The 80742-nt window shown below is 68.2% G+C and carries 70 protein-coding genes and 14 pseudogenes; 40 read left to right on the top strand and 44 right to left on the bottom strand.

All coding sequences use genetic code 11. The annotated features are described in order from the left end of the window. Positions 1 to 187 precede the first annotated feature (187 nt). The 4 genes from ABZS61_RS31615 to ABZS61_RS31600 all read right to left on the bottom strand — a co-directional run bounded on the left by ABZS61_RS31615 (position 188) and on the right by ABZS61_RS31600 (position 5614). Positions 188 to 1912, bottom strand: a complete 1725-nt coding sequence (locus tag ABZS61_RS31615) for an acyl-CoA dehydrogenase (protein WP_356428875.1) — start codon at positions 1910 to 1912, stop codon at positions 188 to 190. A 35-nt stretch (positions 1913 to 1947) separates the two neighbouring features. Beyond that, positions 1948 to 2499, bottom strand: coding sequence for a PadR family transcriptional regulator (locus ABZS61_RS31610; RefSeq protein WP_356428872.1), 552 nt, complete (start codon positions 2497 to 2499; stop codon positions 1948 to 1950). A 445-nt stretch (positions 2500 to 2944) separates the two neighbouring features. Further along, positions 2945 to 4225 (bottom strand): hypothetical protein, encoded by a 1281-nt coding sequence (locus ABZS61_RS31605; protein WP_356428869.1) that lies wholly within the window; start codon positions 4223 to 4225, stop codon positions 2945 to 2947. A 36-nt stretch (positions 4226 to 4261) separates the two neighbouring features. Continuing rightward, on the bottom strand, positions 4262 to 5614 hold the full coding sequence (locus tag ABZS61_RS31600) for a hypothetical protein (RefSeq protein WP_356428866.1): 1353 nt from the start codon (positions 5612 to 5614) through the stop codon (positions 4262 to 4264). Between the two features lie 227 nt (positions 5615 to 5841). On the opposite strand from ABZS61_RS31600, the gene ABZS61_RS31595 reads away from it, so the two are divergent. The 5 genes and pseudogenes from ABZS61_RS31595 to ABZS61_RS31575 all read left to right on the top strand — a co-directional run bounded on the left by ABZS61_RS31595 (position 5842) and on the right by ABZS61_RS31575 (position 9152). Next, positions 5842 to 6642: a M23 family metallopeptidase gene (locus ABZS61_RS31595; RefSeq protein WP_356428863.1), complete on the top strand. Its 801-nt coding sequence runs from the start codon at positions 5842 to 5844 to the stop codon at positions 6640 to 6642. Positions 6643 to 6830: 188 nt separating this feature from the next. Then, positions 6831 to 7880: a winged helix-turn-helix domain-containing protein gene (locus ABZS61_RS31590; protein ID WP_356428860.1), complete on the top strand. Its 1050-nt coding sequence runs from the start codon at positions 6831 to 6833 to the stop codon at positions 7878 to 7880. A 203-nt stretch (positions 7881 to 8083) separates the two neighbouring features. Beyond that, on the top strand, positions 8084 to 8350 hold the full coding sequence (locus ABZS61_RS31585) for a hypothetical protein (protein WP_356428857.1): 267 nt from the start codon (positions 8084 to 8086) through the stop codon (positions 8348 to 8350). A 244-nt stretch (positions 8351 to 8594) separates the two neighbouring features. Further along, positions 8595 to 8754, top strand: a pseudogene (locus ABZS61_RS31580) (DUF2267 domain-containing protein); the annotation flags it as partial. Between the two features lie 27 nt (positions 8755 to 8781). Next, a pseudogene (locus ABZS61_RS31575) lies at positions 8782 to 9152 on the top strand (DUF2267 domain-containing protein). Positions 9153 to 9226: 74 nt separating this feature from the next. On the opposite strand, the gene ABZS61_RS31570 reads toward ABZS61_RS31575, so the two are convergent. Next, positions 9227 to 9400 carry a CsbD family protein gene (locus tag ABZS61_RS31570; protein WP_356428854.1) on the bottom strand — a complete coding sequence of 58 codons (174 nt, stop codon included), beginning with the start codon at positions 9398 to 9400 and terminating at the stop codon, positions 9227 to 9229. A gap of 193 nt (positions 9401 to 9593) precedes the next feature. On the opposite strand from ABZS61_RS31570, the gene ABZS61_RS31565 reads away from it, so the two are divergent. After that, positions 9594 to 9767: a hypothetical protein gene (locus ABZS61_RS31565; RefSeq protein ID WP_356428851.1), complete on the top strand. Its 174-nt coding sequence runs from the start codon at positions 9594 to 9596 to the stop codon at positions 9765 to 9767. Positions 9768 to 9895: 128 nt separating this feature from the next. Here the strand turns inward: ABZS61_RS31565 and ABZS61_RS31560 are convergent, their stop codons facing one another. Beyond that, a complete protein-coding gene (locus ABZS61_RS31560) occupies positions 9896 to 11014 on the bottom strand; it encodes an acyl-CoA desaturase (protein WP_356428848.1) in 1119 nt (372 codons plus the stop codon). A gap of 7 nt (positions 11015 to 11021) precedes the next feature. Then, positions 11022 to 12077, bottom strand: a complete 1056-nt coding sequence (locus ABZS61_RS31555; RefSeq protein WP_356428845.1) for a ferredoxin reductase — start codon at positions 12075 to 12077, stop codon at positions 11022 to 11024. Between the two features lie 86 nt (positions 12078 to 12163). Here ABZS61_RS31555 and ABZS61_RS31550 point away from each other — a divergent pair, with 86 nt between their 5' ends. Continuing rightward, positions 12164 to 13303 carry a helix-turn-helix domain-containing protein gene (locus ABZS61_RS31550; RefSeq protein ID WP_356428842.1) on the top strand — a complete coding sequence of 380 codons (1140 nt, stop codon included), beginning with the start codon at positions 12164 to 12166 and terminating at the stop codon, positions 13301 to 13303. A 376-nt stretch (positions 13304 to 13679) separates the two neighbouring features. Continuing rightward, the gene (locus ABZS61_RS31545) at positions 13680 to 14018 is read left to right on the top strand and encodes a thioredoxin domain-containing protein (RefSeq protein WP_356428839.1); all 339 of its coding nucleotides are present in this window, start codon (positions 13680 to 13682) and stop codon (positions 14016 to 14018) included. A gap of 408 nt (positions 14019 to 14426) precedes the next feature. On the opposite strand, the gene ABZS61_RS31540 is transcribed toward ABZS61_RS31545, so the two are convergent. The 5 genes and pseudogenes from ABZS61_RS31540 to ABZS61_RS31520 form a co-directional block, all read right to left on the bottom strand. After that, positions 14427 to 14834 (bottom strand): hypothetical protein, encoded by a 408-nt coding sequence (locus ABZS61_RS31540; protein WP_356428836.1) that lies wholly within the window; start codon positions 14832 to 14834, stop codon positions 14427 to 14429. 276 nt (positions 14835 to 15110) lie between these two features. Beyond that, entirely contained in the window at positions 15111 to 15815 is a 705-nt protein-coding gene (locus tag ABZS61_RS31535; RefSeq protein WP_356428833.1) for a GPR1/FUN34/YaaH family transporter, read from the bottom strand. A gap of 344 nt (positions 15816 to 16159) precedes the next feature. Then, positions 16160 to 16368, bottom strand: a pseudogene (locus ABZS61_RS31530) (transposase); the annotation flags it as partial. Between the two features lie 93 nt (positions 16369 to 16461). Beyond that, entirely contained in the window at positions 16462 to 17757 is a 1296-nt protein-coding gene (locus ABZS61_RS31525) for an MFS transporter (protein ID WP_356428830.1), read from the bottom strand. A 432-nt stretch (positions 17758 to 18189) separates the two neighbouring features. Then, positions 18190 to 18450: a hypothetical protein gene (locus ABZS61_RS31520; protein ID WP_356428827.1), complete on the bottom strand. Its 261-nt coding sequence runs from the start codon at positions 18448 to 18450 to the stop codon at positions 18190 to 18192. A gap of 386 nt (positions 18451 to 18836) precedes the next feature. Between ABZS61_RS31520 and ABZS61_RS31515 the strand changes: the two genes are divergently transcribed. Continuing rightward, entirely contained in the window at positions 18837 to 19037 is a 201-nt protein-coding gene (locus ABZS61_RS31515; protein WP_356428824.1) for a hypothetical protein, read from the top strand. Positions 19038 to 19465: 428 nt separating this feature from the next. After that, the gene (locus tag ABZS61_RS31510) at positions 19466 to 19867 is read left to right on the top strand and encodes a hypothetical protein (protein WP_356428821.1); all 402 of its coding nucleotides are present in this window, start codon (positions 19466 to 19468) and stop codon (positions 19865 to 19867) included. Positions 19868 to 19872: 5 nt separating this feature from the next. Here ABZS61_RS31510 and ABZS61_RS31505 read toward each other — a convergent pair. Next, a pseudogene (locus tag ABZS61_RS31505) lies at positions 19873 to 19968 on the bottom strand (IS5/IS1182 family transposase); the annotation flags it as partial. Between the two features lie 42 nt (positions 19969 to 20010). Between ABZS61_RS31505 and ABZS61_RS31500 the strand changes: the two are divergent. Together ABZS61_RS31500 and ABZS61_RS31495 are read left to right on the top strand one after the other, a co-directional pair. Then, on the top strand, positions 20011 to 20655 hold the full coding sequence (locus tag ABZS61_RS31500) for a hypothetical protein (RefSeq protein WP_356428818.1): 645 nt from the start codon (positions 20011 to 20013) through the stop codon (positions 20653 to 20655). A gap of 11 nt (positions 20656 to 20666) precedes the next feature. After that, entirely contained in the window at positions 20667 to 20870 is a 204-nt protein-coding gene (locus tag ABZS61_RS31495; protein WP_356428815.1) for a hypothetical protein, read from the top strand. A 323-nt stretch (positions 20871 to 21193) separates the two neighbouring features. Here ABZS61_RS31495 and ABZS61_RS31490 read toward each other — a convergent pair whose 3' ends face one another. The 3 genes from ABZS61_RS31490 to ABZS61_RS31480 form a co-directional block, all read right to left on the bottom strand. Next, positions 21194 to 21412 (bottom strand): DUF6207 family protein, encoded by a 219-nt coding sequence (locus ABZS61_RS31490; RefSeq protein ID WP_356428878.1) that lies wholly within the window; start codon positions 21410 to 21412, stop codon positions 21194 to 21196. A gap of 181 nt (positions 21413 to 21593) precedes the next feature. Continuing rightward, positions 21594 to 22262 (bottom strand): hypothetical protein, encoded by a 669-nt coding sequence (locus ABZS61_RS31485; protein ID WP_356428813.1) that lies wholly within the window; start codon positions 22260 to 22262, stop codon positions 21594 to 21596. 134 nt (positions 22263 to 22396) lie between these two features. Next, positions 22397 to 22714, bottom strand: coding sequence for a hypothetical protein (locus tag ABZS61_RS31480; RefSeq protein ID WP_356428810.1), 318 nt, complete (start codon positions 22712 to 22714; stop codon positions 22397 to 22399). Between the two features lie 1856 nt (positions 22715 to 24570). Here ABZS61_RS31480 and ABZS61_RS31475 point away from each other — a divergent pair. The 4 genes from ABZS61_RS31475 (at position 24571) to ABZS61_RS31460 (ending at position 31044) form a co-directional block, all read left to right on the top strand. Then, entirely contained in the window at positions 24571 to 26106 is a 1536-nt protein-coding gene (locus ABZS61_RS31475; RefSeq protein ID WP_356428807.1) for an endo-1,4-beta-xylanase, read from the top strand. A gap of 279 nt (positions 26107 to 26385) precedes the next feature. Continuing rightward, positions 26386 to 28497, top strand: a complete 2112-nt coding sequence (locus ABZS61_RS31470) for a glycoside hydrolase family 6 protein (RefSeq protein ID WP_356428804.1) — start codon at positions 26386 to 26388, stop codon at positions 28495 to 28497. A 650-nt stretch (positions 28498 to 29147) separates the two neighbouring features. Next, positions 29148 to 29678 (top strand): hypothetical protein, encoded by a 531-nt coding sequence (locus tag ABZS61_RS31465; RefSeq protein ID WP_356428801.1) that lies wholly within the window; start codon positions 29148 to 29150, stop codon positions 29676 to 29678. Between the two features lie 526 nt (positions 29679 to 30204). Next, positions 30205 to 31044: an IS5 family transposase gene (locus ABZS61_RS31460; RefSeq protein ID WP_356428798.1), complete on the top strand. Its 840-nt coding sequence runs from the start codon at positions 30205 to 30207 to the stop codon at positions 31042 to 31044. Between the two features lie 196 nt (positions 31045 to 31240). Here the strand turns inward: ABZS61_RS31460 and ABZS61_RS31455 are convergent, their stop codons facing one another. The 4 genes and pseudogenes from ABZS61_RS31455 to ABZS61_RS31440 form a co-directional block, all read right to left on the bottom strand. After that, on the bottom strand, positions 31241 to 32029 hold the full coding sequence (locus ABZS61_RS31455; protein ID WP_356428795.1) for a hypothetical protein: 789 nt from the start codon (positions 32027 to 32029) through the stop codon (positions 31241 to 31243). Between the two features lie 351 nt (positions 32030 to 32380). Next, positions 32381 to 32494 (bottom strand): annotated as a pseudogene (locus ABZS61_RS31450) (transposase family protein); the annotation flags it as partial. Positions 32495 to 33339: 845 nt separating this feature from the next. After that, positions 33340 to 34092, bottom strand: coding sequence for an SDR family oxidoreductase (locus ABZS61_RS31445; protein WP_356428792.1), 753 nt, complete (start codon positions 34090 to 34092; stop codon positions 33340 to 33342). Between the two features lie 749 nt (positions 34093 to 34841). Next, positions 34842 to 35287: pseudogene (locus tag ABZS61_RS31440) on the bottom strand (Lrp/AsnC family transcriptional regulator). A 92-nt stretch (positions 35288 to 35379) separates the two neighbouring features. On the opposite strand from ABZS61_RS31440, the pseudogene ABZS61_RS31435 reads away from it, so the two are divergent. From ABZS61_RS31435 to ABZS61_RS31420, 4 genes and pseudogenes are all read left to right on the top strand, one after another. Continuing rightward, positions 35380 to 36196 (top strand): annotated as a pseudogene (locus ABZS61_RS31435) (LLM class flavin-dependent oxidoreductase). Beyond that, on the top strand, positions 36193 to 36627 hold the full coding sequence (locus ABZS61_RS31430) for a nucleoside deaminase (protein ID WP_356428789.1): 435 nt from the start codon (positions 36193 to 36195) through the stop codon (positions 36625 to 36627). The pseudogene ABZS61_RS31435 and the gene ABZS61_RS31430 overlap by 4 nt, the downstream one beginning before the upstream one ends. An 81-nt stretch (positions 36628 to 36708) precedes the next feature. Then, positions 36709 to 36831: a hypothetical protein gene (locus tag ABZS61_RS31425; protein ID WP_356428786.1), complete on the top strand. Its 123-nt coding sequence runs from the start codon at positions 36709 to 36711 to the stop codon at positions 36829 to 36831. Between the two features lie 136 nt (positions 36832 to 36967). Beyond that, positions 36968 to 37147, top strand: a pseudogene (locus ABZS61_RS31420) (transposase family protein); the annotation flags it as partial. Positions 37148 to 37237: 90 nt separating this feature from the next. On the opposite strand, the gene ABZS61_RS31415 reads toward ABZS61_RS31420, so the two are convergent. Further along, the gene (locus ABZS61_RS31415) at positions 37238 to 37429 is read right to left on the bottom strand and encodes a hypothetical protein (RefSeq protein ID WP_356428881.1); all 192 of its coding nucleotides are present in this window, start codon (positions 37427 to 37429) and stop codon (positions 37238 to 37240) included. A gap of 710 nt (positions 37430 to 38139) precedes the next feature. Then, positions 38140 to 38529, bottom strand: a complete 390-nt coding sequence (locus tag ABZS61_RS31410; protein WP_356428783.1) for a hypothetical protein — start codon at positions 38527 to 38529, stop codon at positions 38140 to 38142. A gap of 307 nt (positions 38530 to 38836) precedes the next feature. Here ABZS61_RS31410 and ABZS61_RS31405 point away from each other — a divergent pair, with 307 nt between their 5' ends. Together ABZS61_RS31405 and ABZS61_RS31400 are read left to right on the top strand one after the other, a co-directional pair. Then, positions 38837 to 39685 (top strand): IS5 family transposase, encoded by an 849-nt coding sequence (locus tag ABZS61_RS31405; RefSeq protein ID WP_356428781.1) that lies wholly within the window; start codon positions 38837 to 38839, stop codon positions 39683 to 39685. After that, positions 39682 to 40158 (top strand): hypothetical protein, encoded by a 477-nt coding sequence (locus tag ABZS61_RS31400; protein ID WP_356428778.1) that lies wholly within the window; start codon positions 39682 to 39684, stop codon positions 40156 to 40158. The genes ABZS61_RS31405 and ABZS61_RS31400 overlap by 4 nt, the downstream gene beginning before the upstream one ends. On the opposite strand, the gene ABZS61_RS31395 is transcribed toward ABZS61_RS31400, so the two are convergent. After that, entirely contained in the window at positions 40145 to 40375 is a 231-nt protein-coding gene (locus tag ABZS61_RS31395; RefSeq protein ID WP_356428775.1) for a hypothetical protein, read from the bottom strand. The genes ABZS61_RS31400 and ABZS61_RS31395 overlap by 14 nt on opposite strands. Positions 40376 to 40576: 201 nt before the next feature. Between ABZS61_RS31395 and ABZS61_RS31390 the strand changes: the two genes are divergently transcribed. Continuing rightward, positions 40577 to 41008 carry a DUF4240 domain-containing protein gene (locus ABZS61_RS31390; protein ID WP_356428772.1) on the top strand — a complete coding sequence of 144 codons (432 nt, stop codon included), beginning with the start codon at positions 40577 to 40579 and terminating at the stop codon, positions 41006 to 41008. 390 nt (positions 41009 to 41398) lie between these two features. On the opposite strand, the gene ABZS61_RS31385 is transcribed toward ABZS61_RS31390, so the two are convergent. Next, a complete protein-coding gene (locus ABZS61_RS31385; RefSeq protein ID WP_356428769.1) occupies positions 41399 to 43672 on the bottom strand; it encodes an FhaA domain-containing protein in 2274 nt (757 codons plus the stop codon). 769 nt (positions 43673 to 44441) lie between these two features. On the opposite strand from ABZS61_RS31385, the gene ABZS61_RS31380 reads away from it, so the two are divergent. Then, positions 44442 to 45581: an FUSC family protein gene (locus ABZS61_RS31380; RefSeq protein ID WP_356428766.1), complete on the top strand. Its 1140-nt coding sequence runs from the start codon at positions 44442 to 44444 to the stop codon at positions 45579 to 45581. 62 nt (positions 45582 to 45643) lie between these two features. Here ABZS61_RS31380 and ABZS61_RS31375 read toward each other — a convergent pair whose 3' ends face one another. Next, positions 45644 to 46819, bottom strand: coding sequence for a spore photoproduct lyase family protein (locus ABZS61_RS31375; RefSeq protein ID WP_356428763.1), 1176 nt, complete (start codon positions 46817 to 46819; stop codon positions 45644 to 45646). Positions 46820 to 46886: 67 nt separating this feature from the next. After that, positions 46887 to 48398: a cryptochrome/photolyase family protein gene (locus ABZS61_RS31370; protein ID WP_356428760.1), complete on the bottom strand. Its 1512-nt coding sequence runs from the start codon at positions 48396 to 48398 to the stop codon at positions 46887 to 46889. Between the two features lie 562 nt (positions 48399 to 48960). Between ABZS61_RS31370 and ABZS61_RS31365 the strand changes: the two are divergent. The 3 genes and pseudogenes from ABZS61_RS31365 to ABZS61_RS31355 all read left to right on the top strand — a co-directional run. After that, a pseudogene (locus ABZS61_RS31365) lies at positions 48961 to 49188 on the top strand (nitrate reductase); the annotation flags it as partial. A gap of 51 nt (positions 49189 to 49239) precedes the next feature. After that, positions 49240 to 50511, top strand: a complete 1272-nt coding sequence (locus ABZS61_RS31360; RefSeq protein ID WP_356428757.1) for a PP2C family protein-serine/threonine phosphatase — start codon at positions 49240 to 49242, stop codon at positions 50509 to 50511. Positions 50512 to 50727: 216 nt separating this feature from the next. Continuing rightward, positions 50728 to 52260, top strand: a complete 1533-nt coding sequence (locus tag ABZS61_RS31355; RefSeq protein ID WP_356428754.1) for an FAD-dependent oxidoreductase — start codon at positions 50728 to 50730, stop codon at positions 52258 to 52260. A 275-nt stretch (positions 52261 to 52535) separates the two neighbouring features. Here ABZS61_RS31355 and ABZS61_RS31350 read toward each other — a convergent pair whose 3' ends face one another. After that, positions 52536 to 52877, bottom strand: coding sequence for a DUF3140 domain-containing protein (locus tag ABZS61_RS31350; RefSeq protein ID WP_356428751.1), 342 nt, complete (start codon positions 52875 to 52877; stop codon positions 52536 to 52538). Beyond that, positions 52874 to 53101, bottom strand: coding sequence for a DUF2945 domain-containing protein (locus ABZS61_RS31345; RefSeq protein WP_356428748.1), 228 nt, complete (start codon positions 53099 to 53101; stop codon positions 52874 to 52876). The genes ABZS61_RS31350 and ABZS61_RS31345 overlap by 4 nt, the downstream gene beginning before the upstream one ends. Before the next feature lie 435 nt (positions 53102 to 53536). Between ABZS61_RS31345 and ABZS61_RS31340 the strand changes: the two genes are divergently transcribed. Then, the gene (locus tag ABZS61_RS31340; protein WP_356428745.1) at positions 53537 to 54010 is read left to right on the top strand and encodes a hemerythrin domain-containing protein; all 474 of its coding nucleotides are present in this window, start codon (positions 53537 to 53539) and stop codon (positions 54008 to 54010) included. 157 nt (positions 54011 to 54167) lie between these two features. On the opposite strand, the gene ABZS61_RS31335 is transcribed toward ABZS61_RS31340, so the two are convergent. From ABZS61_RS31335 to ABZS61_RS31325, 3 genes are all read right to left on the bottom strand, one after another. Beyond that, positions 54168 to 55088 carry an anti-sigma factor RsbA family regulatory protein gene (locus ABZS61_RS31335; protein ID WP_356428743.1) on the bottom strand — a complete coding sequence of 307 codons (921 nt, stop codon included), beginning with the start codon at positions 55086 to 55088 and terminating at the stop codon, positions 54168 to 54170. Then, on the bottom strand, positions 55088 to 55384 hold the full coding sequence (locus tag ABZS61_RS31330; RefSeq protein WP_356428740.1) for an STAS domain-containing protein: 297 nt from the start codon (positions 55382 to 55384) through the stop codon (positions 55088 to 55090). The genes ABZS61_RS31335 and ABZS61_RS31330 overlap by 1 nt, the downstream gene beginning before the upstream one ends. A gap of 542 nt (positions 55385 to 55926) precedes the next feature. Further along, the gene (locus ABZS61_RS31325; RefSeq protein WP_356428737.1) at positions 55927 to 56760 is read right to left on the bottom strand and encodes a PIG-L family deacetylase; all 834 of its coding nucleotides are present in this window, start codon (positions 56758 to 56760) and stop codon (positions 55927 to 55929) included. Positions 56761 to 57217: 457 nt separating this feature from the next. On the opposite strand from ABZS61_RS31325, the gene ABZS61_RS31320 reads away from it, so the two are divergent. Continuing rightward, a complete protein-coding gene (locus ABZS61_RS31320) occupies positions 57218 to 57487 on the top strand; it encodes a GlsB/YeaQ/YmgE family stress response membrane protein (RefSeq protein WP_356428734.1) in 270 nt (89 codons plus the stop codon). A 475-nt stretch (positions 57488 to 57962) separates the two neighbouring features. On the opposite strand, the gene ABZS61_RS31315 is transcribed toward ABZS61_RS31320, so the two are convergent. Beyond that, entirely contained in the window at positions 57963 to 59516 is a 1554-nt protein-coding gene (locus ABZS61_RS31315) for an alpha/beta hydrolase (protein ID WP_356428731.1), read from the bottom strand. A 267-nt stretch (positions 59517 to 59783) separates the two neighbouring features. On the opposite strand from ABZS61_RS31315, the gene ABZS61_RS31310 reads away from it, so the two are divergent. The 7 genes from ABZS61_RS31310 (at position 59784) to ABZS61_RS31280 (ending at position 67584) form a co-directional block, all read left to right on the top strand. Continuing rightward, positions 59784 to 60701: a peptidoglycan DD-metalloendopeptidase family protein gene (locus tag ABZS61_RS31310; RefSeq protein ID WP_356428728.1), complete on the top strand. Its 918-nt coding sequence runs from the start codon at positions 59784 to 59786 to the stop codon at positions 60699 to 60701. Positions 60702 to 60829: 128 nt separating this feature from the next. Continuing rightward, entirely contained in the window at positions 60830 to 61603 is a 774-nt protein-coding gene (locus ABZS61_RS31305; RefSeq protein WP_356428725.1) for an FHA domain-containing protein, read from the top strand. Further along, a complete protein-coding gene (locus ABZS61_RS31300) occupies positions 61600 to 63009 on the top strand; it encodes a serine/threonine-protein kinase (protein WP_356428722.1) in 1410 nt (469 codons plus the stop codon). The genes ABZS61_RS31305 and ABZS61_RS31300 overlap by 4 nt, the downstream gene beginning before the upstream one ends. An 86-nt stretch (positions 63010 to 63095) precedes the next feature. Next, positions 63096 to 64031: a hypothetical protein gene (locus ABZS61_RS31295; RefSeq protein ID WP_356428719.1), complete on the top strand. Its 936-nt coding sequence runs from the start codon at positions 63096 to 63098 to the stop codon at positions 64029 to 64031. Positions 64032 to 64112: 81 nt separating this feature from the next. Beyond that, positions 64113 to 64574 (top strand): hypothetical protein, encoded by a 462-nt coding sequence (locus ABZS61_RS31290; RefSeq protein ID WP_356428716.1) that lies wholly within the window; start codon positions 64113 to 64115, stop codon positions 64572 to 64574. A gap of 344 nt (positions 64575 to 64918) precedes the next feature. Further along, entirely contained in the window at positions 64919 to 65986 is a 1068-nt protein-coding gene (locus ABZS61_RS31285; protein WP_356428713.1) for a hypothetical protein, read from the top strand. Between the two features lie 227 nt (positions 65987 to 66213). Continuing rightward, positions 66214 to 67584: a DEAD/DEAH box helicase gene (locus ABZS61_RS31280; RefSeq protein WP_356428710.1), complete on the top strand. Its 1371-nt coding sequence runs from the start codon at positions 66214 to 66216 to the stop codon at positions 67582 to 67584. A 77-nt stretch (positions 67585 to 67661) separates the two neighbouring features. Here the strand turns inward: ABZS61_RS31280 and ABZS61_RS31275 are convergent. From ABZS61_RS31275 to ABZS61_RS31240, 8 genes and pseudogenes are all read right to left on the bottom strand, one after another. Then, positions 67662 to 67886 (bottom strand): annotated as a pseudogene (locus tag ABZS61_RS31275) (transposase); the annotation flags it as partial. A gap of 215 nt (positions 67887 to 68101) precedes the next feature. Then, positions 68102 to 68923 (bottom strand): annotated as a pseudogene (locus ABZS61_RS31270) (diaminopimelate decarboxylase); the annotation flags it as partial. 26 nt (positions 68924 to 68949) lie between these two features. Beyond that, positions 68950 to 69087 (bottom strand): hypothetical protein, encoded by a 138-nt coding sequence (locus ABZS61_RS31265; RefSeq protein WP_356428707.1) that lies wholly within the window; start codon positions 69085 to 69087, stop codon positions 68950 to 68952. A 34-nt stretch (positions 69088 to 69121) separates the two neighbouring features. Further along, a complete protein-coding gene (locus tag ABZS61_RS31260) occupies positions 69122 to 70063 on the bottom strand; it encodes an SDR family oxidoreductase (RefSeq protein ID WP_356428704.1) in 942 nt (313 codons plus the stop codon). A gap of 52 nt (positions 70064 to 70115) precedes the next feature. Continuing rightward, positions 70116 to 70741, bottom strand: a pseudogene (locus tag ABZS61_RS31255) (NAD(P)-binding domain-containing protein). Between the two features lie 91 nt (positions 70742 to 70832). After that, positions 70833 to 71735 (bottom strand): TIGR03619 family F420-dependent LLM class oxidoreductase, encoded by a 903-nt coding sequence (locus tag ABZS61_RS31250; protein WP_356428701.1) that lies wholly within the window; start codon positions 71733 to 71735, stop codon positions 70833 to 70835. Between the two features lie 128 nt (positions 71736 to 71863). Then, positions 71864 to 72487, bottom strand: a complete 624-nt coding sequence (locus ABZS61_RS31245; protein WP_356428698.1) for an NAD(P)-binding domain-containing protein — start codon at positions 72485 to 72487, stop codon at positions 71864 to 71866. A 92-nt stretch (positions 72488 to 72579) separates the two neighbouring features. Beyond that, positions 72580 to 73314 (bottom strand): SDR family oxidoreductase, encoded by a 735-nt coding sequence (locus tag ABZS61_RS31240; RefSeq protein WP_356428695.1) that lies wholly within the window; start codon positions 73312 to 73314, stop codon positions 72580 to 72582. 159 nt (positions 73315 to 73473) lie between these two features. On the opposite strand from ABZS61_RS31240, the gene ABZS61_RS31235 reads away from it, so the two are divergent. From ABZS61_RS31235 to ABZS61_RS31225, 3 genes are all read left to right on the top strand, one after another. Continuing rightward, positions 73474 to 74385, top strand: a complete 912-nt coding sequence (locus ABZS61_RS31235; protein WP_356428692.1) for a LysR substrate-binding domain-containing protein — start codon at positions 73474 to 73476, stop codon at positions 74383 to 74385. A gap of 434 nt (positions 74386 to 74819) precedes the next feature. Further along, positions 74820 to 75116, top strand: coding sequence for a hypothetical protein (locus ABZS61_RS31230; RefSeq protein ID WP_356428689.1), 297 nt, complete (start codon positions 74820 to 74822; stop codon positions 75114 to 75116). Between the two features lie 45 nt (positions 75117 to 75161). Then, a complete protein-coding gene (locus tag ABZS61_RS31225; protein WP_356428685.1) occupies positions 75162 to 75401 on the top strand; it encodes a hypothetical protein in 240 nt (79 codons plus the stop codon). Here ABZS61_RS31225 and ABZS61_RS31220 read toward each other — a convergent pair. Continuing rightward, a pseudogene (locus tag ABZS61_RS31220) lies at positions 75402 to 76316 on the bottom strand (IS630 family transposase); the annotation flags it as partial. A 169-nt stretch (positions 76317 to 76485) separates the two neighbouring features. On the opposite strand from ABZS61_RS31220, the pseudogene ABZS61_RS31215 reads away from it, so the two are divergent. After that, positions 76486 to 76629, top strand: a pseudogene (locus ABZS61_RS31215) (transposase); the annotation flags it as partial. A 56-nt stretch (positions 76630 to 76685) separates the two neighbouring features. Here ABZS61_RS31215 and ABZS61_RS31210 read toward each other — a convergent pair. The 3 genes from ABZS61_RS31210 to ABZS61_RS31200 all read right to left on the bottom strand — a co-directional run bounded on the left by ABZS61_RS31210 (position 76686) and on the right by ABZS61_RS31200 (position 78915). Next, the gene (locus tag ABZS61_RS31210) at positions 76686 to 77696 is read right to left on the bottom strand and encodes a YihY/virulence factor BrkB family protein (protein ID WP_356428682.1); all 1011 of its coding nucleotides are present in this window, start codon (positions 77694 to 77696) and stop codon (positions 76686 to 76688) included. Between the two features lie 98 nt (positions 77697 to 77794). Further along, positions 77795 to 78487 carry a DUF3618 domain-containing protein gene (locus ABZS61_RS31205; RefSeq protein ID WP_356428679.1) on the bottom strand — a complete coding sequence of 231 codons (693 nt, stop codon included), beginning with the start codon at positions 78485 to 78487 and terminating at the stop codon, positions 77795 to 77797. Further along, a complete protein-coding gene (locus ABZS61_RS31200; RefSeq protein WP_356428676.1) occupies positions 78463 to 78915 on the bottom strand; it encodes a phage holin family protein in 453 nt (150 codons plus the stop codon). Before ABZS61_RS31200 ends, ABZS61_RS31205 begins: the two co-directional genes overlap by 25 nt. Between the last annotated feature and the right edge of the window lie 1827 nt (positions 78916 to 80742).

The raw sequence follows: 80742 nt of genomic DNA, 5'->3' as shown, positions 1-80742 counted from the left end.
GTCGACTACGGCGTCGTCGGCGACCTCTTCGCCGTCGTCCCCCAGCTCACCGACGAGGTCAAGTCCCGCAAGGGCTGACCCGCGAGAAGCAGTACATGCGAGGGCCCGTGGTGATCGTCACCACGGGCCCTCGCCGTGCACGTAAAGAAGCCCGAGGGGCGCTGGCGCGCGGCCCAGGTCCTCGGCGTCAGGAGGACTGCATCTCGTAGCCCCCGGACAGCGCCTCGACCTGGGACCAGACGCGGGCGCCGCGCTCGGGGTCGGCGACGGGACGGCGTATGGCGGCCAGGGCCCAGGTGGCCTGCGCGTCGGTGGTGGCGGCCTTGCCGTACAGCTCGGTGGCGTAGGCGGAGAAGTCGCGGATCAGCACGTCGAAGATCTCCTCCAGCACGTCGGCGTCCAGCCCGGTCAGCTCGGCCTGCTCCAGCACCAGCTGGCCGTAGACCACCAGGGCGAAGAGGTGACCGATGACGAGCGAGAAATCGAGGTCCTGCTGCTGGGCCCGGTCGGGAGCGTGCTGGGACAGCAGCTCGCACAGAGCGTCTGCCTGCTCCCGGAAGCGGGCCACGTTCGGCCGGTCGGCGTGCGCGTCATAGGCGGTGCGCCAGTCGTGGAAGCGGATGGCGCCCAGACCGCGCGCCGGGCCCTGCTGGAACAGGAAGGTGTCGTCCGCCGCGTCGAGACGGGTGGGCACGGGCGCGTACTCGGCGGGATCGAACAGGTAGTTGGGCATGAACTTCTGGATCAGGGCGAGGTTGACGTGGACCGTGCCCTCCAGCTTGGGCAGGCCACGGATGTCCCGGGCCGCCTTGTCGAAGTAGGTGTCCTTCTCGAACCCCTTGGCGGCGATGACGTCCCACATCAGGTCGATGACCTTCTCGCCCTCGGTGGTGACCTTCATCTTGGTCATCGGGTTGAAGAGGAGGTAGCGGCGGTCGTCGGGGCCGGCGGAGCGGAAGTAGTCGACGGCTCGGCCGCTGAAGAGCTTCATGGCGACCAGCCGGATGTACGCGTCCGTGAATTCCCGGCGCACGTGGGGGAAGGCCGTGACCGGCTTGCCGTACAGGATGCGGTTGTGGGCGTGGGTGACGGCCTCGTACATGGCGTGTTCGCAGATGCCGATGGACGCGGCGCACAGGTTGAACTTGCCGATGTTGATGGTGTTCAGGGCGGCGTCGAAGGCGGCCTTCCCTGTGTGCATCACGTCCTCGGCGCCCACCGGGTAGTCCTCGAGGCGGAACTCGCTGACGAACATCTGCGAGTTCACCACGTTCTTCACCAGGTGGTAGTCGGGGTGGCGACTGTCCGCGGCAAAGAATACGTAGCCGTCGGGGCCCTCGATGTCGGAGCGGCGGCCGAAGACGGAGACGAGACCGGCGACGTTGCCGTTGCCGATGTAGTACTTGGAGCCGTTGGCGAGGAAGCCGCCCTTGCCGTCCGGGGTGAGGACCAGGTCCGTCTGGTAGATGTCGGCGCCGTGGCTCTTCTCGGACAGACCGAAGGCCATGACATGCCCTTCGGAGAGCAGCTGAGCCGCGCGGGCGTGCGCCTGGGGGTTCTCGCTCTGCCACACCGGGCCGAGGCCGAGGATGGTGACCTGCCAGGTGTACCAGTAGTTCAGGCCGTAGAAGCCGAGAATCTCGTTGAGGGCGGCGTTTCGGGCGGTGTCCCAGCGCTTGTTCCCGTCGTCGGCCGCGTCGGCGGACGGGGTGAGGAATGCGGCGAAGAGGCCCTCCTTGGCGGCGAACTCCAGGAAGTCCGCGTACCAGGTGCGGTCGACGTAGTCGCTGAGGAGCGCCTTCTTGCCACGCGTCTCGAACCAGTCGATCGTGGCCCTCAACAGGCGGCGGGTCTCCGGGTCGAAATGCGCGGGATCGTACGTGCGCGGGTTGAAGAGCAGTTCGCTGGGCATGGAAGGGTCCCTTCTGGGGCCTACGGGTTGCAAGGTCAGCCGATGATCCGGCGAAGGGTCGCGAGGACGTCGTCGAGCCAGGCGAGGTACATGCGCTCGTACTCGATACCGCCGCGCAGCACGACGTGCTGCAGCGACTGGCCCGCGTCCTGCGTCTCGGGGTCGGGGAAGTCACGGCGCTCCCCCGCCAGGTAGCGCTCCAGCATGGCGGTGTGGATCTCCCGGTGCCGCTCCACCTCGGCGAGCAGTCCGGCCCGGCCCTGGGGATCGTCGAAGGCGGCACCCCGAATTTTCACGGCCAGCTCCTGCCGAACCGACTCGGACTCGACAGGCGTCCTCAGCCAGGCGGTGAGCACGGCCCGTCCGGGGTCGGCCACCGAGTACACCTTCTTGTCCGGTCGGCCGTGCTGAGCCACCTCCTCGACGGCGACCCAGCCGTCGGACTCCATGCGCTTGAGCACCCGGTAGATCTGCTGGTGGCTGGCGCTCCAGAATCGACCGATGGTTCGGTCGAAGCGGTTCGCCAGCTCGTAGCCGGAACCGGGCAGCTCCAGCAGGGACACCAGGATCGCGTGCTCAAGGGCCATACGGTGAGTCTGCTGCGCAACTAGTTGCATAGCAACAGACCGCGGCCACGTGCGACACACCTCACTTCGCGGCGACGGCGGCCCGCCCCTGACCGGCCCGCCCTGACCGGTCGCCCCGCCCCGGCGGCTGCCCGTTCGCACGCACTGCTGGGCGGCGCGGCCCTACCGCACGATCTCGGTGCCGACGACGCAGCAACTCCGCGAGGCCACCGGGTGGTGTGCCACCCACTACGCCCGGCGGACGGCGTCGGTTGCGTCGGACCGACCGCCGCCCTGTGCTGGCCGCCACCTCACCGGGCAGCGGCGCGCGGCCGCATGCCCGCCCGTGGACCGCCGGACGCGACAGGGCCGGCCGCCGGTGTCACCGGCGGCCGGCCCGAGGAGTGCTGCCCCACAAAAGGGCGCGGCGATCTGCCTCTCGAACGGGAGAGACGGACTTGGTGGATCAGCAGTTCGGAACGCCGGGAAGCCAGCTGTCGGCCACGTCGATGAAGATGTTGGACACGTAACCGCCGTAGTCCGGCAGGTAGGACCAGGCGTCATTGCTGTGGCCGTCGACCTGGACGAGCTGGCCATGTACCTGGCACTGCACACGCACCGTCGTGGGACCGGGGAGTTGCGCGACCCGGGTGGATGCGCTGGTGGGCTGCTGACGAATGTTGACGTCGGTACCCCAGGTCGGGAAGGACGTGGTCGGAGCGCCGCTGCCGGTCCACAGGTAGGTGACGGTGACCCAGCCGTTGTTGTTCAGACCGACGTTGTAGAACGTGCCGTCGGCAAGATCTATGCCTGCCGGGTTGAGCACTCGGCGACCGGACCCGTCCAGCCCGCCGTTGTAGCCCTCCTGGTAGGCAGCCTGGGCCTCGGGCTTGCCCTGCGGCAGGTTCTTGAAGGACTCGCGGACGGAGGACGGGTTCCAGTAGTCGTCGCGAGTGTTCCACGGGCCGACGTCCCAGACCGGGGCGGTCTCGCAGCGCGCGGGACCGCAGACGCGGACCGAGTATTGACCGCTGCCCTTCGGTGAGAGGCCCCGCCGGGAGGGGAGCGCTACGAAGTGATCGTTGGGAACGATCACGTGCCCGTTCGCGGTGGTGCCGCCGACCAGCCCCTCACGGGTTGCGTAGACGCTGGCCGTTACGGCTTCCGCGGCGGCCGCTTCGTTCAGCGTGCTGCCGAGTTCTGCGCTGAGCGCCAGGGCGTGGACCGTCGGCGCGGTGCCGTCCGGCGCGGAGAGCAGGGTGATGCGGGTCTGCACGCGGGTGACGGCCCGGGGCAGCCGCGCGGCGGAGTCGTCCCGCGCTTCGCGCCACTCGGTCCACCGGCCCAGCCCGTCCTGCCCGCGTACGTCGACGGCGACCTCGGAGCCGGTGGGAACGGTGGCGTCGAGGTCCGGGGTGATCAGGTCCACCGCGCGGTCGAGTATGCGCGCGGGCAGCAGGACCGTGCCCTGTCCGCGGGCTATACGGGTGGAAGCCGGCCGCGGGCCGGGATCGCGGAGACGCAGACTGCCGTCCACACGGCGGACGTTGGTCTCTTCACCGGTGGGTGCGGACAGGTCCGTCCGCCAGCTGACGCCCCCGAGCGGGGCGTCGGCGGGCGCGGAGACGCGCGCGGCGGCAGGGCCGGCGGCGAGCGTGAGAGCCACCACGGCCAGCAGGGAGACGGCGAGGGCCGGCCCTCGTCCCGCGGGTAGGGGGCGGGCGTTCGGTCTCTGGTTGCGGCGCACTGTGCGCCTCCTTCTCGGTGGGGGCGGGGAAGGCCTTTACGGGCAGTTGGGTACGCCAGGGAGTGTGTTGCCGGGGGTACTGATGTAGATGTTGGTGATCCAGCCGCCGTACTGGGGCAGATACGCCCACCAGTCGTTGAGGTAGGGCGGAACAGATACCTGTCCGCCCTGCTTCTGGCAGCCGACGAGGACGTCCACTCCGGCGGGCAGAGTGGTGAGGGCGGCGGAGGAAGTGGTGGCGGCCGCGCGGACACGGACGCCGCTGCCCCAAGTGGTGAACCGGGTGCCGGAGGGGCGGACGGCTCCGGGCACGTTCAGGGAGCCGGTGAGTGCGGTGACCTTGCTGTACGCGGTTCCGTACGGGGTGCCATCGGGATGCAGGGTGAGGACGGCGACCACCGTACGGTCGTCGGGGCCCACGGTGCCGGTGGTGTGCAGTGCCTCGGACGTCAGATCCAGCGCGGGTGCCGCGGCATCGCCGGAAGGCGGCGCGAAGGGGGCCGCCGCGTCGGAGGCCGTCCTTCGGGAACCGGGCCTCGCGATGTCGTTCCCGGGCATGGTCGCGCTGGGAGTCCTGCCTGAGGCGATGCCGGCCGGGCCCTCAGGAGCGACACATCCCCCGGAGGTGAAGCCCGACCAGCCCTGCTTGACCGCCCCTGGCGCCTCGAACGCGGAAGGCAGCCCGAAGCCTTGGTCGAAGCCGTCGGCGGCACAGCGTGTGGACCGGTGCAACGCCCCCAGGACGAGGTCCCGCACGGGTGCCGGCGCCTGGTCGAGGAGATAGCGGTAGACGCGGACGGTGTCCGCGGCAGTGGTCGCCGTGTAACCCCAGTAGCCGGGATAGCCGGCCGGCGGCGGTGCTGTACCGGTGAGCCCCAGGCGGGGCACCATGCGCGAGATCACGGCACTGCCGCCACCGGTGGACCAGTAGTGACTCGCGGCGGCGTCGTTGCTGCTGCTGAGCATCGCCCCGAGCCGGTCCCGGTCCTCCTGCGGCAGATCGTAGGCCGGTCCCCGATTCCACATGTGGTCCAGTGCGAGCAGCAACTTGACCACCGATGCGGAGCGGAATGCGCGGTCCGGCTGGTGCGATTCGGTGAAGCGGCCGGTGAGGCGGTCGAACACCGCGACACCCGCTGTGACGTCGGCGGGGATGTCCACGGCGGTTCGGGTCTCCGCTTCAACTGCCGCAGCCGGCACGGCTCTCGTGGCAGCGGGCCCGGTGGACGGGAGGTGCGCGGAGCCGGCGGACTGCGGACTACGAGCGGCGGCGGAGGGAGTCAGGAGAGGCGCGGCCGCCGCGGAGCAGGCGTACGCGGCGATCAGCGCGGCAGACGTGAGGGCGGTGCCGAGCAGCGACATACGGCGGACGGGACGGAGCGGAAACATGAATGGGGGCTCCTTCGGGGCACGGACGCACCGAGCCGGCGGCCTGGTGACGCTGTGGCACGTGAGCAAACGGTGGTGGGGGGCGGCCGCGAGACGCAAGCAATTCGTTCCTGGTCGAAGGAGGCCGCCGCACGCTTGTCACCGGCACGGGTCGCCGCTACGTTCCCGACGTCCTACCGCGCCTCCGCCCGGTTCCGTCCGGGCCCCTCCCCCACCTAGGAGCATTCGTGAGGTTTCTCAGACGTCTTCCGGCTCTGTTCGTCGCGGCACTCATGGCCCTGGCCGGACTGTCGGTCGCCCCGGCGCAGGCCGGGGAGGCCGGTGCGACGGCCGCGCCCGTCTTCAAGGCGCCCTACCCCTGCGGCCAGCGATGGACGTACAGCCACCACTCGGCCGAGGTGCGCCGAGCGCTGGACTTCGTGCGCTCGGACGGTGGTTCGACGGCCGGCACCCCGGTGCTCGCCTCGGCCGCCGGCACTGCCACCCGCTACTCACAGCCGAGCGGTGCCGGCAACTACATAGCCATCAACCACGGCGGCGGCTGGACGACGTACTACTTCCACCTGTCCGCGTACTCAGTGCCGAGCGGTGCGTCTGTCGCCCAAGGACAGCAGATCGGCGTCACCGGCAGCACGGGCAACTCCTCCGGGGCGCACATTCACTACGAGCAACTGCTCAACGGAGTGGGCCAGAACATCGTGATCAACGGCGTCGGCCTCTCCTACCCCGGCAGCTACAACCAGGCGTACCTGACCAGTGACAACGGCTGCGGTGGCAGCGGCTCCCCCTTCAACACCTGGGGTAGCGGGGTGAACGTTCGCGCCGACGCGCGCGTCAATGCCGCCGTCGTCACCACCCTCGCGGGTCCGACGGCCGTGCGGGTTCTGTGCCAGAAGCAGGGTGACACCGTCAACGCCGAGGGGTACAGCAACAACTGGTGGAGCAAACTGCGCGACCAGAACGGCTTCATCAGCAACATCTACATCGACCATCCGGACGCGAAGCTGCCCGGAGTACCTCTCTGCTGAACCATGACAGTGAATCGTGGGGCCCGGCCGGGGCGAATTCCGGTCGGGCCTGCACGAGTTCCGGCCGGTCCCTCGTTCGATCGCCCCAGGTTACTGACATGCATGCGTCACATCTGTGATGCGCGTAGAATTCCGCAGGGCGGGCGCCGTCAAGCGCCTGCGACCACCGGGGGTGCGCTGTGCTACGGGTGGAATTCACGAGCCAGGAGCTGGCCCGCTTACGCGTCGCGCCCGGCGTGGACCCGCTCTGGGAAACCGCATTGAGTCTGCACCTCCTGCAGAACCGCCAAGCACCTCTCGCGTTCGGCGCCTGGCGCCGCGAGGTGGGGACAGCTCTGCGGCAATCCGGCCTGGTCTCCGTGACACGCGCCCTGACGCGACTCTGCCCGGACGGCTCCTACTTCCCCGATTTCCTGACGCCCGGCCGCGGTGACGCCGATCTCGAATCCGGGCTCGACCGGCTGCTGTCCACCCCCCGGCACCGATTGCGGGCCGAACTCACCCGTCTGCACGCCCACACCGGACACCCCGCACCGGCGGGTCTGCGCCCACTCGCCGACGGCTGTCCGAAGGCGCTGCATCGCCTCGGTGCCGCTCTGCGCGCCTATCACCAGGTGGCCGTCGATCCCTACCTCGCCTCGATGCGCGCTCAGGCGGCGGCCGACCGGACCATACGCGTCCAAGCCGTCCTCACCCATGGCGCGGAGGGCCTGCTCACCGGCTACGACCAACTGCCCGGGTGGCGCTACCAGGACCGGAATCTCCACGCCCCCTACCCGATCGAACGTGAACTCACCCTGCACGGAAGGGCATTGACACTCATCCCGGCCTTCTTCTGCGTTCGCGCCCCGCTCGCCCTCGTCGACGAGGAACTGCCCCCGGTGCTCGTCCACCCCCTCTCACCCGCGCCCGGCTGGCTCGAACGCCGCCACCGCGGCAGGGACGCCCCTGTGGCCCAGCTCATCGGCGCCTCGCGTGCCGAACTCCTCAGGGTGTTGGACCGTCCGATGACCACCATGGACATTGCCGCGGCGTTGCGACTCGCACCGTCGACGGCCAGCCGGCACGCCACCGTTCTCCGAGAGGCGGGGCTGCTCCTTTCCCAGCGCCAAGGTGTACGCGTCCTCCACCACCGGACCGGGCTCGGCCGGGCGGTGCTGGACGGGGCGCCGACACCTCAGGGTGGGTCAGCCGAGCCAGTGGCGTCGGCAGGCTCGGCGGAGCCCCCCACACCCTGACGTGAACATGGCACCCGTTGAACACGGCACCCATTCGGTCGCGGAGCGGGCATCCTCCGACCGTGCCCAATGCAAGGCCCGGTCACGTCTTCCGGCCTTCGCTTCCACGTCGTGGTGTTTCCGCGGAGCTTGTGGGCACCCGCTGGGTTGGGCCGGTCCATTCCGGGATCAGGTCTCAGTGTGATCACCCGAGGGAGTGGCAGATGACAACGCCTTACGGTAACCAACCGACCGGACAGCAGCCCCACGGTGCACCGCAGCGCGAATCGACCGGCAACGTGCTGAGCATCATCGCGATGGTGCTGGGCGTGATCTCGCTGATCTTCCTGCCGATCGTCTTCGGCGTCATCGGCCTGGTGCTGGCCATCATCGCCAAGACCGTCCGGCACGAGCGGCTCGCCGTGCCCGCCATCGTGGTCAGCGCCGTCGGCCTCGTCGGTGGCATGCTCCTCGGCGCCCTGCTGGCGTAACGCATAAAGTGATCCGACACCGGTGCCACCTCGGCCGGTTGTTGTGCCCCACCGCACCCTGGGGCACAACGACCGGCCGAGGTGTTTTCCGGGCGGGCACGAGCGGCCGGGTCCCTGCGGGGCAGCGGGCCCTCCGCACCTCGCAATCCGCCTCCTCACGCCTCACTGCGTATCGGTGGTGACGTGATGCCGATGCGACACGCAGCATTATCTTGATCAGGTCCGCGCGGAGGGCCGGTACGCGACCGTCCAGGAGGCCGAGCGGGTGGCCCGCGTCGTCCTGGCTCTCCTGGGCGCCCACCTCGTCGGCACGGTACGGGCCGAGCTCGCGGCCCGGCTTCCCGAGGCGTACGCCCTGATCCTGCTCAATCCCCCTGCAGGCGGCGGAACCGTTCTCGCCCGAGCGTTTCGTCCGTGCAACTGCGGCCTGGATCGAAGGCGTCTACCCCACACTTGAGCGCGCGGAAGAATCCGCACGCACTGTCCTGGCCGCACTCGGCCGGCAGATCACCGGCGAGGAACGCGTCGACCTCGCCCAGCGCCTGCCGCTCGAAGCGGCCCTTGCCCTGACATCCTCGACTCCCGACATCGAACAGCTCAGCGGCTGGGGTTTCGCCAGAGACCTGGCCACACGAACCGGAGTCAGCCCGGCCGTTGCCCCCTGGGACACCGGCGCCGTACTCGCTTCAGTCTCCGCCTCACCGGGCCCGACCTCCTCGCCCGCATCCTCCAGCGACTCCCCGACGGCTACGCGCTCCTCTTCGGCCAGGCCCAACTGCGCCGACACCAGCCCGCTGCCTGAGTAGAACCGGCTGGGCTGACACGCGTCGGGACCGGGACCGCACCTGCGGTCCCGGTCCCGACGCATACGTGGGGTCAGTGCTTGAAAGCGTCCTTGGCCTTCTCCTTGGCCCCGCGAGCATCACCCTTGGCCTGCTCCGCGCGGCCCTCGGCCGTCAGTCGCTCATTGCCCGTCAGGCGCCCAGCGGTCTCCTTGAGCTTGCCCTTGGCCTGCTCGGCCTTTGCCTCGGTCTTCTGCTCACCAGACACAGCTGATCACTCCCTGTTCGATGGAAAAGGTCTTACAGAACCCCGTATGACCGGCGAACGCCAGCTCAAACAGACGGGCGGCATCGCCCCAGTCGCAGCCGCACCCCACCCGGCTCTGCCTCGTCCCTCCACACGTACTGTCGGCCCAGGGCCATGCAGGGCTGATGGTGAGCGCGGGATCGCGTCAGGCCGGGTGCCGTCAAAGATCTACGCCCGCCTCGTCCGCGAGCTGACGCCGTCCCCCGCGCCAGGTTGCCCCCTGGGGCACACGGCGGTGCGGGTGGGCCGCACCCCCGACGAACTCGCCTTCGCCGCCCTGACCCCCGTCGACAAGAGGACGCACGCCGTGGCCCCGCACCTGCCGTAACAGAGCTTCGGCCCCGCCCTCCCCGACGGGGCCCGCGCAGGCGCTGTGGGCACTCGCAGGGCACATCGCCAAGAAGTACCCCGCCACCGAGCCGGACACACAAGCGCCAACGCCCTCGCTCCTGGGAATCAGGCCGCGACGAGGTCCCGCTCGCGGTCCGGCGTCTTGACCTTGGGCTTCTTGTTCGGCAGGGAGAGCCGGAAGACCTTGTGCCACGCGGAGACCACCTGCTTGGGCAGCGGCCCGGTGACGTACTCCAGCTCGTACTTCTCGAACAGCGCGCGCACCTTCACCGCGACCTCGGCGTACCGGTTGCTCGGCAGGTCCGGGAACAGGTGGTGCTCGATCTGGTGCGACAGGTTGCCGGACATGAAGTGCATGGCTTTGCTGCCGCTGATGTTCGCCGAGCCCATCATCTGGCGCAGGTACCACTGGCCGCGTGTCTCGTCCTTGATCGACCGGCGCTCGAAGACCTGCACGCCCTCGGGGAAGTGCCCGCACATGATGACCGAGTGGGTCCAGATGTTGCGGACCAGGTTCGCGGTGAACGTGGCGGCGAGGGTGGGGAGGAATGACGGGCCCGACAGCAGCGGGTGGATCACGTAGTCCTTGAGTACCTGCTTGCGGATCTTGCGGCCCACGGCCTTGGCCCGCGCGCGGAACTCCGGGCTCTTGCGGCGGCGCTTGTGGAGGTTCTTACCGAGCTCAAGGTCGTACGCTGCGATGCCGTACTCGAAGAAGCAGGCGTTGATGAAGTTCCACAGCGGTTGGCCGAGGTGGAGCGGGTGCCACTTCTGGTCCTCGTCGACGCGCATGATGCCGTAGCCGAGGTCGTTGTCCTTGCCGATCACGTTGGTGTACGTGTGGTGCAGCTCGTTGTGCGAGTGCTTCCACTGGTCGGCCGGCGAGACGTGGTCCCAGTCCCAGGTGGTGGAGTGGATCTTCGGGTCTCGCATCCAGTCCCACTGGCCGTGCAGGATGTTGTGGCCGATCTCCATGTTGTCCATGATCTTCGCCACGGACAGACCGGCGGTGCCGATCACCCACGCCGGCGGGAAGATCGAGAACAGCAGCACGCCCCTGCTGACCAGTTCGAGCTTGCGCTGCGCCGAGATGACCTTACGGATGTAGGCGGCGTCCTTCTCGCCGCGGCCGGCGATCACCTCGTCGCGGATCGCGTCCAGCTCGCGGCCGAGCTCCTCGATCTGCTCCGCAGTCAGGTGGGCGGTGGGGTCGATGGCGGTCAAGGTGCTCCTACCGTTCGATGTCGCATGGGCCCGCCGCGGCGGACACGCAGGTCTGGATGAGGACGCCCGGCTCGGCCTCGGTGATCTCGCCGGTGCGCAGGTCGCGAACGGCGCCCGCCTTGAGCGGCGTGACGCAGCCGAAGCAGATGCCCATGCGGCACCCGGAGGGCATGAGCACGCCGGCCTCCTCGCCGATGTCCAGCAACGGCGTGGCGCCGTCCGCGTCGACGGTCTTGCCGGTGGTGCTGAAGGTGACCTCGCCGCCGTCGCCGGCGACGACGATGCCGGGGCGGAAGCGTTCGGTGTGCAGGCGCTCTCGTACGTCGTGCTTGGCCCAGTGTTCTTCAGCGGCGTCGAGCAGGCCCGCGGGCCCGCAAGCCCAGGTCTCACGCTCGGCCCAGTCGGGCACGAGTTCGTCGAGACGGGCGATGTCGAGCATGCCGTCCGTGTCGGTGTGCACCTCGGTGAGCCGCAGCTTCTCGTCCGCGACGAGGTCGTGCAGTTCGCTGCGGAAGATCACGTCTTGTGGCTGGGGCGCGCAGTGGACCATGACGACGTCGTCGAACTCGCTGTCGCGCAGCATGCCCATCACGGGCGTGATGCCGCTGCCGGCCGTCAGGTAGAGCACCTTGGCGGGCTTGGCCTGCGGCAGCACGAAGTCACCGGTCGGCTGGTCGAGCTGGACCAGCGTGCCCGGTTGCGCCCTGCGGACCAGGTGGTTGCTGACCTTGCCGTCCGGGATCGCCTTCACGGTGATCGTGACGCGGCCGTCCTGGCGGTTTGTCGGTGAGGTGATGGAGTAGGCACGCCACAGGCGCACCCCGTCGACGTCGACCCCGATGCGCACGTACTGGCCGGCGGTGTGGCCGCGCCAGCCCCGTCCCGGCCTGATCACGATGGTCGCGGCGTCACCCGTCTCGGGGTGCACGGCCTCGATGCGCCCACGCAGGTCAGCGCCCGCACGCAGCGGGCTGACCAGGTCGAGGTAGTCCGACGGCAGCAGCGGCGTCGTGACCATCTCCAGCAGTTTCCAGGCCCTGCTGCGGAGGGCTGCACTCGTCATGGCTCCAGCTTGCTGCGCCTCGAGGCGTAAAGTCCTGACCGTAGGACGTAAATCTGGTCGGCTGAATTGTTCGCAGGGAACAAAACGTGAGTCATGCAATCCGGAGGGCCAGCGAACTGGCCCTCAATGAGACGACGGTCACCGCGCTTCGGGCCGCGCTGAAGACCACCGCCGACGAGGTCGTCCAGGCGATCATCGACGAGGTCCCTCCCTACGCCAACGCTCTTTCCGGCCGCATGGGCGGCACCATGCGCCGAGCCGTCCGCACCGCTCTGGGGCACTACCTGGACCTTGCGAGCGGGAACGCCACAGGCGGCGACGCCGGTGACGCAGCCTACGAGCTGGGCCGCGGCGAGGTGCGCGACGGCCGTTCGATGGACGCCCTGCTCAGCGCCTACCGCGTCGGCGCCCGCGTGGCCTGGCGATGCCTGGCAGCGGGTGCCGTACCCGCAGGTCTGCCCGCCGCCGAGGTCGCCAAGTTCGCCGAGCTGACCTTCGCCTACATCGACGAGCTCTCCGCCGCGAGCGCCGCGGGCCACGCCGACGAACTGGCCGCCCGGGGCAGGGCCCACGAGCGCCACCTGGAACACCTGGCCCGCGACCTCCTCGCCGGTGCGAGCCCGGACGTGTTGCTGGCCTCTGTTCGACTGGCCGGGTGGCAGCCTCCGGTTTCGCTGACCGCGGTCCTGCTGCCCGCCGCCCAGGCCCGGCCGGCCTACCGCGCGCTCGACCCGGGCACCCTCGTCCTCGACGATCTGCCGGACGCCACCGGTGTGCTGCTCGTCCCCGATGCCGACCGACCACATCTCTTGCGGCAGCTGACCGACCGCGCAGCCGTGGCCGGCCCGGCCCGGCCATGGACGTGTGCGTCCGCCTCGTACGCACGAGCCAAACGCGCGCGCTCCCTCTCCTCCGAGATTCGTGACACCGAGGACCACCTGCCCGAGCTGGTGCTGAGCGCCGACGCGGACGCGTTTGCAGACCTGCGTACCCGAGCCCTCGCACCATTGCGGACCTTGCCTGTCGCGACCGCACGGCGGCTGGAGGAGACGTTGCGGGCGTGGCTGCTGCACCAGGGCAGGCGGGACGAGGTGGCGGCGGCGCTGTTCGTCCATCCCCAGACAGTCCGGTACCGGATGTCGCAGTTGCGGGAGCTGTTTCCGGATCTCGCATCGCCACAGCGGGTCCTTGAACTGACGCTGGCGGTCGGTCTTCGGGTCAGCTGACGCGTACTTCGACCGTCCACGACCGCGTCCACGAGCGGTCAAGGAATCGTGCCTCGTTCTCGGAGCCATCAGCCGGCACATGCGGCCCGGGGAAGAGGGGGATCAGCCTGCTGAGACCCTTTCACGCCGTCTGGAGGGCGCTGTGCTGGGGCGAGCTGACCCACGGGCGCGCGGCGGGCCGCAGCTGGGTGACCGGCGGGGCGGCCAGGTCGGGCCACCGGGCGGGGGCCGGGCCACTCGCCCCGGGGTGAGTGGTTCTACAACAGCCCCGTGGATCCCTTCCAACAGGCCGACCGGACGACCGACCGGGCCGGACTGGCACACCGCGCGGGGGATGATGGGGATGGAATGACGGAATATGAGGTCAGGAGCTTCCATGGCGACGCGGGTTCACCGACCCCGTGAGGACGCGGAGTTCAATTTCATCCTCGGGATGAGCAGAGTTCCGGTCCTCGCATACTTCACCGGGACATGGCCCAAGGCAATCGAGCCCTGCCGGGTGATGGACCTCGTCGTGGGTGGCATCGCCGACGACTACATGGGCCGCTTGACAGCCGTCCGCGCCGACATCACACGCTGTCCGGCCGCAACCGAGCGATACGGGATCACCGGAGCCCCGTCCTACGTCCTGCTGAAGGAGGGAGAGGCGGTGGCGCACGGCACGGGGCCTATGACCAGCGCCGAGGTACGGAAGTTCCTGGACGGCCACCTCTGAGCGGCCCGCTGCGGCACGTGACCGCGACGCCCGTCACGTCTCGTCCACGGGCGCCGCCTGAGACACCCTGGGCTGAGACACCTCCACAGGTCATACGACGCCGTCCGGGACGAGGCCTCCCGGAAGCTGCACGGCCGCGGCCACGAGATCGACACGTCCCCCTGATGTGCGTACTCCAGTGATGCCCTCCCCCGCAATCACACTCGTTGATCCCCCTGTCCGGCACGACCTCGCCCGGATGCCACGACTTCTTGTCCTCGCTCGTCATCCCTGTCTACGGCGATCCTCAGCCGCGCGCGACCGGGGTCCGGAGTCGGCGGCGTCGGCCAGGACGTCGGCGAGCTGCTCGGTGATGTCCCCGCGTACGGGGGTCGTCTTCGGTCGTGTCGCCTTGGGGCCACCCTGCCGTCAGCCCTGGCGTTCATTTGCCGCCTGCGGTGGCCGGTGGGCTGCTGCGAGAGCGTTGCGGACAGCAAGGCGGCCGGCCTGCCGGAACGCCCGCGGATGAGAGTCGACCGGGTGAAAACGCATGCGCCGCAGGACTACGGCTGTAGCCGGAGACAACCCGGTCCCTGACTGTGTGAGTTCCTCGCGTATACCCGCCTCGACAGCGGCCCGGCAGTCGGCTTGCCACTGCGGATCGTCGTCCCCGTCAACAGCCAGTTCAGAGGCTGTCTCGAAGGTGATGCCCGTCTCCCACGGCTCGAAGTCGACAGTGACCTCCGCGAAGTCGGAGGGGCAGCCGGCCTGCCGCGCGTAGACGGCGCGGACACCCCGGATCGGGTGAGGCGGGAACGTTGCGGTGTCGGATTCCACGGGGTCACGATAGTCAGAGCGTCCGCGAGTAGGTCATCGGATGCCGGGGACTCCGGGGTCGGGTGTCCCCAGCGGTAGGTGTCCAGGCGCGACGGATCAGGCAGCGGACGGTGATGACGACGCAGGCCGGTGCGATGAAGAACTCGGCCGCCGGTTTGCGTCGTTCGGTGCAGCGTCGGAGCTTGCCAGAAGGCCACCGTCCCCACAGGGCTGCCCAGCCATGGCTGCCGAACTCCCAAGAGGGCTTCCTGCCCCAGGCCGGCCCTTCTTCCCGGCTCACAGCTGGTGGCGGACTCCAGCCTCCTGCTGCGCGACGGTGAGCTGCTCACGAAGGCCTCCCTCGATGGACCTGCGGGCAGCGCCACGCCGGAACAGTGGCAGTACGGTGCGCTGCTTGCCGTCTTCCACGAGGAGCGCCAGCCCGCCGTACAACGCGTAGGCACCGATACCGAGACCCGTCCAGCCCGCCGCGACCTGCAGTGCGTTTCCCAGCCCGGCCTCATAGAGGCCTGTGAGGCCGAAGCGCAGTGCGGTGAGGGTGAGCAGCACCGCGAACAGAGGCTTCGACTGCGCCGCCGCACCCGCGAGGGCGAGGACGAAGGGAACCAGCGCCAGAAGGAAGACTGCCTGTGCCACCACTGGCCGGCCCGGTGGGGAGTCGAGGGAGGTCACGCTCGTCCCGGCCCAGGCGGCACCGAGCAGGAGCATTGCAGTGCCGGCGCCGGCGTCGCGGGCGAGGAAGGCGAACAGCCCAGCGACTGACTGCAGGGGCACGACGAAGATGAGGACCAGAAGCAGCAGGATGCTGCTCTGTCCTATCGGGACCCAGGCCAGCTGGAGTGAGGACAGGACCACGCTGCCGACACCAAGGGCGAAGAACCCCAGCGGCAGTGGGCTGGCGATCGGGCGGAGCACAATTCGGGTCACCGCGTCAGTGGTCAGCGGTTCGGACGGACCGGATGAGTCGGAATCTTGGGGCACGGTTGCAGCGTACGGGCTGGCGGGTCTGCCGCCGCAACAAGACCGGACTCGGCCGCGTGAGTGACCCTCCCGTGCCCGATCCGCCGGCCTGGATACGACAAGGCCCGCCCCGTCCCGCGACCGGAGGCCCCGTCGGCGTACCACCCGATCAACGGACCGCGCATTTCGGTGAACTTCAGTTCGGCGGCGGCAAGGCCGGCTTCGATCGCGGCGACCTCTCCGAGCCGGCCCTGTTCCTTGGCTGCGGCCCGGCGTCTGCGACCAACGTTTCGACCAACTCCAGCAGGAGGGTCAGCCGTTCGCCAGTACGCTGGTCCATTCGGGCCCTGCGGTGTCTGTCTTGCACCCGCGCCCCGCCAGACCCGGAAGCGCCCGTAACGGTGGCCCAGGGCCTGCTCCGCCGACATCTCCCGCCACTGAGCACTGGAGCGAAACCGCCGGATCACCCCCTCGAACTGATCCCGAATCACTGGGGATACGGGCCGTAATCGCCCGTCGGCACGTAGGGCTCGATGAACTCCCAGTGTTCGTTCGTGAGTTGTCTACGCGTCACAGCTCTGTTCTGTCGACTCCAGCCTCAACGGGCAGAACCCAGCAACTGATCACGACATCACAGGCCTTTGCGGCCCCGGCCGGGGGGCCGGAGTCAGTCCGCGGTCTTCGTGAAGTCCAGGTCGGCATGGCGGACGGCGTGGGAAGCGGTGGAGACCGTGGCGCCGAGCATGCTGATGCAGCCGAAGAGGAGGAAGGTGGGGCCGGCGCCCCACCCTTCCACCAAGAGGCCGAAGAGCGGGAACATCACCGGGGTGATGCCGACCGCGCTGAGCGCCTGGACGGCGGCGACCCGGCCTTGGAAGGCGAGGGCGGTGTTGGCCTGCATCAGGGCCAGGGCAAGACCGCCGCAGAGGCCGGAGACCAGGCCGGAGACGAACGCCACGGCGACCGCGAGGGGGAGGTTCGGCATGACGCCGATCAGGCCGATGCCGGCGGAGGCGACGAGCAGGGCGATGTTGTGCCAGTGGCCGGCCCGGGGGAAGCGGCCGCGCACGACGAGCAGGAGCGAGGTCGTGCAGACGCCGGTGCTGAGGGCGGCGTTCACCCAGGCACCGCCGGAGGGGCCCCAGCCGCGTTCCTCGGCGAGCATGATGACGCCGATCGCCATCGGCGGGATGCAGCCGATCATGGAGAGCAGTCCGGAGAGGACGAGCGGGCCGACGACGGGCTCGTGGCGCAGGTAGACGACGCCGTCGACCAGGTCGCGGCGGGCGGTGGAGTCCGCGGCGGGCTGTTCCTCGGGCGGCAACGGGGCGAGCCGGACCGCGACCAGGAGGAACAGCGAGAGGGTGAAGAGGACACCGGTCACGGCGAACGCGGCGGCGGGGCCGCCGAGCCCCATCGAGAACCCGGCGAGCGGCGGACCGGCGATGTGGCCGGACCGCTGCACCAGATTGCGCAGGCTCTGCAGCCGCATCAGCTGGTCGCGGCCGGTGAGCCGGGGCGGCATGGCTCCGACCGCCGGCATGAACAGGGCGTCCACAACACCGAAGACGAGGGCGAGTGCGACGAGCAACCAAAGGCCGGGGGTGCTGAACGCGAGCGCTGCGGCGGCCGCGAGGATCACCACAGCGCGGACCGCGTCGGAGGAGATGACCACCCTGCGCGGGCCGAACCGGTCGGCGATCACACCGCCGCCGAGCATGAGGATCGCCCGGGGTATCGCGCCGACCGCCATCACCAGGCCGACCTGGGCCGGTCCGGCCACCTTCTGCGCGGCCCAGCCGAGCGCCACGAAGTAGGCGGCGTCGCCGACCACGGAAAAGGTGTAGGCGATCAGCCAGCGAAGGACGTTGCCGTCCCGGTGCACCGGGGTGGAGGGGGTGACATCCACGACGGGGGCGGGCGGGGCCGCGTCGTGGATGGGTTCATTTGCTCGCGAGGTCACAAGCGCGCATGATCTCCCACAACGTCGGCCCGTACAACGGAATTACCTGCCGGATGTCATGACTCTCCGGCGGCGGACCGGGGCCGCCGCCGTCAGCCGTCAGCCCCGTCGCCGTGTCGGGGGGCGTCTCCTCGGCCAGCAGGCCCTGAGGTGCCGGAGGGGCGGGGTAAGGGGTCCTCAAGGCGCTCCGTATCCGCCAGTACGCCCCGTGTCTTCCACTGCCCGGAACGAGCGGATGGAGCGGCCGATCCGGGGCGTCCACTCAAACTCGGTCTCCGCGCCGTTGATTTCCTGAATGCCTGGTTCGTACTGCTCGATTCCCACCTGGACCTGAGGACCAGTGCCTCTCCGTCTCTGAGAGCACACGTGTCGATGCCAGAAATAGCAGGACCACATCTGCGGAACCACTGCATCGTGCCGCGCCGGCAATGGTCAGGGCGATGACGGAATGACGGAGTCATCCGAAGGCACGGGCCTGCTTGGATCGGGGAACCCGCGCAGCATGTCTTCTGGAAGTTGGCTGATGGCTGCCACGACGTCCAGCCCTTGCTTGTCCAGCTTCCGGTCCACCCATCCGAATGTCGGCCATTCAGAGCTTGCTGTGAAGGCGTCCCACACCGCTTGGAGCAGTTGCTGCTGCTCGAGTGTCCGCGCGGCGGGCAGCTCCTCGGTTCCGGAGATGCGAGTTTCCATGACTCATTGTCGATGACGGACTGGCGGGCGAGCGGTCTATTCGCCGATGCTCCAGGCATTCGCATCGCGACAACGCTGACGTGGAAGGACGTTGGTAGCGCGTAGTGGTCAGACCTCGATGTAGGCCACGACCACCGTGGACATTTCGGGTCTATGTGGCCTCGTTGCAGCTCAGGGCTTCGCTGCTGTGTGAGGGACGTTAGCGACGGTCCCGCTTCAAATAAGGTGATGGGGTGTCTCAGAGTCCTGATCAACCGCTGCTGCCGACTCGTCATCAAGTTGGCAGTCTTCGTGACTTCCTCCATGGAAGGACGTACTCAGCTGCCTCAGTCACCATCCGGCTCGACGGTGCACCATCGCATGCTGCGGGCACGCCTCTGAATGACGTGAGCAAGGTCTCGAATGCCCTGTATGAGGTTGTCGACGGTCTTGCCAGGCGGGTGCTGGACGCGGTTTTTTCCGGACAGTCGAACGCTGAGGCGCGTGACGCATGGGTCGCGCTCATGCTGATCGCCCAGAACTGGCGGGACTCACCTGATCTGCCGGCAGACCTGAAGACCATGGTTGATGAGGCCCTTCCACTCTGATCGTCGGTAACCGGTGGATCGTCAGTAGCCGAACTCGTCAGGTCACGACGCCTGGTGTCCAGCTGCGCCGAGTCTGGCAGCGGCTTCAGCGGGTGTGTCGTAGTAGCCGGGTCGAGCCAGGAGGACCGAGCTGAAGTTGTTCTTCGTCGGGTTCGTCGTCCACTTCGAAGGCAGCTGCCCATCTCCCTCACCACCCAGGTCAACAAGATGCGCCGCGGCGAGACTCGCTGGAAAGGCTTCCTTACGCGCTGACGTCGATCACAGAGCGAGTGGGAACTATCGATGATCTTCCCAACATCCGCTCGAAACAACATACTTGCTCCGCCGACGACCTCGGCACTAACCGATCGTTTCAGAATGTTCTCCTGCGGAGTCGCTGGCGGCCTCATGGAACAATCCGTTCACTCACGGGTTCAGGGGGACGCCGTATGGAACGGGTTGCGGCTGCGCGAGACCTCGTGCTCGGTTACGTCCGCGCTCTGAACGCGATCGATGAGGTCATGAGGGTGGCGCTCCCCTCGCTTGAGCGACTGGCGGACATCGTCGGCTTGGCCCGTTCGCGTCGGATCAGCCGCAGTGATCACATCGGCACCTACGCGTACCAGGTTCATGGGGCAGGGTGTCGCTTCGCCATTGGCAACGGCACCGAGGTCGATGTGGACTTCGCTGCCGACGGGAGTGAAGTCTTCGACTTCTGGCGGCTGCGCTGGTACGGGCTGAGCCTGCCGGAGCCTGTGGACGTCACGGATGAGGATCTGCAGGCCGCAGTTCGGTTGCTGCAACCGCTTCTGAACGAGGTTCGGCCGGGATGGTTCAGCGTAGCCGTCTGATCGCTTCAGGGTGGGATTCGCAGGCGGCGCAGGCATATAAGGCTGCAGGCCAATTCGAGCAGACCCTGGTGGAGATCGGCGCGTAGTTCGTAGCGGATGCGAAACAGTAGCGCCCCTAACCTTGCGAACCTTAAGGTTCAGTTATGCCAGAGAACGAACTCGGCATCGAAGAAGTCCGCGCCCAACTCGGAGACTTGGTCGACGACGCCCACTACGAAGGCCACATCACCCGCATCACACGCCGCGGCCGACACGTCGCTTCCATCGTCCCCGCCGGCATGAAGGCCACAGGCCTCCCCGACGCCGCCGTGGAAGCAGCAGTCGACGCCGCCTGGCCAGGCCTCCCTGAAGGCATCACGATGGGAGAGGCCCGACGCCGCGTCATCGCAGCCCTGAACGCCGCCCACCCGCACATGATCGAACCGGGCGAACCCGAAGTCCTTCCCGACCTGGCCCGTCTCCAGGACGTGAGCGCCAACATCGAGAAGCAGCTCAGCGAAGGTGCCCTCTCCGGTGAGCAGCAGCAACGGCTGCAGAAGGCTGTGCACGGCATCGCTGAGACGATTCGAGAAATCCGCGTGCGCATGACGCACCAGCAGGTACTCGTCACCGCCATCCAGGAGGAGGGCGGCACGTGGGACGCAGCCCGAGCAGTGGCAGCGCTGAGCAACGCGGGACACGCGGTGGACGACAAGCGGGCCCGATCCGTGATGCGCAGGATCGCCGCCACAGGACAGCTGACACGAACCTCTCCCACCCGCGCCATTTACGACACCACCGAGCAGTGAGGGCCACGACCATGGGTTGGCTCAACGGACCGTTCTACGCCCCCGAGAAGACCGACGCCGAGATCCGGGAGTACTGCCTGGAGCAGGTAAAGGCCCAGCTGACGACCAACATCAGTGGTAGGCACGCGGAGGACGCACTGGTGCGAGCCACGCAGTTCGCGACCATCGCGCAGGCCTTTCGCCCCGACCCGCCCACGACCGGCGTCGAACAGTGAGGACCGCAACCATGGAGGGTAGGAGGGAGTCCGAACTCGTCCAGAGGGTGCGGCGCGTCCAAGAAGTGCACCGGGAAGAGGCGGAAGGAACCGCAGAACGAGGCCTGATGAGCAGCGCCACGGAGCGCGAAGCTACAGGCATTCATTTCTTCCAGGGCCGCCCCGAGGCGGATAGGTGCAGTCGTTACGGATGGCCGGAAGGGGACCCGATCCACTTCAGCACGGGCGACTACCCGAACCCCGAATGTCGGGAACGGTGAAAAGCGAACCGCGTAGCCCCTTGTCCCGGCCAGGTTCAGTGGCCGGGACTTCGCCGCATCAGCCTACGACTTCTCGACGAGCGCAGAGGCACGGGTGTCACGGGTGTCCGCGTACGTTCGCACCCGAACCCCCGGCTCATCCGGTACCCGCCACGGAAGAGAAGGGCCTGATGTCGCCCAATGCGCACCCAGCTCGTTCACCGCAGCCACCGCCGTCTGCTCGTCGTCGGCCACCACCTCCACGACAACCAGGCCCGGCTCGGACAGATGCTTCTGGCTGATTACGGACGGCGGGGGCGCAGGCAGCTCCGGGAACCGCCGAGATGCCTGATCAGCAACGTTCGGCTCCGCCCCCTGGTTGTGCGTCCTCGCAGCGCCTGCTCCAGATCAGTGTTCGGTCCCGCTCCTGACTGTTCCAGGAGTTGCCGCAGCGCTTGTGTCACGGCAGCAGTGCTTGGTGCCGTCAGTTGCTCACGCATCCGCTGTACTGCCTGCGCAAGAGGCAGCAGCGCCTGCCCCGTAGCAGCCGCGTTCGGCCCCGCCATCCCCTCATGAACCGCCGCACTGCTTGCCTGATCGCCTCCTGCGCAGCAAGGTCCGAGGTGGCAGTGCTCTGGGCCATGAGCTCGATGGCTGTGGTGAACCCTTCCTTGCTGGCTTTGGCGACTTTCTGGGATCGCAGGTGCTGCCCAGCCTGGCAGGCCAGGTGCTCGATGAGGTCGCTGCCGGTGGCCTTGGCGGGCAGGCCGTAGCTGCGGGTGAACGGCAGAACGGCTTCCTGCAGGTCTTCGATCGCCATGAGGTCGAGGCGTTCGGCATCGGCGATGACTCCGCCGATATGGCCGCCATCGGCCTTGCTGCGGAGCAGGTCGAGGATGGTGCGGCGGACTGTGGTGACGGGCAGCCCTTGAGCGAGGGTGATGTCCGCCGGCTCCATCGTCGCGATACGCAGGTGGACGAAGGGCTCGGTGGTCGTGCGGCGACGGGGCACGCAGCACTCAGCCCGTGGGGATAGGATGTCTCCCAGGCTGTGCAGCTGGCATGCGGAGGCATGGGAGACAACGCCGGAAACCTTGTCTCCCAGCGATCGCTCCGCAGCAAAGACGCCTGGCTGCAGGCGCAGCCGGGCCACCCTGAGCTCGAGGTGGGGTGGGAGACCTGCCGCCCCTGCCGACGTTCTCGAGCAGCCCGGCTTCGGTCAGGCGCGAGAGCTGCACGGCGTTCAGGCCGATCCGTTTGACCATTGCGGGGGCGCGCCGCAGGCCACTACCCAGCAGCCACAACCTGGCCGGCCGTGGTCTGAGGAGGGTTGGGAAGCAGTGACGCAAGGTTGTCTGCTACGAAGTCCGCCGCCTTCTTGACCGACTCTTCGGCGCCAGCTTGGTCGTCGAAGACGCTGGTAGAGACCATCGTTCCATCCCCGGCGTCAACCCAGTAGTAGGCCACGAACCCGGGGACCTGGCGGAGGAGAGACACGAATCCCTCGTCCACTTGGCGCCCCGCCTCGGCAGGATCAGTCACCCCTTCGTAGCGCCGAACGACTGCGTACATAGCTAATCTCCCCTTGGATTCCTTGGTCATCATGTGCGAATCGACGTACCCCTACCGGGCGTTTACCTCTCGCGGAATGTCCGGAAGTGACTCGGATGGGCGCGTGGGTGATCTAAGCCGGGCATCGCTGTGGCCGGGCCGGGCCAACCGGGACCTCACGGAATTCCGGTCAGAGCCGTGACCCAGGCGGGCACAGACGCACGTGCCCGGCACCGGGCCCTCAGCTGATCTGACTGGGAGACAATCCCGCTTTGGCGCGCCAGTGGTGGCGTCGTGGGGATCGGTCCAGCTCGACGTTCTTGAATCTGTCCACGGTCATGGTCACAGAAGAAGCCTGCTTCGGACAGCTCACGGACGAGGAGCTTGCCCTCTTTGACGATCACTAGCAGAGGCCCGTCGCCCTCGCCGAGAAAGAGCCTTTTCTTTTGGCCTGTCGACCGAGCGGCGTGGGTGGCCCCCTGGGATGGCGAAGGTAAAGCAGCAACGCAAGCGCCCCCCTCCCTCCCTCAGCGTCCGGCTCACAAGACAGCGCTTGACGGACGGCTTAGCCGGGCCCGACGGGACACGCATCCGACTCGCCCGCCCTGAAGACAGTGCCCGCTTCGGCGAGTTGCTGAAATTCGCCACGGAGGAGATCGAGTCTGAGCACGTCGACGGCGTAGCGGCAGGCCAGTGCGGCAAGTGGCTGCTGGACGGTCGGCGATTTGATCGAGCCCTTGGCGCGCGCAGCTGCTGGCGGTCGGCTCCCGGACGCGGCTCTGGCCCTGCCTCTCCCGCTGATCGCTGAGGACAGGGATGGCGATCTAACAAGGCCTCGCCGCGCGACGAGGAACCCCCAAGCGCCCGTCACGGTGTCCGTGCAGTCCGAGCTCGGCGACCCCCGTCAGGACTGGGTCATGGTCCTCGACCGCGGACTGACCGAGAGCGAGACGCGGAAACTGACCTCCAGCAGCGTCTGACCGGCGTCGCCATCAGCGAGCTGCGCCACACACTCGGCACCGGCGCCCCCGTGGCTCCCCTCCGAGGTGATGCGCTGCTTCGTGGAGCAGCAAGCCGAACAGATCGAACTCAGCACTTGCCCGCGCCCTCGGACTCCGGTGCGCCGACAGCTCCCGCGTACACCATCGCGTACGCCGACCGGAGCGTCCGGGCCCTTCTCGACCGGAGCGCCGCCCCCGCGCCGAACTCATTCGTGCATGACTCTCCGTCATTACCGGGACGCGTGCAGGCAAGGCATGGCGCGTTCCGGATCCGGGCGCGCACACACCGACGGCTCCACGCTCGCGCCTGCATTCAGCCATGCCTGCTTCCGTCCGTCCATGTCTCCTGCCAGGCGCTTCAGACCCTCCCCATCTCGCGGCACCACCCGGCGACGAACACCGACCACGATCCACGCGAGCCTTCCTCCGGAGGTCGCCCGCACCGGTGCCCCAGCTCACGCAGGGCACGCCATAGGTCACCGAGGGTGCCTGCCCTGGATGCCGTCGGCAGGGCACGCCCTCGCTACGCGACACGCGAAAGCGAACGGTCCGGACCGAATGGCCATGCTCCCCGAGGAGCGTTTGCGCCATGCCCGACGAAAGCATCTCCTCGCCGGCCGGAACCGCCGCTCCGGCGGAGGGGCGAACCTTTCAACAGGCGGCAACTGCGCCTGCCGGGAAGCTCGTTCAACGTGTGGCCGCGTTAACGCGCTCGTAAGACAGTTGTGATTAAGACTTGACAGGTGCCCATCACCACGCGACCTTGGGAGCGCTCCCACAGCACGGATACGCACAGCCCGCTCCACTCCCCTCCCCTTCTCCCCCAGCACCGGATGAAAAAGGGCCTGACGGGGGGCGCAGATGCGCTCGCCGTCACGCCCCACGCAGCCCGACAGAGGAAGGCGTTTGATGAATTCGGTGAAGCGCTGCAGGCACAGCCGCACCAGAGGGCTCCCGACCCTCCTGGCCGGAGCCCTCACCCTTGCCCTCACCCTGACGGGTGGACCGGCGACCGCGGCCCAGCAGGGCACACTGCATGAACTCGCCGCCGCACAGGGCAAGTACTTCGGCTCAGCCACCGACAACTCCGAACTGCCCGATGCCGCCTACACGGCCGTCCTGGGCTCCGAGTTCGGACAGATCACCCCCGGCAACTCCATGAAGTGGGACACCACCGAGCCCGTCCAGGGCCAGTTCAACTTTGCCAAGGGCGACGTGATCACCGACTTCGCGGCGCAGCACGGCCAGAGCGTACGGGGCCACACCCTCGTCTGGCACAGCCAACTGCCGAGCTGGGTCGGCGCTCTGCCGCCGGCGGAGGTCGAGGCCGCGATGACCCACCACGTCACCGAGGAGGCCGCGCACTACCGCGGCAAAGTCACCGCGTGGGACGTGGTGAACGAGCCGTTCAACGAGGACGGGACCTTCCGCACGAGTCCCTTCCACACGGCGATGGGCACCGACTACATCGCCACCGCTTTGCGCGCCGCCCATGCCGCGGACCCGGACGCCGAGCTGTACCTCAACGACTACAACATCGAGGGGCTCGGCGCGAAGAGCGACGCCATGTACGCCCTGGTGAGCGAGCTACTCGACGAGGGCGTGCCGCTCGACGGAGTCGGGATGCAGGCACATCTGGCCGTCCAGTACGGCTTCCCGTACCAGATGCAGGCGAACATGCAGCGGTTCGCCGATCTCGGCCTCGACGTCGCCGTCACGGAACTCGACGTGCGTATGCAGCTGCCTGCCGACGCCGCCAAGATCGCCACGCAGTCCACGTACTACCGGCAGGTGGTCGAAGCCTGCCTGGCGGTGGAGCGCTGCGTCGGTATCACGGTCTGGGATTACACCGACAAGTACTCCTGGGTTCCGAGCACGTTCCCCGGCCAGGGGGCGGCCAATCTGTACGAAGAGAACCTGCTGCCGAAGCCCGCCTACTACGCCGTGCGCACCGCTCTGGGCGGCGAGGGCGGCCCCGGGGAGGGCGGCGGCCCGGGCGCACTCAGGGCGCAGTACCGCAGCAGCGACTCCTCGACGGGCGACAACCAGATCAAGCCTGGCCTCCAACTCGTGAACACCGGCGGCACAGCGGTAAGCCTCTCGGACGTGACGGTCCGGTACTGGTTCACCGCCGACAACGGGGCGTCCAGGTATAGCACTTGGTGTGACTGGTCGCCGATCGGCTGCTCCAGCGTGACCCACAGGGTGGCCGCCCTGGGCACCCCGAAGGCCGGCGCCGACCACTACCTCGAAGTGGGCTTCACCGGCGGCAGCCTGGCCCCGGGCGCCGCGACCGGCGAGATCCAGCTGCGCCTGAACAAGTCGGACTGGTCGAACTTCGACGAGTCGGACGACTACAGCCACGGCACCGGCACCTCGTACGCGGACGCCTCGAAGATCACCGTATACGTCGGCGGCGAGCCGGTCTGGGGCATCGAGCCCTGACCGGCTGCCGCAACGGCCGCACCGCCTTCCGCTCACCGCCGCGCTGACCACGCCTGCCACGCCTCCCACTCCCGATGGCGGGTTACCCATCCGCCCCGCGGTACCCGTCATCGGGCTCACACCACCGTCCTCACCGACGCACCGCAGGCTCCCGTCCCATCGACGGCGGCCTGACGGGAGCAGTGAGCCCCCCACCGGGCCACTCGCTCCCGGTCAGCACCCCCACGAACCCGCCTGCGGGGAGCACCCGCAGGCGTCCGAGAGGAGCACGGAGCCGCAATGAGTACCAGAGGCACCATCATGCAAGGGCTGCGCCGGAGACTGGCCGCAGTCTCCGCCCTGGCCATGGGCGCGGCGCTGGCCGTCGCCATCCCCACCCCCGCCTCGGCGGCGGCACGGGTCGACAACCCCTACGTGGGCGCCACGGCCTACGTGAACCCCGACTGGTCCGCCAAGGCGGCGGCCGAACCGGGCGGCGCCGCCATCGCCGACACGCCGGCCTTCGTCTGGATGGACCGCATCGCGGCCATCGAGGGCTCGGCCACGGCGATGAGCCTGCGCGAGCACCTCGACACGGCACTGGACCAGGGCGCGAACCTGTTCCAGGTCGTCATCTACGACCTTCCGGGACGCGACTGCGCCGCGCTGGCGTCCAACGGTGAACTCGGCCCGACCGAGATCGACCGCTACAAGAACGAGTACATCGACCCGATCTCCGACATCCTCGCCGACCCTGCGTACGCGAACCTGCGCATCGTCACGATCATCGAGCCCGACTCGCTGCCCAACCTGGTCACCAACGCGGGCGGAACGGCCGGTTCGACCGACGCCTGCGCGACGATGAAGGCGAACGGCAACTACGAGAAGGGTGTGGGCTACGCCCTGCACACCCTCGGGGCCATTCCGAACGTCTACAACTACATCGACGCCGCCCATCACGGCTGGCTCGGCTGGGACACCAACATGGCCCCGGCCGCCAAGCTGTTCAAGAAGGCCGCCACGTCCGAGGGCGCCACGGTCGCCGACGTCTCGGGCTTCATCGTGAACACGGCCAACTACTCGGCTCTCAAAGAGCCGAACTTCAAGGTCACCGACTCGGTGAACGGCACCACGGTGCGCCAGTCCAAGTGGGTCGACTGGAACTACTACGTCGATGAGCTGTCGTTCGCCCAGGCGCTGCGCACCATGCTGGTGAGCGAGGGCTTCAACTCCAACATCGGCATGCTGATCGACACGGCCCGCAACGGCTGGGGCGGCTCCGCACGGCCCACCGCCGCCGGTCCGCTGACCAGCGTGGACACCTACGTGAACGGAGGCCGGATCGACCGGCGCATCCACGCAGGCAACTGGTGCAACCAGACCGGTGCCGGAATCGGCGAGCGTCCCACCGCGGCCCCGGAGGCCGGCATCGACGCGTACGTGTGGGCCAAGCCCCCGGGCGAGTCGGACGGCAACAGCGCCCCCATCGACAACGATGAGGGCAAGGGCTTCGACCGGATGTGCGACCCGACGTACGAGGGTAACGGCCGCAACGGCAACAGCTTGTCGGGCGCCCTGCCGAACTCCCCGCTCGCGGGCCACTGGTTCTCCGCGCAGTTCCAGGAGCTCGTGCGCAACGCCTACCCGCCGATCGACGGCGGCGGCACCGGTGGCGACACCCAGGCGCCGACCGCCCCGACCGGCGTGACAGCGACGGCGAAGACCAGCAGCAGCGTCTCGCTGTCCTGGACCGCGTCGACGGACAACACCGGTGTGAGCGGCTACGACGTGTTCCGCAACGGGGTGAAGGTGGGCTCCTCCACCACGACCTCGTACACCGACTCGGGCCTGTCGGCCTCGACCGCCTACAGCTACACGGTCAAGGCCAAGGACGCTGCCGGTAACGTCTCGGCGGCCTCCAGCACCCTCTCGGCCACCACGTCCGCGGGCGGCGGCACCGGAACGGGCACGCTCAAGGTCCAGTACAAGAACACCGATGCCTCCGCCACCGACAACCAGGTCCGGATGGCCCTCCAGCTGGTCAACACCGGCAGCGCCGCGGTGGACCTGTCCACGGTGAAGGTGCGCTACTGGTTCACCCCTGAGGCCGGGGCCTCCACCTTCGGTACCTCGTGCGACTACGCGGTCGTCGGCTGCGGGACCCTGACCCGCAGTGTGAAGACCGCCGGTTCGGCGGCCGGTGCCAGCCACTACCTGGAGGTCGGCTTCGGCAGCGGCACCCTGGCCGCCGGCGCCTCCACCGGTGAGATGCAGCTCCGGCTGAACAAGAGCGACTGGTCCAACTTCAACGAGGCGGACGACTACAGCCGTTCGACCAGCACGTCCTTCGCCGATGCGGCGAAGATCGGCGTGTACGTGACCGGCGCGCTCTCCTGGGGAACCGCCCCCTGATCCTGCCGCCCACTCCCCCGCCGCCGCACTGACGCGGTGACGGGTCCCGGGCCCGGGATCTCGTGCGACCCGCCCCCTGCCGGACAACCGGCGGGGGGCGGTGTCATGTTCCGCGGAGTGGGCAGCGGTGCGTTCAGCGCGTGCGGGGCGGGGATGCTCGCCTCCGCGGCGGCCGCGGTCGGCCGCTTCAGGACCTTGAGCGCCACTTGGATCCCGTCCGTACGCTGCCCTCCGTGCTCCGACTTGGGTGAGTAGCTGTATCTCAACCGATCATGGAACGTGGAGGTCGAACAGGGTTCCTGCGGCTGTAGGTGCATCAGGGCAGGGACTCTCGGTAGACCGGGGGTCCCTCACGAACAAGCGGAAGCAGCCAGCCTAACCTCGATCTTGCATGACGGTCCGTCGGGTTATCCGGCGGGCCGTTCCGGTGTCGTGGATGCTGCGGGTGCGGTGGGGGCCCGGCTGTCGCCCTCGCCGACGGCTCACTCGGAACTGCTTACTAGGTATTCCGCGGATGAATAAGGGCGGCAGGATGGGTGACGAGGAATCGAAGAATATCCGCCGGACATCGGCAGTCCTCAGGCGGTTCAGCAAATGGCCGACGCCGGGCTACGATCTCGAAATGGCCAAACAGGCAGGACTGTAGTCACATGCTGATCAATTACCTTCGTCAGTTCTTTCCGGATGTCGAGACAGATGACACCGTCTCGTATCTGAGCGAGGCGGGCGACACGGTCAACGCACTCATGTACTCGTTCCTGTACTGGCCTCGCCTCGTCGAGCTTCATGGCGCGGTTTTCCTCGGTCTGAGCGGGAATGACGAGGAGGAGATCCGGGAGAGGCTGTCCGCCACTACCGGCCGTGCGATCCCCGACAGGGAGGAGCTCTCCTGGGCGGAGGTGGTCGACAGTTTCAACCTGTTCGAGCTGGGCCACCTGTTCAGCGCGGTGCCCGTGCACAGTGAAGATTTCGACTCACTGCACCGCGAACTCGGGTCAATTCTCGTCAAGTCCTGGCATGCGCGACTCGTCTGCACATACCCGGAGCGGAACTTCTCTGTCCGGCTCGTGGAAGCTGACGAGTCGATGATGGAGATGAGGATCGAAGTGAAGCAAGTGTCACCGACCCTTGCGACTCCGGGTGGCTGGGACGGTCGTCTCCGCCGGGTTGTGATCGACTAGCCGGGGTTCGAACAGCAACGCCACCCACTACCTCCCGTTCCCGTGAACATCTCCTGTCCGTTCTCGGGTTCTGGCACAAGTTTCGTGCAGCAGTGACTGAGCGTTGCGCGTCGGGAGGTACCAGCCTCGCTGGTCACGGCTGGATTTGATCCAGTACTGCAAGGCTAGGGTGCTAGGGCGCTTCTTCCGGATCTTGCTTCGGGCGGACTCCGACGCTGCTGCCCGCACATATATTGGCGAGATGGACGAAGCTGAGGCGAGCGGACAGGTGTGGAGGGACGAGGTTCGAGCGCGTCCGACAGCTGAGCAGGACCGGGATGCCCTGGCCCGGCTTGTCGAGGTCGACGCAGACTCCTTCGAGGTTGAGCTGTACGAGCGCGCGGCAGATCCCCAGGTGCTTTCAATCGATCGCGCCCAAAGGTCGCAGGCTGGGCAGTACGCCAGGCATGTGCGGCGACTTCGAAAGCGTCAGCAGCACCAAGGAAGTTGAGCAGTAGTCTTCAGATCATCTGATCGTTGATCGGGTGTGTCGTTGACTGACGCCCAGTGGGCGAGAATTGAGCCGTTGCTGCCGGACCGGACTCCGAAGCGGGGCGGACGGTGGCGTGATCACCGGCAGGTGATCGACGCGATTGCGTTCAAGTACCGCACCGGCACGCCGTGGACGGAGCTTCCCGACCACTTCGGTTCCTGGAAGGGTGCTCACAACCGGCTGCGGAAGTGGGCAGCCGACGGCACCTGGGAGAAGGTCTTCACCGGCCTGCTCGCCCGGGCCGACGCCGAAGGCGACCTTGACTGGGTCGTCGCGGTCGACTCCACCATCGTCCGCGCCCACCAGCACGCCGCCGGGGCAAGAAGGGCCCCGGCTGGCGAGCCGGACGACCATTCCCTCGGACGGTCCCGCGGCGGGCTGAGTACCAAGATCCATCTTGCCTCGGACAGCCGCTGCCGCCCGCTCGCCTTCATCCTCACGCCCGGCCAGGCCGGTGACGCGCCCGCATTCCCCCAGGTCATGGCCCGCTTACGGGTGCCCCGGCCGGTCGGCCGGCCCAGAACCACACCGGCGATGGTCTTGGCGGACAAGGCGTATTCGTCCCGCGCGATCCGCACTCATCTCCGTCGACGAGGGATCCGCGCGGTGATCTCGCAACCCGCCGACCAGGCCGCCAACCGCAAACGGCTCGGCAAGCTGGGAGGCCGACCACCGGCATTCGACCGCGACGCCTACAAGCAGCGGAACACGGTCGAGCGCTGCATCAACAAGCTGAAGCAGTGGCGCGGCCTGGCCACTCGCTACGACAAGACTGCCACCATCTACCTCGCCGGACTCCACATCGCCGCCATCTTCATCTGGTCGGACAGATGATCCGAAGGAAACGGCCTAGTTCACGAACCGAGGAGCTGGCGTGCACGACCGACCGCGGATGGAGGAAGCCCTTGATGTTCTGCGTGCCGAGCTGGAGGTCGGGCGATCGACGAAGGCCGAGTTGACCACTCGGGCTGCATGACTGGCCTTCATGCGTTTTGCGCGGCAGCGCTTTGCCACAGCGCCCACACCCGACTCAGACGGCTTGCTCTTCCAGTACGGCACGTACTCCTTCAGCGGGCGACCGATGTTCACTGTGGACCTCACGCGACAGTTCGACATCGGTGACGACGAGGGTGAGCACGAGCACTACGTACAGGTTCATTGCGAACTTCGCTACGAGTGCGAACCCCTCCTGGATGCCCAAGGGAGCTTCGATTCCTGGTTCTTCCACGACGCCGATGCGGACCTCGACGAGTGGTTCGCCGCCATGGAGAGGCACCTCGAACTGGTGCTTGCTCGTGTGCCCGCCGAGGCTGAAGTGTACGAAGAGCCGGTATAGGTCGTCACGCCAGCAGGACTCGCTTACGGAGGAGATCGAAGCCGGCGCGGCCGAACGTCTGGCGTTCGAGCATCTTGATCCGGTTGACGTGGCCTTCGACGACTCCGGAGTTCCAGGGCAGAGTGAGGCCGGCGATGACGGCGTCACGGTCGCGGTCGATGCCGGCAGCCAGGGTATGGAGGCTGGGCAGGTCTCCTGCCGGACGGCGTCGAGGCAATCGGGCAGGCGCTCGCCCTGGCGGTCGGTGAGCATGACCGCAAAGGAGCGGACGTGCCGGGTCAGGGCGTCGAGTTCGGGGCAGTGGGTGCGGACGGTCTTGAGCTGGAGCTGTTCGAGCTCGGTGAGGGTTTCCGGGCGTCTGAGGACCCATCCGGCGACCGTCCGTGGTGAGGGAGGACGTGCGGTCACCGGCTGCGGCGAGGTGCGCTTCTGGTGCAGGTAGGCGCGCACGCGCTGGTAGCTGCCTTTGTAGCCGAGGGGCACGATCTCCTCCCAGAGTTTCCAGGCGTTGGTGCACCCTTCGGTCCCACGGTCGTCGAGGTAGGTCTTGTACTCGTCGAGTACGGAAGTCCGGTTCTGCCACTGTCCGTCGAAAAGGTCTTCGGGCCTGTCAGCACGGGAGAACCCAAAGGACCGTGTGCTGACTCATGCCGAGTTGCCGGGCCACGGACCTCTTGGCCCGGCGGCCAGCAGTGCGTGAATGGTGGCGTGCTTGGCGCGGGTGCGCTCGGCGAACCGGTGGCCCATCGGCCAGGGTGAACTGGACGGTTTCCTCTCGGAGACGTGCTCCGGCGGGGGTTCGGGGGTCGTAGGAACGAGGGCTCGGAGGCGCGGGCACTCGGTGTTCCGGCACCGGAACCGCCGGACCCGCAGCTGGAGTACGACGCTTCGTCCGGCGCTCGGGGCATCAGCGAGAAGCCGAGGGGAGGAGCTGTGAACGCGGTTCGAGCAGTGGCGCTGGCCGTGGTGCATTGCGCATCGAAACGCACTCTCTTCATCTCTACGTCCACCGACAGCACCGCGATGTCCGCGACCGCCGGGAACAGCAGCTCTTTCAGCCGGAGCACGACCTCTTCCACGGCCCGGACTGTCAGCCCAGCGGCACTGACCACCATCCATTTTCGGGCGACTTCGCAAGCCGCTCGGGAGCGCCCAGCCGTCACTCACCGTGGCGACTGCACGGAACCTGAGCCAGAACCGCTTGAAGTGAACGAACCACGCGGCTGATCGGGCCTTCTTCTCGGTGGGCGGCGATGTGGCCGTCCTGCTTGCAGCGGGCGCACTGCTTGAGCACGTGCTGGTCGAGGCACCAGTGGCAGCAGCGGCCTGCCGGGCTGGGGCGGCGCAGGGTGCTGTCGGGAGGTTGGCCGTCGGATGACAGGTGGTCAGTGAGGTGCTGGTCTCGCGGGCCAGGCGCATGCCGGTGTGGTAAACGCTGTGCCTGCGGGTGCTGGCGGGCATCGAAACACATCCAGCCGACCTGGTCGCTCAGCTCGAAGTAGGCGGTGTGGAGCCGGTCGGTGAGGGGACCGCGCGGCCGCGGGCCTGTGCCACAACCTGGGATGCACTTTGCAAGATACCGATGCCCCACGTGAGTTCCCGGGCGCCATCACCATGCGGACCGAGCGTCCATGCCCTCGCCGGAGTCGGCGGCCAGGCATCGCGCCCGCCACGTCGTCCGCGGGCGAGTATCCACCGTACGAGCGGGAACCGGGCCCGGCCGGTGCCGGTAGTTGTCCGCCCCGCCATGGGAGTCCAGTGGTCCGGCCGGTCTGCGGCCCAGCCTACGAGCACTAACGGCCCAGCATCGCCCCACCGTTGACGTGCAGGATCTGACCGGTGGTGTACCCGGCGGCGGGTGACGCCAGGTACTGGATCGCGGCCGCGATCTCGCTGGGCTGCCCCGGCTTGCCGGTGAGGGACTGCGCGACCCGGGCCGCGACGAAGTCCGGTGTGGCGCGGTCCCCGAAGAACTCGGTGTCGCCGACGAAGCCCGGGGCCACCGCGTTCACGGTGATGCCCTCGGCGCCGAGCCGCTGGGCGAGTTCGAAGGTGTACGCGTGCAGGGCCGCTTTGGAGCCGCCGTACGAGCCGGGGCCGCGCAGGGCTGCGATCGACGACAAGTGGACGATCCGGCCGCCGGGGCGTACCACGTGCGGCAGCAACGCTTCGGTGAGCAGCACCGCGGTCAGTACGTTGGCGGCGAAGTTGCGCAGATAGCCGTCGGCGACGCCCTCCAGGGTGCCGTCACCGCCTGAGACGACGTTGCCCCCGGCGTTGGTGACGACGACGTCCACCGGGCCGTCCGCGGTGATGAACGCGGCGGCTCGGCGGACCTCTTCGGGCTGCGTAAGGTCCGCGGCGTGGAAGTCGGCCATGCCCTTGCCGTGGTCACCGGCGATCTCGTCGGCAGCGGCGCGCAGGAAGTCCTCGCGCCGGCCGAGGAGGATGACCCGGTCCCCGCCGGCGGCGAAGGCGGCCGCGGTCGCTTTGCCGATGCCCGTGCCGCCGCCGGAGACCACGACGCGACGCTGCTGCTCTGCCACGATGTCCACCTTTGATGTCGTCCGTGTATATGAATCTTAATCAGGTAGTGGACCGAACGCTAGGGAGCGGACCGGCTACTGTCAACAGGGACCACGGCCCCGGAATCACCGCGGCACTCCCCCGGCGCCTCCCCTTACGAGCTCGTGCACGGTCAGCGGTGGAACGTCGAGCATTGGATCGGCGATCATGGCTGCGTGGTGGGGAACGCGACTCGCAGAGCGATCTTCGGCGACCGGAGGATCACAGGGCTGTCGGCCCATGTGATTTCGGAACTCGTGGCCGAAGTCGGCCCGTTGTGGCATGAACGACACCAGGCCAGGCTTGCATCCCGGCCGCGGAAGCGTGCGGTGGGCGCCGGTGCGAAGCACCGCGATTGGACGACCTCCTTTGCTGTCAGCCTCACCGGAGTCCGGCTCCCGGTGTACGGCGGAGAGCCTGCCGATCTGCCGCCCGCCGTCTTCGACCGACAGTCATTGACAGCGACCAAGACCGGGTCGACGCATCCAAGCTGCATTTTTTCAGCAGAAACAGCAGTGGACCGGTGGTGCCGGTCGGCACCGTGAGCCTACGTGCGTGCGTCGATCATCAGTCCCAGACCCGTCTGCCGCCCTGACCGCAGCCAGGTGCGCCCTGCGCCCCTGGCTGCGGTCGACGGCTGTGAGTTCGTAGAAGGTGCCGTCGCGGATCGTCGCGAGCAGCACGTCCCCAGCCTGAGCAGGTCGGCCGCCGGCGGCCGACCTGCTGTCCGTCAGGGCCGGTTGGGTCCACGACAGGGCAGCGTCTGGCTGCAGACGACGCTGGTGGTCGTGCTGCCGAAGCCGGCCAACTCGTCCATGAGCGTCTCCAGATGTTCCATGGAGGTCGCGGCCACCTTCAGGGTGTAACAGTCATCGCCGGTGGTACGCAGGCACTCCAGGATCTCCCGCCTGTCGGCGAGCAGCCTACGCAAAGGTTGGTGGCGGTTGCCCGGGTACTTCAACCGGACGACGGCGAGCACGGAGTAGCCGACCTTGGCCAGGTCGACCATGGCGCGGTAGCCGGTGATGACGCCCATCTCCTCCAGATGCCGCACCCGTTCCGTTGTGGCTGACGACCGAGACTCACGCGCCGCCCCAACTCGCTGAGGGAGAGACGAGCGTCCCGTTGCGGCTCGTCGATGATCGCCCAGTCGATGTCATCGAGATTCCCGGCCATATCGAGATTCTACCGGGAAACCGGTGGGAGAATTCGATGTCAACCAGGAAAAGCACCATCCGGACTTCTTGATCACCGAGATAGCTTCGCTCATGCAACTTGGCGTCAACGTACCGGACTTCGGACCCGGCACGGATCCGGGCGTGCTCCGCGAATGGGCGCGGATCGTGGAGGGGCTCGGCTTCGACCTTCTCATGGTGTCCGATCACGTGGCCGTCACTCCGGACGTGGCCGAGCGCTATCCGGATCCGGCCCCGTTCTACGAGCCGTTCACCACGCTGTCCCGGTTGGCCGGCATGACCACCAGGGTGCGGCTGGGCACGACCGTGCTCGTACTGCCCTACCGGCATCCGCTGCTGGTGGCACGCATGGCCACCAACCTCCACCAGCTCAGCGGCGGTCGGCTCGGGGTCGGTGTCGGCTGGGCACGCCGGGAGTTCGACGCTCTGGGCGTGGCGTTCACCGCGCGCGGCAGGATGACCGACGAGCACCTCGTTACCCTGCGGAAGGCTTTGCGCGAGGAGGCCGGCGAACACACGGCCCCAATTCCCGTCTGGGTCGGCGGCAACAGCGAAGCGGGGATCCGGCGTGCGATCATTCGGCGATGCCTGGCATCCTCTGCGGGGCACCCTTTCCTGGATGCGCACGGTCCTCACGAACCACTCGCTGCTGGCATTCGCGCCCCGCATCGCTCTGCGGCTGACCACCACACCGGTCAACGATCCCGAGCGACCCGCGGGCATCAGCACCCTTGAACAGATCCTCGACGATCTCGACCAGCCGCACCGCCTCGGGGCCGACACCGTCGTGCTCGACCCCTACCGCGGAGACCCGCATGACACCCGCCCGCCCCACGCGGCCTGGCAGGCGCTCAACGCTGTCGCCAGAAACTGGAGGACACCATCATGATCACCACTGCCGACGAGAACTTCCTGCGGCGGGCGATCGCCATCGCAGCCCATGCCACCACCCTGGGCGACGCGCCGTACGGCTCCCTGCTGGTCGGCCCGGACGGCGCGATCTTCGTCGAAGCCCACAACACGGTACGCCGCGACAACGACATCAGCGCCCACCCGGAACTGAAACTCGCACGCTGGGCGGCCCGCGAACTCGCCCCCGACACGGCCGCCCGCACCACCATGTACACCAGCTGCCAGCCCTGCAGCATGTGCGCCGGCGGCATCATCCGCTCCGGACTCGGTCGTGTCGTCTATGCACTCTCCACCGAGCAACTCATCGAACTCAACCCGGAATCAGGTGCCTGGCCGATGACAGCTCAGGACGGCCCGGCCCTGTTCGATGATGCACGCGTCCCCATCAGCGACTACTACCGGCCATAGCGGTGAGGGCCGGATACCGGACCTCACCCCTTCGACTGAGAACGTCGGCGGGGGTGACGGCCTGAAATCCATGCCGCCGGCATGACCAGGACCTTTCACCAGGAACACCCCGATGCTGCCCTGGCAAGAACCCAAGCACTCCCCGAACTCGCCAACATCACCCACCTGCGGTTCAGGCCGCTTCCCAAACCCATCGACAAGTGACGTCATTACCGGGTTCTGGCACACATTCCGTGAGGATGATCAACGCGTTCTGCCACGGCGACGTCTCGTCACCTGGACCGTGGTGCGGTGTGATGACCTCATAGCGGTGCTCTTTCCGCACTTCAGGGCGGTTCTAATGGAGCGGGTGTTCACGGAGTGCGGTGTGGTGCACATCGTGGCGAGAACCCTCGATGGCCCTGCTTCGTGCCCGGACTGTGAGCTTCCGTCGAGGCACGTGCACAGCTGTTACCAGCGTCGGCTGGCCGATAGTCGGGTCGGTGGCCAGCCGGTGCTGATCGAACTGACCGTGCGGCGGCTGTACTGCGAGAACAACCTGCGCGGGCGCCGTACGTTCGTCGAGCAGGTCGTGGGGCTGACGTTCAGGTACGGGAGACGCACTCCTGCTTCACGCCTTGTCCTGGCAGCCATTGCGGTTGCCCTCGCAGGCCGGGCCGGGTCCCGCCTTGCTGTTGCCCTGCAGACGAGGGTGAGCCGGATGACCCTCCTGCGGGTGATCATGGCCGTGCCTGATCCGCCGTGGGCCGTCCCAAGGGTGCTGGGCGTCGATGACGTCGCCACCCGCCGCGGGCAGCACCACGGCACTGTCCTCATCGACTGCGAGACCCGTCGACCTCTTGACTTACAGCACGGTTGCGACGAAGGCGATGTCGCCGATCGAAGCTCGTACCCGAGAGCGGCACGCGACCATCCATGCCCTGCGGCCCTCACAATCCATGAGCGGGCGGCCCCGCCCCCGTTGCCGACAGCAACCGACTGGGGAACGAAGAGCAGCCCTGGGGGAAAATTTTCACGAATCCTCATCAGCACCCCGTTGCCGTGTTCGCCCGCCGCTCTCGACGTCGAGCTCCACGCCGCCCTGGCCGCTTTCGACGCTGCGGCCGCTCCGTGGCATGAGGCCCTCGAGGACCTGGACGAAGACGTCCTCGCCGAGGCCGGCGCCGAGGCCGGCGCCGAAGCGCGGGCCTTCGGCGCCGGCCCGGCGGCCGCGTCGACGAGGCGGTGCGCGACCTGCTCGGGCAGTTGGCCGACTGGCAGCAGTCGATCGGCGAGCTGGGCCGCGCGCTCACCACGGCAACTGAAAGCCGACCGCTGCCCGGCTGGTCCACCGACGCCAGTCGCACCGAGGACATCGGGTGGCGTCAGGCCCGCACCACGCTGCTCGAGGCCGTCGCACGCCACCACCACGCTCACCTGCTCGCCGCCATCGTCGAGCTCGGCGGTGAGCTGGAGCTCCAGCTACCCGTAACGGGCGCTTCAGGGGCGCGGTCATCCCAGAAGGCTGCGCGGTCAGCGCCGGCCGCCGCCGATGCGGCGGTCGTCGGCCAGTGCGGTCAGCGGGCCGAACTCGCGGGCAAGCTCGTTCCACGTCAGAACCTCGCCACAGCGGGCCGGGAACTCCTTCGGATTGAACTCGGGCATGGTCCAGGTGCCAGTGCCCCGGTCCCGCAGCCACAGGTCCCCGTCACCGTCGACCACAGTCGGCGGGACCGGTACGGGCTCGGCCTGATCGGTGGGCTCCCAGGTGATCCGGCCCGGGTGGGAAACGCGGCGCAGCTCGGTGGTGGCCAGCCGCGCGGCCAAGTCACGGGTGGACTCTTCGGCGTCCTTGACCGACGCGAGTCGGTAAGCGTCGTCAATTACGGGCAGGGCTGGATTCTTGCTGCGCTTTGAACTCATACGCTGACTACCTCCGGTGGGGGGCGTCACATCCGCTATGGCACCCCATAGAGGAACACGGTATCCGAGGCGGGAGCCGGGCCGGTTACGACAACTGTCCAGGTGGAGGCGCTGGCACACCGGGCGGTGGGGCTAGGTGGTGAGCTGGTCCTGGACGTGGCGCAACCCGTAGTGGTAGCTCTCAGATATGGCGGTCCGGGTCTAGTGGGCGGTTCGTGAGACTTTGAGTGGTTCTGCTGTCGCCTGATGGTGTGGTGGCGGGCCGGAATGGGCCGGTCCGCGGGTACTGATCTGGTGATGTGATCGGGTGAGTGAACGCAAGCCGTATCCGAGTGACTTGTCGGACGAGCAGTGGTCGCTGATCGAGCCAGTGATCATCGCGTGGAAGGTCCGGCACCGCTCGGTCAGCGGCCATCAGGGCGCCTATACGGTGCGGGAGATCGTGAACGCGATCCTCTACCAGGGGCGGACCGGCTGCCAATGGGCCTATCTCCCGCACGACCTTCCGCAGAAGAGCGCGACATACTACTACTTCGCGGCCTGGCGTGACGACGGAACCGACCAGGTCATTCACGAACTGTTGTGCTGGCAGGTGAGGGAGCGGGCCCGCCGATTGGAGGACCCGAGCCTGGTGGTGCTGGACACCCAGAGTGTTCATGCGGCCGCTGGGGTCCCCGCCACCACGACCGGCCACGATCCCGCCAAGCGGGTACCCGGACGCAAACGCGGCCTGGCCGTGGACGTGCTCGGTTTGGTCATCGCAGCCGTCGTCCTCGCCGCGAACACCCACGACAACGCCGCGGGCATCGTCCTGCTGGACCAGGTCGCCGAGCAAGCCGGCGGGAGTGTCCGCAGAGCCCTGGTCGACCAGGGCTTCAAGAACCAGGTCGTCCTGCACGGCGCCGGCCTGGGCATCGACGTTGAGATTGTGCAACGCGACTCGCAGGTCAAGGGGTTCGTGCCGCAGCCGAAGCGGTGGAGGGTCGAGCAGACCTACGGAATCCTGATACTGCACCGGCGCCTGGTCCGTGACTACGAGCACCACCCCTCCTCCTCCGCCTCCCGCGTCTACTGGGCGATGACTCACGTCATGACCCGACGCCTCACCGGCGCGAACACTCCCACCTGGCGCGATCAGCAGGCGGTGAGCGTGTGAACATCCGGCCCCTGCTCGAAGCGCTCGACATCCAGGCGGACGCCGCCCGGGCCCTGGCCGACGGCCTCCGCATACAGATCGAGGAACTACAGAGCCGCCTGCGGGAGGCCGAGACTCACCTGGAACACCTCGCGATCACCCGGAAGACCGTCACCGCGCTCGCTGACCGGCTCCCTGCCCAGACTTCCAGGGCCGACCGGCCCGAGCACCCGGACTGCCCCCGTATCCTTGCTGTCTTCCATGAGGCCACCCGCCCTCTCCGGGCCCGTGAAGTCTGCAAAGCCCTCGGCCACGAACAACTGCCGAGGAACATCGAAGGCACCCGCGCCAAACTCAAGCGCCTCGTCAAGCTCAACATCCTCACCGAAGCGGACGCCGGCAGCTTCACCAGGAAGCAGTCGTCACCCTGCAACCGGCAGCCCTGCCCCAGCACACCCGGCTCATGGCGTCGCCTGTCTGTCAGTAGAGGATGAGTCGCCAACGCTCGACCCAAAGCAGCCGCTGACCACCCGAAACGCGTACCTGGACACGGTCTTCTTTCACCTGCCAGACGGTGCCGTAGAGCGTGGCGCCGGGAAGATCCACCCTGACGATGTCGTAGACCTCCAGATCGCCCTCGACCGGCCGGCTCCACACATTCGCGCACTGCTCGCAGAGGTAGCCGACCACATCGCATCCCTCAGCAGTCATCGGGACGCCCGGACGAACCGCTTCGACCAAGCACCGAGGACACGGGTCAGCAGTGTGCGGGCCTACTGATCGGGACATGGCCCGATCCTGCAGTACGACAACGAAGCACGGCAAACTTGATGTCAGGTGGCATCAACGTCAGCCAGAACAGACATCAACTGACGAACCGCCCTCTCAGACCCATGCGGCATGCTCGCCCGTATGAACGAAGACGCCTTCTGGCAGCTCATCGAAGACTGCAGGCCAACTGAAGCTGACCCTGAGGCCGAGCTGCTTGCACCCGCACTGACCGAGCGTCTTGCCCAGAGCCCGTTGTCGCTTGTCACAGGCTTCGCGGAACAACTGTCGTGGGCGCTCTACTACCAGCTCGACCGCAAGGAATACGGATACGACCTGTCCGATGACGCCTTCCTCTACACCCGTGCTGCCGTGGTCGCGGCCGGGCGCGCCGTCTTCGAGGGCGTCCTTCAAAACCCTGCGGCCTTCACGCCGTACGCCACGAAGCTCATCTGGGCGGAGAGCTTGCTCTACACACCGGACCGTGCATACAAGCGCATCACCGGGGAGGAGTGGGACCGCAACACGCGATACTCCCACGAGTCGCGCTCGAACACCGAGGGCTGGGCTGACTGACCAGCGTTCGCCAACACCTGCTGGCGGACTCACGAGCTGCCGATCGCTCTCACGGAATGTGTGCCTGATCCCGTTATCGCGGTTCTGGCTCGCTGTCCGTGATGCGTGCACGCTTCAGCGACTCGACGGCTGACAGGCTCCGGCGGTCACGAGGTTCTGATTCTGAAACGGTCAGTTGGTGCGGCAGCCCTCACCCGGTCTCAGACGGTCGGGCCGACGTCCAGGAGCTGGGCAGTGGTCCGTTCACGGTGGGGGACGACGAGTCCGATGGTGACGATTGGCGCCGTCCCCGAGCACCGTCATGCCTGGCATTCGCCTCCGATGGCAGCAGTTTTCGGGCGGCTCAACAGGGCCGTCGCAAGCCACGCATCCAAGGTCGTACGGCAGTGGTCAGCCCCAGACAGGCGCCGAGAAGACGCTGGCCGAGTTGTACCCCGAGTGCGGGAGGGCGGGCCAACCCACAAGTTCGGGCTGGGTACGGTGGAAGTCCGCAGCCACGAGCGTCGCCAGGTTGAAGTACGCCTCCCGGGTCTGCGCCTTCATCTTGGCAAGGTCGACCTCCGCTCCCGCGGAGAGGTGCTCGTCGAAGGGGACCACCACCACACCGCGGCAACGAGCCCGGAAGTGGGCCACCACATCGTTCAGCTTGACGATCTTGGCGGTCTTGCGTGCCTCGGACACCACAGTGATGCTCCGCTGGACCAGGTCGGCGTAGCCCTGGGCATTGAGCCAGTCCAAGGTGGTACTCGCGCTGGCAGCGCCGTCCACGCTGGACGTGGCCACGACGATCAGCTGATCCGCAAGATCCAGGACGCCGCCCATGGCGCTGTGGAGGAGGCCGGTACCGGAATCCGTGAGGATGATCGGGTAGTGCTGCCCGAGGCAGTCGACGACCTTGCGATAGTCCTCGTCGTTGAACGCGGTGGAGAGGGCAGGGTCCACATCGTTGGCGAGGACCTCCAGGCCGCTCGGCGACTGGGACGTGTAGCGGCGTACCGCCATGTAGTTGGGCAGGTTCGGGAGATCGGCCACCAAGTCACGGATGGTCGCGTTGGTCTCCCGGCGCACCCGGCGGCTGAGCGTACCGGCGTCCGGGTTGGCGTCGATGGCGACGACGCGGTCCTGGCGCTCGGTGGCCAGCATCGCGCCCAGGGCGGTGGTGGTGGTCGTCTTGCCGACTCCACCCTTCAGGCTGATGACGGCGATCTTGTAGCAATCCATCACCGGGGTGCGGAGTACGGCCAGCTTCTGCTGCCGTACCCGTTCGGCGTTCCTTCCGCCGATGCGCAACTTCTTGAGACCGTCTCGGATGCCTGATTTGTTGCGAAGGAGACGGTCGGACGAGAGCTCGACCGACGGGCTCTGCCCCAGTGCGCTGCCATGCCCTGAGCGATCGAGCGGCGCGGGGGCGTAGCCGGCCGCCGCCCGGCGGTTGACCGGTGGACCGTCGGCGAACCGTGACCGCTGCGCCGCCCTGGCGTACGGGCGTGACAGAGGAGCTCCTCCAGGGTCGTCGGCCACGGAGGCGTCGGCTGATGCCTGTTGTCCGAATTCACCGTGCCGCTCCTCGGCCGACCGTACGAGCGGCACGGCTTCCCTCGATGCCGAGAGCTGGGGCTCGGTTGCCGCATTCCGATCCGGTGCCCTGCGGCCTCGGGAGGCGTCCGGCCTGCTCTCCTCTCCATCAGGAGCTGGGCGGCCGACGCTGGCGTGTCGGTTGTTCTTCATAATGTTGAGTCCTTTCGATGATCTTGAAGAGCTCTTGGGGACAGCTTCGGCGCGTCGGCGACGGGATGCTTCCGCCATCGGTCTACCGTGTTGTTCTGGCTGACGAGGCGCCTCGCCACGGGGACCGCGCTCGACATCGGACGCAGCCATCTGCTGTTGGCCTGCAGGAGGGCTTTTCTGGATCGCAGGTGCAGCCGCCTTCGGCCGGTCGGCGCCTGCGGCTGCACCCTCGGGGGGCAGACCGCCTCCCCGCCCGTTCAGGTGGGTCGGCGGTCCGTGCCCGGACGGGAGCAGCTCCGGAGCGTCAGCACCTTTCGTCCCTGGTGCCTGCATGCTCCGAAGCTGCGACGGCTTGGCGACCGGACGGAGGCCTCGTCGGACCAGCAAGTTGTTACTGTCGACGGACAGGTCATGCTCTACGAACTGTTCGACGGTTACGACCTGTTTCCCCGCGCTCAAGGGCTGCGGCGGTTGCCTCCAGGCCATGGCCTGCTCGTGGCCGCCCCACTCACGCGCCGCAACCGCGCGGCGTTGCGCAGTTTCCATGGCTTTCTGGACGGCCGGCGGAATCTCGATCCGGCTCCTCACTCGGTACCGACCGGTTTCCAGATCGTCCGCGCACTGCAACTGCACTTTCAGAGGTCCCACGAAGGAATACAGCTGCGAATCGGCGTACTCGCGCACTTTCTCGACCAGCTCGTCGCCGAGCATCACCAGGCATGTGCTGTGCAATGCGTGATCGTCGTTGTTGAGCTCGACGACGAAGCTGTTGGGTACGACAGTGCGGTCGGGGCTCCAGATTCTGGCATTGACGTCACACTCACGCCGGAGCGCGCCGACGAACTCCAAGGGCTGCACCGCAGACTTGAAGGCTTTTGCGAAGGCGCCGTTCACCCACGCCTCGAAGCGCTGCTCCAGCTTGTTCAGCGTTCCCACTGTTAGCCTTCCAGTACGGATCGCCCGCCATTTGAGCGAATGTGCGTTCACTGACTGGGTCTTTTTAGCCAAATTTCGCCCATTACTGCGGTGTGTCTCCGTGATTCACTCGATCGTCTCCGGAGTCGCCCGCTTCGGCCCATGCCGGGACCGACGGGTCGGCGCACATACGAGCACCAGCAGGGGCCGAGCGCGGACGGGAAGACACGTCGGCACGTCTCACGACTCGAGCCCCAGGACACAGCAAGGTGACCCGCGTCCGGGGCCTCGAGCGGAATCGCCGCGATCGGAACCTCGGGGCTTCAAAACGCGGGTGTGACCTGCGGGGTTGTGGGCTGCAACCGCCCTGGGACCTGCCGAGAACCCCCGGCCCGCTGCAGGCAGGCGGTCGTCCGTCACGCGGAGCCATGCGAAGGCCAGAGCATGAGTCGCCTCGTGACGCACGCGCCAGGTCCTGGACGCACCCACAGCCGGTCGGGGCACCTCGTCGTTCGCGCACGCGGGCTGCTCCGGCATGTGCTGTGCAGGCTGCGGTCACGTCGCGGACGTACGCACGGCCGATGCGCTGCATGAGGATGCCGTTGATGGTAGCCCTCTGTTCCGCACTGCGCCGACGCGCTCGACGAGCCCTCCGCCCTTCACTCCGGCGCGCCCAGCCCGTACCTCTTCAGCCGACTGCGACGCATATCCTCACCGCTGGGGGGCACCGAGGCAGAAGGTCGGCGGTGCTGCACACAGGCAGGGGCCGCCCTATCGGGGAGTGAACGGGTTGGCACGGCACGTGCGTTGGGTGGCCACCGGTCTGTGGGCCGGACGGGAGTGGGCGACGGTCCGGCGGTCCGTCCACAACGCGTTCGAGGAGTCCGGGCCCGAACGGGACACCCTCGTCCAGTCCCTCAAAGCAGCCGCGGCGGCGATCATCGCCTGGGCCCTGACCGGATGGTGGCTCCAGGCTCCCATGGCACTCCTGGCTCCATGGACGGCAGTCGCCCTGGTCAGCAGCACCGTCTACCAATCGCTGCGCACGGGCAGCCAGCAGTTCGGCATCATCGCCCTCGGCACGGTGTGGGCGTCGGCCGCCATGGCCCTCACGCATGACCAGACCATGGCCGCCATGCTGCTCACCGTGCCGTTCATGACGTTGCTCGGGAACTACCGCCGATTCGGGAGCCAGGGCATCCTCGGGGCGAGCACGGCTCTTTTCGTGATCACCTACGGATCGTCCAGCGCTTCCGACGTCGGTCACCGGCTGCTGGAGACACTCACCGGCGCGGTGGTGGGCATCACGGTCAACGCCCTCGTCCTGCCCCCGGTCCATCTGCGCAGCGTCCGCGAGCGCCTGCGCCGGCTCGCGCGCGAATCGGCCGACCTGCTCGACACCATGGCGCGCGGCTTGCGCGAGGACAACGCCTCGGAGTGTGCCGAGAACTGGCACACCGAGGCGTCCCGTCTGTCGTTGTCTCTCCAGGGCGTGGCCGACGCCAGGCACTGGGCCACGGAAGGGGCGCGCTGGAACCCGGGCGGACGGCTACGACGGACGGGCCCCCCGCCCCCACCTTTCGCCGAGGACATTCGGTGGGGCCGGATCTGCACCCGCATCCTCGCCGTCGCACGCACCCTCAACGGAATCGGCGGTGACGACAGGGGCCTCCCGAAACCGCCTCCCCGCTTCCTCTTCGAGCTGTCCGAGGTACTGGACCAGGCCGCCCACATGTGCGCCGAGGAGGCCGAGCATCCGGCCTCGGCCACCGACGGGCGCCGTCGCGAGCGGACGATCGACAAGGCATGGGCCGCACATCGCGCTCTCGCCGACAACTTCCAGCACCAGGAGGGACCGGAGGCCGCCGTCGGAGGTGCGCTCCTGCTGGAGACACGCCAGTTGCTGACGGACCTGGCTCCACTCCCCTGAGCGGCACCGGAAGCCGCCCCCGCGTCCAGCGGAGTTCCCGAGGGCTCTGGGCGGGACCGTGCTCAGAAGGCGTACCGGACGCGCAGCCACGGCGTGTGCGTGGTGATCAGTTGCTGGATGTGTGTCAGTGACTCGCGCTTGATGTCCCGTGCGTAGCGGACGTTGAGGGCTCCGTTCTGCGAGCGCTTGGTCTCCTGGGCGGCCGGCTGCCACAGCACTTCCTCGGCGCGAGGGTGCCAGCCCAGGTTGACCTCGTGGAGCGACTGATTGTGGGTCAGCATGATGATCTCGGCCGCCGCCTGTTGCTTCACGCGGGCGGGCAGCACGTCGTCGAGGTGGGAGAGCAGGTCGGCCCAGTCGCGCTGCCAGCCCGGGCGCAGGATGACGGGAGAGAGATTGAAGTGGACCTCGTAGCCGGCATCGAGGAAGTCGGCAGCTGCGGCGATCCGCTGAGGGATCGGGCTGGTCCGGATGTCCAGCAGCCGGGCGTCGTCGGGTGGCATGAGGGAGAAGCGCACCCGCGTACGCCCCTGAGGGTCGAGTGCGAGCAGGTCGGGGTTGACGAACTTGGTCGCGAAGGATGCCTTCGCCGTCGGCAGACCACGGAAAGCGGCGACGAGATCTGCCGTGTTGTCGCAGACCAGGGCGTCGACCGAACAGTCGCCGTTCTCGCCGATGTCGTAGACCCATGCCTGGGGGTCACACTGGTTGGGCTCCGTTTTGGGGCCTTGGGCCCGTACGTGACGGCGTACGTGGGCCACGATCGCCTCGATGTTGGTGAACAGCGTGATGGGGTTGGCGTAGCCCTTGCGACGGGGGACGTAGCAGTAGGCGCAGGCCATCGCGCACCCGTTCGAGGGGCCAGGAGCGATCCAGTCGGCCGACCTTCCGTTGGGACGGGTTTGGAGGGTGTGCTTCATCCCGAGGACGAGCGTCTCGGTCTTGATTCGGACCCAGCGGGCGATGTTGCCGTCGTTGCCGTGGAGAGAGGGGATACGCCAGTGGCTCGCGACCTCGGTCACGCGTGCTCCTGGCAGCTGGGCCATGATCTGTCGGCCGCGTGGGGAGTCGAGCGCTGCCGGCTCCGCGTAGACCTCCCGCACGTCGAGCATGCGGCGGGCCTCCGGGCTGTCCCGGAAAGCCCGGTGCGCGGCCGGCCGCGCTGCGATGTCCGACCACCCGAAGAGGGCCTGCTGCTCGGGCTCTCCCGGCGCGGCTCCTGTCGGCGGTTGATCCACGTTGCTCTTCTCTCCACATGTGCGTCGTGACATGTGCGTCGTGACATGTGCGTCGTGCCGAAGGGCGTCAGTCGCGGCGGTGGCGCTCCTGTTCGAGCAGGGCGTCGAGATCGCGGAGCCGGTCCAGTCCCCGCACCGCCTGGGTCATCCGGGCGTTGCGCTCGAACCGGTCGCGGTGGCGGTGCAGGAGATTCCAGTACCCGGCGGTGAAGGGGCAGGCGTCCTCACCGACCCGTACGGACGGCTTGTACCGGCAGGGTCCGCAGAAGTCGCTCATGCGGTCGATGTACGCGCCTCCGGACGTGTAGGGCTTGGTGGTCATGCGGCCCCCGTCCGCGTACTGCGACATGCCGACCACGTTCGGGACCATGACCCAGTCGTAGCCGTCGACGAAGCTGCGGTGGAACCAGTCGGTGACGGCCCGGGGCTCCCACCCTCGTTGCAGGGCAAAGCTGCCCAGAATCATCAGGCGTGGAATGTGGTGTGTCCAGCCGGTCGTTCTGACCTGTTCCAGGACGTGGGTGAGGCAGTTCGCCTCGGTGCCGTCCGGGGACAGTTCCATGAACCAGTCAGGCAGTCCCTCGTGGTGGCGCAGGGCGTTGCTCGCGCGGTAGCTCGTACCGAAGTGCCAGTAGACGTGCCAGACGAACTCACGCCATCCGGCGATCTGTCTCACGAATCCCTCGGCGCTGTTGAGTGGCACATCGCCTGATCGCCACTGCGCCTCCGCACGTTCGACGCATTCCGCGGGGTCCAGCAGGCCCAGGTTGAGCGACGAGGAGAGCAGACTGTGGCTCATCGTCGCGTCCCCGGCGAGAACCGCGTCCTCGTACGCACCGAACGTGGCGAGCCGGTGATCCACGAAACGGCGGAGCGCGGCCAGCGCCTCCCGGCGGGTGGCGGGGAACGTGCGGGGCGCGTCCTCACCGACGAACTCGACCTCCCCGTCACGGGACCAGCGGTCGAGGTCGGATCGCACCTCGGCGTCGATGTCGCTCTCCCGGGGGCGATAAGCCGCCGGAATGCCGAGGTCGGAGGCGCCGCGCGGCGGGGGCTGCCGGTTGTCGTGGTCCAGGTTCCACCGGCCGCCGACAGGGCGGTCGCCCTCCATGAGCAGGTCGTGCTTCTGGCGGACCCACCGGTAGAAGTCCTCCTGCCGGAGGTGCTTCGTGCCGCGTCCGTCGGCCCATTCCTCGAAGTCGTCGTGCGTCACAAGAAACCCGCGCGCCGGCAGAACGCTGACGGAGGGCAGTGCACGCACGAACGCGAGGGCCGCGTGGGACGTGGGATGGTGCACGGTCACCGGGCCGTCCTCCACCGCCTCGCGCAGACCCTGACGGTAGGTGTCCGTCTTGACGTACTGCACTCGGTCGCCGAGCTCGGCGGCTCGATGCCGCATCGCGGAGAGGACCAGGTGGGCCTTCGCACGGTGGAACCGCCGTCGTCGGAAGACGCTGCGGGCCTCGATCATGAGCAGCGGCGCGTTCCGCTGCGGGCCGCCCCGCGCGGGATCGACGAAATGGGGACCGAGCTGATCGCCGAACAGCCAATGGGTGGCGCCGGACTCGCTCTCAGTCATCAGTCATTCCGAGCGCTCCCTCGACGAACTGTTGCCCGGGTCGGCGCGCGGCGTGACGCTTTCCCTCACAGATCAAAACGTACGACGGCGCCGGCAACGCTCAGCACACGCCGGGCGCCGTGGGGCAGGCCTGTAGGGGCCCTCCGTGCCGTGCAGCGCATGCACGACACACGGCACCGTGCAGCGGCGCCCATCCGGAGCGGCGGCGCGATATCGGCGCTTCGGTGGAGGACAATCCCGATGGTCGTCACGCCGGTGACATCGGGTCTCGTCGGCAAGGTGCTCAGGAGCGCACGGACGAGCAGGAGGCGACGATGGAGCCCTTGGATGACCGAAGCGGCAGAACCGTGGGGCAGCCACGTGCCGCACCGACGGCACGCACGTCGCACGGCCCGGTCACAAAGACCTTTCGGCCGGCAGGTCCACGCCTCCCCCGGCCGGCTGACCCGACATCTGGTCCGTGAGAACGGGCGGTTGATGGCGAGAGAGTGGGACACCGCGATGAGCCGCGCCGTCACCCGCTCGATCGACCTTCCGGTCGAACGCGGCCCAGGAGCTCTCGTTCCGCTACGCCGACCACAGCTCGATCCGGATGCCGTGGATCAGTGGCGCGAACCCGGGCGCGTCCATGCCCGAACTCCCCGCGTGCGCTCGATTCTCGCCCAGGAGCGCCTGTTCGTCGTCCTGCAGCACCTGCCGCTGACCGACGGCCGGTGTGCGCCGATGTCCCACGTCCCGCTGCCACCTGGGCAGGAAGACCGGCACGTTCACCCATGCCGACCGCACCGTTCGGTCCTGACACCGTCCGCCGAATGCCAGCATGTAAGAAAGGTACGGAAGCATGGACCAGGAGCGTGAGGCGGGCGGGCGACGCCTGCTCGCCGATCTGCTGGCTGCCAGCCATCTCACGCCGATCGACCGGCTTCCGGACGTGGTTGCTGCTCACGCCCGGGACGGAGGGTTCACCCAGGTCTTGATCTACCTCGGTGACCTGCAACGCCGGGTGATGCGTCTGCTCGTCGGCGAGGGCACGTACGGTCACGGTCACGAGGCGGAACTGCAGATCGATGGCACCACCCCTGGACGGGCCTACCAATACGGTCGCATCCTGCCCGCCGGCCCGTCGAAGGGCTCGAGCTCGTCCTGGTGGGTGCCGCTCCTGGACGGCACCGAGCGGCTCGGCGTCCTGTACGTCGAAGCCGAGCAGGACGACGAACGTACGCAGGAGGACATGGACCGGCTCGCGGCCCTCCTCGCACTCATGATCGTCAGCAAGCGCACCTCCAGCGACACCTTGGCAAAACTGATCCGCACCGAGCAGTTGAGCCTCCCCGCTGAGATGCAGTGGAACCTGATGCCCCCCAGCGCCTATGCCGACGGGCGAGTGGTGATCTCCGCCTCCATGGAACCTGCCTACCGGATCAGCGGTGACGCCTACGAATACGCGATCGACGGCCCCCGCGTGCATCTGTCCATCTTCGACGCCATGGGTCATGACACGGCTGCCGGTCTCTGCGCGGCGCTCGCCCTGGGAGCCTGCCGCAACGCCCGCCGGACAGGGGCCGACCTGGTCGCCAAGAGTGAGGCAGTGGAAGCAGCGCTGATCGAGCAGTGGGGCGGCCACCGCTACGCCACCGGAATTCTGGCGACCCTCGACACCCGCACGGGTGTACTGAGCTGGGTCAACCGCGGTCATCACCGGCCTGTCATCATCCGGGGCGGACGCTGGTCCACCCATCTCGAGTGCCCGCCCTCCCACCCGATGGGCACCGATCTGGGCGTGGAAGTCATCACGTGCCGTGAGCAACTGGAACCTGGCGACCGCATCGTGCTCTACACCGATGGGATCACCGAAGCGCGCACCCCCGGCGGGGAAGAGTTCGGGCTCGCCCGTTTCACCGACTTCATCATCCGCCACCACGCTGACGGTCTGCCCGTCCCCGAGACCCTGCGCCGCCTGGTCCATGCCGTCCTCGACTATCACCACGGCCATCTCCAGGACGACGCCACCGTCCTGCTGTGTGAATGGCTCGGCTCCGGAGCGGACGCAACCGAACGTGCCTCCGCTCTGGCCGGCCTACCGGTGGAGGACCACCCAGATGCACGACAGTGAGCACGGGAGGGCGTCACCTTCTGCGACTCGTCCGGCTTCAACGCCCTGCTTCGGCTCCGACGCCGTGCCAGGGTCCACACCACACCATGTACAGGGTCGCGTAATTGCCGCACGGGCGGGCGGCAAGCCGCACATCGCCTCCGAAGGATCAGGGCCGCTCAGGGGAAGTGTCGTCCCGCCGCGTCTCCTTCCAGCTGCTGAGGGAACACGTGGTTCATGACCACTCGAGCAGAACTGCCCGGCACGGCAGAGTCCTACTGGATGGCCACCACTCCGGGTACCCGGTGGCCGACGCTGGACACGGACACGACGGCGGACGTCGTCGTGATCGGCGCAGGTATGGCCGGCCTCAGCACCGCCTGGGAACTGACCCGGGCCGGACGGAACGTGGTCGTGCTGGAAGCGGACCGTGTCGCTGCCGGGGTTTCCGGCTACACAACGGCGAAACTGACCGCGGCTCACTCCCTCGTCTACGGACGACTGCGCCGCACGCGGGGCAAGGACGGCGCGCGCCAGTACGCCCACTCCCAGCAGACAGCAGTGGAGCGGGTCGCATCAGTGGCGGTGGAACTGGGCATCGACTGTGACTTCGAGCGGTCGTCGGCCCTGACCTTCACCACTGACCCGCGACAAAGAGCCGTCTTCGAGGCCGAGGCTGAGGCCGCCGCAGAAGCCGGCCTGGACGCCGCCTTCGTTACGGAGACAGACCTGCCGTTCCCCGTGCCGGCAGCTGTGCACGTCACACACCAGGCCCAATTCCACCCGCGCAAGTACCTGCTCGGCCTGGCCGACGACATCACCGCACGCGGCGGTGCCATTCACGAGCGAACCCGCGTGACCGGCCTCTCCGAGGGCAGTCCGTGCACGGTGACAACCGAGCGGGGCATGACGATCACGGCGAAGGACGTCGTCGTCGCCACGCACTACCCGGTCTTCGACCGGGCTCTCCACTTCGCCCGCTTGTCACCTCGCCGTGAACTGGTCGTCGCCGCTTCCCTCCCCGCCTCCGAGGCACCGGAGCACATGTACATCACGGACGACATGGGGAAGCGATCGGTCCGTACCGCGCCCCTCGACGACGGCCGACGGCTCCTGATCGTCACGGGCGAGAGCTTCACGCCCGGCACGGGTGACAGCCGCGAACGGTTCCTGCGCCTGGACGGATGGATGCACGAACATTTCCCGGTCGGCGACACGGAGTACCGCTGGGCCGCCCAGGACAACGACGTGAGCGACGGCGTGCCGCTTGTCGGCCCCTTCCACCCGGGTGCACGCCATGTGTACGTGGCGACCGGGTTCGGCGGCTGGGGCATGAGCGGAGGCGCCATGGCCGGACAGCTGCTGGCCTCGACGCTCACCGGTGCGGAAGCGGAGTGGGCAGGACTGTACGACCCGCGCCGTCTGTGGAGCACCCTCCGTGAAGGCACGGCCCTGCTGAAGCAGCAGGCGGAGGTCACCCGGCATTTCGTGGGCGACAGGCTGAAGACCACCCACGTCGACTCGGTCGCCGAGATCGCCCCAGGATCAGGTGCTGTCGTACGGGTCCAAGGGAGCCGTTGCGCCGTCTACCGCGACATGGACGGTATGGCGCACGCCGTGTCGGCGCGCTGTACCCATCTCGGCTGCCTGGTCGCCTTCAACGAGGCGGAGACCGCGTGGGAGTGCCCCTGCCACGGTTCACGGTTCGGTATCAACGGCGAAGTACTTCACGGCCCGGCACTACGGCCTCTGCCTCCCCGCAGCGTCTGAGAGTGGTCACCGTCGCAGCGCGTCTTCCGGGTAGCCGCCTGCGACGTTCCCACCCGGCCTATGCCGAGACGTTCGCGAGCACGGCCGCAGAGCAGCCGAGAAGAACAGCAGGTCGAGGGGGCCGATCCTTACCTTGAGCCGCAGGGTCCGGTCCCCCTCGATCTGCCCCGCTGAAACAGCTTTCGCTCGACGTACACCGCCACCCCTGCAGCACCGCCGACGGCCCGGCCGGCCAGGTCTCGGCGGAGGCAGGCGAACTCATGCCGCGCGACTCTCTACGCCAGAGGATCGTGACCCCAATTCATGAGAGAGAATCGCCATGACGTCTCTCTGACGTCACCGGACGGCCGCTGGGCGAGGTGCCGGTGAACGTATCCGACGACTTTTCGCATGTGGGCGATGTCGTTGTCCGTGAGATCAGAGTTCCTCTTTTCCAGCAGTTCGACGATGCGACGCCCGGACGCATGGCCCGTGCTCTCGCCGCCACCGTCCGACTGGCCCACTTCTTTCGACTCCTCCGTGGCCAGCCATTCCTTGAGGCTGCTGGGCGTCATGTTGACGGCCTCACCGAATTCCTCGATGGTGTCTTTCCGCCCCTTTTCGGTGGTCCCGCTCACGAGCCGGGTCCTTTCTTGTGCAGGGACTCCGGCTTGTGCACGGCTCTGCGCCCGGATTTCTCGCTCTCGACCTCGTACTGCGGTTCGTCCTTCGAGGCGTCGACGGTGCGTCCTGCCGCCTCGGTGCGCTCCGTGATCTTCTTCTTCACTTTCCCGGGAACGCTCTGCCCGTGACTGCTCCACGAGACCTGATCACCTTGGTCGAGCTTCTTGCGCTTTGGCATGATCCGCCCGCTCCCTCGCTTCGGTCCCCGCACTGCACGACGATCTGCAAACGCTCTCAACTTTCCCGCCATTCATGGGTCCGCGCATGCCGGCGGTCCACCACGGCAGACATCGGCACGCCAGTAGGACAGCCCTCGATCGGTACACCGGGCACGCTTCTGATGCCCGTCGCCGCCACGCAGCTGCTCGGACATGGTTCCCCGGTCGCGCGGCCACGGCGGCAAGCAGCATCAGTCACTCACCTGCGCGAAAACCGGGCAGAAACCGCAGCCGCCATGCCTGCCCGCGCCCACGGCCTATCGGCGAACGGCTCACGAGGATCGCTGGTGCGGGCCAATCTTTTCCTGGAGGAGAGCTATGTGGTGGCGCGCCGGGTAGGCGGCGTCATGGGTGGCCGTTGGTGTCTCCCTGTACGGCGAAGCTGAGGAGGACCCGTGGACGGGATCGTGCTGCTCAAGGAAGACCACAAGACTGTGGAAAAGCTGTTCAAGCAGTTCGAGAAGGCCGGCGACAACGCCCATGCCGAAAAACGGAAGATCGCCGACCGGGTGATCGACGAACTCACGACCCACACCTGGATCGAGGAAAAGATCTTCTATCCGGCAGCCCGCGAAGCCGCCCCCGATACCAAAGACCATGTCCTGGAAAGTGTGGAAGAGCACCACGTCATGCTGTGGATGCTTTTCGAACTCAAGGACCTCGACCCTACGGACGAGCGGTTCGAAGCCAAGATGAGCGTCCTCATGGAGAACGTGCGCCACCACGTCGAGGAAGAGGAGAAGGAGTGGTTTCCCGAAGTCCGCAAAGCCATGGGCCGTAACCGCCTCACCGAACTCGGCGAACAGATGCAAAAGGCGAAGAAGAAGGCTCCGGGTGAGCCCCTCGCCGTTCCCAGCGCCATCCAGTAACCCACGGCTCAGGGACCGCGAACCGGCCGCAGCGGCCCAGCAGGGGATCCCGCCCGAGCCAGGACACTCTCCGACCTGATCACTCTCATCGATCAGGCGTGGGTGGTGACGGACGAAATGAAGGTGCGCCTGGCCGCCCGCCGACGCGCGTCCGCAGTCAGTTCGCGAAATAGAAGCGGATCGCGGTGCCTTCCGGGCCGGTGTGAACGCGGACCAGGTCGGTGAGGTAGTGAACCATCAGCAGGCCCCGGCCGCCGAGCTGCTCCCGCGCGGCCGGGCGACGGCCTGCCAGAGGGTCACTCAGCCGCCCTGCGTCTGTCACCTCGCACAGAACCTGACCGTCCTGCGACCAGACCCATACGGTGCCTGACCCGCCACCATGCACCACGCTGTTGGTGGTCAGCTCGGCAACGGCCAGGGCGAAGTCGTCCAAACGCCCACCCGCGAGCCCCAGATGCCCGGCCCGCCCCACGGCGAACTCCCGCGCGAAGGGAAGGAGCTCGGCATCGAACACGAAGGCCGAGGTGTCCGACGGACGGGCCAGCGGCCGGTTGTACGTGGCGACGATGCGGTCGGGGTCGTAGCTGCTGCTGTGCACCTCACGCCCCGCGTCGACGATCACGGGATGGGTGGCGTACGCGTCGGCGAGCACTGTGGCATCGAGCCGGACGGCGTCGTAGGGGCAGACGATCGTGACGTCGCGGCCGCGGAACGCAGCATTGATCAACGCCTCGTGCTGAACGCAGGCCGGGTATTCGGCCGCTGTACGGCCGGGCCAGATCGGTTCTCCGATGATGCGCACCCGACTGATGGGGTGGGCGTCGGCAAAGGCCCGCAACACCTTGGGAATGATCCTGCCCGGGTTGCGCCCGGCCTCGTTCATGTCGATGAGCCGCACTGCGTCGGCGTCCGCACCGAGTTCCGCGCGCAGCAGCGTGAGTTTGGGGCCCGGGACGGCCACTGCCACCGGCTCGCCCGCGGCGAGACCGTCCTGGATGAAGGGCACTGTCCCGGCCAGGTACTCCTGGACATTCCGGTAGAACAGCGCCGGGTGGACGAACGATTCAGCCGCATGCATTACTTCGTCACCTCGATCGCTGACAGGCCGGGCCAGAACAGCTCCAATGCGCGCCGCAGCGGGCTCGGGGGCGCTTTGAGGACCATACGGCGTCCGACGCCGAGCCGCTGGGCCGCAACCGCCACCGCAGACGCGCCCGCCACGTCGACGAACGTCACGCAGGACAGGTCCAGGTAGACGTCGCCGCTCCCGCCGACCAGACTTTCCAGAGCGTGCTCCCACGCGGCGCGTGTGGCCAGCGTGACCTCGCCGGCCGCGTGCACTCCCGGCGGATCCGTCAGGGGACGGATCTCCAACGCGGCTCCCCTCGACGGCGACGATGCCGCCGGAGAGTCCGCACCATGTGAGCCGTCCACCCTGTGACCTCCACGGACCTCAGTACCGCGGCATCATCCCACGGCTGCGAGGCTCCGGGCCCACCACCCCGCAGAGCGTGGACAGTTCAAGGCGTGGCGCGGTCCCACAACGCGCTGCGGCAACGTGAGGGATACGGCAGACGTCGTGGCGGTGGTCAGCGTTCTGTTCGCGACGACGGCACATCATGCCCCGGACTCCTCGTCCGCAGAAGGCACCCTCGCTGACCCGCCGCGGCGGCCTGCCTCACCGCCTGCCCCGCAGCAGGAGCGAGGTGGACGGCCCGCTGACAAGACCGCGTCGAGCTCCCCGCAGCCGGGCCCGCCGCCGCGACCAGAGCCCCCGGTCGGCACGATCCGAAGGGGCTCGCCGGCTGTCACCACCCAGCCCCTGTGACGGGCCACCTCCCGGCCTCCCCGTACACGACCCGCTCGATCGCACCGTGCGGCCGGGAGCTTTCCCCCGCCCCGGCCGCACGGGCGGATCAGCGCAGTCCGGCGAAGAGATCGTTCTCGGGTACGGCCGCCCCGGTGGTGTCCTGGACACGTACGAAGGTCTCCATGCCCATCAACTCGCCGAACCTTTCCTTGCCCATCTTGAGGAAGAAGATGTTCTCGCCCTGACTGGCGTGTGCGGCCAGCGCATCGAACTTCTGACCGCTGAACGCGGTGGTGTCCACCCACGTGGTGATCTCATCGTCGGGGAGGCCGATCTCGGCCATCGCGGCAGCCTCGGCGGGATCCGGCTCCGGCATGTCCTCATGGAACTCGTGCATGGTCTCCCCGAACCGCTGCATCATCGAGCGGGGCATCGTCGTCCAGTACACCTTCGGTGTCAGCGCGGTCATCTCCAGCGCCGCCATCGTGATGCGGTGGGCCTGGATGTGGTCGGGGTGGCCGTAGAAGCCGTTCTCGTCGTAGGTGACGACCACATCGGGCCGGTAGTGCCGCATCAGTCCGGCAAGACGGGCAGCGCTTTCCTCCACGGGGGTCTGCCAGAAGGACCCGGGGGCGTCGTTGCTCGGCCAGCCCGCCATCCCGGAGTCGGCATAGTCCAGCATCTCCAGGTCGGTGACCTTCAGGACGTCGCAGCTGGCCTCGAGTTCTCGACGGCGCATCGAGGCGACGGCCGCCGGATCGTGGCCGGGATCGCCCGGCTTGACGCCCCCCGGTCCGTCACCGCAACCACCGTCGGTACACGTCACGAGAACGGTGCGCATGCCCTCCGCCGCGTACCGCGCGAGGACACCTCCGGTTCCGGTGGCCTCGTCGTCGGGGTGAGCGTGCACTGCCATCAGCGTCAACGGCCGGTCAGTCATGAAGCAGTCCTCCTGGACAAATACGTCGTGGTCCGAGTGCGCGGCGGGCGGCTCACGATTTCGGACCCTGGTGGGGTGGCCGGCCCTGTGTTCTCCGCCCGAGCGGCGCCGGTTCCTCGATCGATGCAACCGCGCCGGCACGACCAGCTGTTCCCGCCGCAGCCCATGGGTCTTCCAGGCGTCGAGGTTCCGGGCGAACGAGGTACAGGCGCGATCCGACCGCCTCGGCGCAACGTCGACATCCGCGGACCGGCATGCTGCGCGGCAAGGCGGCAACGACTCCCGGCAGCCGTCTCCGCGGGCAGCGACCGGCCAGGCCCTGATGGGGAGCCGTCCAGCTCCGATCGGCACCCCGTCCGTTCACCGCACAAGAACTGCGTGAGCCACGTTTGAAAGCCCTGGCACGGTAAAGACGGTCTTTGACACCGTCTTTATACCACCAGGTAGGAGAGGCATTATGGGCATCATTGCTTGGATCATCATCGGGTTGCTCGCGGGCCTCATCGCCAAGGCGCTGATGCCGGGCAGGGACCCGGGCGGCATCATCATCACGATGCTCATCGGTATCGCGGGAGGCCTGCTCGGCGGCTGGCTCGGCAAGGTCATCTTCGGCGTCGACTCCATCGACGGCTTCTTCGACCTCTCCACTTGGATCGCCGCCATCGTCGGCTCGCTCATCCTCCTCGTGCTGTACCGCGTCTTCACAGGCAACCGCCGCCGCGCCTGACCCGTACGCCCATCACCGCGAAACGGCTCCGCCCTACCCGGGCGGAGCCGTTTCGCGCACCACGAGCGCTTGCTCATTGCATGGACCGACCTACCCGTGGAGGGTGGGCCGACGCTGCGCCTGCGGGAGCTGTGACCATCTCGCACGCCCATTCGTGGACGTGCCCGCCCCCCTGTGGGCACTGCAACGCCGGCGCGCTCGGACAGCGGTCGGCCCACTGCGGCCAGTGATCGATCCAGGACGCCATCGCCAGGACAGGTACCCCCGACGGTGCGGTGAAGACTCCCGGGGGATGGAGAGCCGGGGCGGGGCTACAGCCACCGCTACAGGTCCAGCTCGCCGTTACACCGACCTGTCCAGCACCACCCGGTGCGACTTCACCCACACCCGGGCCTTGGACCATCCAGCGAAACGCCGCGAGGCCCATGCAGGCGGCCCGGTGTACTGACAGCCGCCCGGCGGATCCGTACGGGCCTCAGGACATGCTGCCCCGGCACACCGTCCCCGAGGGCGGGGTGCGGCCCGTGCGGAGGTATCGGTCGACCGTCTCCATGACGCAGCGGTTCAGCGGGTATGTGCCGTGGCCCTCCTCCTCGGCCGTCAGGAGCACGCCGACACCGTCGCCCAGGGCGCGGACCATGTGGCGGGCGCCGGGGTACGGGGTGGTCGGGTCGCCGGTGCCGCCGACCACGAGGACGGGGGCGGCGCCGTCGGCATTCACCTGGGGTGTGGTGCGCTCTCCGTCGAACGGCCAGCCGTAACAGAGGTAGACGCCGGTGGACCAGGTCGCGCCGAAGACGGGTGAGGCGGCTTTGACGCGGGCTTCGTCCCTGTCGAGGCGCTCGAAGCCGGGGCGCAGGCTGGAGTCCGCGCAGGTGATCGCGGTCCGGGCGGCGCGGCTGTTGTCGCGCGGGATCGCCGCGTGGTCGGCGGAGCCCATGTCGTCCGCGCCCTTGCTCAGCGGACGGCCGTCGTTGTGGTCGATCAGCGCGGCGAGGGCTTTGGCGAGCGGTGACCAGCCGTCTGTGCCGAGGTCGAGGTGGTCGGCGACGGCGTACGCGACGTCGTCGGCGTCGAGGTTCCTTCCGTCGCCGGCCGGGGCGGGCTTCTTCTTCAGGCGGTCGGCCAGGCGCGCCATGCGTCGCGTGGCCTCCTCGGGTCCGTCGCCGGTCGGACAGTTGCGGATACGGGCCGCGCAGTGTGCAGCGAACCGGTCGAACGCCGCCTGGACCGCCTTGACCTGCGACACCTGCTCCTCGTCGAGGTCCTCGGTGGGATCGACGGACGCTTCGAGGACGAGGCGTCCGACGTGCGACGGGTACAGGTGGGCGTAGACCGCGCCGAGCGCCGTTCCGTACGAGACGCCGAAGTAGTGGAGCCGCTCGTCGCCGAGGAGGTAGCGCATCAGGTCGAGGTCGCGCGCGGTGTGCGAGGTGCCGATGTACGGGAGGAGGGCCCCGGAGTGCTCGGCGCAGGCGTCGGCCCCGTCGTAGCCGGTGTCGTTCGCGGTCTTCCCGCAGCGCACGGGGATGGTCGCGCCAACGCCGCGGGGGTCGAAGGACACCAGGTCGTAGCGGTCGAGGAGCGGCTTGTACTGGTTGAGGTGTTCGGGCAGTCCGCTCACGCCGGACACGCCGGGGCCGCCGAAGTTGAGGACGAGCGAGCCGATGCGCCGGGCGTTCGGGCCGGTGGCCTTGTGGCGGATCAGGGCGACGTCGATCGTCCTGCCGGCCGGTTTCCGGTAGTCGAGGGGGGCCTTCATGGTGGCGCAGTCGTAGCCCCTGCGCGCGGTGGGCGGCGAGGTACAGCGGGACCATTGGAGGTGCTGGCCGGTGGTGAGGGCGGTGGGCGGACCGGCGGGCGGATTGCTCGCGGTGAACTCCGTACGCGGCTCCGCACTCCGGCCGGGAGCGTCGCGCTGGAGCCAGCCGCCGACAGCCCCGATCGCGACGAGGGCGGCCCCCACGATGATCCACACACCGGTCGAAAAGCCGGTGCTGCGGCTTCGTATCAGATAGGCGTCACCCATCGAAATCCTCGCGCTCCCGCCCCTGGACGCTCGCATGCCCGTACTCGTGATCGTCCGACCGTCGAATGGATGCAGGGTACAAGCCGCCTCCGACAGCACGGCTCGCGGGAGTGGCCGGAGATTCGGACCGCCCCGTGGTCACGCGACAGAACGCCGAGCACGCCTGCCCGCCCTCACACATACGAGGTAGCCGAGCCCGTCCACCGGCCCCAGCATGTGTTCCGAACTGCCAGAGGAGGCAGGTCGGCACCTTCCACAGGGGGGAACATGTTCCATCACACGCACGAGCGGACGCGCCCCGGCCGATCGGGCCGGGTGCGAGCCGTCCTGGTCGCCGGATTCGCGGTTATCGGGCTCGCGGGCACAACCGTGTCCGCCACCGCCGACGGGACGGCCGACCGGGCCGTCGGCACGGCGGCGGCCGCGAAACCGCTGTTCCAGATGCCGTTTCCGTGCGGCACACACTGGCAGTTGAACACCTACGGCTCCGATCACAACCCCGCCCTGGACATCGTCGTGGAGAACAACACCGGCTCCGACGGCAAACCGGTGCTCGCCTCCGCCGTCGGCACCGTGTCCGCCACCTACTGGGACGACGGCTCCGGCAACACCATCCAGATCAGCCACGGCAACGGCTGGTTCACGGCGTACTACCACCTCAAGGACTCACCCACCGCCTACGTCCGCGAGGGCCAGCCGGTCCAGCCTTCCACGCAGATCGGACGCATCGGCACGACCGGTGCCTCCGGCTGGGCGCACCTGCACTACGAGCAGCGATATCTGGCTTCGGGGGACTTCACCGACGAGCGCCACCGCGTGCCCGTGCACTTCGACGGCGTCCGGTACACGGGCATCGATGAGGAGTGGCCGAGCGTGGCCGGCCGGAACTGCTCGGGTGGCACGCCGGCCTGGCAGAACTGCCCGGTGGGCTACGTCTGCTTCTACTCGGGCGCCGACGGCACCGGCTCGGTCTGCAGGTCCGACGTCGATGAGCCCAGCAGCTCCTGCGGCTTCCGTAAGTCGTACTACAACAACGGTAAACCGCAAGAGGGCTACGACCACATCCAGGTGTACTTCGAGGAAGGCGGCAGCCAGTGCCTTCATCACGGCTGGGACGAAGGACGCGGGAACTTCGTCGGCAGCGGCCGAACGATCGACCGCTTCCATTGGCGCGGCGAATGCTGACGGCATGACGCGTTCGACCGGTACGGCGCCACGCCATCAGGCGTGGCGCCGTACCGGCCTGCGCGTCATGCAGATGTTTATCGCCGTTTCCTACCCTCACGGCACACCTTGGGGGAAGGAATCAGTCCATGTACACCATTGTCGTGGTGCCAGGGCCCGGCATGGCCTCCTGCGAGAAGCTCCGGCTGGCACCGGGAGAGACTCTCCGCTTCGGTCGGGAAGCATCAGCCGGCACACAACCCTTGCTGACCATTCCGCACGACGGTGTCTCGCGTTCTGCGGGCGAGATCACCGCGACGGACACGTACTGGTCGCTCAGCAACTTCAGCCGCACGGCGACGTACGCCGTCGAGAACCCGGAGGGCGCCGGGGAACACATCAAGGTGGCGCCGAGGCGACTTGGCGCACCAGTGGCGTTCGAGTTCTCCAGGGTGGTACTGCCCGCGGGCACCGAGCTGCTCAGTTTCGACGTATGGGCTCCGCGGCACGACTACGCCGCCCCGGCGGACGGGTCGGAGCGGAACGAGCCAGCTGAGAGCTGCAGCGGGGAGCCGACCGCACTCGCCTTTCCTCTTGACCGGTCAAAGCGGTACTTCACCGTGCTGACGGCCCTGTGCGAGCCACGTCTGCGCGGCGCGGTGTACGCACCGCTGCCCACGGTGGAGCAGGTCGTCGAACGGCTGCGTCCGCGATGGCCGGCAGCCAACCGGGCTGTCGTGCAGTGGAACATCGACTACCTGGCAGTGAAACTGCGGCTCAAGCCCGGCCCTGAGTCCTGCGAGCCCGGCCCCCGCCTCAACGGCAAGAAGGAGATGCTCGTCTCTCTCGCGCTCCGCTTCGACCTGGTGTGTGAGGACGACCTCGCGGCGCCTGCCTTCTCCGCGAGCGGCGCGGCCCGGTGAGTGGGCTGCAGCCGTACGCCGTCACGTCCGTTCCTCCCGGCTACCGCGTCGGCCCGTGGATCGTCGAGGAGCCGCTCGGCGCAGGGGCTTTCGGCAGTGTGTACGCGGCCCGCCACGAGGACGGCGGCGCGGAGCCGGCCCGCGCCGCCCTGAAGTTCCTGCCGACCGGCACGCAGACGCCGCGCCAACTGCACCATCTCCGGGAGCTGGCCGAGCGGGAGGTGGCCCTGCTGAGCCGGCTCCGTTCGCCGCGCCTGATCCGGATGTATGACGCGCTGACCGTGGACGCCCCGGCCCATCCGGAGCTCGACGGCGCCACCGTCCTCGTACTGGAGGAGGCGCGGGGCTCCCTCGACGCGGCGCTGTCCGCGGGCCGGCCGCCACGGCAGGGGCCCGCCCTGCTCGTCCAGATCTGCGAGGGTCTGCACCAGCTGCACGGCGCGGGCTGGGTGCACGGCGACCTCAAGCCGGGCAACGTGCTGCTGATGGAGGACGGAACAGCACGGCTCGGCGACTTCAACATGGCGGCCGAACTGGAGGGCACGCACGCGTACTCCCCCGCGTTCGCGACAGCCGACTACACCCCGCCCGAGCTGCTGTGGTCCGAGGTCGGCGAGCGGGGCATGCAGATCCGGCAGACCGCGGACATCTGGGCGTTCGGGGTGCTGGCGCACCTGACCCTGACCGGTTCGTTCCCGCTGCCGGGTGGCACCCCGACAGCCCGGCGGGACGCGGTGGTGCGATATGCCCGTGGGGAGGCGGACCTGCGACTCTCGCCCGAACTCCCCGCACTCTGGCTGGAGATCGTGCGGGACTGCCTCGCTCCTACGCACGAGGACCGGGCCCCGCACGACGCGGCGTCGCTGCTGCGGCGGGCGTCGGAGGCGGCAGCGGGCCGGCCTCCGCGCCGCCGACGCCTGCGCCGCCCTCTGCTCGCGGCGGCGGCCGGCGTGCTGGCCCTGGCGGTGACGGGCCTCGGGTTGCGGATGCTCCTGGACGAGGACCCCGCCACGAAGCCGGACACCCGGGCGGACGCCGGGCCCATCGCGGGTTCGCAGCCGGGCAACCCCGTGCCGACGCAGACGGCCACGGGGTACGACCGCTGCACGCCGGGTTCCGTCTGCTTCTTCTCGGATGCGGACGGCGGAGGTGAGATGTGTGCCTGGGACGGCGACGACCCCGACTGGTTCGACGGCGAGAACGACTGCTCCTGGGCGGCCACCGACCGTCCGGGCTCGATCTTCAACAACGGCATGCCGGACCCCGCCGACTACGTCCACGTCGTGTACTTCGCAGAGCCCGGGCTGCGGCAACGCCTCGGATGCGTCGAGAAGGGCCGGCGTCACGACCTCGCCCTGACATCGCACGTGCTGTCCCACACCTGGGCCAAGACCTGCTCCCTATGACATACGAGGTGCCGCCCGCCCCGCCTTGACGGGATGGTGTTGCTGCGCGCCACCGCGGGGTGGCGCGGCAACCGGGGGGCAGTGGCATGAAGCTCAGGTCCATAGCCGCGTGTGCGGTCGCGGCGGCCCTGTCGGCCGCTGCCACCGGTTGCGCACAGGACACCGCCCGGCGGGAGCCGACGACCGCGGCCGCGCCGGACCGGAGCGGGCAGGAGCTCGAACTGACCCAGGCGGAGCGGCTGCGGATATCCGACGCCGCGGAGGTACTGACCAAGCGGTGCATGAACCGCGCGGGTTTCTCGTACTGGACCGGTGTCCGGCTGAGCCTGGAGGAGAGCCGGTCACCCGGCTATGTCAACGACGACGTCGACTGGGCCGCCGAGCACGGTTACGGCAGCCGCGTCCAGGAGAAGGTCGACAGGGCTCGGCGGGCGAATCCGAACGGCACCTACCGCGCAGGCCTCTCGCCGCAGCGTCGCAAGGCCTACGACAAGGTGCTCGACGGCGGCCGGGACGCCGCCGTTCTCACCGCCGAGATCCCGACCCCGGCCGGCACCGGAGAAATCAGTAAACGGCTCGGCGGTTGCTCGGCGGAGGTCGAGAAGAAGCTGTACGGGGACCCGGCCGCATGGTTCCGCGCGGACAAGGCCGTCACCAACCTCCAACCGCTGTACGTCCCCCGGATCACCCGGGACAAGAAGTTCGCCGACGCCCTGGCCCGCTGGTCCCACTGCATGGCCCGGTCCGGCCACCGGTACCCCGATCCGCCCGCCGCGCAGGACGCGGTGGCGCGGAAGGCCGCCGGTCTCACCCCGGGCAAAGCGTTCGAGGCCGAGAAGCGCATCGCGTTGGCCGAGTCCCGCTGCGCCCGCAAGAGCTCACTCGGTGCCGTCGCCCGGGAGCGCGAGACGTACTACCGGGGCATCCTGCCCGACCGGTACGAGGAGCTGATCGACACCCACCGGCGACTGGAACGCAACGCGTACACGCGTGCGGCCGGGATCACCGGCCCGCGGGCCTGATCCGGCCCGTCCCCACAGACTTCCGCGGCACCGTGCCGTGGATCACCATGCCTCTGACGAGGCAGACACAAGGAGCGAACCATGCGAAAGCTGGGTATGTCGATCGCCGCACTCGGTCTGGCAGCCGCCGGCCTGGTCGTCCCCGCCACAGCGGCGCACGCGGCCACCTCGGGCGCCTCGGCCAATCACTGCAACGAGATCTGGCCGGGCCGCAACGGCAAGGTGTACGCCTACGACTCCACGTACTGCAACGGGTACCTGGGCAGCACCGCGGGCGACGACTCCAGCTGGGACTCCGCGGGCGGCGGATTCGAGAACGACTACGACAAGGCTTCATCCGTCCTCAACGCCGGCTACACCGGCAGCTACGACATCGTGAAGTTCCACTATCTCGCGAACTACAGCGGTGGCTACAACTGCCTCGACGCGAACGAGTTCTTCGTCGATGACCTGTCCCGGAACACCTTCAGCACCGGCCAGAACATGAACAACAACATCCGGTCCCACAAGTGGGTGAACAGCTGCGACCGATGGATGCACTGATCCGAACGCCCGGGCGGCCCACCGGTATCACGACCGGTGGGCCGTCCGCCGGGTCGGCACTTTCTGGTCGAGCCGACGCAACAGATGGCCGGGTGCCGTGCGCCTGCGTCGTCGCCGTCGTGGGGTCGGTCGCCGTACATCCGACGGCCCGGAACTACAAGGCAGGGGTGGACGGTTGGGCAGCCTTTCGTGGTCCCGCGGCCCGGCCGGACTCTCTCCGAGGGCCGGCCGGGAACGAAAACAACCGCACCGGACCCCACCCCACCGCCCCCACCTGCGCTGTGCCGTCCTACGATGCGTCGGTCCTCCGGTGGATCCGGATCATCGTGCGGCAAAAGGAACCCATGCGCCTGTCCAGCTACGTCAAGAAGGCCGCCGTGGGCGCCTTGTCGATCCCTCTCCTCGCCGGGTGCGCGGGGGAACAGAGGGCTGACGGGGCCGCGGAGAGGCCCGCCTCCTGGACGGACCTGGCGGTGCGGACCGGCGCACAAGACGTCGTCCACACGGACACCGACCACCGGTCGTACAAGGTCAGGATCACGGTCAAGGGCCTGGTCCGAGGCTCGCAGGAGGACATGCGGGGGCGCGTGGACGAGGAGCTGACGGGCATGGTCCCCCACTACCTCACGTTCGAGGTCACCAACACCGGCGGGAAGAAGATCCCCGCCGCCTACATGGCGGGCACCAACCTCGCTCTGAACGGCACCGACTGGACGCACGGGGAAAAGGTCTCCGTCAGCGGCGGCAGGCCGGGCGGGGCCGACCTGCCGTGCGCGGACGTCGCGCCGACGACGCTGTCGCCCGGCGACTCGTACGACACCTGCATGACCTACGTGCTGCCCGAGGGCGTCGGCGTGCTGTCGCTGACGCACAACGCCGACGGCTACCTCGACGAGGGCGGCGCGGTCGCCACCTGGCCCGTGGAGGGCGGCCTCGAGGCAGCGTCCGCCGGACTGGCGGAGCCGGGCGACAGCGTCCGCGTCCGGTGGGACGCCCGCGAGGACGGCGTCCTCGAACTGCCCGCCAAGGTGGTTTCCGTAACCCGGGGCAGCGCGGCAGACCTCGCGGGCCTGGACCTCGACCTCAATGAGAACGAGCGGCGCGGCGTCCCGCACTTCGTGTCGGTCACCTACACCAACACCGGGCCGAAAGACCTCTACGCCGACCAGGCCGACCACGTCTTTCTGCTCACCGAGGGCGGTCGGCAGATACGGGGGAAGACACCCTTCGTCCCGGACACGAAGATTCCCGGCTGCCCGTCCGACTGGGTCGCCCGGATGATCGCGCCGGGCGACAGCGTGACGGAGTGCAGCATCCACCTGGTGACGGACGACGGCGACAAGCCGTTCGCAGTGGGTTTCGCAGAGGCCGACCGGCCGGGACTGGTGGCCTGGCGGACCCCCGTCCACTGAGGCGACCGGGTCAGCGGGCCGACCTGCCGCCCGCTCCGCGAACAGTCGGGGCGGGCGCGAGCGCTGTCCCTGGCCAAGGTCGGTGACGACAGGGGGCGTGCCGACGGGACGGGATGTGCCGGTGCGCTCGCTGGTAAACTGAGCGCGCGCTTCGAATCCGTCGGGGCCCGTACCGAGGGGTACGGGCCCCGACGCGTTCCCGGCGCCAGACCGAGGAAGGCTCCCCCATGAACGCGAAGACTCCGGCCCCGAAGGGCGAACTCACAACGCCGCAGACGGCTGCCCCTGGCCTGCCGCCGGTCGAGTCCTTCGACGCACTCGGGCTGCCGTCGGAGCTGACGGCGACGATGACCGGCCTCGGTGTGACGGAGCCCTTCCCGATCCAGGCGGCGACTCTCCCCAACGCGCTGGCCGGCCGTGATGTCCTCGGCCGTGCGCGGACCGGCTCCGGCAAGACGCTTGCCTTCGGACTTGCGCTGCTGGCGCGGACGGCGGGTATGCGAGCGGAGTCGAAACGGCCGCTCGCACTGGTCCTGGTGCCGACCCGGGAGCTCGCCCAGCAGGTGGTCGACGCGCTGACGCCGTACGCGCAGGCGCTGAACGTGCGGCTGGCGACAGTGGTCGGCGGGCTGGCGATCAACCGGCAGGCGGCGCTGCTGCGGACCGGCGCCGAAGTGGTCGTCGCGACGCCGGGGCGGCTCGCCGACCTCGTATCGCGTCGGTCATGTGATCTGCAGCAGGTACGGATCACCGTGCTGGACGAGGCGGACCAGATGTGCGACCTGGGGTTCCTGCCGCAGGTCTCGGAAATCCTGGACCAGGTCCGCCCCGACGGTCAGCGGCTGCTGTTCTCGGCCACGCTCGACCGCAATGTCGACCAGCTGGTGCAGACCTATCTGCACGAGCCGGTGGTCGCCTCGCTCGACCGTGCGGCGGGTTCGGTCACCACGATGGAACACCATGTACTGAACGTCCACCCCGCCGACAAGTACGCGACCGCGACCGAAATCGCCGCGCGGGACGGCCGGGTCCTGATGTTCCTGGACACCAAGGCCGGCGTGGACCAGTTCACCCGGCACCTGCGCGCCAGCGGCGTACGGGCTGCCGCCCTGCACAGCGGGAAGTCACAGCCCCAGCGCACACACACGCTCGCGCAGTTCAAGGAAGGCGAGATTGCCGTGCTCGTGGCCACCAATGTCGCGGCGCGAGGCATTCACATCGAGGCGCTCGACCTCGTCGTCAACGTGGACCCGCCGGCCGACGCGAAGGACTACCTGCACCGTGGCGGGCGTACGGCTCGCGCCGGGGAATCCGGGAAGGTGGTCACGCTGGTCACACCGAACCAGCGGCGAGACATCAACCGGATCATGACCGACGCCCGGATCCGGCCGACCGTCACCCAGGTGCGCTCCGGCGAGGAGAAGCTGACCGCCATCACCGGGGCCAAGCGCCCGCCGATCGAAGGGAAGGGCAGCGGCAACGCCCCTTTCCGTGGCATGGGCACTCGTCCGGGCCGCCCCAAGGAGTCCCGCAGAACGGCCGACGCCCGCAAGGCATCGGAAGCACGCGCGGCGGCCCGGGTGCGCAAGGGCCGCTGACCCGGGCGGACTTGTCGGGGCGGGGGCCCGCAAACCAGCGCAGTCGCCACGGGCACTGCCCGCGGGGTGAAGCGGCGACGCGCGGTGGCGGGCGAGGTGCCGCACATCGGTGGAAGGTGCCGCCAGGCACAGCCGCTGGTCAGCGTGTACATCACTGCGGTGAACACGGCCCGCTCGTCACACCGAGCGGTCCCACCACCTTGCGGACGAGCAGCGAACGACACCAGCAACGGGGCGGTCAGCTCCCAGAGTTCGTCAGGAGCCAGACGCTTCGACAGATCAGCACCCCCAAGGTCCGGCATCGTGCCGCACGATCCTCAAGTCACGTGAGAAGACCTCTACGCCTTGATCGGGGCGGCGGACCTGGCGGCCTGTTCGATCTTCGCGCGGTGGGCTGCACGGGCTTCCTCGTCGGTCTGCTGGGTGCTCGCCACGGGACGTACTGCGGGCACAGGGCATAACAGCTCCTTCACGGTCTGCGGGGGAAGAAGGCCGGAGGGGTGCGGTCCCGGACGGTTCACAGTCCGATGTCGCGGCCGTTGATGTCGGCGAGGGATTCTCGGCGTATCAGCAGCCGGGCGCGGCCTTCATGGACGGCGACCACGGGCGGGCGGCCGACCGCGTTGTAACTGGACGCCATGGAGAGGTGGTAGGCGCCTGCGACCGGGATGGCGACCAGGTCGCCCGGGCGGATGTCGGCCGGCACTGCCGCATCGGCGGCGAGTACGTCACCCGCCTCGCAGTGCCGGCCGACGACGGCCGCCAGGCAGGGCTCGGCCGTTGAGCGGCGGCCGATGAGCCGCGGCGCGTAGCGGGCGCCAAACAGCGCGGGCCTCGGGTTGTCACTCATCCCGCCGTCCACGGCCACGAAGACGCGGTCGCCCGTCGTTTTCACGGCGAGCACCCGGTAGAGCGCCACGCCTGCGGGGCCCACCAGGGCGCGACCGGGCTCGACGGTGAGCCGGGGCGCGGGGATACCGGCCGCGGCGCAACTCGTCGCCAGTTCGCGGCGAATGCGCTCGCCAAAGGACGGTATGTCGAGCGGGTCCTCCCCCGGCCGGTAGGCAACCGCGTGCCCGCCTCCCAGGTCCAGCTCGGGCAGCACGACTCCGTGCTGCCGGTGGATCCGGGCCAGCAGCCCGACCATGCGTCGGAGCGCGGTCAAGTAGGGCTTCACCGTGGTGATCTGTGAGCCGATGTGGCAGTGCAGTCCGACCAGTTCCAGGTGCGGCTGGTCGAGGATTCGGGCGATGGCGTGCTGGGCGCTCCCGTCGGTGAGGGAGAGCCCGAACTTCTCGTCGTCCGTGCCGGTGCGGATCGCGGCGTGACCGCCGGCGGATGGCTCAGGGCGGGCCGCTCGACCCCTTAAGGGCTGCCCCACACCGGTGTGCCCGTCGCCTGCCGCCAGCTGTCGGCCAGCGGTCCCGCGTCCACCACGCCGTACCCGATGGAGTCGATGAAGTCGGTGTACGAGCCTCGTCGTAAGAGCCTCGTTCTTGCCATGCGCCGGACTCGTCGCGACCCGGGCCCCCTGCTGTCAGCCGGCGGGGCCGTAGTGGCCGTTGTCCAGATCGGCGAGGAGGCGGGGCTGAGCCGGCTCCCAGCCGAGGGTCCGGCGGGTGATGAGGTTGGACGTCGGGTAGCTCTGCGTGACGACGTTCGTAAGGAACCCGAAATGTGCCGGCAGGATCAGCTCGTCCAGGGGAACGCTCACGGCGGGCAGGCCCAGGCGGCTGCCGATGGCCTCGGCGATCTCGCGGAACGGGATGCCCCCGTCCTCGACCGCGTGCCAGTAGCTGCCGGCCGGGCCCTTCTCCAGCGCCAGACGGAACAGGGAGGCGGCATCGCGGGCGTGCACGGCGTTCCACCTGTTCGCGCCGTCTCCGGGGTAGCCGGCGAAGCCCTTCTCCTTCGCGAGCGCGATCAGCATGGGGAGAAAGCCACGATCGGTCGTGCTGTGCATGATGTTGGCGATCCGCACGACCGAGGACCGTACCTTCTGCTCTGCGAGTCCGATGACGGCGGACTCCACGACATTACGGGCCCGCAGGGTGCCCTTGTGCTCGTCGCCGACGGGCAGGGCCGGGTCTTCCTCGGTACCCGGCCGGCCCAGGTACGTCCCGGTCCCGGGCGAGCCGATGCTCCCCGCCGCGACCAGCGGCTTACCGGTCCCCGCGAGGGCCTCGCCGTACGCGAGCATGACCGGGAGCTCCGCGGCGGCCACGGCGGCCATCCCGCCGGACGGAAGCAGGTCCTGCCGGTGCGCCACGTGGATGACGCCGTCGGAGTCCGCGGCCGCCTCCTTGAGCCCGTCGAGGTCCTGGAGGTCGCCGCGGCGTATCTTCGCGCCGAGCGCGGACAGTGCCGCGGCGGCCGTGTCCGACCGGACGAGGCCAATGACCTCGTGTCCTGCGGCGATGAGTTCGGGGATGATGTACGAACCGGAATGGCCGGTCCCGCCAGTGACGAAGACACGCAAGGTACTGCTCCTTGTCAGTGATGTGGTGCGCGAAGTGGTGGTGCGGGTTTGCTCAGCCGCGGAGGTCGGCGCCGAGGGCGACGTCGAAGGTCCCCGCGCCGTTCCGGGCCAGGCCCATCAGCGGCGGCCGATCCCTTCCAGCCAGCGGGCCATCTTCAGGCCGCCGACGTCGAGGGGACGCAGTCCGAGGCTCGCGATGAACGCCGACGCGTCGGCCTTGGCCCGTGCGTCACCTCCGGCGAAGAGCACGTCCAACGAACGCTCCTGGACCAGGACATGGCCGAACACTGTGTTGAACGCCTTCACGACGTGCGCGCTCGCCGGGGCCGCCTTGGCGATCTCCTGCGCACCGGACGTGCCCTCGGGAGTGACCACTCCGGTGGCGTCGGCGTCGAACGTGTTGGAGATGTCGATGATGACCTTGGCGGCCAAGGCATCCCCGTACTGGGCGACGACCGGCACGGCGCTGGTGTAGGGCACGGCGAGGACAACGATGTCGCCCACAGGGACGGCGCCGAAGGTCCCCACCGTGGCCCCGGCGCCGAGCTCGACGGCCAGGCCCTTGGCCTTGGCGGCGTCGCGGCCGATCAGCTCGACGGAGTTACCGCCCGCTACCGCACGTGAGGCGATGGCGTGGGTCATGCCCCCCCCCAGACCGATGAAACTGATGCTGCTCATGGCGAGACTCTCTTCCTCTGGTCCGAATCGAACGGCTTGCCCGCCCGTCGCTTCTTCGCCCGTCGTTGCTTCGGTGGCGTTGCTTCGGTGGTCACAGCCGGCCGGTTCGCTCGATCACCTGGCCGGCGAAGTCGAGCAGCTGGTCAAGGCCGGCGAACATCGCGAAGGCATCGAAGTACGCCTCATCGACACCGGATTCGGCGTACCGCTTCAGTTGGTCCGCGACCGAGTCGACGGACGTGCCCGGCTCGAGGTTGATCCGCATGGCCGTCTTGAGTGCGTCGGGATCACGGCCGGCCTCCTCCGCCGCTCGACGCGCGATCGACCACGGGCGCCCTGCGCCCTCGTCCTGACTACTGACCGACGCGGCGGGCGCCGGCCCTTCGACCCCGAGCCAGCCGACCCCGCTGCGGCCGACCCGGCGCATCGCGGCCTCACCGGCACCACCGATCCAGATAGGCGGCCCGCCCGCCTGGACCGGACGGAGGTCGGCGTGGACCGGTGGCATGGTGAAGAACTCGCTGTCCCAGGACACGGGACTGGCAGTCCACCACGCCCGCAGGAACGCCAGCATGTCATCGAGCATCTTGCCGCGTCGGCTCCAGTCCGCGCTGCGGGCGACGTCGTACTCCTGCTTCATCCACCCCACCCCCACACCAACGCCGAGGCGGCCGCCGCTGAGCACGTCGAGCGTGGTCAACTGCCGGGCCAGGTGCGGCGGCTCGTAGTAGAACGTGCTGAGCGTGCTGGTGTTCAGGCGTACCCGGTCGGTCGCCGCCGCAGCGACGGTCAACAGCAGCATCGGATCGAAGGAGCGGGCCATCTGTGGCCCCCGGTCCAGATAGCCGTTGCCCAGATCAACCGGCGTGACCAGGCGATCGCCGACCCACAGGGTGTCGTAGCCGAGGTCCTCGAGTCCGCGGACGAAAGCGCTCAGGGCGGGGGCGTCGCTGACCGCGGGCCCGACAAGGGGAATCACTAAACCGAGCTGCATTGCGTTGCGCCTCCTCGGGCGAACTCTTTCGCCACTATCGACATCTGGCATCGACGAGTCGGTGATTCCGTCAATTAGCCAGAGCGCACGGCGCCCTATTTGCCGACTGTTTGGTCAGCCCCGGAGGGTCAGCCCGTAAACTCGCTGACGCCCAGGGCGAAGTTCCCGTGGCCGATTCCGTGGCCGGCGAGGCCTACCGTGAGCACGCCCGCTCCTTCGAGCCAGTGCGCCATCTTCAGGCCGCCGACGTCCAGCGGGCGCAGTCCGAGGCTCTCGATGAATGCCGCGACGTCCGCCTTGGCCTGCGGGTCGTCACCGGCGAAGAAGACGTCGGGCCGGCCGTTCTCCAGAACGCCACGGAAGATGGTGTTGAAGGCCTTGAACACGTTGGCGTCGGCCGGGGCCACCTTGGCGACTTCCTGCGCGATCGAGGTCTCCTCGCTGCGGGCCAGGCCATCGCCCGTGGTGTTGAAGGGGTTGCTGATATCGACGATGGTCTTGCCCGCGAGGGCGTCCCCGTACTGGGCGACGGTCGGAACGACCCCGTCGTACAACATGGCCGTGATGATGATGTCCCCGGCCGGGACGGCGCCCCACTCACCCGTCGTCGTGCCGCCGCCCAGAGTCTTGGCCAGGCCCTCGGCCTTGGACTGATCGCGCGCCATGATCTCGACGGTGTTGCCGCCCGCTACCGCGAGCGCGCCGATCGTGCGGGCCATGTTCCCCGCACCGATGAAGGTGATGCTGCTCATGAGCTGTGCTCTCTTCCTGTTCTCGGGGGCGCCTGTTCTCTAGGCGCCGCTCTGTCGCGTTCGTGCGTGGTCCGGTCTCGTTCGTGCGTGGTTCAGATAGCGGTGGTGCCGCCGTCGGCGACCAGCTCCAGACCATTGACGTAGCTGGAGTCGTCGGAGGCCAGGAACAGGGCGATCGTGGCGATCTCCTCGGGGCGGCCCATCTTTCCGCGGGGGATCAGGGACTCGAAGGCAGTCCTGGTCGCCTCGTCGAACAGCTCTTCCTGCTTGGCCGTGCCGACCTGGCCGGGGGTCAGGACGTTCACCCGGATCTTGCGGTCGCGCAGCTCGTTGAGCCAGACACGGGCAAAGGCCTGCTGGACCGCCTTGCTTCCCGCGTAGAGGCTCCAGCCGGGGAAGGCGCCGAGGGAGGCGTTGGATCCGGTCATCAAGATCGAGCCGTGGTCGTTGAGCAGTGGTAGTGCCTTCTGCACGGTGAACAGGGTGCCGCGGGCGTTGAGCGAGAAGGAGCGGTGGAACTGTTCCTCGGTGATCTCGCCGAGCATGGCGGGCTCGCCCATCCCGGCACTGGCCCACAGCACGTCGATCGAGCCCTTCTCCCGCTTGACGGTGTCGTACAAGCGGTCCAGGTCGTCCAGGTCGGACGCGTCACCCTGGACGGCGGTGACGTTGCGGCCGATCAGTTCGACGGCCTCGTCCAGTGTTTCCTGGCGCCGGGCCTGGATGAAGACATGCGCTCCTTCCTCGACGAAAAGCTTGGCCCCGGCCAGTGCCAATCCGGTGGATCCACCGGTAATTACCGCTACCTTGCCATCGAGCTTTCCCACGATCACTCCATTGAATTGATGAGCAGCAATTACCCATCCCGAATTCTTGTACCGAATTCTCTCGGCCCCATGAACGATGCCATTGGCCTGAGCGGGTGTCCAAGACCCGTTTCAACCGTGGTGATAACCTCAAGGCATTGCCGGATCGGGAGGGGCCCCATGGATCTGGATCTCCGCAAGTTGCGCTACTTCGTCGCCGTCGCCGACAGACTGCACTTCGGCCGCGCCGCCGAGGACCTGCACATCGCGCAGCCGGCGCTCAGCCGGCAGATCCGCGCGCTGGAACAGGACCTCGGCGCCCCCCTGTTCACCAGGGACAGCCACGGCGTCACGCTGACGGACGCGGGCCGACAACTCCAGGACGACGCCGGTCCGTTGCTCGCCTCCGCGCAAGCGGTCAGGCGCCGGGTGACCGCGGCTGCCCGTGGCGGCCAGCGGCTGGTGGTCGGTTTTCGGGCTGGGATCCCGGTCATCCCCGCGGCGCGAGAGTTCGGTGGCCGCCATCCGGACGTGGTCGTGGACGTGCAGCGCATGGAATGGGACGACCAGGTCCCTATGCTGCTTGACGGCCGCGTCGACGTCGGCTATGTGCGGCTGCCCATCGACGAGACCGGCCTGCGCCTGATGCCGCTCTACACCGAGCCGCTCATGGTGGCGCTGCCCGCTGGCCACCGGCTGGCCGGCAAGGAGGAGGTCACCGAGGCGGACCTGGCCGGTGAGCCGCTGATCTGGCATGCCGACCCGAGCACGCAGCCCACCAGGCGTCCGCACCCCGACTCCGGGCTCCGGGTGCGCGGGGTGGAGGAGAAGCTCGAACACGTCGCGGCCGGCCGTGGCATCTCGTTCGTGGGGCGCTCGGAGACCGTGTTCTACTCACGGCCGGACATCAGGTACGTGCCCGTCCTGGACCTGGCGCCCGACCAGGTATTCGTCGCGATGGCAGCGTCGCGCACCTCGCCGCTGGCCGACGACTTCTTCGCCGCGGCTCAGGCGGCGGCTGAGATCACGGCAGAATGCGGGAACTATGAGATGTGGCAGCTGGTGACCGACGCCGCTGCACAGCGCGGTTGAGCAGTTCGGCTGACAACAGCAGAACCCGGCCTCCCTGTACGCGTATGCCCTGTGGCGCGCTGATCGACGGAGTGGTTCGGTTCACGATCATGGCGGTGTTCACCGCCGCCGACCATCCGCCGCGGGCCCGATCAGGAGGCCTCGCTCAGGGCGGGGTCGGTGCGCCAGATCAGGGCGAGTTCGGCCAGGGGTACGCCAAGTACCTCGCTGAGCCGGACGACGCCGCGCGGGCACCACGCACGCACAGCAGCAGACCTCCGGGTGATGGCCGCCCAGAGCCGCTCCACGGGTGCGGCGCAGAAACGGACGGGACACCCGCGACCGCGACCTCTGCCCGGCTGCCGGCCAGCTCGCCGGCGCCACGGCGCGGGCGCTGACTCCCACCCCAAGCCGCACTCCACCCGCGACCGTCCCTGCACAACAGGAGTTGCACCATGCCCACCACCATGCTCGACCAGGCCACAGCCATGATTGAGAACGCCTGGGGCCAGCCCCTCGAAGCACGCGAGGTCCTGGCGGTCCGCCCCCCCAGTGAGGACCCGCTCCTGCCCTGCGCCATGCACACCCGAACGGCCCTGGCCATCACGGACAACGCGGTAACCGTCCACCAGGACCGTCTTGACGTCCTGTCCCGGCATGGGTACGTGCCTGACTTCTACGAACTCGACCGGATCACCGAAACGGCGGTCAGCCTCCACGTCGCCTACGCGGAGAGCCGTGCGTACCTCTAGTGCTGTGACCGCTATGGTTCGCCGGGTTGAGAGGGAGGGGCCGGGGTGTTCGTTGAGATCGTGTTCGTGGGGCTGCCGATCGATCGTGACGAGGTCGAGGAGGTTGTGGAGGCGGCGTTCGAGCTCGACGGCGAGGTCACCGGCGCGGGCAGCGGCAGGGGTCGCTGCCATCTTGACCTCGAAATCGCGGAGGACTCGGATCCTGCCGCGGCCTTGGACCGGCTTCGGGCGGTGCTGTCCGAGCTGGGGGTCTCGGAGTGCGCGACCTTGAACGTCAGTGAGTGATCAGGCCGCGATTCGCGCTCGTCCGCCCCAGCGGATGCCCCTTTCGCTGCGGACCCGGGCGCGTTCACGACGCTCTGCTGCCAGGACGTCACGGTGGCGGACGTTGGCGTTGCGCCAGCGCAGGTAGGCGTGCATGACTCGGGTCTGGACGGTGTGGTTGCGGTGGTTGGAGTTGGTGATCGTGAACTGACGCCGCGGTCCGAAGTGGGCCTCGATCGGATTAGCCCATGAAGCGTAGGTCGGGGTGAAGCACGGTTCGACCCGGTGCTTCCTGGCCCAGCGCCGGATCGTGGCGCCCTTGTGGGCGGACAGGTTGTCGAGGATGACGTAGATCGGGGCGCCGTCCGGGCGGGCCGTGCGGATCGACCGGAGGGCGGCCAGCGTGTTCGCGGCGCCCTTCTTGCGGCGGTTGACGCCCCAGGGGGTGTCGTCGCCGGCCGAGTAGCAGCCGTGGAAGTAGCGGACGCCGTGGGTCCGGTGGTAGGTCGCGGGGTGCCGCGCGGGATGACCGGCGGGAGCCCAACCGGTTCCGGCGGTGGGCCGGATGCCGAGCGGGCCGCACTCGTCGAACGCGAACACCCGGTCCGGGAAGCGATCCAGGACCTCTTCGATCCGGTCGAGCTTGGCGTTGCGCGCCGGGTCGGGCGACTCCTTCCGCGTTTTGGTTCGCTGGAAGGTGACGCCGCGGCGGGCGAGTAGACGCCGTAACGCCTCGCGGCCGATCCGGATCACACGACCGTGGACCCGGTGCAGGTAGATCACGAGCTTGCGCAGGGACCAGTGGGTGAACGGCTGGCCCAGCTTGGTCGGGCGGGTGGTGGCCGTCTGGACGACGAAGTCCTCGTCGTCAGGACCGAGCAGGCGGGGACGGCCTCCCGCCCACCGAGGATCCAGGCAGACCAGGCCGATCTGAGAAGCCGCCCCCCTGTCTCGACGTCCCGCAGGGCTGCGATGGAGGCCGCAAGATCCCCGGCAAAAGCGTCCGACCCGCTCGGGTCGGTATCAAAGGCGACTGTGGCTGGGGAACGCGACTCGCAGAGCGATCATTGTCGACCGGAGGATTACGGGGCTATCGGAGGAACTCGTGGCCGAAGTCGGTCCGTTGCGGCATGAACGGCACCAGTCCAGGCTTACATCCCGGCCGCGGAAGCGTGCGGTAGGCGCCGGTGCGAAACACCAGATGGTGTTCGTCGACCGGCTCCTGGCCACGCTCGTGCACCTTCGATACCGGTGTCACTCAAGACGGTAGTGAAGCACCAGTGCTCTCGGTGGCCCCCTTCAGCCTTACTGCTGCCGTTCTTCCCGTGCACCAGGTTCTGCGTTGGGGTCGGTGGTCCCTGCGGAGCGGTGGTCTTCTTCGGTCCATTTTTGGGTGTCGCGTGGCTCTGCGTATGGTTCCATGTCGCTCGGATGGCCGCTGGTGATGGCTCGTTCGCGCGCCATCTCCGCGTCGAACTCAAGGCCCAGGAGGGCCGCCAGGTTCGTAATCCACAGCCAGACGAGGAAAATGATGACACCGGCCAAGGCCCCGTACGTCTTATTGTAGGAGCCGAAGTTCGCGACGTAGATCGCGAAGCCGGCCGAGGCGACCATCCAGATCACCAAAGCCAGCAGACTGCCGAGGGAAATGAACTTGAACCCGCGGCCCTTGGCGTTGGGTGCGGCCCAGTAGAGGATCGCCAGCATGATGGCCACGAGCACCACGAGGACGGGCCATTTGGCGATGGACCAGACGGTCATGGCGGTATCCCCCACGCCCAACGCCGTACCGATTTGACGGGCCAGGCCTCCTGAGAGCACAACGATCAACGCGCTGACGCAGGCCAGGATCATCAGTACGAGCGTGAGCCCGACGCGGACGGGGAGGATCTTCCAGGCAGGACGCCCCTCCGGTACGTCGTAGACGACGTTGGACGCGCGGATGAACGCGGCGATGTATCCGGAGGCTGACCACAGGGCGCCGAGCAGGCCGACGATAGCCAGCGCGGTGCTGGTTCCCCCGCTGGCTTGCAGCTGGGTGACTGCGTTGGTGATCACGTCGCGTGCCGAGCCGGGCGCAAGCTTCTGGATGTTCTCCAGCACTGTTTTGGTGGCGGAGTCGCCCGCGACCCCAAGCAGAGCCACTAGCACCAGCAGAGCGGGAAACAGAGCCAGAATGCCGTAATACGTCAGCCCTGCCGCCCGGTCGGTGAGCTCATCCCGCTTGAACTCCTTGACCGTACGTTTCAGCACATGCGCCCACGAGGTCTTGGTGACCTGCGTCGGCGACTCGGGAGGTTTGCCGGATTGATGCATGGCCCTGAACACCTGCCTATCCGAGGAAGTACTGCGCCGGAGCAGGCCGCCCCCGAATCTCGCACCCCTGGGGTGGGGGAGTCAGCGAACCCTGGGTGTCAGAGTTGGCCCTGCCCCGGGCCGGCCTGGTCGCGGGCCTGTTGGGCGGCGTCCTTACCCACATCGCGTAGTCCGGTCGCCGCCTCTGATGTGGAGGTCTGAGTCTGCTTCCTGGTGGCTTCGGCAGCGCCTTGCGCCGTGCCCTTGACCGATTCCACGGCGTCCGCGGCCGGCTGGTGTAGCCCTTCCTTGAGATCCTGCGCGACCTCTTGCGCTGTCTCCTTGGCGGGCTGGAGCAGTTCGCCGGAGTGCTCGCGGAGCTGTGATCCGATCCGCTCTTCAGTTTCCGTGGCCGGGAGTAGGGCTGCGGCGAGCATGCCTGCGCCGAACGCGATGATCCCAGCGGCCAGAGGGCTTCCCTGTGTCTGCTTGGCTACCTGGCCCGGAGCTTCTTTCACGGACTGGCCGACCTGATCCGCCGTGTGCCGGACGGTGTCCTGAGCCTGACCAGCGACATCACCGGCGCTTTGGGCGAGATCCTGCGCTTTCTGCCCGGGCTGTGCGCCCTGAGTGTGGTCGGCCGAGCCCATCACGCGCTCCTTCAATCCGTTCAGCCGGTGTTGCGCGGCACCCGCCTTGCGTCGCACTACGTTTTTCGGCGCCACTCGGTCTGCGAGGCGGTCAACGTCGTGTGCCAGGCGTGCCCGCGTGTCGTCCACCTCGGTCTTCAGTTCTTCCGGGTCCGTGCCCATCGGGCATCCTCCTTCAGCGTTTCCGCGGTCCGCTCCGGCTTCATCTGCACCGCGCGCATGCATTTGCGGCCCATCACGAAGAGGGCGCCGGCCACCAGGGCCCAGATTCCGGTGACGATGAGTGCGGCCCAGGCGAGGTCGACTACGTGCGCCAGCCCGAAGATCGCGGCCAGGCTGCCCATCAGCATCGCCAGGTGCCCGGCGTACCCGGAGCCGGCGAGCATGCCTCCCGCCTTGCCCGCCTTGGTTGCCTCCTGCCTGAGTTCTGCCTTCGCCAGTTCGATCTCCCCGCGGACCAGCTGGGTCAGGTCGTCGCTGATGTCGCCCACCAGTTCCCCGATGGATGCCTCGGGCGACGGGGCCCGGTGGGACCCGGACGGAAAGCCGTCATGTAGGGCTCTTGCTTCGTGCGGAGTGAAGGTGGCCACGAGGTCGGCTCCCTTACGGCTGTCGCGGATCAGGATTCGGGTACGGGTCCGTGACCGGCAGCGGTGCAGAGGGCGAAACGGATCCGCCATAGGACGGCGTTGGCTGCGTCTGAGGGTCGGAACCTGCAGGCCGTGCCACGCCACCTGTTTGACCGTCCGTTAGCACGGCGGGCCGGCCATCGTCACTTGCTTCCCTTGCTGTGCCGCCGCTCCGGTGGCTCTCTGTTCCAGCGAGTGCACCGCTGCTTGAGGACTTCAGGCCCTTACCAAGACGGGCCGTCGCGAATCCAGCAAGGGCGGCACCCGCGAGGAAGACGCCGGGACGTCGGCGCGCGAAGTCCTGAAGGTCACTGGCGAGCCCTTGCGGGCCCCGGGCCTCCAGCTTCTCTGCCATATCGTGCCCACGCTCGGCTACCTGCCGCACTGCCTTCGTGGCGGGTGACCCCGGCTCGCCCCTCTCCCCCATCGTGCCCAGCTCATCCGACAGCTGCCGGACATTCTCCGCCAAGCGCCGCGTCTGCGTTTCCGCATGAGTCTGCAGCTGATCACGCAGCTCCCCAGCCACATTCTGGACTTGCGAGGAAGCCTCGCGTGCAACATCGCCCGCACGCTCCTGGGCCGTACCAGCTACGTCGGTCGCCTTCTGGCTCACCAGTCCGACACCCTCACCGGCCTTCTTCTTCGCCGTCTGCTTCACCGCCGCAGCCGTGTCACCGTCCGCACTGTTCGCACCGTTGACGTCACTCAACGCTCCTCCTCGAATAGCATGCACCTGACAGGTGCATCGGCAATGTCCGTTCATCACTTTCCATCATGACGAACAATCCAGGATGCGCCACTGGCCGAGCGTTCTACACGCATGCCATCAGCACCACGTGCACATCGAACGAACCCAGCTAACCCACGCCTGAACTCTTTCCCAGCCGATTCGAGCCCACCGGCGCAGGCCGCGGGATCACCCCAAGTAGGGCAGCACCACGCCCCGCAACGCGATACCCGTAAGCGACGTGATGAGCACTGCCGCCGGGGAAGCGATCACCTTCTGAACCGCTACTGCGAGGGATCTGGCCACCATAAGGATTCTGACTTGCCTAAGCACGGGCGATAACCGGCTTACCCAACGCGGAGCCGGAGATCGACTTCCTTTTCCTGGTCTCCCGAGGCAGCACCGATTCCCGCACAGCGAACGCCACACGCTCAGGGCCTCGCAGACCTGGTCCACAGCCACATACCCGCCTTGCACGGTAGCGGCTGAGCTTCCGGTGGCCGTCGTGCGTGGGGCGACCACAGCATCGCGCCGACGCATTCGCCGACCTCATCCTCGCCTACACCGGCATCATCCGGAGACCTCAGGAGAGCGGCCACGAGAACCGCCTCCGGCGACCCTGTTACAGATTGCCGAGCTACTGCATCCCCGACTGTTCTGACTCATGACCTGCCCGTCGCCTGTCATTTTGGTCGAAAGTGCGCCGCACTGCAGCGCCTTTGTCTTCGACCAGTCCGGCGTCGTCCGGCAGTTCCAGCACGTTGCCGCAGTGTTCGCATACAGACTCAGCGGCCGGAGTTCCGCACGCCATACAGAACCGGTGGGGCTGCTCTTCCTCAATATCCTTCGTCATCAGCCGCTCCGAAAATGTGGCAATAGGACGAGTGACGTATACCCATGGAATTCTCCATGATCCGCCAGCCTGGCTGCTTCTTCCAGCGCAACCCAGTCGACGCGGTGGTGGCCCAGGGCTTCGTCGTAGTCGGCTGACATCCGTTTTGTGATCATGCGAGGCCGAGGATCGTGAGAGGGCGGCGGGCGTCGCGTGCGTTGTGGCGGAG

The organism is Streptomyces sp. NPDC005566, assembly GCF_040605575.1.
GTDB lineage: Bacteria > Actinomycetota > Actinomycetes > Streptomycetales > Streptomycetaceae > Streptomyces.
This window is presented reverse-complemented; position numbering and strand designations above follow the sequence as displayed.

Coding starts and splice junctions, on each gene's coding strand:
- ABZS61_RS31615 (WP_356428875.1), bottom strand. CDS start 1,912: ATGCCCAGCGAACTGCTCTTCAACCCGCGCACGTACGATCCCGCGCAT.
- ABZS61_RS31610 (WP_356428872.1), bottom strand. CDS start 2,499: ATGGCCCTTGAGCACGCGATCCTGGTGTCCCTGCTGGAGCTGCCCGGT.
- ABZS61_RS31600 (WP_356428866.1), bottom strand. CDS start 5,614: ATGTTTCCGCTCCGTCCCGTCCGCCGTATGTCGCTGCTCGGCACCGCC.
- ABZS61_RS31585 (WP_356428857.1), top strand. CDS start 8,084: ATGACAACGCCTTACGGTAACCAACCGACCGGACAGCAGCCCCACGGT.
- ABZS61_RS31555 (WP_356428845.1), bottom strand. CDS start 12,077: ATGACGAGTGCAGCCCTCCGCAGCAGGGCCTGGAAACTGCTGGAGATG.
- ABZS61_RS31545 (WP_356428839.1), top strand. CDS start 13,680: ATGGCGACGCGGGTTCACCGACCCCGTGAGGACGCGGAGTTCAATTTC.
- ABZS61_RS31520 (WP_356428827.1), bottom strand. CDS start 18,450: ATGGAAACTCGCATCTCCGGAACCGAGGAGCTGCCCGCCGCGCGGACA.
- ABZS61_RS31510 (WP_356428821.1), top strand. CDS start 19,466: ATGGAACGGGTTGCGGCTGCGCGAGACCTCGTGCTCGGTTACGTCCGC.
- ABZS61_RS31500 (WP_356428818.1), top strand. CDS start 20,011: ATGCCAGAGAACGAACTCGGCATCGAAGAAGTCCGCGCCCAACTCGGA.
- ABZS61_RS31495 (WP_356428815.1), top strand. CDS start 20,667: ATGGGTTGGCTCAACGGACCGTTCTACGCCCCCGAGAAGACCGACGCC.
- ABZS61_RS31480 (WP_356428810.1), bottom strand. CDS start 22,714: ATGATGACCAAGGAATCCAAGGGGAGATTAGCTATGTACGCAGTCGTT.
- ABZS61_RS31475 (WP_356428807.1), top strand. CDS start 24,571: ATGAATTCGGTGAAGCGCTGCAGGCACAGCCGCACCAGAGGGCTCCCG.
- ABZS61_RS31470 (WP_356428804.1), top strand. CDS start 26,386: ATGAGTACCAGAGGCACCATCATGCAAGGGCTGCGCCGGAGACTGGCC.
- ABZS61_RS31465 (WP_356428801.1), top strand. CDS start 29,148: ATGCTGATCAATTACCTTCGTCAGTTCTTTCCGGATGTCGAGACAGAT.
- ABZS61_RS31430 (WP_356428789.1), top strand. CDS start 36,193: ATGATCACCACTGCCGACGAGAACTTCCTGCGGCGGGCGATCGCCATC.
- ABZS61_RS31425 (WP_356428786.1), top strand. CDS start 36,709: ATGACCAGGACCTTTCACCAGGAACACCCCGATGCTGCCCTGGCAAGA.
- ABZS61_RS31410 (WP_356428783.1), bottom strand. CDS start 38,529: ATGAGTTCAAAGCGCAGCAAGAATCCAGCCCTGCCCGTAATTGACGAC.
- ABZS61_RS31395 (WP_356428775.1), bottom strand. CDS start 40,375: ATGACTGCTGAGGGATGCGATGTGGTCGGCTACCTCTGCGAGCAGTGC.
- ABZS61_RS31390 (WP_356428772.1), top strand. CDS start 40,577: ATGAACGAAGACGCCTTCTGGCAGCTCATCGAAGACTGCAGGCCAACT.
- ABZS61_RS31370 (WP_356428760.1), bottom strand. CDS start 48,398: ATGACTGAGAGCGAGTCCGGCGCCACCCATTGGCTGTTCGGCGATCAG.
- ABZS61_RS31360 (WP_356428757.1), top strand. CDS start 49,240: ATGGACCAGGAGCGTGAGGCGGGCGGGCGACGCCTGCTCGCCGATCTG.
- ABZS61_RS31355 (WP_356428754.1), top strand. CDS start 50,728: ATGACCACTCGAGCAGAACTGCCCGGCACGGCAGAGTCCTACTGGATG.
- ABZS61_RS31345 (WP_356428748.1), bottom strand. CDS start 53,101: ATGCCAAAGCGCAAGAAGCTCGACCAAGGTGATCAGGTCTCGTGGAGC.
- ABZS61_RS31335 (WP_356428743.1), bottom strand. CDS start 55,088: ATGCATGCGGCTGAATCGTTCGTCCACCCGGCGCTGTTCTACCGGAAT.
- ABZS61_RS31325 (WP_356428737.1), bottom strand. CDS start 56,760: ATGACTGACCGGCCGTTGACGCTGATGGCAGTGCACGCTCACCCCGAC.
- ABZS61_RS31320 (WP_356428734.1), top strand. CDS start 57,218: ATGGGCATCATTGCTTGGATCATCATCGGGTTGCTCGCGGGCCTCATC.
- ABZS61_RS31315 (WP_356428731.1), bottom strand. CDS start 59,516: ATGGGTGACGCCTATCTGATACGAAGCCGCAGCACCGGCTTTTCGACC.
- ABZS61_RS31310 (WP_356428728.1), top strand. CDS start 59,784: ATGTTCCATCACACGCACGAGCGGACGCGCCCCGGCCGATCGGGCCGG.
- ABZS61_RS31305 (WP_356428725.1), top strand. CDS start 60,830: ATGTACACCATTGTCGTGGTGCCAGGGCCCGGCATGGCCTCCTGCGAG.
- ABZS61_RS31295 (WP_356428719.1), top strand. CDS start 63,096: ATGAAGCTCAGGTCCATAGCCGCGTGTGCGGTCGCGGCGGCCCTGTCG.
- ABZS61_RS31290 (WP_356428716.1), top strand. CDS start 64,113: ATGCGAAAGCTGGGTATGTCGATCGCCGCACTCGGTCTGGCAGCCGCC.
- ABZS61_RS31285 (WP_356428713.1), top strand. CDS start 64,919: ATGCGCCTGTCCAGCTACGTCAAGAAGGCCGCCGTGGGCGCCTTGTCG.
- ABZS61_RS31280 (WP_356428710.1), top strand. CDS start 66,214: ATGAACGCGAAGACTCCGGCCCCGAAGGGCGAACTCACAACGCCGCAG.
- ABZS61_RS31265 (WP_356428707.1), bottom strand. CDS start 69,087: ATGGCAAGAACGAGGCTCTTACGACGAGGCTCGTACACCGACTTCATC.
- ABZS61_RS31250 (WP_356428701.1), bottom strand. CDS start 71,735: ATGCAGCTCGGTTTAGTGATTCCCCTTGTCGGGCCCGCGGTCAGCGAC.
- ABZS61_RS31245 (WP_356428698.1), bottom strand. CDS start 72,487: ATGAGCAGCATCACCTTCATCGGTGCGGGGAACATGGCCCGCACGATC.
- ABZS61_RS31235 (WP_356428692.1), top strand. CDS start 73,474: ATGGATCTGGATCTCCGCAAGTTGCGCTACTTCGTCGCCGTCGCCGAC.
- ABZS61_RS31230 (WP_356428689.1), top strand. CDS start 74,820: ATGCCCACCACCATGCTCGACCAGGCCACAGCCATGATTGAGAACGCC.
- ABZS61_RS31210 (WP_356428682.1), bottom strand. CDS start 77,696: ATGCATCAATCCGGCAAACCTCCCGAGTCGCCGACGCAGGTCACCAAG.
- ABZS61_RS31205 (WP_356428679.1), bottom strand. CDS start 78,487: ATGGGCACGGACCCGGAAGAACTGAAGACCGAGGTGGACGACACGCGG.